Consider the following 115,343-nt stretch of genomic DNA (forward strand, 5'->3'; position numbering starts at 1 on the left):
TTGTCCTGCATCAGGTGGCGCAATCGGTCATTCAAGCCGGATACTGTCCAGCAGGAACGGCACAAATCAACACAGAGCGCGCGGATGCAGGACCTTGCGACATGGACGTTCTTGTTTTACCCGATGGACCAAAAGTACGGATTTCGCAAAGCTTAGGGCGCGAGGCCCGCGGTTGCAGATTGGACCCCGAGGCTCTCGAGTCCGCAGTCGGAATAGCCTTGGCAAGGTTGCCAGTCAGCGACTGCCTAATTGTAAACAAGTTTGGCAAACATGAAGCCGAAGGCAGAGGGTTTCGTTCGGTCATTGCTGATGCGCTTGCACTCGACCTGCCAGTATTGGTTGGGCTGAACCAGTTAAACGCGGATGCATTCCTTGAATTCAGCGGAGGGATTGCACAACAGGTACAACCTGACGCAGCCGAAATCGAAGACTGGCTTTTCGCAAGTATCGGCGAAAGAAGGGAAGTGGCGTGATCGGGTAAAAAGATTGGGCCTTGTCACTTCTTCGCCCCCGGCTGGTCCTATTGAAGGCATCAGGGGTTTGCGCGGGGATCGAAAGCCGAGAGCCTTCCAGCGAATAACTTGGGGGCAATCTGGGGGACTGAGCGAAACGCCGAAACGTCAAGCCGTTTGTTTTCAGCGCCTTACGTCTATAAAGTGGTGCGGGTGGAGGGACTTGAACCCCCACGCCTTGCGGCGCCAGAACCTAAATCTGGTGCGTCTACCAATTTCGCCACACCCGCAGTACCGACTCTGAGCGTCGGATTGATGCGGTCAATAACAAAGCCTGCGATCAAGTGCGAGAGGGAAATTGCCTGAAATCAAAGATTATTGGGCATGATGTCGAAACAATCCAGAGATCTGCCTATGCTGCAGCTGCTTCATAGTCGAGACGGTTGTTTATGCCGGAGAAAGATAATTACTAATTTTCTTATAAGTTTATTTATTAATACATAAAACTTAAAGCCTTTTACGATCACTATGGCCCGTTGAACTCGAAAAATTACCTTGTGCTTAATTGTTTCGTTATCGTGCACATTAAGTGAAAGATAACCCAAACTTTAACGCGTTTAAGCTGAGCGGTAGGGGCTGCATACTGATCACATTGGATGCCGCCAACACAATCTGGGATCCGCAAATCTGGGCTTCGTTGCCCTGGTCAGGCTTTGAACGGGTGCAGTTAAGCAATTGAAAACCAAATATTTCAAGAATTCTTTGCCCCGACTGAGAAGGATTTTGCCGCCACGTCTCACCGATGAAGCTGTACGACTTGTGTAACCTTAAATCCGTCTACTCGACCAGGGGTTGAGGTTCGGCCTGAAGGCTTGATCTTATTTGCGCCACATTTCAAACGCCAAAAAATCTTATTCGCGCCAAAATAACACCGCCTTGCCAACAATGATGGAGAGTGGGTGTTAACGAGTCTTTTTTGCCCCTGGGCCTAGTTCAGATTTTTTGCTCAACTCGAATACAAGGGTCTTAGCCGTGACCAATATGATAAACTCTGCTGCTGCTGAGCAAGACGCCGTTGGTCTTGCCCGCGAAAGTTTTCTTGGTGAACTGAAGTCCCTCAATCGGGACCACCCGAACACTGGCTTTGGTCTGTCGCTGCGCACGCACTCGGGGGGGCACTATCTTCTAGCCAATTCCCGCATGCCTCTGCCCGAGACCAAATCAAAAGGGTTTCCTACCGGACGCCGTCTGGCGCTGTTGGAGAATAGTGAAACATTCAGCTCTATCGAAGTGCTAGCTGATTCGGGGGCTTACGAGTCCATCTCACCCGGTGATGAGGCCGCGATCCTTGGAAATGCGCTGAACCTGATTGCACGGATCGACATAATGACCAGTTCTTCTGACGGTCAGGAACATCATCATATCGCCGCTACTGGGACCGGAGGTTGATCATGGCCCGAAACGACCACCTTCTGTCCGTCGGAAACGAAGCGCTGTCGCCGATGACCACGGCCATGGCATCGCTTGCGACCCAGATCGACCAGTTGACCGAAGTGGCAGATGCCCGGTCATCGGCGCGGTTGGCGACACTCAAGACGCGGATGGAGAACTTCACAGCCAGCGTGACGCTGGTTGGGCAGGTCAAAGCAGGTAAATCCTCGATCGTGAACATTCTGGCGGGGCGCCCTGCCCTCCTGCCGTCGGACGTGAACCCGTGGACCTCGGTAGTGACCACGTTAAACATCAACACGCGCACCGAAGGCGACAAAAAGGCCAAGTTCACCTTTTTTGAGCAGGAAGAGTGGGACAATCTGATGGTCGGCGGCGGTCGTCTTGGTGAGCTGGCCAACCGTGCCGGTGCTGATGACGAAATGGATGATATCCGGCGTCAAATCAGCGAAATGAAAGCCAAGTCCGAAGCCCGTCTTGGTCAGCATTTCGACCTGATTCTGGGGCAGAGCCACCAGTATGAGTATTTCGACGAAGAGTTGATTCAGCGCTATGTCTGCCTGGGTGACGAGGACGACCCGGATATCAATCCAAAGACCGGGCGCTTTGCCGATGTGACCAAGTCGGCGGAACTGTTCATGGACATTCCGCAATACCCAATCTCGCTAAAACTGTGCGATACGCCCGGCGTCAATGATACCTTCATGGTGCGTGAGCAGATTACCTTGCGCAGCCTTCGCGGTTCGGAAGTTTGTGTTGTTGTATTGGCCGCAAGCCAGGCGTTGACCACCATGGACATGGCGCTGATGCGGATCATCGCGCAGTTCGAAAATCGGCAGATTATCCTGTTCGTGAACCGCATCGACGAATTGTCCGATCCGGTCAATCAAGTGCCCGAGATTCGTGACCGGATAAAGGACACGCTGAAACAGAATAACATCGACACAAACACAAGCGTTGTGTTCGGCAGCGCGCTTTGGGCCGAGGCTGCCCTGACCGGCAATCCCGATATTCTGACAGAAGAGTCACGTCGGGCGCTCAACACCTTCTATCTGGCGGCCGGATTCGGTGATCAGGCTCCCTCGCTTGACAAGATCTGGGCGCTGTCTGGCCTTCCTGATCTGTTGCTCGCGATGAATGAGCGGATCGCCGAAGGGGCTGGCACCCGCCTGCTGGACCGTGTGCGTCATCGCGCCCGCAACATCGCCAGCCAAATTCGCGCGACAGCAGTGGCCAAGACGCTGTCCAAAGGGCAAGGCGTTGTGCGTGAGATGGACGGGGTCGCGCCCGAAGAGGCGGTCGCCAAGGTGACCGAAGAATATGAAAAGAAAGTGGCTGAACTGACGGCCTCATTGCGGGACAAAGTGCTGCAACGTCTCAAGTCAGCCGAAACCAATTTTGTAAAACGCGCCACGGATTCGTTGATCGCGCATCTTGAGAAGAAAGGTGAACAAGGTACCTGGCAGTACGACCCCGCGGGCCTGCGGACGCTGCAAAAGGCGGCTTACTTCAGTTTCGCACGCTCAATGCGCAAAGAGGCTGGCGCGCTTTACAGCGAGGCTGCAAATGATGTCGAGGCACTGTATCAAAAGCTGCTGGGAAATCATCTGGGTGAATTCAGCATCGAAGCACCTATCGTGCCCCGCGTCCCGCCGCCACTGGGCATCGGGCGCACCATCGCACTGGATTTGCTAAGCACATGGTGGCGTCGTTGGTGGCAACGTCGCAAAGGGTTCGAGGCATATGCCGCAGACTACACGCGTCTGATAGCGTCCGAGGCGAACTCGATCACCAAGGACCTTGAAGAAAACCAGATTGCGGCGGTTCTGGAAAACGTTCGCGCAGGTCTGACCGATTTCCTGCGCGAGCAGAGCGAGACACTGATGAGCATTTCGGCCTCGGCCGAGCAGGACCCAAACCAGGCCGCCCTGATGGCGGGCATGACGCCCAAGAAGTCACGCGACGATATCCTGGGCGATATCCTGAAAGATCTTAGTAACGAGGCAGCATAAGTAGCGACATGGCAAAAGACACACAAACCCGCTTCGTATCTCCTAAGGCATGGGAACGCATCGAGCAGTGGTCCCGGCGCAAACCGATTTTTGCACTGATGGGGGAGTTCAGCGCCGGCAAATCGACACTGATGAACTTCTTGCTGCGCTCTCACGCATTGCCGACCCAAGTCACTGCCACGCAGTTGCCACCCGTCTGGTTCAGTTGGGGCAAACAGTCGGCATACATACAGAGCGACGATGGTACGCGAGAGGATATCACCCTCGATCAATTGCACGCAATTGGGGTAAATGACGCCCAGTTCATTCGCATTTTCCTTGAATCCGACATTCTGGAAGCGGTCGACCTGATCGATACCCCGGGAATCTCTGACCCAAAAATTTCTAGTGACGTTTGGCGCCGCGCGGTTGGACAGGCCAATGGTGTTTTGTGGTGTACACATTCCACCCAAGCCTGGCGGGAAACCGAGAGGGCGACATGGGTGTCGCTTCCGGAACGACTTCAGCACAACTCGCTTTTGCTGGTCACCCGGGCCGACGCGCTTGACGCTAAAGACCGCCAGAAAGTGCTGCGCCGTGTGAATCGTGAGGCGGGACACTTATTCAATCGGTCAATTCTGTTTTCAGCCCGCGACGCCATCGTTGCGCGGGACAAAAGCGGCGATGCCGAGCTTTGGGCACGTAGCGGTGGCGGCAAGATGGTCGACAGCTTTCTTGAAATCACCGAACAGATCATGGATCACCGAGCCGACATGCTTGCGCGGTATCAGATCGACAACAGCTTGTCCGACGAACCCCGCATTCAACCGACCCGCCCGAAGCGGAAGGCGGAACAGGATGAAGATGCAGCCCCATTAAAGCTTGTGAACCCGGTTCCAGACGCCGCGGCGGCACCTGCAGACGAAGTTGTCACCAGCTTTCCCGTCCGTCCAACCCGCGTTGAGCGCCGAAATGAAGACTCCGACCGCGACGAGCGCATCGACGCGGCCAAGGCAGAGCGTTTGCGTGCCGAAATGGCTGCCGAAACACAGGCATCCCAACCGGTTGAGGCCAGCGAGGAAGACGAGCTGCGCGCGTTTTTCCGGGACACGCCGAGCAACGGCCTGAGCCTTGCCGATCCCATAGACTCACCAAAAGACGAAGGCCCGGTGGATCTGTCAGATGACGATGAGCTGGAAGTGGACGACAGCACCGACCTGTTGTCCGACGTACAAGCGGAAGAGTCTGCGTCAAGCACGTCCGATCCAATCATGGGTTCTTCCGCAGATGAACCCGCTGACGTGTCTGAGGCAGTTGACACGTCGGAACCCAACGAAAAGCGCGCCGAGCTTTCGGTGTCGTCCATCACCGCCTTGTTGGCCGAGCAGTCGAAAGGCGCTGAGGACGAGTATGAGCCCGAGCCTGAATCTAACAGCCTTGTCGACATGCAGGTTGTTCCTCTGGCCAACGTAACAACTGCCGACGACTCCGATGCACCAGACGAAAGCCGCAAGACGCTCAAAGACGCGCTGAGTGTCACAAGCGAAACTGCACTCAGTGCCGCGTCCATGTGGCGCGAAATCTCCGCTGACGACGACTTGCCGGATGACGCTGAAGGGATGAAAAAGGTTTTCAACGATTTTCTCGAAGAATTCGACCAGATCGCAGCCGAACACTACGCCCGTCGAACCAAAGAACCGGTGCACCCTGTTCCGGGTGCGTCGAAAAACGGTGGGGCGGAACGCCATGCGCTGTAAAAGGAGACACGGGTAGCAAGCAATGACAATTGAAACCGCACTCCGCTCTGCGATGGAAACCATACCCGACTGCATTGCAGCCGGGTATGTCGACATGGAAACGGGAATGTTGCTGGGGATCAACACCTTAGACTCTGACAGCGCTGAGGTTCTGGACAGTCTGGCCCTTGCCGTGGCTAACCTGTTTCAGGGCCGGGGAATCAAAGCGTTCGAGGAACTGCTTCGCTCGGCCAAAGCAGAGGAATCGGGCAACCCGGGATTTGGGGAAATCGCGGTGTTTTCGAAGGATCGGCTAAACATATTTCTGCGGACTCAGGAATATCCTGATCACGTGGTCTGCTACATTTGTCGCAACAGTGCCAACGTCGGGTTGGCGCTGACGAAATCGCATCTCAGCCTGGGGCCAGTCGCGGCCGCAGTCTAGACCGGCCCAGAGGGGGGTCACGGCATGATGGATACGGACATACTTGAGATGCTCGATGAAATCGGGCGCTCGTCTGTTGCCCGCCTGAATCCGGCGGTTACTGTACCCGGTGATACCGCTATGGCTCGGCGCGAAAAAGTGCTGCACGCCATTCGCGGTACAATCCTGCCCCGCCGATTGGAATTTACCGCGGCCAATGGCGATTGCCTTGCCATCGAAGTGAACAGCTCTCGGGTCACTGACGTGTTTCGGGTCCCGTCCGGTGTAGCCCCGGATTTCGAAACGGAACTGCGCCAGGACCTTGCGGTCAAGCTGGCGCAACTGGTGACCGATATCGCTTGTGCTCCTGCTCCGCTCCAATTGATTTCTCTTCAACCTGATACCGCGCTTGAAGCGGATGACGTTGGAATCACCTTCAGCGAGATCGAAGCCTCCTGCGCGGATATGGAGCAGCCGGTAGAGCCGGTCATATCCATCGTTGACGCCAGTCCTGAAAGTTTGAAGCCCACAGAAGAAACGCCAGAGGCTGACAGCACAGATGCTTTAGCACAGCGTTTTTTTGATGGCGCAGAACAGTTTGCCCAAGGGCGGGTACTGATCGCGGATGGCGCAGCGCTGCTTGCGGATGGTGCCTGCAAAGACGGAGAGCCCCTGCACCCCAAACCCGATTTGCTGGCCAGTTTCGCCCGCGATCTTGCGAGATGGGATGACGACACGACCAACACAATGGACCATCCGCAGCTTATTGTCATACGGCCGTCTGGCGGCAAAGGCACCGGGTTGGCCGTTTTGAACGATGGCACAAATACCGCTCTGGCCGTTCACGAGGCACGCAAGTTGGGCGCGGTCGTCAATCTGTGGGCAGCTTTAAAAAGGCCGGACGGATGATTGCGTCCGATACAATCAGTTTTTCGGCGCGTTTGGCGCGCTTTTATATGTTGCCAGGGTAAAGTTTATGAGTGAAACCAATCGTCGCGAGTTGATCCGTATTGCCGAGGACATGAACGGGATCTCAAACGAAGAGACCCGGCAATTCATTTCGCGAATTGTCAGTGATCTGAAGAACCTCAAACCCTCAATCGCTTTTGTTGGGCAGATCAAGGCCGGAAAGTCGCGCCTGATCAACGGTTTCACGGGGCAAGCAGAATTTCTTCCTTCGGATGTGAATCCTTGGACAACGGTGATTACCGACATGCATTTCGGGCACCCGTCTGGCCGCACCTCGGGGGCTGAATTTCATTTCTTCGACAACCGCCAATGGCAGGCGCTGATCGCCGAAGGCGAAGAGTTGCGCAACATGTTCCCCGATGACGAGGACAGCTATAAGCGCGAGATGATCGAAGAGCAGGTCGAGGCAATGAAGACCCGCGCCAAGCTGCGTCTGGGGGAAAGCTACAAACACCTGCTCGGTCAGCATCATGACCTGGACAACCTGAACTCAGACGATCTGGCGCGCTATGTCTGCGCAGGCGACGATCCAACCGATGAGGGTGCGTATGATCCGGGGTCGGACCGGGGACTGTACAGCGACATCACGCGCAAGGCCGAGGTTTATTTCGACATCGGCCACTTCCCCTACCCCTTGACCGTGACGGACACACCCGGTGTTAATGACCCGCTTTTGATCCGTGAGGAGATCTCGCGCCAATACCTCAAGGAATCCGACTTTTTCGTCGTGGTACTGTCTGCGCATCAGGCCCTTTCGCGCGCCGACCTGAAACTGTTCCGCCTGATGCAGGCGCTGGAATTGGGTCAGATCGTCGTCTTCATCAACCGCGTTGATGAGTTGGGCGGCGGCGCCGATGATGCCACCAAAGTTCGGGCCGATGTTGTGGACGGTCTCGAAAAAGCGCTTGGCAACTCGGACATTGACGTGCTGATGGGTAGCGCGCAATGGGCGCACTATGCCCTGACCGGGGATGAGACAGGCATCAACCATGATGAGGTTCTGGCGTGGCTGCGCGCGCATCCGGACCAGATGAAGCAATATCTGGACGGCGTGGCAGAGATCAAACAAGGGTCCGGCCCGATCAGCCGTGAAGGCGTCTTGCGATTTGCTGCAATGGTTGCCTCGGGTTTGCCTGACCTGCGCCGCCACGTGACCAGTGCCCTGACCGAGGGCCCGCGGAATGAGCAGTTGCGGATGGCGTGGCAGCATCTCAACAGCTTTGCCCAAGGTGAGGTTGAGCGCAGCAAGGCCCACATCCGCGCCATCGAGGAAGAAAGCGGTTCGAAAGCCGAAACCGGCGACGAAAACCACAAGACGCTCGCAGACCTGCGCAAACTTGTTGGCCAGAAAACGACCGAGATCGTAAACGATATGGATGACGTTCTGGCCAACCTGCGCGGTGTCATGGACGATACCGTGGCCGAAGCGGTCGCAGCCGTGGTGCGTGGGCCGTACGGAAATTCACCATTGTTGGCGAGCGGTGGCGAGACCGAGCTGAACTTTACCCCGCTGCGCGACCGCATGCGCGAATTGGTTCAGGGCGCGACACAAGTGGTTCGGCAGCGCATGCTGAGCGAGCTGTACTCGATCGACATGCAAAGCAATGCGGCCCTGCGTTCGTTGCCGGGCTGGCAGGATTCCTCCGACAACCGCATGAACACAAGCGCCGTTCGATGGTTCCGACCGGATACCAAGGCTCTGACGCGGGGCATAACGGTTGAACTCAGGGTCAGCTGGCTTTCGCGACTGATTTCGCGCAAAAGCGTTGTGGCCCGGGCCGAACGTATGATTGTGCAGGAATTCGAGATGATTGGCGACGATCTGGTGGATACCGCGCGCAGCGATTTGCTAGAGCGGCTGAACACGGTTCTGGATCACTACCTGGCATTGTTGGCCGGACATCTTGAACACCGGACAGGTAGCGGCGAAGCAAGTGAACGGGCCGAAGCGCAGGCGGCATGTGACCACGCGCAACGCATTTTGGAAGAGTTGGGCACCATTTACGGTGCAGATGACGTAGACAAAATACTGGCAGAGGCTGCTGAATGATTGAATTTCCCGGAACCGAACAGGAAGTTGCGCAACTTGAACGCTTTCTGAACGCGACCGAAAACCTGTCTGCTGACGCAGAGTTGACCGGAATGCGCGACCGCGCGCTGGCCCATGCCGAACGGCTGTCCAATGCCGTCAATATTGGATTCGCCGGCGAATTCGGCGCGGGCAAGTCCAGCCTTGCCAATATGCTGGCCGGGGCCGATATTCTGCCTACCGGACCTCAGCACCTGAAATTGCCGCTTGTGATCGTGGCTTATTCCGAAACGCCGGAAACCACGGTTGGGTGGTGGGACCGCGAACCCAAGGTTTATTCCGGGATTGCGCTGGAAAAGGCTGCTGCAGATAACCCTGACTTCATTTCGGTTGGATTGAACACGCCTGCCCTGCAGGAAATCTCATTGTTTGATTTGCCCGGTACCGGCGCATTGGACGACACGTATAAGGCAACACTCGATCTGCTGAAGTTTGTAGACTGCGCAATCTGGTGTACCAACGGAACAAACGCCTGGCGCGAGACGGAACGCCATCTGTGGTCGCAGGTCCCGCAATCCTTGCGCAGCAACAGCTTACTGGCTGTCACCCACACCGACCTGCCGCATGTCAATGAGGCCTTGGATCGGGTGGTGTCGCGGCTTAACAAGGAAAAAGGCGATCTGTTCCGCGCTGTTGTGCCGATTGGCACCCCGGTCGCCGTGCGCGCCATGGCACAAGAGCCCGAGCCCGATTTCGACCTCTGGGAAGATTGCGGCGGTCAGACCCTGGCGGAACAGGTTCTGCAAATTGCCTCAGACCGTCGCCTTGCCGATCTTGAGGCTGCAAGGGCTGATCTGAAACAGGATTTCCTACCTTATCTGGAAACGCTGGACAGGCCCGAGAATGAGCCGGAAAGGCCCGATGCCGCTTCGATGCACGCCACGCTGGAAGCCGCTTTGCCACCGCTCGAAAACCCGATCCTCGAAGACTGGTTGGCCGCGATTGCCAGCATCTATGAAGATTTGCGCGAGTCATCCGATATCGAACCTGCGTCATTCTTGCATTCGTGCCAGGAAATCGTCGAGGATTTCGCCGAACGGCTGGAACAAGGGGGCGAAATCGACCCCTCGGCCAAATGGATTCCGGGTGAGTTTGAAAAGGCCACCGACCTATTGCTTCTGCTGCAATTTGAAAGCGGTGATGCGCCTTTGAATGACGCAGTCAGCATTCTGGCCCAGCTCAGCGATAACCTTGCATGGGCGGGCAGTCGGATAGACTCGGTCGAGCCAAAAACCGGCACCTGACAACTTCACGCAAAAATTGAACCGGGATGCACCGATTCGAAGCAATGGGAATCAGGTGCCAAGAGCAACGCGTCCGTTGCGCAGGTGGAGACAAACCACCAACTAGCCTGCATTTTGTGCAGCCTCTTTTTCAGCATATTGTGTTGACGACGGCCACGCACACAACATGTAGTATACCGTCCGAAAGGATCCATAGTGAAGCCATTTGGCGGCCCCAATAAAGTCAAATTTGAAACGTCTAACCGTCCTTAGTGTCCTGCGGTTGTGTTTGGTTGTGAGTTCGGGATCAGTTTTTCCCGGTTGAGTTGACCGCAAAACGAAAAGAACGGGCGGAAAGAAATGAGCCACAACCAGGCTGTCGGTGCATCGCACGACGAACCTAAAATTGACGGACTCCAACCCGGCGCCAAGCTGTTGCGCGGGCAGTATGAAGTCCTGCGTTTCCTCAGCAATGGCGGGTTCGGCATCACCTATCTGGCGCGTGACAGCCTAGAGCGCGACGTGGTGATCAAGGAATGTTTTCCAGGCGCAATGTGTCATCGCAATGGCGATATGGTCGAGCCCTCGGACCCTGGATACAAAGACGATCTGCGCTCGATCATCGACCTGTTTATTCAAGAGGCACGCAACCACGCGCGTCTGGTGCATCCCAATATCGTCAATGTGCATCAGGTCTTCGAAGACAACAACACCGCCTATATTGCGATGGATCTTGTCAAGGGGTGCGACCTGCTGGACTACGTGGAAGATCCAGACACAGATACTGGCCCTGACTTCATCGTTCAGATGACTGAAAAGATGCTGTCCGCAGTGTCTTTCATCCATCAAAGCGGCATGCTTCACCGCGATATCTCACCCGATAACATTCTGATCAACGAAAACGGTGATCCCGTTCTGATCGACTTTGGGGCCGCGCGGGAACAGGCCGCGAACCAATCGGCGGCACTTCTGACACTACGGGTGATCAAGGACGGCTATTCCCCACATGAATTCTATGTTCGCGGTGCTGAACAAGGGCCAAGCAGTGATCTCTATGTTCTTGCTGCCACTCTGTACCACGCCATTAGCGGCGAGCGTCCGATTGACGGGCAAACCCGCCTGAACGCCTTCAACAACAGTCAGAAAGATCCTTATGAGCCGCTCGCCGGGCGGCTCAAGGGCTATCCTGACGGTTTCCTTGAGGCGATCGATAAGGCGATGGAGGTTCACGTCACCGACCGCCTGCAAAGCGCCCTGGATTGGCTGCGGATGTTCCGTGGGCCGGGTGTCATGTTTGACACGTTCGACTACCGCCCCGTCTCGGTCATTGTGGCGATGGATCGCAAGGATGAGGCCGCCGAAAAGGCCCGTATCAAGGCTGAAAGTGAAAATGCCGAAGCGGTCGTGACGGCCCTATTGGCCGGCAACGCGGACCTGACGCTTGGAAACGAAGACAAAGACGACGACGACCTCGCCAAGTACACACCGAAAGAGGAAGCGCCAGCAACAGTAGATACAATTGTCAAAAGTAAGTCAGAAGGCGGCGGACGATTGATTGCAGGCATTGTGGTCGTCGTCGCTGGTCTGGCCGCGGGCGGGTACTTTTTGATGTCTGGTGAAAAGGTGATGGAGCCAAAAAATGACACCGTCGACCTGACAGCACCTGCCGACGTTCCTGAAACAATCGAGCCGCCAGCCCCAGTTGAACTGGTGACCGAAGCCGAAATCGCCCCGGAACAGGTAGAGCCAGAACCCACAACCGTTGAACCCAATCAGGCCCCTGTCGAGCAGACACAGGCCCCCTCGGCTGAACCAGAAGTGGCCCAAGCCCCGGCAGCCGAACCCACTCCCGCCGCCGATGTCCCGCCTACGTCGGGGACACCGGCGGAGGTGCAGGTGGCTTTCTCGCACTGGGATGTTGAAATTCCATTCCAGATCTCGCGGCGTCGCGCAACCACAGGCACCGTTATCGCCGTGACCGGCGTTGATCCTTCGCGGGATATGTCAGTCATAGGAGACTGGGTGGAACGCGGTGCTTCGATTTATACATTGAACGGCGAACCCTTCGGCGAGGATGCAAGTTTCGCCGCGCAGGCGTTGGACGATCTGTCAATAGATCCCGATGGCTATATCCGCGTGACTGCACGCTATCGGTCATTGGGTCAAACCCGGGCACAGAACGGGCTGTTGGCGCTGCCCGCCTTCCGGATGGTCGGCTTGGAAAACGGTTACGGCTTCACCGTGCGAAACACGGAAGGCGCAGGTTGGAAGACAGTTGTCACGACGGTTCCGCCCGAGGCCAAAGGTGATCTTCAAAAAGGCGATATTCTGATTTCTGAGTCTCAGACCTCGGTCGCGATGGATGGGCCGGAGAGCATCGATGCCGTGCTTCAAACCCTGGTCGCCGAAGGCCAATCCCACGCACGTCTGACCGTATTGCGCAACGGCACGGAAACGGACGCAGTCATGCAGCTAAAGCAGGAATAGTTTGACCAGTTCGAAAGTGACCTGCTGCACAGTGAGTTCTGAGGGTGGCGCCCGGAAATCCGCCACTCTTCACGGTTCGGTCCGGACCGGCAGATGAGTTTGATCTGATTTCCAAATTATCCGTGCCTTTGCGCCAATGCGCGCAGCGGCAAGTAGTAGCCCCACAGGACCAAATGCCTGTGCCGAAACAGTAAAAAGGTGTCGACACCATGTTTAAATACAAAAGCCCCCTCAGCCGGCTTCTCGAAGGTGCCGGCAAGGTCAAAGAAGCCCAGCCTGAAACCGACGTGGAAGGCGCAGTCGAGCCCGAGGCCGAAAAACCCCAACCGATTGCGGATTTCAACGCGCTGCGCAACGCTCTGGCGGGCGGCAACGCGTCGGCGGAACCCTATGAAGACAGCGACGAGTTGATCCCGGAAGAGGATATGCCCGCGTTTTCTGACGATGCGGACGAGACAGTCGAAGACGAAGCCGAAGCGACGGATGGTGCGCAGGATAATCTTTTCGAACCAACTGAGGAGCAACACGGGTCAAATGAGCCGGTTGTCACATTGCACATCGCCACCGACGAAGACTCCGAGCAAACCGATGCTCAGGACGAGTCCGTTGTCGAGGTCGTCGTTGAAACAGTTGAACCCACTCAGGCTGAAACAGTTGAACCCATCCTGGGCGATCCTCATGTTGAGACCGCGCCCGAACCGGAAGCAACGTCTGAGCCGGAAGTAACGCCGGAACCGACGCAAGCGGCCGCTCCTCCCGTGGCGGATGACCGTCGCGGCCGGGTCAAGACAACCTTCCTTGGGTTTGAACGCGCCGACACGCATGTTCAGGATCTGATCGAAAGCTCGGACCCGGTCGTAAAGACAACAACCGCAAAAGAAACATTCCCCGTTGGTTGGCTGGTTGTGACCGCCGGACCGGGTCGTGGTTCTTGCATCACATTGACCGAAGGTCTGATGCAGATTGGCCGTAATGATGATCAGGCCATTCAACTGGACTTTGGTGATACTGGCATTTCGCGCAGCAACCACGCCGTGATCGCCTATGACCCCGAAGACCGGAAATGCTACCTCGGTCACGGAGGCAAGGCCAACCTTGTTCGTCTGAATGGCAAGCCCGTGCTTAGCACCGTGGCGTTGTCCAGTGGCGACCTGATCCGGATCAGCGAAACTTCGATCCGCTTCGCCGCTTTCTGTGATGACGATTTTGACTGGCGGGATGACAGCTAAATGCTGGCCCAACCGGCATATGACATTGCCCTGATCCTTGACCAGGGTCAGCGCGGATCACAGGAAGACGCGGTTGCCACGCGCATGTTCGATGCGGCCAATGCCGGATACGTGGTTGTCGCGGACGGTATGGGTGGGCACGCTGCTGGTGACGTGGCATCGGACATCGTGATTGGTGCCTGGCGCGACGCGTTGGACGCCGAGCTTGCGGGCGCAGCGCCGTCCGAAAGCTCTGTCGCCGACGCCCTGCCCTTGGCGGCAATGCAAGCCAATGCCTCTATCGCTGCACATTGCGACGAAATGGGCGGCAATTTCAAAATGGGGTCAACCCTGTTGGGCGTACTGCTGCTGGGGCAGCGCGTGTACTGGATCTCGATCGGTGACAGCCCGCTATATCTGTTCCGCGACGGAGTTCTGCACCAGATCAACGAAGATCATTCGATGGCTCCGGTCATAGACGCACAGGTTGCCAATGGCACTTTGACCGATGCCGAAGCGCGGGTCCATCCGGACCGCAATCAACTGACATCGGTGATTATGGGTGCCGCGATTCCGAAAGTGGACTGCCCTGAGGAACCGCTCAGCCTGACGGCGTCAGATGTTCTGATCCTGGGCAGTGACGGTTTGCAATATCTCAGCGATGCAGAAATTCAAGCCATCGTGAAACGTAACGCGCATGCGTGGGCACAGGACATCGCCGATGCTTTGTTGCTGGCGCTTCACGCCAAGGGCGACCCGGATCAGGACAATGCCTCGATCGGTGTCGTGAAACTGACAAGAAACTAATCAAGGCAAGGCTACAGGACCCATGAAACCCCATCTTTTCATATCCAGCCTGGCACTCGCTGCCGTGGCCGGAGCCGCCTCGGCGCAAGAGGCCTGCTCGACTTACGAAATCCAGCGCGGCGACAGCCTGCGGGAGTTGACGATCGAAGTGTATTCGACCGAGGATTTCCGCATCATCTTTGACGCCAACCGCGATGTGATCGGCAATAACCCGAACATCATTCGTGTAGGCGACGTGCTGACCCTGCCCTGTCTGGAAGATATTGGGCGCGCGCCTGAAGTTCCGCAAACCGAAGCCGAAGCCATGGCCGCTGAGATGGCTGCTGAACTGGTTGCGGCCGCAGAAAAGCGGGCCGCAAAAGCCATTGCAGACGCCGAGGCGCGTGTCGCTGAAGCCAAGGCTGAGGCCAAAAAGGCCAGCGAAGAAGCTGTAATCGCGGCCAAGGCTGCGGCCCGTGAAGAAATTGAAGCGGCCCGCGCCGAAGGGGCTGCGCTGATCCGCAACGCAGACGACAGTGAAAGCCCAGCAATCCGAGATCGTCAGTTGCTGCTGATCACCGGAGGCAACTACGCGCCCTTTACGGATGAGTCCTTGCCCTATCGCGGCCTCTATACCAACCTCGTTGAAACGGCGATGCTGCGGGCCGCGCCCGAGCAGGGCTATAAGATACAGTTCGTCAATGACTGGTCTTCGCATCTGGACTTGTTGATGCCGACTCTCGCATTTGACGCGACCTTTCCCTGGTCACGCCCGAACTGTGAAACAGCCGAAGCGCTGTCGGAAAACGATCGCAATCGCTGCGAGACCTACGATTTCTCGAACCCATTTTACGAGGTGGTAGACTCATTCTTTGCGCGCGAAGGTTCGGGATACGAGCAGACGCTGACCTATGCCGACTTTGCTGGCGCCACGATCTGCCGCCCCGAGGGTTGGACAACGTCGCACATGGATGCGGTAGGCCTCTACGAACCCGCAATCTCATTAATGCGGCCGGTCGCACCGGATGATTGCTTTCACGCGGTCATGGACGGCAGTGCCGATATCGTCGCGATTGAGGCTCACGTCGCCGTCGAGGCCATCGCGCGGCTTGGATACAAGCATCGCATCATCGAAAACCCCAACCTGGCGGCAATCAAGTCGCTTAACGTCATGACCCACAAAGACAATCCGGATGGGGAAGCGATTCTTGAGACGCTTAACCAGGGTCTGGCGATCATGCAGCAATCGGGTGAATGGCGGGACATCGTGTCAACCGCCCTGCGCCACCAAATGGAAAATGGCTAAGGCCCCAGCTGGCCTGACAACAAAAAATTCTGGAGGAAGTGAAGATGTTTGAAGTCAACCTGAAGAAAGTCGTGATATCGACCGTAGCTGTCACCGCCCTAAGCGCCGGAGCTGCCGCCGCCCAAGAGGCCTGCACCAACTACACCGTCGTGGATGGCGACACGTTGGCCACAATCGCAATTGCCGCTTATGGCACATCGAACTACCAGCCGATTTTCAACGCGAACCGCAACACGATCTTGAACCCATCAAACCTTGAGCCGGGCCTGGTCCTTGCCTTGCCGTGTGAAGACGGCAGCCTGCCAAACGGTCAAAGCGCGCAAGACCTGATCGCCGCGGAAGAAGCACGTAACGCCAATAACAAAGTGTCCAACGTGTACGAACCGCCGATCAAAATCGTGACCGGCGGCAACTATGCCCCTTTTGCAGACGAAGATCTGACGGGCGGCGGCTTTCTTGTCCGTCTTGCTTCGACGGCCCTTAACAGGGCGGGAAACAACCGTGAATTCTCGGCGAGCTTCGTAAACGATTGGAGCTCTCACCTGGATACTCTCTTGCCGCTGGGTGCGTTTGATGTGTCACTGGCCTGGTATATCCCCGACTGCAGCAACCGCAGCTACGAGTGGTCGCCGGAAACAACGAAACGCTGCACCCAGTTCGATTCCACCGTCAGCGTTTACGACACCGTAATCGGGTTCTACACGCTGCCCGACAGCGGCTATGCCACGGCCCGGTCGTTTGAAGATTTCAAAGGCGCGCGTCTTTGCCGGATGGAAGGTTGGTTTACACACGATCTGGAAGAGAACGGCGTTTTCGAACCGAACGTGACAATGATCCAACCTGTCACAGCGACTGACTGCATGGATGCCGTTCTGACCGGTGTGGCAGATGTTGCGTCTTTCGAAGTTCAGCTTGCGGCAGACGCTATGAGCGATCTGGGTCTTTCCCATAATGACATCGTTGAAAATCCGTTTGTGAACACTGTCGCAGGCTTGCGCTTTGTCACGCACCGGACAAACCCATATGGCCGTCAATACGTGGCCATGCTGAACGCAGGCCTGAATGAGATGCGGGAATCCGGCGAATGGTATGCCATCATCTCGGACACCCTGCGCGAGCATAATGAGAAACTGATGGCAGCTTCGAACTGATCCCTCGGTTCAGCTGAATACACTGGGGCTGGTCTTTGAACCGGCCCCCTTTTTTTTCGAGCAGCACTTTGCAGCGTATTATCACATCAAACGGCCTTTCGTGCCTGATGCGTTTGCCATACAGGAATCCCCCGATATTCGGATTTTTTATTTGATAGCTTGACTACCGCTATACCGGTGAGGCTCTACCTCGCCACTCACTCAAAAAGGGCCGACTTTGGGGGTCGGCCCTTTTTCCATTCAAGATACCCATTTACTCAAATAAAAGCCACGCCATCAAACGTGGCTTTTGGCCTTCAGCCGATGATGGCGTTTAGGGTCGCACTTGGGCGCATCACCGCAGCGGTCTTGGCTGGGTCGGTGTGATAGTACCCACCAAGATCAGCGGGTGCGCCTTGTGCGGCAGCCAATTCGCCCAGGATCTGCTGTTCTTTTTCAGCCAGCTCTTTGGCAATCGGCGCAAACTCAGCTGCCAATTCAGCATCTTCGGACTGCGCTGCCAACGCTTCGGCCCAGTAGCGCGCGAACCAGTAGTGGCTGTCGCGGTTGTCAGGCTGACCTACCTTTCGGCTGGGCGATTTATTGTTGTCCAGAATGCCCTGCGTTGCCGCCTCGGCCGCGGCCCCCAGAACACCTGCTTTGGCGTTTCCGGCGCTGTCGGCTAGGAAGTTCAGCGACTCACCCAAAGCACAGAACTCACCCATCGAGTCCCAGCGCAGGTGGTTTTCTTCTACCAGCTGCTGCACGTGTTTCGGCGCCGAGCCGCCCGCACCGGTTTCGAACAGACCGCCACCCTGCATCAACTTTACGATCGACAGCATCTTGGCCGAAGTGCCCAGTTCCAGGATCGGGAACAGGTCGGTCAGATAGTCCCGCAGCACATTGCCGGTGATGGCAATCGAATCCTTGCCAGCGGTGATGGTCTCAAGCGACTGACGCGTGGCCTCACGCGGAGCCATGATCAGGAACTTGTCAGCCACGCCAGCGGCCTCAAGAGCCGGTTTGACGAATTTAATCAGTTCCGCATCGTGGGCGCGGTTCGCGTCCAGCCAGAAGATCGCTTCGGAACCGGTCAGGCGCTGACGGTCCATCGCCAATTGTATCCAGTTTTCGATTGGTGCCTTCTTCACGGTGCAGGCACGCCAGATATCGCCTTTTTCAACAGCATGTTCGTGCAACGTCTCGCCGTTCGCAAGAACGATGCGGATGGCACCATCAGCTGGTGCTTCGAACGTGGTGGGGTGGCTGCCGTATTCCTCGGCCTTCTGGGCCATCAGGCCAACATTGGCCACTGCTCCGGCGGTGGCCGGATTCAGCGCGCCATTGGCTTTGAAGAAATTGATGGCCTCATCGTAAACCGGGGCGTAGCAGCGGTCCGGGATCACGCAGTTTGTATCGCCCTTTGCACCGGTCTCATCCCAGCCCTTGCCGCCCGCGCGGATCACGGCAGGCATCGAGGCGTCGATGATCACATCGGACGGTACGTGCAGGTTGGTGATCCCTTTGTCACTGTCGACCATGTACATGGATGGGCGGTCACCCTTCAGCGCATCAATGGCCGCTACGATCTCGGTGTTGTCTTTGACGCGCTCCAGCAGGTCACCCAGACCCGAATTCGGGTTCACACCCAGCGCGCTCAATTCACTGCCAAATTTCTCGAACACAGGGGCCAGCCACGCTTTTACGGCATAGCCAAAGATGATTGGGTCCGACACTTTCATCATGGTCGCCTTCATATGAAGCGAGAACATGGTGCCGTCTTTCTTGGTGTCTTCAATCGCATCCGCAAGGAACGAGGACAGCGCCTTGACCGACATGAAGGTCGCGTCGGCCACGGTACCTTCGTCCAGCGGCCAGCCATCTTTCAGAACTGTGACGCTGCCGTCCTTGCCAACAAATTCGATCTTGGCGTCACCTGCCTGGGCAGCGGTGATTGTAGCGGATTTCTCGTTAGCGTAGAAATCGTTGTCGGACATGGATGACACTTTGGTCTTGCTGTCAGCGGCCCACTCGCCCATCGAATGCGGGTTCTTTTGTGCGTAGTTCTTGACTGCCTTTGCCGCGCGGCGGTCACTGTTGCCTTCGCGCAGAACCGGGTTCACAGCCGAGCCCTTGATGGTGTCATACCGAGCGCGGATCGCTTTTTCTTCGTCGGTCGAGGGCTCTTCGGGGTAGTTCGGGACATCGTAGCCCTGCGATTGCAGTTCTTCGATCGCCGCCACCAATTGCGGGACCGAGGCCGAGATATTCGGCAGTTTGATCACGTTTGCCTCTGGCGTCTTCACCAGTTCACCCAATGCGGCCAGATCGTCGGTGATGCGCTGTTGGTCAGTCAGGTTCTCGGGGAAGGTCGCGATGATGCGGCCTGCCAGCGAAATATCTTTGGTTCCAACGCTGACACCAGCCGCCGAGGCGAACTTGCGAATGATGGGCAGGAACGAGGCGCTCGCCAGCTCAGGCGCTTCGTCTACAATGGTATACAATATATCGAAGTTCGATTTTTCTGCCATATTCTTTTACCTTTTTTAAGCCTTTCGGGGCGTGCGATCCAAGAGTGTGCCACGTCTGTGTGGCCTGAAACGGGGCGCGTGTATCTTACCGCCCCAATGGTGACTCTGATTTGACAGGGCCTCCCATAGAACAGGTTGGCCTTCGGATCAATCGTCTAGTGGGGGCGCAAATTGACACGGGAAGGTGTAAACCGCCAATTCACCCCATGATTTTAAGCGATTCAGCGCCCGGCACCCCATGTGTCACTTAACCTGTAACCGTCGGGCCAGGGATCGTCCGGGTCCAACATATGCTGGTGTATGCCGGTAATCCAACCACGGCCGCTGATCTCGGGGATGATAGCCGGACGGCCCGCAACACTGGTATTATCGATGATCTGGCCGGTGAAGCGCGAGCCGATAATCGAGACCGCCTCGAAGGTTTGACCAGCTTTCATCTGACCCTTTGCCGCCATCAGGGCCATACGCGCCGAAACCGCAGTACCGGTCGGCGACCGATCAACCTTGCCCGGCTGGATGGCGACAGCGGATGTCCCGGTGAACCCGGCTTCAGTGGCCTTTACCGGGCCGCAAAAAGCGCAAAAAGAGATATGTGTCCAATCCGGATTTTCGGGATGGGAAAACCCAAGCTGTTCATTCGCGGCATCTGTGATCGCCACACCCATGCGCGCAATATCCCGCGCCTCGTCCTCGACAATCTGAACGCCAAGCGCGGCTGCATCGACCACCACGAAACTATCACCGCCATAAGCTGTATCGACAGTCAGAGTACCCAGGCCCTGAACCTCCAAGGGAACCGATATCTTATCGGCGAAACTGGGCAGGTTTTGTACGTATATTCGCTCGGCCTTGCCGTTCCGGCAATCGGCGCGAACCCTTACCAAACCGCCCGGCGCTTCAAGAATTATACGAGTTTCCGGCTCTTGCATCGGGATAATCCCGCCATCCAACAAGACTGTAGCCACACAGATCGCGTTCGATCCGGACATGGGCGGCGTGTCCTCAGGCTCCATAATGATAAAACCCGCGTCTGCATCGGGGTGTTTGGGTGGAACCAACAGGTTCACATGCCGAAACACGCCACCTCGGGGTTCATTCAGAACAAAATTGCGCAGGGTCTGATCTTGCGCAATGAAGGCGCGCTGCTGCCAAAGCGTGTCTCCGGGCGGTGGAAGCACGCCACCCACGATGACATCCCCGACCTCGCCTTCTGCATGCGCTGATATCACGTGGATGGTTTTGCTGCTGCGCATATCGTGTCCTTAAAACCGGGTGGCCGAAAACGAGGTCAGAGAAATCTGTGGCGACTGCCCATCAATAATTGCTCCGACAAGCTCGGCCGTGCCTGCGGATTGGGTCAGACCAAGGTGACCATGCCCAAAGGCATAGATGACGTCCGGCGTTTGCTTCGCAGTGCCAATCACCGGCAGGCTATCCGGCAATGAGGGGCGAAAGCCCATCCATTGCGTGCCACCGCCTGTCTTCAAACCGGGCAGGAATTTTTCAGCCTTCATAAGCAAAGCATCCGCCCGGCGATAGTTCGGAGGCAGTGAAAGCCCGCCCAGTTCAACCGCGCCGCCGATCCGCACACCGCCATTGATCCGGGTGGCAACAAACCCGTGGTTTGGAAATGTCAGGTGCAGGCGCAGGTCAAACGCACCTTGAGGAAGCGTTGTGTTATAGCCGCGCTCAGTCTCAAGCGGGATGTGATCACCAAGTGTATTGGTAAGGTGATGCGACCACGCGCCGGCGCATACAACGACCTTTTGCGCAGCGGCTTCTTTGGTCGCCATCACGATCTGCACACCCTCCTCAACAGGGGACAGCGTGCGAACCTCTCTGCGTTCGATCCGCCCACCCCGACCTTCAAAGACCTTCGCCAAATGCTCGACCCATTTTTTGGGATCAACGACATTCATCCAGTTCGGCGTGAACCCTGCATGCGTAAAACGCGGACTGAGGCCGGGTTGTATTTCGGCGATCGCCTCGCGGCTTTCCAGCAAGTCAAATTCAATTCCGTATTGGCGCCGCAACTCCCATGTGGGCAGGCTGGCGCGGTATTCTGCTTCGCCTTCATACAGTTGCATCTGACCGTCACGCTGAAGCATCCCTTCTGCGTCGATATCGGTGATCAAGCGGGCCAATGCCGAGGCTGAATGCGTCATCATGCTGGCTTGTGCGCCCAGAAGGGTCTGATACTTCGCTGGACGGCTGGCTCGCCAGAAGCGAAACAGCCACGGTACGATCTTCAACGCATAGGCAGGCGGGATGGAAAGCGGCCCCAGCGGATCAACCAACCATTTCGGAGCCTTTCGCATAATGCCGGGGGTCGCCAATGGCTCAATCTCGGGAAACGCAAACGCACCGGCATTTCCCGCCGAGGCCTGAGCTGCAACGCCATCCCGATCCAGAACCAGAACTGAGTGTCCCCGACGTTGCAATTCCAGCGCTGTTGTGATGCCAATCACTCCAGCACCAATCACAACGACCTGTTGTGTCATAGCTCGATGCCCGCCCTGAAAGGATCGTTTTCATCAAAAACCAGTGTCGCTTCGGACATGATGTGGGCTTGTCCGGTGATTGAAGGGATGACACCTTGGTTCGGGCCGGGCTGGTAAGACAGGCGATAGGTACTGCCTATGACACTTTGCTGAGTTATTTCCTCGCCGGATTCCAAAGCTCCATCTGCGGCGAGACACGCCAGACGCGCCGAACTGCCAGTGCCACAGGGTGACCGATCGTAGTTGTTATCCGGGCACAACACGAAATTACGGCTGTGGACTTCAGGATTTGGCGAGGCGTCTTGAAAGATCACGTGGTCGATTGGTTCACCTTGCTCTCCCCCTATGCCGCAGGTGATCGCGGCTTCACGGATCGCAATCGTCATCTCGGTCATTTGCCGGATATTGGCGGTTTCGACCGATATCGGGCTTGGGTCGACGATGAAGAACCAGTTCCCACCATAGGCCACATCGCCCGTCACCTTGCCATAGCCCGGTACGTCCAATGTCACGTCACGATGAACCCGGCGGCTTTCGATATTCGTGACCGTGACGGTATGCGCATCATGCAACTCAACCGTCACAACGCCCGCAGGCGTTTCGATCTTGTGGTGGCCGGCGGAAATTCGGCCTTGATACGCCAGTGTAACAGCCAGACCAATGGTGCCGTGTCCGCACATTCCCAGCACAGCATCCACATCGAAAAAGATCACCCCCGTCACACAGGTGGGATCGACCGGCTCAACCAGCAGCGCACCAACCATGGCCGGCTGCCCACGAGGCTCCAGCATGACCGACCGGTAAAATGCCTTGTGGTCGGTCGCCAGTTTCCTTGCACGGTCCGCCAAAGGACCTTTGCCCAGATCAGGGGCACCACTCAGAATGACCCGTGTCGGCTCACCCCCGGTATGACTGTCGATCACATGCATTCCGCGATCACTCCGCCCTGTTTGGACCAGTTGGCGAACCACGTGCGGAACAGGTCGTACTGCTGCTCGCAATAGTTTCGTTGCGCATCGGTTAATTCATCCGTTTCATTGAAGTGCAGCCGATATTCCTGCTCTCCGTTCAGCACCAGTAGATGCTTGTAGTACAACACCAGATCCGGGCCTTCATCAAAGCTTGACAGCACATGGATCGCCTCGGTCAGCTCCCGTGCGCGCTGGCGGGCCTCGGGATCACCTTGTGCCGCCTTCCTGGACAGCGCGGCCAGCAGCAAAGCCTCACGCGGAAGGGCCGTGCCGATGCCGGTGATTGACCCTGTCGCACCGCAATTGACGATGCCGTGGTAAACCTCGGTATCCACACCGACCATCAGGGTCACGTCTTCATCCTGACTGGTGATAGACTCAGCCGCGTAGCGCAGATCATCCTTGCCTCCGAATTCCTTGAAACCGATCAGGTTGGGGTGTTCGGCCCGCAGGGCAAAGAACAGATCAGTGCGCGTGGCAAATCCGTAATACGGGCTGTTATAGATAATCGCAGGAACATCTGGGGCGGCGGAAAGGATCGCCTTGAAATGATTCTTCTGCGCGACGTCAGAGCTGCCCCGCGACAAAACCCGCGGAATAACCATCAGCCCAACAGCACCTACCGCCTGCGCATGCGTCGCATGGGCCACCGCGGATTTTGTGTTGATGGCCCCTGTCCCGACCACGACGGGCAGCCCGGCTTCGACCAGACGCGCGACCCCCTCCATTCGCTGATCGTCGGTCAACAAAGGCCAATCACCCATCGAACCGCAATAGACCACTGCCGACATGCCTGCGTCGATCATCTGTTTTCCCTTGCTGACCAACGCATCAAAATCTGGCGTCCGGTCGTCCGTGCAAGGGGTCATCAGCGCAGGCATGGTGCCGGTGAATACATTGGTCGACATCAGAACTTTCCCTCCAAAAAGCAGCGCGGGTTTGGGCAGAAAGATCCCGTCTGACCCACTGTGCCGGATGTTGGATAGAAAATTCCCAAAGGTCTATGCCCAAAAACGCGCCAACCCGTTAGATCGGCGCGCAAGTTCTGGTTCATTGTCTTTGAGTTACCGGAACCGCAGACCGCTTTCAGGATCAAACAGCATCACGCGATCTGGGCGAAGCTGCACCCCGATCCGGTCCCCTTGTCGGCTGCGTTGATCGTCGCGCTCTTCAATGACCAGCTTGTCGCCATTTGGCGCCAGAAGGTAGGAATAGCTTACCCCACCAAGCGCCTCAGTCAGATCGACCGCGCAGGTCTCACCCGTTCGATCAATTTCGATATGCTCTGGACGGATGCCCAAGGTCACTTTCGTCATGCCCGCAGGCACCTTGGCCGGTACCGCCAGCGGTTCCCCAAGCGCCGGGTGCGAGACCTTGCCGTCGGCATAATCACACTCAAGAAAGTTCATCGCCGGAGAGCCGATAAAACCGGCCACAAACCGGTTGTCAGGGTCGCGGTACAAGTCCATCGGCGCGCCGACCTGTTCGATCCGGCCATCGCGCAGGACTACGATCTTATCGGCCATGGTCATCGCCTCGACCTGATCATGCGTCACATAGATCATCGTCGCGCCAATCTCATTGTGGAGCCGGGCGATTTCCACCCGCATTTCAACCCGCAGCTCGGCATCGAGATTTGAGAGGGGTTCGTCGAACAGAAACACCTCGGGTCCGCGGACAATAGCGCGCCCGATGGCAACACGCTGACGTTGACCACCGGACAGGGCCTTAGGCTTACGCTTAAGGTACGGCCCCAGCTTCAGGATGTTAGAGGCTTGCTGAACCTTCTCGTTGATCTCGGATTTGGCAACACCGTTCATGCGCAGACCAAAGCCCATATTCTCGGCCACTGTCATATGCGGGTACAAGGCGTAGGTCTGGAAGACCATCGCAACCCCGCGTTTTGCGGGGTCCAAATGGGTCACTTCGCGCGCGCCAATATGAATCTGCCCTTCAGTGGTCTCTTCCAGTCCCGCGATCATACGCAGCAAGGTGGATTTGCCGCAGCCCGACGGCCCAACGAAAACACAGAATTCGCCATCCTCGATTTCCAGATCAATGCCGTGGATGACCTGCGTCTCTCCATACCGCTTGATCGCCTGGTTCAAAGTCACACCCGTCATGTCGCTTGCATCCTGTTTGTATTGGCGTTCGGCCGGGTTTCGGGGAACCGCCAAGCCTGTGCTTCGGCTCCGATCTGTTCGGCCACATGGCGAACACGCGGAACCCAGGTTTCCAGTTGCTTGAAATCCATTCGTTCGGTCGAACCTGTTACCGAAATCGCGCCCAGCATCCGCCCGCCCGATGTCAAAATAGGGCACGCGATGCAAATGATGCCGGACTCATGCTCCTCATCGTCGATCGCGTATCCGCGGCTGCGGATCAGATCGAGATCGGCACGCAGCGCCGCCTCGGAGGTCAGCGTTTTTTGGGTAAACCGATGATAGCTTTGCTGCGACACCGCGCGGGCCAGCGCCGCCTCTTCCAAATACGCCAGCATCGCTTTGCCCACACCGGTACAGTAGGCCGGGCCAACCTTGCCTGCCTGCGAATACATCTCGACCGGTTGTGCGGCATTGCGCTTGTCGACATATAGAACTTGGCTGGAATCGAGCTGCGCCAGATGCACCGTTTCCCCGGTCTCTCGGCTAAGAGCATCCAGAAACGGCCGCGCAATAGGCGCCAGCGAGTTTTGTGTCCAAGCCGCATGCGCCAGCCGGACCAATCGCAATCCCGGCGTATAGGTCTGACGATCCGGATCGTATGACAGCATTCCCTGATTGGTCAGAGTTTGCAGAAATCTGTACAAAGTTGCCTTGGGAAAGTTACTACTTTCCAATAGCTCAGCGAACCGCACGGGGCGTGCAAAGGCTGCCACTTGCTCCAGCACATCACATGCTTTTCCTATCGTTCCGTCACCAGCCACGGGTGCCTGTTCTCCTCCCATCAACTCATCGCGTTCGTCACGAAGGTCTTGACAAGACTAACCGAGTTGATGTGTAGTTTTCAATATATAAAACACGGTTTCATTATTTGGAACACGATGGAATCTAAGGGAGGACACCATGCATTCCATGTTCAAGCGCACAGCGGCCGCGCTGGCGGCCAGTGTGGCACTGGCTGCACCTGTTGCAGCCGAACTGACCGGCGAGTTGCGAATCTTCCTCGACACATCGAACCCGGCGCCGCGCGCGACGATGGAAGCGATGATCGAGCGGTTCGCGGAACAACATCCGGGGCTGGAGATTGAAACCACGGTCATCGACCGCGAAGCGTACAAGACGCAAATTCGAAACTTCCTGACCGCAGACACACCGGACGTTGCCACATGGTATGCGGCCAACCGCATGAAGCCCTATGTCGAGGCTGGCCTGTTCGAGGACGTGTCTGACCTGTGGGCCGAGCCTGAAATCGCCGACAACCTGGCCTCCACCAAGGGCGCACTGACGATCGACGGCAAGCAGTGGGGCGTGCCCTATACGTATTACCAGTGGGGTGTTTATTACCGCAAAGACATCTTTGACGAACTGGGTCTGACCGAACCTACGACCTGGGAAGAGGAACTGGCAAACTGCCAGAAAATCGTGGAATCAGGCCGCGCTTGCTATACCATTGGCACAAAGTTTCTTTGGACCGCCGGTGGCTGGTTCGACTACCTCAACATGCGCACCAACGGGTTTGAGTTCCACAACCAACTCGCAAACGGTGAGGTCAGTTGGGAAGATGAACGGGTCAAACAGACCTTCGCCAATTGGAAACAGTTGATCGACATGGGCGCATTCATCGACAACCACCAGACCTATAGCTGGCAGGAGGCCCTGCCCTTCATGGTCAACGGCGATGCCGCCGCGTACCTGATGGGTAATTTCGCCGTTGCGCCCCTGCGCGAGGCGGGTTTGACCGACGATCAACTGGATTTCTACCAGTTTGTTTCGATCAACCCTGAAGTTGAGCTGGCCGAAGACGCGCCGACCGATACGTTCCACATCCCGGCCAATGCGTCGAACAAAGAAGCCGCGCGCGAGTTCCTGCGTTTCGTAGTCTCGGCGGACGAACAGACCGAGATCAACAATGGCGCGAACCTGGGCCAATTGCCCGTGAACGCCCAGTCAGCGGTTGATGATGACAAGTTTCTGCAACAGGGATTTGCGATGTTGTCGTCCAACAGCCCCGGCGGTGTTGCCCAGTTCTGGGATCGCGACGCACCCGCAGAAATGGCCAAAGTGTCGATGGAAGGCTTCCAGGAGTTCATGGTCAAGCCTGACAACCTGGACCGTATTCTGGCAAAACTGGAACGCGCCCGCGAACGCATCTACGAAAACTGATCTGGTCAGGCCGGGGAAAAGCCCGGCCTGCACCTTGTCAAGCGTAAGGCGGGTGCAGCCAACCTTACTCCCTATACCAAATCCCCGAGTATCCGCATGTCTGTCGTCGACGTCTCAGATCAGGAAAGCTGGTTCCACAAAAACCAACAGCGCATCGCACCGTGGCTGTTTCTGGCCCCCGGTCTGCTGTTCTTCATGGTCTATGTGATCATTCCGGTGTTCCAGTCTTTTAACCTGTCTCTCTACGAATGGGATGGGCTTGGCGCGGCCGAATATGTCGGGTTTCGAAACTACGAAGACCTCTACTGGGAATGGGTTGACCGGGATGCCTTTTACACGTCCCTAAAGAACAACCTGATTTGGTTGCTTTTGTATCTGGCGGCTATTCCGGCGGGTCTTTTCATTGCCCTCTTCCTCAATCAGACGGTCTGGGGTATTCGGTTGTATAAATCTCTGTTTTTCTTTCCATTCGTTATTTCCCAAGTCGTCGTGGGCCTTGTTTTTACCTGGTTTTATGATCCGACCTTTGGCCTGCTGAATGAATTTCTTGGCCTTTTCGGCCTCGGTCCGCTGAACGTGCTGGGCGATGAACGGTTCGTGACCTACGGCATTATCTTTGCCGGTCTGTGGCCGCAGACAGCCTATTGCATGATCCTCTACCTCACCGGCTTGAACGCCGTCGACCCGGAACAGATTGAGGCCGGACGTCTGGATGGCGCAAAGGGGTTTCGAATGCTTTGGCATATCATCTTGCCCCAACTGCGCCCCGCCACCTTCATCGCCTTCGTTGTTACGATCATCGGAGCGCTGCGTTCTTTCGACCTGATTTCTATCATGACCCAAGGCGGTCCGTTCGGGTCATCCCGCGTGCTGGCCTATTACATGTTCGAAGTTGCACTGTCTGAATACGGCTTCCGCATGGGCTATGGCGCGGCCATCGCCGTGGTGCTTTTCCTCATCATGCTGTGCTTCATCGCCTATTTCCTGTGGTCGATGTACCGCGAAGAAAGGGGGCACTGAGATGTTTCCCAAACCCATCGAAAAAAAAACCCGTGCGGCACAGATCACGTATCAGGCGATGCTGCCTCTGGCACTGCTGCTGTGGTTGGGTCCGCTATTGGCGGTCGCGCTGTTCTCGGTCAAACCGGCCGCTGACTTCACCAATGCCAACTACTGGGGGATGCCATCCAGCTTTGAGGGCGCGTTCAACTACGGGCAGGTGTTCTTCAACTCGGACATGCCGCGCTACCTTCTGAACTCGTTCATGATCACGATCCCAACAGTGATCGGCGCTGTTGCACTCAGCTGCATGACTGGCTTCGCGCTGGGTATCTACAAGTTCAAATCGAACCTCTGGATTTTCTTTATGTTCGTGGCGGGTAATTTCGTGCCGTTCCAAATCCTGATGGTTCCCGTCCGCGACCTGACCTTGCAACTGGGGCTATACAACACCAAGACCGGGTTGGTTCTGTTCCACATCGCCTTCCAGACCGGGTTCTGTACGCTGTTCATGCGAAACTTTATCCGCGCCCTTCCGTTTGAGTTGATCGAGGCCGCGCGGGTCGAAGGCATCAGCGAATGGCGCATATTCTGGTACGTGGTTCTGCCGCTGATGAAACCCGCCATCGCAGCGCTGAGCGTGCTGATCTTCACCTTCATCTGGAACGACTATTTCTGGGCTGTCGTGCTGACCCAAGGCGCAGAAAGCCAACCTGTCACTGCGGGGATCACCAGCTTTAACGCGCAGTTCAGAGCCGCCTATCAGTTGATGAGCGCCGGTTCCATCGTCGCGGCCTTGCCGCCGGTGGCCATGTTCTTCCTGATGCAAAAACACTTTATCGCGGGTCTGACACTTGGAGCTGTGAAATGACGTCAAGCCTAGGGTTTGCAACATGACAAAAATCACCTTTATTGGTGCCGGTTCCACCATTTTTATGCAGAATATCGTGGGCGATGCGCTGCTGACACCAGCGCTGTGCGACAGCCACTTCGCACTGATGGACATTGATCCCGAGCGTCTGGCCGAAAGCGAAGCGGTTGCCCGCGCCATGATCCGCTCGGTCGGTTCGGGTGCGTCTGTTTCGACCCATACAGAACGGCGCGCCGCTTTGGACGGGGCAGATTTTGTTATCACCGCGTTCCAGATCGGCGGGTATGAGCCGTGTACCGTGACCGACTTTGAGATTCCAAAACAATACGGCCTGCGTCAGACCATCGCCGACACGCTTGGCGTCGGCGGCATCATGCGCGGTCTGCGCACTGTTCCGGTGTTGTGGGACGTGGCACGGGACATGATGCAGCTTTGCCCGAACGCGACCCTGCTGCAATACGTGAACCCGATGGCCATCAATACATGGGCGCTGGCCGAGCAATTCCCGGCACTGAAACAGGTCGGCCTATGCCACTCGGTACAGAACACGGTCGAAGAACTGGCGCATGACCTCGACCTGCCGAAAGATGAAATCCGCTACAAGGTCGCGGGCGTCAATCATGTCGCCTTTTTCCTGCGGCTGGAACATCGGGGCCACGACCTGTATCCCGCCTTACGGCAGGGGTACGCAAGTGGCCAAATCCCCAAGGCTCCTCTGCTGATGCCACGTTGCCCGAACAAGGTTCGGTACGAGGTGATGGATCACCTGGGATATTTCTGCACCGAAAGTTCCGAGCATTTGGCCGAATATGTACCGTGGTTCATCAAGGATGGGCGAGAAGACCTGATCAAGCAGTTTTCCATCCCGCTGGATGAATACCCCACCCGATGCGTGGAACAGGTTGCAAATTGGAAAGAACAGGCCAAGACCCTGACGGATGGTCGCACCATCAAGGTAACCCGCAGTCACGAATTCGCTGCCGATCTGATGGATGCCATTGTTACCAATACGCCTTACGTGGCCTATGGAAACCTGCCCAACACCGGCCAGATGCCGCAACTTCCGTTGGGGGCCGCCGTTGAAACCCCTTGTCTGGTCGACGGCAACGGTGTGCAGCCTTCGATCGTTACAGACATTCCACCGCAACTGATCGCGCTGATGAGGAGCCAGATCAATGTGCAAGAGCTTACCGTGCGAGCATTGGTCGACCAGAACCCGGAATACATCTATCACGCCGCCATGATGGACCCGCACACAGCCGCCGAATTAGATCTGCGCCAAATCCGCAGCCTTGTCGATGACCTGTTAATCGCGCATGCCGACTGGCTTCCGGATTGGTGCAAACCTGCAAAAGCCGCCTGAACCAAAGACTAGAAGGCTAACAAAAATGACAACGAAACGCCGCTCGCAACACTGGTACGGAAAACTCGACAAAGACGGGTTCATCCACCGGTCCTGGATGAAGAATCAGGGCTTTCCCGATCACGCCTTTGACGGGCGCCCGATCATTGGCATCTGCAATACATGGTCCGAGCTAACACCCTGCAACTCGGGCCTGCGCGACCTGGCCGAGGGCGTCAAACGCGGCGTTTGGGAGGCAGGCGGTTTCCCAGTTGAGTTTCCGGTCATGTCTCTGGGCGAAACCCAGATGAAGCCTACCGCCATGCTGTTCCGCAACCTTCTGGCAATGGATGTCGAAGAATCGATCCGTGCCTATGGCATCGATGGCGTTGTCCTGTTGGGTGGTTGTGACAAAACCACGCCGGGGCAGTTGATGGGCGCAGCCTCAGTCGATCTGCCCTCGATAGTGGTGAGTTCCGGCCCTATGCTGAACGGCAAGTATCGCGGTAAGGATATCGGGTCGGGCACAGATGTCTGGAAATTCTCCGAAGCTGTCCGCGCCGGAGAAATGACGCTGCAAGACTTCATGAACGCCGAATCCGGCATGTCGCGCAGTGCAGGTGTTTGCATGACCATGGGCACCGCATCGACCATGGCCTCACTGGTCGAGGCGATGGGGATGAGCCTGCCCACCAACGCTGCGCTTCCGGCAGTTGACGCCCGCCGTATGGCTCTGGCGCATCTGACCGGGAAGCGGATCGTTGAAATGGTGGACGAGGACCTGAAGCCTTCGGACATTTTGACCAAAGAAGCGTTCGAAAATGCCATCCTCACCAATGCCGCCGTAGGTGGATCGACCAACGCCGTTGTTCACTTGCTGGCTTTGGCTGGTCGCGTGGGTGTTGATCTGTCACTCAAAGATTTTGAGATCGGGTCGGAAATACCCCTTCTGGTGAATTGCATGCCTTCGGGCAAATACCTGATGGAAGATTTCTGCTACGCGGGTGGTGTGCCCGTAGTTCTGAATGAGCTGAAACCCTTCCTGCGCCCTGCCAAGACCGTTCTGAACAAGGATATTTCGGCCCATTACGAGGGCGCCGAATGCTTCAACCGCGACGTGATCCGTCCTTTCGATGATCCGGTGAAACCTGCCGCGGGCCTTCGCGTCTTACGCGGAAATCTCGCACCCAATGGTGCCATCGTAAAGCCCTCAGCCGCGACGGACGCGCTGTTGGAAACCGAGGCAGACGCCTATGTTTTTGAGAACATCGAAGACCTGAAAGCCAACATAGACCGGGATGATCTGCCAGTGACGGCAGACACTATTCTGGTGCTCAAGGGCTGCGGGCCAAAAGGCTATCCCGGCATGCCAGAAGTCGGCAACATGCCAATTCCCGCAAAGCTTGTGAAAGAGGGTGTGCGCGACATGATCCGAGTTTCGGATGCGCGCATGTCCGGCACAGCCTTTGGCACTGTGATCCTTCATGTCAGCCCCGAGGCGCAGGCCGGGGGAACGCTGGCGCTGGTCAAAACCGGCGACCGCATCCGGGTGTCCGCCAGCAAGGGTGAGTTGGAACTGCTCGTTGATGAGGCAGAACTGGCTACCCGCCGCGCGGCGTGGCAACCGGACGACCCGCACTATACCCGCGGTTACGCGAAACTTTATATCGACCACGTGCTGCAGGCCGATCAGGGTGCCGACCTTGATTTCCTTGTCGGCAAAGACACCCGCCTTGTGACCAGAGAGAGCCACTGATGGATCAACCAGCAACTTTCCACGATTTGAACGGTGCGTCGGTCTTTATTACTGGTGGCGGCTCTGGCGTCGGTGCAGCGTTGACGGACGGATTTCTGGCCCAAGGTGCCAACGTGGCATTCATCGGTCGATCGGACGCCAGCGGATTTGTCGCGGAAATGCATGATAAACACGGTCGCGCACCGTTGTTCATGCAGGCCGATATTACAGATACCGCATTGCTGCACGCCACGATGCAAAAAGCCTCGGATGCGCATGGTCCCTTGAACGTACTGATCAACAATGCAGCTAACGACCAACGCCACTCGCTTGAGGAAACCACGCCTGAGTTTTGGGACTGGATGATTGAGGTCAACCTCAAGGCTTATTTCTTCGCCTGTCAGGAAGCGGCACGCCAGATGCAAGGGGAAGGCGGGGCCATCGTCAACTTTAGTTCGATCAGCTACATGATTGGCAATGCCGGCTATCCAATCTACACGACCGCGAATGCCGGGATCACCGGGATGACCCGATCCCTTGCGCGTGAGCTTGGGCCGAAGAACATACGTGTGAACGCGCTCGCCCCGGGGTGGGTTCTGACCCAGAAACAGTTGGATATGTGGGCCACTCCCGAAGACCTTGCGGCCCATATGAACCGCCAATGCCTGAAGGAACACCTGACGCCCGAAGATATGATCGCGCCGACCCTGTTCCTGGCCTCCAATGCCAGCCGTGCAATGACCGGGCAATGCATGGCGGTTGACGGCGGCGTTGTCGTAACGGGGTAGAGACATGAATTCTGAATGGATCGCTGTCGATTGGGGAACGTCACATTTGCGCGTCTGGGCGATGCGGGGCGATACCGTGGTTGATCAGGCTCAGTCTGACAAAGGCATGGCCCGCGTCAACAGGGATGAGTTTCAGGCCGCCTTGTTGGAACTTATCGAAGGCTGGTTGGGGGCTGAACCCGTAGATGTGATCGCATGTGGAATGGTGGGCGCGCGGCAGGGTTGGGTCGAGGCACCCTATTCGGCCGTTCCCTGCGCCGCCACACCCGTCGCCCCATTTCGCGTTCCCAACACCGACGCGCGCATTCGCGCCTTTGTTGTGCCCGGTTTGAAGCAGACCTCTCCGCCAGATGTCATGCGAGGCGAAGAAACCCAGATCGCGGGATATCTGGCTAGTCGCCCAAACTGGGACGGTGTGATTTGCCTGCCCGGAACCCATAGCAAGTGGGTTCAAGTCAGCGCAGGAGAAGTCGTCAGTTTCCGTACCTTCATGACCGGAGAGATGTTCAACCTTCTTAGTGGCCAATCAGTGCTGAAACATTCAGTCGGCACTGGTTGGGACGATGCAGCCTTTGTCGATGCCATGGCTGACACGTTGTCAAAACCGGAACAGTTGGCGGCGCGGCTGTTTGGCTTGCGCGCCGCCGATCTGCTTCAGGGACAAGATGGTAGTATCGCCCGGGCGCAGCTTTCGGGCTTTCTGATTGGCGCTGAACTGGCAGCAACCCGGCCCTATTGGCTAGGTCAGCGATTGGCGATCATTGGGGCTACTGGTCTCTCTGAGACCTACGCCAAGGCCTTAAAAACTCAAGGCGCCTTTGTGGAAACCGCAGACAGCACTGAATGCACATTGGCCGGCCTTCTGCTGGCTCGCAACCTGACGAGGCAAACCGCATGAACCGTCCCATCATTGCGATCCTGCGGGGCCTGACACCGTCGGCTGCGTTGGCAACCGGGCAAGCCTTGATCGACGCCGGGATCGACAAGATCGAAGTCCCGTTGAACTCGCCCGATCCGCTGGACTCCATCGGTCGTCTGTCCAAGGAATTCGGCGACCGCGCTTTGATTGGCGCAGGCACCGTTCTGACGCCGGAGCAAGTGGACGACGTCGCCAGGGTTGGCGGCAAACTGATCGTATCGCCAAATTGCGACCCCGAGGTGATTTCACACACTCACAGGCTGGGCTTGGAAAGCTGGCCTGGCATCTTCACACCAACCGAGGCTTTCGCCGCCCTCAAGGCTGGAGCTTCCGGGCTGAAACTGTTTCCCGGCGCGCTGGCCGGTCCGGCAGGTCTGTCGGCGCTGCGCCCTGTGCTGCCCAAGGGTACGCTTGTATATGCTGTGGGCGGCGCGGGGCCTGAAAACTTTGGCCAGTGGATCGCAGCCAGCGCAGATGGGTTCGGAATCGGATCGGCCCTCTACAAACCCGGCATGACTGTATCTGAGGTCGCGGCCAAGGCGGCACAGATCGTCGCCGCGTATGATGAGGCCGCAGGATGAGCACCATCTTCGACAACCGTCCTTGCGAGTTGGGTGAAGGCCCTTTGTGGCATCCCGAACGCCAACAGCTTTTCTGGTTCGATATCATCGGTAAAACTCTGATGACGCAAAAAAACGGCGAACCACGCGACTGGCAGTTTGACGAACATGTCTCAGCCGCTGGGTGGGTCGACCGGGAAACGCTGCTGATAGCTTCCGAAACGGGTTTGTGGCGTTTCAGCCTCAAGACTGGTCAAAAAGACCTTGTCGCGTCTCTTGAGGCGAACAATCCAATTACCCGCTCGAACGACGGACGCGCTGACCCCTGGGGGGGGTTCTGGATCGGGACGATGGGCAAAGCGGCGGAGCCCCACGCCGGTGCGATCTATAGGTACTGGCGGGGCGAATTGCGGCGGGTGGTGCCGAACGTCACGATCCCGAACGCGATCTGTTTTGCGCCGGACCGCTCCTGCGCTTACTACGCCGATACAGTGTCAAAACAGGTCATGCGCTGGCCTCTGAACCCGGAAACCGGCTGGCCCGAAGAAGACGGATCGGTGTTTCTGGATTTTCGGGTCGATGGCCTGAATCCCGACGGTGCCGTGATCGATGCCGAAGGGAACATTTGGATCGCGCAATGGGGCGCAAGCCGCGTAGCGGCCTATACACCATCCGGGCAAATCATAACGGCCAAGACTTTTGACGCCGCGCATACCTCGTGCCCTGCCTTTGGCGGCGATGATCTCACAACGCTTTTCTGCACGTCGGCCCGCGAAGGGTTGAACGCTGAAACACTTGCACAACAACCTACCAACGGCATGACCTTTTCCGCCTCTGACGCAGGTAAAGGGCTGCCCGAATACAGAGTCCTTTTATGAAACCTGAACTTGGCGTTTGTTACTATCCCGAACACTGGCCCGAAGAGATGTGGGCCAAAGACGCCGCCCGCATGGTAGAAACCGGGCTGACCTGGGTACGCATCGGTGAGTTTGCGTGGAGCCGGATGGAACCCACCCCGGGCGATTTGCGCTTTGACTGGCTGGACCGCGCGATCGAGGTCTTGGGATCCGCAGGGCTCAAGGTTGTTCTGGGAACACCCACGGCGACCCCACCGCGCTGGATGCTAGAGAAACACCCCGATATGCTGGCTGTTGACGCACAGGGACAGCCACGCAAATTCGGCTCGCGCAGGCATTACTGTTTTAGCCATCAGGGCTATATCCAAGAATGCACCCGTATCGCCCGGATCATGGGTGAGCGCTATGGCAGTAACCCGCATGTGGCGGCGTGGCAGATCGACAACGAATATGGCTGCCACGACACCACGATCAGCTATAGCCAAGCCGCCCTGCGCGCATTTCAACAGTGGCTAGAGGACCAATACGGCTCGATCGACGCATTGAACACGGCTTGGGGCAACGTGTTCTGGTCGATGGAATACGGCAGTTTCGACCAGATCGACCTGCCCAACCTGACCGTGACCGAACCAAACCCAGCGCATGTTCTGGCGTTCCGCCGGTTCAGCTCGGATCAGGTGGCGATCTTTAACAAAGCGCAGGTTGACGTATTGAGGCCTCTGACGGACGCGCCGCTTTTGCACAACTATATGGGTCGGATACTGGATTTCGACCATTTCAAAGTGGGCGAAGACTTGGATATCGCCACTTGGGACAGCTATCCGATCGGGTTTCTTTCAGACCGGCTTGAGGCGGACGAGGCGCATAAAACCGCGTTTCTGCAACAAGGCGATCCGGACATGCAGGCCTTTCACCACGACCTCTACCGCGCTGTGGGGCGCGGCCGCTGGTGGGTGATGGAACAACAACCCGGCCCGGTAAACTGGGCACCATTCAATCCCGCTCCACTGCCCGGTATGGTGCGCCTTTGGTCGCTTGAGGCCGTCGCGCACGGGGCCGAGGTGGTCAGCTACTTCCGTTGGCGGCAGGCACCATTTGCGCAAGAACAAATGCATGCCGGACTTTTGACGCCAAACGACAAACCCGCCCCCGCCTTGTCCGAAGTACGGCAGACAGCCGATGATCTGGCGCAATTGGGTCCGATCACGCAGAGCCGGGCCGACGTGGCCATTCTGTTCGATTACGCCTCGGATTGGGCGTGGCAGACGCAACCGCAGGGGGCGGGGTTCAACTATTTCCGGCTGGTTTTCTCAGCCTATCGCGCGTTGCGGCGGGCGGGTCTTTCAGTGGATTTCCTATCCGCACAAGACACCCCGGAACCCGGATACAAGCTTATACTTGCTCCGGGGCTCGCGACGCTGGACAGCGACCTGGAACACCGCCTTCTACAGGGATGTGATCTGGCAATTCTTGGCCCTCGTAGTGGCGCGATTACGCGAGACTTCCAAATCCCAAAAGCAGGGCGCCCGGGTCTGTCAGGGCTGAATTGCAACGTCGATCTTGTCGAAACCCTGTCCCCAAACGTGCATCGAACTGTCAACAGAGGTGGTGCCGCCCGGCATTGGATTGATCGTTTGTCCGGCACTGCGCCTGACTTGTTGACGTTTACCGATGGCACGCCAGCACTAAAAGGGACTGATGGGCTTTGGTATCTTGCAGGTTTTCCTGATGAACACCTGTGGGATCGGGTCGTCGAGATGGCTGCAGCCAAGGTGAAATTGGACATCCACCCGCTGCCCGAAGGGTTGCGGCGCCGCGAGACGGATCAGTATGTATTCCTTACGAACTACACCGCCGCGCCAATCAATTGGAACAACCACGAGATTGCCCCCTGTGATGTCGTTATCCTGAAAAAGAACGCGCCCCAGAAAGGTTAGATTTCCGGGCGCGCCTCTTTCGAGTTTCGAACGGTTCCGTCAGTCATTTTGCAGGCTGTTCGGATCAAAGGCGCCACCGAACCCGCCGTTGCTGGATGGCGGAGTGTCGGACTGCGGTTGTGTTTCCTCACTGTCGCCGCCCAAGGTGTTTGGAGCGAATACATTGCCAAAACCGCTGTTGTTCGACGGCCTTGGCGCGGATTGCGCGCCACCCTGCTCGGCCTCTTCCGCCTCGCGTTGTTTGCGCTGTTCCTCGCGCTGCTGGCGCAGCTCCTGAATGCGCTGCTCTGCCTCAAGCCGTTTCTGTTCGCGGACGTTGGCAACGCATTGGGCAGGGTCATAAGCGGTTGCGGTGCCGACTACCGTGATCGTTGCGATGGCAAAGACAACAACCATAACTGCGGCTGCATTGCCGGCAAAGAAGCTGGGAAGCTTGATTTTGCCAGCCAGTTCTTCCACCGTCGCCTGTCTGCGTGCTGCCGCCACTAGTTCCTGACGCTTCAGCTTTGCCTCGTTCAGCAGTGCGAAGAACACCGTCAATGCCACTATGATGAAGGCCAGTGCCGAAATCGAAGGTGTGATGCCATAGCGCACCTTTTGCGCCAGTTCGATGGTCAGCGTCGGATACTCACCAAATGTAAAGGTGGTTGTGTTGTAGTTCTCGAACGAGGCGAGGAAGGCCAGAACCGCTGCCGAAGCGATAGCGGGCCGCATAAACGGCAGAAGGATCTTCCGGAATGCCTGCGCATGGGTTGCGCCAAGGTCAAGCGCTGCTTCGGTCAGCGCCACGTCATAGCGTTGCAGACGCGCCACCAAAACCAGCATGCAATAACTGGCGATAAAGGTGGATTGGCCAATCACCGTCAGGAATACGCCGTTCGACAACACACTGTCTGCGCCCAGCCCCAGCATGCGGTTGATCCGATCCCAAAACACCAGTGTCGAGATACCCAAAACCACACCGGGTATCAGGATCGGTGCGATGATGACCGTGTAATAGGTTGCCCGCAGTTTGGGCCAGATCTGCGTCAGCATCAGCGCCCCCGCCAGACCCATCGCCACTGACAGAACCACCGTCCCGGCACCAATAATCAACGAGTTCTTGATGCCATTCAGAATCCGCTGATCCCGAAACAATTCATCAAACCACTGGAAAGTCAGGCACTCCCACGGCGTCATCCTTGGAAAGGCCGATGAGTTGAATGCCGTAACCGACATGATCACAAGCGGGCCTAACAGGTACAAGAAAAAGATAACGAGGTAGGCCCAGATGCTGACACGAAGGAAGGACCCGCTCATTTCCCGATATCCCCCATGTTCACCTTGAACAGGCGCATCACGGCCAGAACGAACAGGATACAGGTCACCAGAAGAACGATCGCGTAGGCCGCGCCTTGCGGCCAGTCATTGTTATCATTGAACTGTTGATAGATCAGTTGCGTGAACCACAACGACGAGGGTCCACCCAAAATCTGCGGTGCGGCCAGCGCTCCGGCGCTGAGCATGAACACCATCGTACAGCCTGAACTGATCCCCGGCTTGGCATACGGAATGACCACCCGCCAGTGAATCCGCCACCATGGGGCGCCCAGGTCCCGCGCGGCCTCAATCTGGTTATGATCCAGGCTTTCGATCACGTTGTAGATCGGGAAGATCATCAGCAGGATATACGCGTATCCCAGACCCGCGTAGAGCGCGATATCGTTGCGGATAAAGTCGAACGGCGTATCGAATATCCCCAACCCAACAAACAGGGTATTCAACACGCCGGTCTCGCCAAAAATAATCCGCAGGGCGAAGGCGCGCAGGATTTCGTTGATCCAATAGGGGATGATCAACATGATCGCGAAGATGCGGATATGGCTGCCCTTTGATTGCCCAAGATAGTAGGCGATTGGATAGCAAATGATCAGGTTGAAAATCGTCACGCAAACCGCTGCAATCAAGGTTCGGAAAAAGACCCTGAGATCAACAGCATTATAGTCCTGACTGCCGCCTTCGGGGCCGTAGATCAGGTATTTGTAATTCTCTAGCGTATAGACATCTTTTGGCCCGCCTATCTCTGGCGGTGGAAGGTTGGGACGGAACGAGAAGTCCAACATCGACAGTTGTGGCAATATGATCAGGCCGATGGTCCAGAACAGGACCAGACCCAGAATCGCCAGCCCCATGCCGGTGCCGTTCCGATTGAAAAACTCTTTCAGAAATTTGGGCATCCGTCAGTCCCTCTTATTCCGCGGCCAACTCACCTGCTGGAACCAGAACCGCATTTTGGGTCTCGTATTCCAGCGTGATGCTTTGCCCGGTATGGTCCTGGAATGACTGGCCGTGGTTCGGAATTGACACCTTGATTTCCTTGCCACCGTCACCTTGGGTGAAGATGTTGAAGACGTTGCCCTCGAACTCTTCGTGTTTGACACGCGCCGTGACATAATGATCTCCGGTCGCGCCATCAGGAGCGATTGCCAATGCCTCGGGCCGGATGAACAGCATCGCATCGTCGCCCTCTTTCATCTTGCCTTGATTGGCTGTCGAAATTCGCGCCACCAAATCGCCCGAGCGGTTGGTCGCGATCATCGCCTCAGTGCCCATGACTTGTTTGATCTTGCCCCGAAACACATTGTTTTCGCCCACGAACGATGCCGCAAAGGCCGTGTTCGGGTCATTGTAGATAGTCTTTCCTGTCGCGATCTGATCAATCACCCCGTCCCGCATGACGGCAATATTGTCCGACATGGTCAACGCCTCACCCTGGTCATGCGTGATGTAGATAAAGGTGATCCCAACGCGCTGTTGTATCTCGCGAAGTTCCGTCCGCATATGCTGGCGCAGTTTGAGATCGAGCGCCGAAAGCGGTTCGTCCAGTAACAGCACATCGGGTTCTGCGCATAAGGCACGGGCAATGGCCACGCGCTGACGCTGCCCGCCCGAAAGCTCACTGGGTAGCTTATCGCCCTGCCCCGGCAGCGCGATCATGTCCAACAGCTCATCCGCGCGTTTGCGGCGTTGCGCGGCACTTGCCCCTTTGATCTCCATCGAGAAGGTGATGTTTTCCCAAACTTTCATCAGCGGGAACAACGCAAGATTCTGGAAAATCAGTGCGGTCGGCCGCTTGTTAGGCCCGATGCCCAGCATATCTTTGCCACCGATCAGAACCCGCCCCTCGCTGGGATCCAGAAAGCCGGAAACAGCGCGTAGGATCGTTGTCTTGCCACATCCCGAGGGTCCGAGAAACGAAAAGAAATCCCCGCCGTTTATATTCACATTGGCATCCCTCACAGCGACGAAATCGCCGAAACGAATCCACAGGTTTTCCAGATCTACACCGACCCCTGCACTCATAGTTGGTATCTCCGTCTGGCGCGATGGATGACCGCACCGAAATGGTCTCCGTCACGCCGAAACGGCGCGCAGGTGAAATGCCCCCCGCGCCGCGGCGGAGGGCATCGTCGCAAAGCGATCAGGCGCTTTTGAATTTGTTGACGAACTCGGTCCGGGTTTCAGCATACCAAGGTGCTTCTGCCGGCCACGGGTTGAGGTTGGCCAGTGAGTCGCCCGGATATGCCTCGGCAAAGTTCTTTTTGTAGGTGTCACCAGAATACTGGTCAGCCCCCAGAACAGGCGAGTTGTAGCCGTGGCTGTCAATCGCCACGCCAGCAGGTTTCGCCTGATACGCGAAGTCAATGAAGGCATAGACTTGATCGATATTTGTAGCACCGGTTGGCATCGCCATACCGTCGACCCACGCCATCGCGCCCTCAATCGGCGCCTGGTAGTGTACCGGCTCGCCAGCGGATTTCAGCGCCAGTGGCGGTCCGTCCCATGTCTGGCCAACCACAACGCCTTCGTTCAGCAATCCATTTTTCTGGGTGTCAGCATCGTTCCAGATCAACTTGATCCGATCTTTGCGTGCCACGCACCAGTCGGTGATCTGGCTCCAGACCGTGCGCATAGTTTCTTCGTCGTTATACGCGGCCCAGACAGAGCCTGGCTCCATCTCGCCCGAACGCTCCATAAATAGTCCCGCACCCAGCATCATCGAGTGTGCACGGCCCATGGTTTTTCCGGCGTTTTCTTCAGACCAGACGTCACCATAAGACGGTGCATCACCTGCCGGCAGCCACAGGTCGGTCCGATATGCTATGCCTTCGGTACCCCAGATATGCGGCAGCCAGTGCACGCCGCTATCGGCAAAGTTCCAGGCATCCGTACCAATCGCGGCCATCGCCGGGTTCACCAGATCGATCGGAACTTTGCTCATGTCGAACGGCTGCAGAAGTTCCAGCGGCTCCCATTGGAGCGAGCGGTTGTTGGTGGGCGAGACGATGTCAAAACCCTGACCGCCTGTGGCCTTCATCTTGTTAATGATTTCTTCGTTCGAACCGATGCCAGTGTAGTTCACCTTAATTCCAGTTAGAGTCTCGAACTCTTCGATGAATGACGGCGGCAGGTAGTCCGACCACATCAGAATGTTGATCTCACCCGAGGAGGCCAACGCAGATTTACTGTAAAGCGGCGCGGCCAAAGCAGCTGCACCAGCCCCTTTCAAAACCGAGCGTCTGGAAATAGTTTTCCGGTAAGTCATTTTTACATCTCCCGTGATTTGGACTCTGTTGGATTTTTTTATTGTTTGCACGCTAGAGCTTTGTGCCCGCCCTGTCAGCGCAAAAGTGACAGTTATCAGTTTCGATAGGTCCAGTTTGTTGCCGCACCCGTCAAAACCTATGCAAATTCAGTGCTCCGCTTGGCTGCGGTCAATGGGGCTAAACCTGTGCGGCCCAAACCCATGCAGATAAAATATGGAAAACCTCGAATGCGCCCGCTGCCAAGATTTCTTTCCGCCCGCGTTGTCTTGCGAATTACTTTTCCCTGTAAAAAAGTCACTGAAAACGTCACTCAACTCGCATATGGTATCGCTAACGGCTAGAATGCAGCAACCTGACCTGCTAAGTGCCAGATCGACCGGTCCAAACAGGTTCTGACGATGAAATACAACCGTTCTGATTTCCCTTCGGATTTCCTTTTTGGTGTCGCATCCTCTGGCGGACAGGATTTCGAACTGGTGCAACGTACCGGGTTTGACTGTTGTTCGTTCCAGATTGACTGGACCCGTGTCCTACCCGACGGGCGCGGTGCGGTGAACGAGGCCGGGCTGGACGTTTACGACCGCCTGGCCGACACGATGCTGGCGGGTGGAATTCGCCCCTGCGCCACGCTCCATAACGGGGAACTGCCAGCGGTGTTAATGGATATGGGCGGGTGGCGTAACCGCGATGTCGCCGGGTGGTTCGCAGACTTTACCGACTTGGTCATGAGTCGGATTGGCGATCGGATTTTCAGCGTCGCACCTATTAGTTTACCGTCGCATGCAGTGGGAGCTCATAGTGGCAAGAGCCCCGCGCCCGGTCAACAAGACACCCGTACCGCCACCCGCACGATGCACCACATGATGCTGGCACATGGCAATGCCATCAACGCGATGCGTGGACTTGGCATGACCAATCTTGGGGCTGAAATCGGCAATCCAATCAATGACAATCGGCCGTTGTGGGATTGCATATTCAAAAAGGCCTATCCAGATACCTTGCTAAAGCGTCTAGAACCCCACCTGCCTGTCGGGTGGCAAGACGACTTGGGCATAATTGGTGCCGCGCTAGACTGGTGCGCGCTAGGCTACACCGTGCAAGATCAGGTCAAACCAGCCGACCTGGAGTGTGTCCAACAGGACTATACTCGGGATCTGCCGGTCTACGTTTTTGATAATCGCACAGCCAACTCATTGCACCTGCAGCATGACGATTGGACTCGCGACGTTGACCTTCACCTGACGGCAGTGCACGACGCACTGGAGAAGGGTGTTCCGATCACGGGATACTTTGCGCGCGCCGTGCCCGACATTGACAAAGCTGGACCTCATAACTTTGCTCCAATGCTGAAAACCGTTCTGGCAGGTGGCTCTGTGTCATTGCCTTTGGCGCAGCCTGTTGGCGCTATGCATGCGCATTGGAACCTTGTGGCCGATATCGGCGGCACCAATACGCGGCTGGGTGTGGTTACGGATGGTAAAGTGACAGACCTGCGCAAATTCCCGACCGGAACTCTGCCCGAGTTGCTGGAAGCCTTTCAGATCCTGCGCGATGAGATTGGCACCAATCCGCGCGCCGTCGTTGCCGCAGGTGCTGGGCCGGTAAAAGACGGGACGATCAGCCTGACGAATGCAAAGCTCGACCTGTCCGAGGCTGACATCGGCAAGGCTACCGGCGCGCAGCATACATTTGTGGTCAATGACTTCACCGCAGCCGCGTGGTCGGTGGCCGAGATCACCGGTGATGATGTCGAGGTGTTGCAAGGTGCCCCGACCCCACCCCAAGGTACCCGTTTGGTTGTGGGTCCGGGCACCGGCCTTGGTGTTGGCGCGCTGGTATTTTCCGAAGGCCGCTACCACACCGCGTCTGGCGAAGGTGGCCATGTCGGACTGGCGCCTCGTCGTGAAGATGAGGTCGAGATTTTCCGCGCCGCCCGCCACATCGCGCCGGAGTGTTTTTTTGACGACACATTGGTGCTTGAGGCAGAGATGTTCCTCAGCGGCACGGGTCTTCCGATCCTGTACAAGGCTACCGGTATCGCCGCAGGACATCCAAACACTCCAATGCGCAGCGCCAAGGACATTTTGCAGGATGCCCGCATGCAGACCGATCCAATCGCCGAAAAGGCAGCACATATGTTCACCACCCACCTGGGCGCGGTGATGGGAGACCTTGCTGTGGCCTTGATGCCGACGGGTGGCGTCTTCCTTGTGGGCGGGGTTGCTGAAAAAAACCGTTGGTTGTTCAAGGATACGTTCCGTGAAGCGTTTAATGCGGGTGGTCGTTTCACGGGATTGCGGCGGTCGATGAACTTATACGTATCGGAACAGGATGAATTTGGCATTGTTGGCGCTAACAACTTCTGCAAAAGTGCGCTTGAACGCTAGAATGACCCCATGCACCAATTTAAGCAGAAAGGACCCGGCATGATCCTGTGCTGCGGCGAAGCCCTGATCGATATGATCGCCACGCCGACCGTTTCGGGCGGTGACGGGTTCGTGCCCCATTCCGGCGGCGCTGTTTTCAACACGGCCATTGCACTGGGGCGATTGGGGTCTTCGGTTGGAATGTTGACTGGTCTCTCGTCCGATATGTTCGGGGACCAATTGGCACGCGCATTGAAAGACAGCCATGTAGATACAAGTCATGTGATCCGATCGGATCGGCCCACCACACTGGCTTTTGTGCAGCTGAAGGACGGGCACGCCACCTACAGTTTCATGGACGAGAATTCTGCCGGGCGCATGCTCACCCCCGAGGATATGCCCGTTCAACTGCCCGCCATATCGGCCTTGTACTTCGGCGGGATCAGCCTGGCGTGCGAACCCTGCGCCGATGCCTATGCCGCGTTGATGAACCAGCATGCGGCGGATCGGGCCGTAATGATAGATCCAAATATCCGCCCTGATTTCATCAAGGATCAAACCCGTTATCGCAGCCGTCTGAATCGCATGATTGCTCAGGCCGACATCGTCAAGGTCTCGGACGAAGATCTGGATTGGATTGTTCCCGGCCCGGAAAGCACGGACGAGAAAGTGCCGCTGCTGTTACAGGCTGGCCCGGCCATAGTCATCGTGACGCGCGGCAGTGACGGCGCATCAGGCTATCTGGCGGACGGTTCCACAACCTCGGTCCCGGTTCAGCCGGTAGATGTTGTCGATACCGTGGGTGCCGGTGACACATTCAACGCCGGGGTTCTTGCCGAACTTGATCGCAGCGGTCATCTGACCAAGACCGCCTTGCGGTCCCTGCCGGCGGAAACGTTGCGCGCCGCGCTTTCCAAGGGCGCAGCCGTCGCCGCCATCACAGTATCCCGCGCCGGGGCGAACCCGCCTTGGGCGCACGAGCTTTGACCGCTGAGGGAATCCAATGAAACGTTCTGAAATCAACGCCATCAAATCCGAGGCCGAGGCCTTTATCCGCTCATTCGGTGCTGTCCTGCCACCCTTTGCAAACTGGTCCCCCGACCAGATGCGCAGCGATAAGGCCGCCGGTATTCGCGACCGTGGCCTTGGATGGGACATTACCGATTATGGGCAAGGTCGCTTTGACGAACTGGGCCTGTTCCTTTTCACCCTGCGCAACGGCGATGTGAGCGATCTGAACAGTGGCCGGGGTATGCTCTATGCTGAAAAGCTGCTGGTGTCGCGGGACAAACAGTTGTCACCGATGCATCGCCACATCGTAAAGGCCGAAGATATCATCAACCGTGGCGGCGGCGATCTGGTGATGGAGATTTATGCCTCAGACGCTGATGGTGGAGTCGACCGCGACACTCCTGTTATCGTGCCCAGCGATGGTTGTCCGGTGACGATCAAACCCGGTGAATTGCTGCGTCTGAAACCGGGTGAAAGTGTCACCCTCATGCCCGGCATTTGGCATGCGTTCTGGGCGGAAAAGGGCGATTGTCTGATTGGCGAGGTCTCAACCGTGAATGATGATCGCACCGACAACGTATTTGAAGATCCCATCCCGCGGTTCGCTACAATCGAGGAAGACGTCGCGCCCGATTTCCTTCTGGTGGCAGACTATTTCAGCTAAAGCGTTAAGCTTCTTTTCTTAAATCGGAAAAACGCATTATCATGGTTCTCGACAACAGGCTGGGGTCTATGCTCTGGCCCTGAGGGCACACTTGATGTGAGAGGACCGGTTGGATGGTAACGAAAGCCGAACTAGAAGCCGAGGTCGCCGACCTGCGCCGGCAACTGGCTGAGCAGACCGCAGCCACGAAGCAAGCGGCTGCGCCAGAGACGCACGGCTCGATGGCCGACAAGATAGCCGAAAATATCGACGACTGGGCCGGGCAGCTAGAAGAAGCGCTGAATGAACTGGAAGACCTGCCGCAAAAGAGGCCAATCCTGTTTGCCGTTGGAATTTTCGCGATTGGCTATCTGCTGGGCCGGTCCGGTAGGAGCTGAACCATGAGCCGCATTTCCCGTAATATCTCGATCATTCTGCGCGCCGAACGGCTGATAGCCCAACGTCACATCGCCGTGGCCGCACGGCGGACCGGGTTCTTTGCCGCGGCGGGGCTGGCTGTCGGCCTTGCTGTCATCATGCTCAACGTGGCCGGTTTCTTCTGGCTGTCAGCGAGCTTGTCCAAGCCATTGGCGGCATTGATCATGGCCGGGGTGAACCTGTTGCTTGCCTTGGTATTGGCCCTGTTGGCCAATATGCAAGACGCTCAGGCAGATACGACAGCGGCGGTCGAATTGCGTGATATGGCATTGCAAGACATCGAAACAGAGATCAAGGACACCCTTTCTGACGCCCGCAACACCGTAACGGGTATCCGGCGCGATCCACTTGGTATTTTGACCCCGGATGTCATCAGTGCCGTTTTGGGAATACTGATCAAGTTCGCCAAGCGCAAAAAAGACAAACCCGATCCCTAACGCCTATTGCACCATTCGTGCCGCTGCGCGAGCGATCACCATCTCTTCATTTGTGGGAATCCTGAGAATACGGACCCGGCTGAAATCTGTCGACAGCACTGTGCCGTTATCCGCGTTCCTGTTCGGGTCGATTTCAATTCCGATCCAGCGCATCCCTTCGCAAATTCTGCGACGAATCTGAGCTGCGTTTTCACCAATTCCGCCCGTGAAAACCAGCGCATCCAATCCTTCCAAAGCAGCGGACAAAGCCCCAAGTTCACGGCGAATGCGGAACACGTAATAGTCGATCGCCCTGCGCGCCTCGGGCGTTTCAGCAGCAAGCAATGTACGCATGTCCGACGAAAGCCCTGACAGACCCAGCAATCCGGACTTGCGGTAAAGGGTATCGGCGATTTCGTCCGCGCTCATGCCTTCTTGCTGCATCATGTAGAGGACGACGCCCGGGTCCAGTTGGCCGCTGCGCGTGCCCATCGGCAGCCCGTCAAGCGCGGAAAAGCCCATGGTCGAGGCGACAGCGCGCCCACCCGACACCGCGCACATGGAGGCACCATTGCCCAGATGAGCGATGACCACGCGACCATCGTAGAGGCTTGGGGCAATCTCTTTCAGTTTTTGCGTGATGTAATCGTAGCTTAGGCCGTGAAACCCGTACCGACGCACTCCCTTTTCGTAATAGCTTAGCGGCAGGGCAAAAGTATCGTTTACCCATGGATGGGTCCGGTGGAACGCAGTGTCAAAACACGCCACCTGCGCTGTCCCGGGAAACGCATCGATGGCAGCACCTATACCGGTAAGGCTGAAGGGTTGATGCAGCGGCGCAAAGGGAATGAAACCTGCCAAAACATCCATAACCTTCTGATCAACAAGAACGGGTTCGGAATAGACCGCCCCGCCATGCACGACCCGGTGGCCCACAGCGCGGATGTTGATATCTGGCAGTTGTTCGCGCGCCATCTCAAGAAACGCACGGATTGCTTCATCATGGCTTTGAGTTTTGGCAAGCGGCTGATTGATCGTCTGCCCATCTGTGGATTTCGCCAATAGGCGCGGCGCGTCACCCAGACGTTCGATCTGACCATGCCAGCGCACGCAGGGGAGGTTGTTCTCGGCCAGTTCATACAACCCGAATTTCAGCGAAGAGGAACCGGCATTCAGCGCAAGAACATGGTCAACCATGTATTTTGCCCTTGTTCGCCTGCGCATGCAGGGCCGCCACCGCGCAGGAGGCCAGCCGCGAAGCATCGTCGTCTGCCCGCGACGTCAGGATAATCGGTGCAGCGGCGCCGACGACGATCCCCGCCGCCTCGGCATGTGACATATAGGTAAGCTGTTTCGCCACCATGTTCCCCGCTTCGATATTCGGAGCCACAAGGATATCCGCCGACCCGGCGACCTGAGACGTGATGCCCTTTGTGCGTGCTGCGTTCAGGTCGACCGCATTGTCCATGGCAAGCGGCCCATCAACCATTCCGCCAGTGATCTGCCCCCGCTCGGCCATTTTTGACAGCAGCGCTGCATCCACCGAAGATTGCATATGCGGGTTGATCGTCTCGACCGCCGAAAGCACTCCGACCTTGGGCGTTTCAATCCCGATGGACTGCGCGAGGCGGATGGCGTTTTGCACGATATCGGCCTTTGTCTCAAGGTCGGGGGCGATGTTGACGGCGGCATCCGTCACCATGATGGGTCGTGAAAACCCCGGAACATCCATAACAAACACGTGCGACAAGCGGCGACTTGTCCGCAGACCCCTTTCGCGGCGCAGAACCGCGTGCAGCAAGACATCCGTGTGCAAATGACCCTTCATCAAGGTTTGCGCCCGGCCTTCTACCACGAGGTCCACCGCCTTATGCGCAGCGACTTCGTGGCTTGTGGCTTCGATCACTTCGATTCCCGACAGGTCAGCCTCCAGCGCTGCTGCGGCGGCGGCAATCTTTTCAGGATCGCCCACAAGGATCGGTGTAATGATACTTTTGGAATGACCCAGCAAGGCACCGCCCAGTGCATTCGGTTCTTCCGGTGCAACCACGGCAGTTGGCATGGGCTCCAGTGGCTCTGCCTTCGCTATCAACGCATCAAAATGCCGATGACGCTGGACGATAAGGCCCGGAACCTCGACCGAGTCAAAAGCCATGTGCTTGGCCGGGGGCGTCACCTGCACTTCACCGCTGAGGATCAGGGCATTGTCACTTACGCGGCGCACTTCGGCGGCGCAGCGGAGATCGCCGTCAGAAAGCTTTTCAACCACGGTGACACCTGCGGTCAACTCGTCACCAGCGATCACAGGAACATGAAAGGACAGGTTCACCCGGCGGGTCTGTGTTCCCGCACCCGGCAGGATATTGCCCAGAACCGCAGCGATCAGACCAGCGGGCCAAAGCGCGGGCGCGACCGCCTCGGGGCGGCCATCGCCATCACCGTCATAGCCAGCAAGGTGCAAGGGGTTATGATTGCCAGACGCTGATGCAAACGCATATAGATCGTCGATTGTGCAAAGTCGGGTCAGCTGCGCTGTTTCCCCGACCTCTACCTGAGCGAAAGTGCGGTTTTCCCTAATCTTCATTTTGACTTGGCCTTGTTTTCAGTCATGTCCTCGCGTTCCTGCGGGTCGGATGCGGGTTTGGCCGGAGTGTCGGATTTCTGTTGGCCCTCAGCAAGATCGAGTTTTTTGTAAAGCGCATGGGCCATCTCGACAAGCTTGGCTGAAGGGTTGGGGATATCGCCCAGGATACGTTTGAGCAGATCAACCGCCTTTTGCCTGTCCGATGTCGACGGCAAAAGATCGGTTAGCGTATCCATCGCGCCTTGCTCGTCTAGGGTGACAATCACAGTCTGTTCGCGCAGCATGTACTGACGCTGCTGCACCGTCAGATCCTTGAAAGGGGCCTCATTTTTGAACACATGCGCCCAGCGGTGCAGAATTTCAGATTTGAAACTCTTGTTGCTTTTGGCCAGCAGAACCAAAAGACGTATGACAGCCTCGGCCAGCCCACCTTGTCTCATATGGGCCAATGCGGCTTCAACCTCGGGTAACGCTTTTAACGTTTCGGGATCGGGCAAGGTACGCAGCGCGGCATTTTTCTTTCCGAACCACGCAGCCAATGGACCCCCCCATAAAGAAAAGAACAGGCATTCGCACCAGGCATCCCGCAGATCGCGGCTCAGGTCCATCATCTGCTCAATCCAATCGGCTGTCTGCTTCTCAAGGACAAGGAATGGGTTATCCGGGCTGGCTGGCGCACGCTTATCCCGCACAGCCTGTGCCAACGGCTCAACGCCCTTCAACGCAGGGTTTGAAGATGACATCACCGCCCGCTGAACCCTCAGGGGATGCAGGTTTCGCAGGGCATTAGCCCCAACCGGAGTAGACGTAGACCGAACCAAGGGACGTCCGAAGGTTTCGTAGATGTTCGCCTGAACCTCGGACATATGCGCCACAGCGGCAAAGCTTGCCTCGTCATGCTGGCCGTCATCCAGTGCGGCCAGATCATCCATGGTCCGCTCATGGAACCGAACCTCGAACCGCTTGTCCTGGCCTTCGCCTTCGATGTTTTCGATCACCATCTCATACAGCCCCGGAGCCATCGCTTCGACCGTTTCCAGGGTCGAGGCCAGTTCGGTATGCTCTTTGCGCGCCACTTTGGACGACACGAAAATACCAAGATGACCGACCTCGTCATGCAGCATGTAGATGATCCGCTGACCGCGTATCCGGATTTCCTCTTCATCCGCATAGGTCGCAGCGATCCAGTTCAGCGCTTGTTGCGGCGGGGTGATGTTGTCACCCTGGCTGGCAAAAACGAAGATAGGTCCTTTGACCGCCTTGATGTCGATAGGCACACCCGGTTCCAGCTGCGCCGTGTTCTTGACCAACCGGTTTCCGACGAACAACTGCTCAACGATCCAGTGGATTTCGGCCTCGTTCAAAAGAAAATAGCCGCCCCACCAACGTTCAAAGTCGATAAAGCGTTTCCGTCCCTCGTCTGGTTCGCGGTAAAGATCGAAGTACTTCCCAATATAGTTCCGGCCGGGATTCAGCTGTTCGAAATTCATCACCAGATTGGCACCGTCGAATTGGCCCCCGCCTACGTCTGACCAGAACATCGGCTGCCACGTTCCACCCAGTACGCCTGCGATATAACGCATCGGGTTGTTGCCCACTTCGCCCGACCAGGGGGCGATCGGCGCTCCGTTCAGGATCAGCGGCCCGGTCAGATCAGGATTGCAGGCTGCCATCAACAATGTAGCCCATCCGCCCTGACAATTGCCTGTCACAACAGGTTGAGGGCTGTCGGGATGGCTCGCCCGAACGGAGCGGACAAACCCGGCCTCGGCATGCATCACATCAGCAAGTGTCTGGCCCGGAACAGGGTCGCGCCCGAAGCTTACGAAATAAACGGGGTGCTCCTTGGACAAGGCGACACCAACCTGACTGTCGTACTTAAAGCCGCCGATACCCCCGCCATGTCCCGCACGCGGGTCGATGATGATGTAAGGACGGCGCGTGTTATCAACCTCAATTCCATCGGGGGGCAGAATGCGCAGCAACTGATAGTTACAAGGTCGTTTCAGGGTCCTGCCGTCAACAATCACCTCATAGTCGTAGACAAGGACCGGAGGGCAGCCCTCGGCCTCATGCTCCAGGAATACGTCTCCCCGCTCGCGCAGCGTGTCCATTGTCAGCACCACACGCTGTGCGGCATCGTTCAGGTAGGCCGCCCAATCATCCAGAACCGAAGCCGAGCTTGCGATACAGTGTGAGACATCTGTTAAGCCTTCCATCAAATCCCGCGACCGCGCGGCATGGGTTTCGGTCATCCTTGCCGATTGCAACTGGGCCGATCGGGCCAAAAGGTTCCATTGGATACGTGACCGATCCGTTAGACGGGCCGCGATATCAGCCGTTCGGTCCGTTACTTCGGCCGCGCTTTCAACCATTTCAGAGCCAAGTTTAAACGAGGTCTTCTGTGCATTGGAAATCATGAGCCTCTCCTCTACCCGACGACGTTGTAACCGCCGTCAATCAGATGAATGCCGCCGGTGACGTTGAACGCCTCGGGGCTGGCCAGGAATGCGGCGTAAGCCCCGACATCCTCGATCGTCGCCAGATGATGGGTCGGCGCCCGCGCGGCGGCATCATCCAGAAGGGCGTCAAAGTCGGATAAACCCGACGCAGCCCGTGTCCGGAGCGGTCCGGGTGACAGCGCGTGAACGGATATTCCTTTGGCCCCCAACTCGCTTGCGGCATAGCGTACCGACGCCTCGAGCGCGGCCTTCACTGGACCCATTATGTTGTAGTTTTCGATGACGCGGGAGGCCCCAAGAAACGACACAGTCATACACGTGGCGCCCTGCCCCATCAGCGGTTCTGCCAGTCGGATCATCCGCAGGAAGGAATGCACCGAGATATCCATGGCCAGCCCGAACCCCTTAGGTGACGTGTCGATGACACGGCCATGCAGATCGTCGTGCGGCGCAAACGCGATGGAGTGCACCAGCGTATCCAGCCGACCCCAACGATGGGTGATCTCGTCAAACAGAGCCTTTGCCTGATCCGGGTCACGCACGTCCAGCGGCATTACAATCGGCGCGCCGATCTGTTCGGCAAGTACCCGCACATGAGGCGCGGCCTTTTCGTTCAGAAAAGTCAACGCGACTTCTGCCCCCTGCGCGTGCAAGGCGCGCGCAATTCCCCACGCGATGGACTGGTCGTTGGCGACGCCCAAGACGACAGCTTTCTTGCCTTCCAGCCTGAACATTCCACCCGTCCTCTGCAGTTTTCTGCGTCGCAGCATAGCTTGTTTAACAATGATACTCAATTTTATTGCTGCAACGCCGCATAGCAGCGAAATGTAACATGTAAATTTGGACAGATGGTCTAACGACAATTAGCATCGGTTCATTACAGACGGGCACGTTTATTAAACTAAACTCCTGACCCAGCCCTCCGATCCAGCACCAAACCTTCGCCGCCTACATCGCGTTTGGCAGACCTTTGCGAAATGTGGTCGGGGTCCGGCCAAACTCCGCCTTGAAGGCCCGCGTCATCGCGCTGGCATTCTCGTACCCGCAGCGGCCTGCGATTTCCGCAATGGATTGCTCGGTCTCTTCTGTCAGCTTTCGCGCAAGGTTCAATCGCAACCGCCGGTACAAGGCTTGTGGCGTGGTACGCAGCTCGGCCCGAACCCGCATCTCGATCCGTTTTTGAGAACAGCCGATTTTTCGGGCGAGGCTTGTAATTGACAAAGGCGTCTCAAGGTTGTTCTGCATAACCGCCAGCGCGCGGTTGACCAGGGTGTCTTCGGATTTCAATGGAAGAACATACCGGTCTGCAGCGTTGCGGCTCATCAGCAGATGCGCGACCTCCATCGGCAGCAGCGGGCCATGGTCCCGGCGTATCAGGGCCAAAGCCAGATCAAAAGCCGCCATCGCACCAGTACAGGTCAACCGGTTGCCGTCGATGACAAAACGTTCTTGCACGGCATCAACCGATGGAAAGGCTTCTTCAAACCGCATCAGTTCATCCCAATGGATTGTCGCGCGGTGATCATCAAGAAGGCCCGCACGTGCCAAAAGCCAGCTTCCTGTGTCCAGCCCGGCCAGTTGCGTATGGCGCCGGGCAGCCGAAAGCAACGCCCGAACAGTTTCCCGCGTGTCCAACGCCAAGTAACCGTAGGAGGGCATGACAACCAGCACATCACCACTTTGATCGCGCAAGGCACCATGCGGTGAAACTTCCAACCCGCTGGAACTTTGGACCGGACCACCGTCCAAAGAACAGTAATGCCACGAATACAATCTCTGCCGCGACAATGTGTTTGCGGCACGTAGCGGTTCAACCAAGTTTGCAAGGCAATGGTTCGAGAAGCCGTCAAAAAGCAAGATGTTGAAGCGGCAGTTCATTTTTTCCAACTCTGCACGGTAATCGCCCAATTCTGCATGTCGTCAGCCTGAGCTTTGACGTTTCATTCGTCAACCACAAACCTAGAAAGATGCGCCATGCAGTTTGGTCTGTCAGAAGAACAGGAAATGATCGTTTCGACGGTCCGTAGTTTCGTCGAAAATGAAATCTACCCGCACGAAGACTCTGTTGAGCGCAGCGGACAGGTTCCGCATGAACTGGGGGAACAGATCAAGCAGAAATGTATCGATCTGGGCTTTTATGCCTGCAACTTCCCCGAAGAGGTCGGGGGGGCGGGGCTGTCCCATCTGGATTTTACGTTGGTTGAACGTGAATTGGGACGCGGATCCATGGCGCTGACGCATTTCTTTGGCCGCCCGCAGAACATCCTGATGGCCTGCAACGACGAGCAGCGGGAACGCTATCTTCTACCCGCAGTGCGGGGTGAGAAGATGGACGCCCTGGCCATGACCGAACCGGATGCAGGATCGGATGTGCGCGGAATGAAATGTCAGGCCGTGCGCGATGGCGGCGACTGGGTCGTAAACGGCTCAAAGCACTTTATCTCGGGCGCCGAGCACGCAGACTTCTTTATCGTCTTCATTGCAACCGGCGTAGACGAAACTCCGAAAGGCCCGAAAAAGCGGATCACAACCTTTCTGGTGGATCGCGGCACGCCGGGGTTCGAAGTGCGCGAGGGGTATAACTCGGTCAGCCACAAGGGCTACAAGAATTACATCCTTTATTTCGATAATTGCCGCCTGCCCGATGCGCAGGTCCTGGGCGAGGTCGATGGCGGCTTTGCTGTGATGAACGAATGGCTTTACGCCACGCGCCTGACAGTTGCGGCCTTTTCGGTCGGGCGCGCGCGTCGCTGCTTTGACTATGCGCTGAACTATGCCGCCGAACGCAAGCAATTCGGCCAGCCGATTGGCAAGTTTCAGGGCGTCGGGTTCCAAATTGCCGACATGATCACCGAGATTGACGCGGCTGATTGGCTGACGCTGTCCGCGGCATGGCGTTTGGATCAGAAACTGCCTGCAAACCGTGAAATCGCCTCGGCCAAGCTTTATGCCTCAGAGATGTTGGCACGGGTGACTGACACGACGCTGCAAATCTTTGGCGGCATGGGTCTGATGGATGACTTCCCGATCGAACGGTTCTGGCGTGATGCGAGGGTTGAACGCATATGGGATGGGACCAGCGAAATTCAGCGCCATATCATCAGCCGTGATCTTCTGCGTCCGTTGGGCGCCTGAACATGAGCAAAGACTTAAACCGGCTGCTGCGCCCAAAATCCATCGCTGTAATCGGCGGCGGGGCATGGTGTCAGCAGGTCATCTTACAAGCTGAACGCATGGGATATGCCGGTCAAATCTGGCCGGTTCATCCCAAGGCACCTGAAATCGCGGGTCACGCGGTATTCACCCGTCTCGAAGACCTGCCCGAAGCCCCGGATGCCGTTTTCATCGGCATTAACAGGCACGCCACAATCGAGGCGGTGCACGCACTGTCAGCGATGGGCGCAGGTGGGGCCGTCTGTTTCGCCTCGGGCTTTTCCGAGGCGGTGGCCGAAGACACCACGGGCGGTGACCTGCAGGATCAGCTGATTGCCGCCGCTGGGGACATGCCCATTCTCGGCCCGAACTGCTATGGCTTTATCAACGCGCTGGATGGGGCGCTGTTGTGGCCGGATCAGCATGGGGCAAGACGGGTGGATAAGGGCGTTGCGATCCTGACCCAAAGCTCGAACATCTCAATCAATCTGACTATGCAGAAACGCGCCCTGCCCATAGCTTATATGGTCGCCTGTGGGAACATGGCGCAGACCAGCCAGGCTGAGATCGCATCAGCCCTGATCGACGACCCGCGCGTGACAGCCGTTGGTCTCCATATCGAAGGCTTCAAGAATATTCGCGAATGGGAGGCACTGGCTGCAAAGGCGTATCAGAAAGGTGTGCCACTGGTTGCCCTCAAAGTTGGCGCGTCAGAGCAGGCAAAAGCCGCGACCGTTTCACATACTGCGTCGCTGGCAGGCAGCGATGCAGGCGCGCAGGCATTGTTGGATCGGTTGGGAATACCGCGTGTGGCCTCCCTGCCCGACTTGTTGGAAACTTTGAAACTGCTGCATTGCTACGGCCCTCTGCCAGGTGGCAACATTGCCTCGATCAGCTGTTCCGGGGGTGAGGCCAGCCTGATTGCGGACATGGCTGTCGGCAGCGGTCTGACCTTTCCAAGCCTGAACAGTGATCAACGAACCCAACTGCGCGCGGCACTTGGGCCAATGGTTGCGTTGAATAACCCACTGGATTATCACACTTATATCTGGCGTGACGAAGGCGCAATGGCGCAGGCCTGGACCGGGATGACGGGCGACGACATTGATCTGACCGTGTCTATTGTCGACTATCCCACCACCGACCCTTCGGATTGGGTTTGCACAACGCGGGCTGCCCTTAATGTACACGCCAGCACGGGCGCGCGATTTGCAATTGCCGCCACATTGCCAGAACTCCTGCCCGAGGACATCGCGCAGGAGTTAATGTCCGGGGGCGTCGTTCCCTTGATGGGATTGCGCGAGGCTCTGTCCGCGATCCGCGCCGCCAGCCAGGTTTCTGCACCAGTACACGACCCCGTTTGCCTTCCGGGCAGGGCCAAGGCATCCACCACTCTGACCGAGGGCGAGGCAAAGCAGGCACTGGCCGCGTTTGGGCTATCAGTCCCGCGCAGCCATACGGTGCGCGGCGCGGCAGCGGCTTTGGCCGCTGCGCAAGAGATGACGGCGCCTTTCGCTATCAAAGGCGTCGGGCTTGCCCACAAATCCGAGCATGGCGCGGTTCGCCTGGGGGTCTCTGCCAAGGATGTCACGGATGTGGTCGCTGATATTGGAACGGATGAGGTTCTGATCGAAGAAATGGTCACTGGCGCCGTGGCCGAAGTTCTGGTTGGAATTGTCCGCGACCCGGCACACGGATTTGTCCTGACCCTTGGGGCGGGCGGTGTACTGACAGAGGTGCTGCGCGATACCGTGTCTTTGTTGGTTCCCAGCTCGGCGAGCGCGATCCGAGCGGCCCTGACAAAGCTGAACACTGCGCCTGTTCTGGCGGGCTATCGCGGTCAACCCGCGGCTGATATGGATGCAATCGTTGCTGCAGTGCAGGCCATTCAAGCCTATGTCATTGAAAATGCCGACACGCTTGCCGAGCTTGAGATTAACCCGCTTCTTTGCACGCCGGACAGAGCCGTTGCAGTGGATGCACTCATTAGAAAGGCCTGAGAAATGGACCCGATCAAAACCCGGCGTGACGGCGCCATTCTAGAGGTCACGCTGGATCGACCGAAAGCCAATGCCATTGATCTGGCGACCAGCCGCATCATGGGAGATGTCTTTGCCGAGTTCCGCGATGACCCGGAACTGCGCGTTGCAATCCTGACCGGTGCGGGTAACAAATTCTTCTGCCCCGGCTGGGATCTGAAAGCCGCCGCCGATGGGGATGCGGTCGATGGTGATTATGGCGTTGGCGGGTTCGGCGGTCTGCAGGAACTGCGCGACCTGAACAAACCGGTTATTGCGGCGGTCAATGGTATTGCCTGTGGCGGTGGCCTGGAACTGGCGTTGTCTGCTGACATGATCCTTGCCGCAGAGCACGCCACCTTTGCCCTGCCCGAAATCCGTTCAGGCACGGTTGCAGACGCGGCCAGCGTCAAACTGCCCAAGCGCATCCCCTATCACATCGCAATGGAGCTGCTGCTGACCGGGCGCTGGTTCGACGCCGAGGAAGCCAATCGGTGGGGGCTGGTGAACGAAATCATCGCCGCTGATCAACTGATCGACCGCGCGTGGGAGGTCGCCCGCCTTTTGGCCTCGGGTCCCCCACTGGTCTACGCGGCGATCAAGGAAATCGTCCGCGATGCCGAGGATGCCAAGTTCCAAGACACCATGAATCGCATCACCAAACGGCAGTTGCGCACGGTCGATGCCCTGTATGCCAGCGAAGACCAGATGGAAGGGGCGCGCGCCTTTGCGGAAAAGCGCGACCCGGTCTGGAAAGGCAAGTAATCGATCAGCGTTGTGGCGGTGTTAGCCACTGTGCCGACATGCCATAGTTGGTGCTTTTCAGTTCTTGTTTCGCAATGGCTTGCAAGTGAACCTCATCCGGCCCGTCGGCATAGCGCAAGGCCCGTGCCCATGTATAGCTATCGGCCAATGGCGTATCGGGTGTCATCCCCATCGCGCCAAACACCTGCATCGCGCGGTCAGTGACGGTCGCGTGCACATTGGGTGCAACAACCTTGATCAGCGAAATCTCACGCCGCGCCGCTTTGGCGCCCACCTGATCTATTTTCCAGGCCGCCTGCAACGTCAACAAACGGGCCTGTTCGATCTCGAGCCGCGATTTCGCGATCCATTCGCGGATCACGCCCTGTTCCGAGAGTTTCTTGCCAAAGGCCGTCCGCTCTTGCGCGCGTTCAACCATCAGCGACAGCGCCATTTCCGCCGCCCCGATCGAACGCATACAGTGATGAATGCGACCCGGTCCAAGCCGCGCCTGCGCCAGGGCAAAGCCGCTGCCTTCTTTGTCCAACAGATTCCCGGCGGGTACACGTACGTCCTTGAACAACAGCTCGGCGTGACCTTCGGGGTCATGCATGTTCAGGATTGTTGGGTTGCGGATAATCTCAAGACCCGGCGTATCCCTTGGAACAATCACCATGCTTTGTTGCTTGTGACGGTCGGCGCTGGGATCAGTCTTGCCCATCACAATGAACATCTTGGTATTTGGATGGCAGGCATTGGTGATAAACCACTTGCGGCCATTGATAACGTATTCATCCCCCTCGCGCCGGATCGAGGTCGTGATATTGGTCGCGTCCGAGCTGGCCACATCGGGTTCCGTCATCGCAAAAGACGACCGGATTTCGCCGTTCAGCAGCGGCACCAACCAGTCTTCGCGCTGCTGAGGTGTTGCGAACATATGCAACAATTCCATGTTGCCAGTATCGGGCGCATTACAGTTGAACACTTCTGACGACCAGCTGACCTGACCCATCAGTTCGGCCAAGGGCGCATATTCCAGATTGGTCAATCGCGTGCCCGGCTCATCATCGCGCAGCGCGGGCAAGAACAGGTTCCACAGCCCCTCGGACCGCGCTAAGGCCTTCAGTTCCTCCATGAAGGATACGGGAAAGATGCCCGCCTCGATCTGTTCTTTGTGGTCGCGGATGCGCGGATAGATATGCGCTTCCATAAAACCTTTTAGCTGGTCGCGGATTTCCACGGCGCGCTGTGTTGGGGCAAAATCCATTACGGTCCCTTTTCAGACTGGTGCAACAAGACGTTAGCTTGCCGGTACCCTAGCCGCGTCCCCTTTAATGTGAAATCGACTTATGCAATCTCGGACTAAAAAATTACATGGGATCACTGTGTCCGGAAAAACCCTTTGAGTTCCCTGGTTTTATTTCCGCTGTTTGTGAATGGGAGAGCCAAGCGGGTACTCAAAATCGCTTTTCAGGAAATCGCGTGTGGCACCCAGACGATCCGAACAAAGATCGCAAGAAAGAACAGCACGCTCCCCGTCAAAACGAACACATGCCAAATGGTGTTATGAAACGGCAGCCGCTCCAGCAAGTAGAACCCAACGCCCGCTGTATATACGACACCACCCGCGATGATCAGCCAGATTACCGTGGGTGAAAGCTCGGCTAGCATCGTTTGTCCGGCCCAGACAATCGCCCATCCCATCATCAGGTACAGAAACAGGCCAAACCACCGGAAACGGCTTGGGTCGATCAGCTTTAACACCGAACCGATCGTTGCCGAAGACCATAAACCGACCAACAGCCCCGGAGTTTGCCCTGCTGACAGTAGAACAAACGGCGTGTAGGTGCCGGCAATCTTCACGTAGATGCCCGAGTGATCAAGGCGCCGCAACACATTAGACCACCGATCGCTTTCCACCATGTTGTAAAGCGCCGAAAACGTCAGCATCATAACCAGTGTCGCGCCATAGATCGAGACGCCCAAAACAGCCTCGGGCTCGGTCCTGAGAAAGGCGGTGATCGTGATCAGAACCGGCACGGCCATGAGCGCCAACGCCACGCCTAATATGTGCACAACCCCGTCGCTGACGCGTTCTGCGCGGGTATAGGCCGGACGGATGTCTGTGAAACGCCACATACCTTAAAGGTAGGCCCGGAAACCGACGCGGGCAAGTTCAACGCGGGTGAATACAGGAAATCAGATTTTTTACCTGCTTGGTCAAACTCGACTGCCTGGACCAGTTTCTTTTCCAGAGCAGTTCACAGATGCGGTCCCCGATTGCCAAGATCATCGAAGTCAGCGTGCGAATTGCCGGGAGAGATATACTTGAAACGCTCTATCCGCAGGCATGACATAGCAGGATCGTTCAGCCAGACGCCACCTAGACCGCCTTCCAGCTATCTTCCTTCAGGCTGAAAGGAGAAAACTCGAGGAACTCGGCGCGGAACGGCAGCGCGTCATAGATGCGCAGCCCATGGTCCAGATGAAACCGCCAGCCCCTGTTTGCACCTTTGAAGCCCGCGATATCGGGGTGGCCATCGGCCAATACCTCTACAGTGCCCGTCAGCATCAGGGTATCTCCTGTCTGATAGTCCGGAAACAGCAGGCCGGCCTTTGGGTTCAACAGAAAATTGCCCAGAGTATTGAAAAAGTTGTTGCCGGCAAAGTCCGGCACCAGCAGGCTTTTGCCCTCAACTTTGACGAACCCGGCCCGTCCGCCCCGGTGCGAGACATCAACGCCCGCCTGATCCGGCGTGTTTGCGTGGCTTGCGACGTAGAACGCATTGCTCTCTGCGATCGCGTCCCGCGCCCGTGCATCCAATTCAACAAAGCGGTCGTTTGCAGGACGGGCTATGACGGCCTTTGGATCGCGGACGAACGAAACGTCATGCGTTTGAATATATTTCGGGCAATTGCCGAAGGACTGCACCACATCCAGCGAAAACCCATGATCCCCGACCGTACCCACGGTCGCCGTGGCTCGGTTGCGACGACGAGTGGACAGCTCAATCCCAAGAACACCGATCGGTGCTCCTGCCTGTAATGCGGGGTTGAGCGGGTCGTCCGCCAAGGGTCGCGCATCAATGTCCAGACGTCGGTCATGTGGCGTCTGTATGAACCCCGGACGGCCCGAGATCATTGACGCCCACGGCCAGCCATCGGCGTCGACGCTGCCCAAGACCAGAAAGGGAAGCTTGCCAAAGAATTCTCGATGCTGGTCGGGCATGAACGGACGAATGAACTTGCGACCGAACTCCTCGATCCTATCCCGCCTACCAACGCGAGATTGCATCTCACGCTCGCCAGCATGAAAAGGCGATGTCATTTCAGTGGCTTGATCGTTCATGGCAGACCTCGTGTGTTGTGGGATTGAAGGCCAGTCGCGGGTGCGACTGACCTATGGCGTAGTGGGATCAGGCTGCGTTCAAGCCAACTGCGGTGCTTGGCATGGGGACAAATCCATCCAGCGCCTCGACATTGGCCAGAAGGCGAAGCACATTCGCGTAAGGTTCAAGCGATATGCCACCCTCGGGCGCATGAGCTGTGTAGCTGTAGATTGCAACATCCGCGATGGTTGGCGCATCGCCGACCAGCCAGTCGCGGCCCTCCAAGTGGTCATCCAGCTTTTTCAGAACATTAGCCGCAGTGGCATGGGTAAACTCCATGTTCAAAGGTGCGTTGAACACGTTGATCAGACGCGCGGCGGCAGGGCCGAACGCAATCTCACCCGCTGCGAGGGTCAGGAATTTCTGCACCTCGGCTTCACCGACAGGATCAGAAGGCAGGTAGGAAGGCGCATACTTCCGGGCCAGATAGACCAAAATGGCGTTGCTGTCGCTTACAACCACGTCGCCGTCTTGCAATACGGGCACCTGACCCGCCGGGTTGAGCGTCAAGAACGGCTCGCGCTTGTGCTCACCACCCGCAAGATCCACGTCGATAACGTCGTGTTTAATCCCGGCAAGGTTGGCGAACAGACGGACCCGGTGCGAGTGACCGGATAGAGGGAAGCTGTGAATTTGGATCGTTTCGGACATCTGGAAACTCTTTCTCTGATTGAGGGTTTGGGCTGTTGATCAGCATCTGTGCCCCAGACATAGTTTGCTTTCACTTGGGCGATAATATATCAATTTGGTGAATTACTATGAACGCAGTGTAGATAATGGATACGATTCAGGGCATGCGAGCCTTTGCGGCGGTGGCAGCACATTCGTCGTTTACAGAAGCCGCAAAACAGATCGGTATCAGCACCAAACTGACCAGCAAATATGTTGGCCAGTTGGAGGATCATCTGAATGCGCAGCTTTTCAACCGGACCACGCGAAGCGTCACCCTGACCGACACTGGGCGATCTTACTACGAACGCTGTCTGCCTCTGCTGGAGCAGTTCGATGAACTGGAAAGCCTTGTCCAGCAACGCCAGACAGAATTGGCGGGGCGCATACGGATTACTGCGCCGACGGGCTTTGGCTCGGCCGAATTGATTCATCTGTTAAAACCCTTTCAGACCGAGCATCCAAAGGTCTCGATTGAACTGCACCTGTCAGATCACCATGTTTCGATGGTTGAGGAAGGCTTCGATCTGGCCATTCGGTTCGGCGTTTTGAAGGAGTCGAACCTTGTCGCACGCAAGCTGACGGACATGCGGATTGTGTGCTGCGTATCACCCGAATACCTGACGCAGCACGGGACACCAAAAGAACCGGCCGCACTGGCAACCCATAATTGCCTGCTTCAGACCACCGGCAGTTTTTCTGACCACTGGGCGTTCAAAGCAAAAGGTCGAGAATACACGGTTCCGGTTTCGGGCAACTTCCGCGCAAACTCACCGCGTGCTGTTGCACATATGGCTGCGGATGGGCTGGGGATCGGGCGGATTCCGCTTTATACGGCGCAGTCCTTTTTGGACACAGGAAAACTGCAACTTCTGTTCGAAGAGCAAGAGGCTTTATCGCTGGGCCTTTACGCGGCCTACCCGCAAAACCGCCACCTGACCGCACGTATTCGTGCGTTGATCGACCACCTTGCGGCGCAGTTTCGCGGGGTTTGAAAACGGCGTTTCGATTACAAGCCTTCGCATCGGTACACAATTCGCACCGCAGGCAGACATTTTCACCAAGCAGTACACCGGCGTGTCTGTTTCAGAGCGGAAAATGTCGCAAGTATTTCAGCGCTGGATTAGGCTTGAAATAACTTACGGCCACGAGGTGCCGCCATTTGATTCTCAGGTGGCGGAGAATTGGGAAGCCGGTGCAAATCCGGCACTGCCCCCGCAACGGTAACGAAGGTCAGGCTCAGCAATCAACCACTGGGAGGAGGATCCCGGGAAGGTGCTGAAACCGGGCGCAAGCCCCTTCCAAGTCCGGAAACCAGCCTCTCTGATATGTCAAACTGCGGGTGGCGGTGGGGGCACGGGTTTCGGACGCGGTCCTCACGCGCCTCCGGACTGGTCCCTCTTGTCATCTGCCCAAGCAATGCCGCGGGGCGCGGCAGGAGAGCCAGAAGTGAACAGAATTCAAAGCCTGTTGGCGCGTCGAAATCCGGCATATGCCCTGGAACAGGCATTCTATACCGACCCCGAGATTTTTCGGACCGACCTTGAAACAATCCACTACAGCGACTGGCTGTTTGCCATTCCGGCATGTGAATTGGTCAAAGCAGGCGACTACGTCACATATAACGTCGGTGCCTATCGCGTGATCATCGTGCGCGGTGCTGACAATCAAATCCGGGCGTTTCATAACACCTGCCGTCATCGCGGATCGGTGATCTGCAAAGCGTCCAAGGGCAATGCACCCAAGCTGGTCTGCCCCTACCACCAGTGGACCTATGAGCTTGATGGCTCTTTGCTGTGGGCGCGGGACATGGGTGCTGATTTCGACCCCAAGCAGCATGGCTTAAAGACAGTGCACTGCCGCGAGCTGGCCGGTCTGGTCTATATTTGTCTGGCAGAGGACGCGCCGGACTTTGATACGTTCGCCAATATCGCAAGGGCCTATCTCGAGCCACATGACCTGGGCAATGCCAAGGTGGCTTTCGAAAGCTCTATAATCGAGAACGGGAACTGGAAGCTGGTTTGGGAGAACAACCGTGAGTGTTACCACTGCGGAGGGAACCACCCTGCGCTGTGCCGCACTTTCCCCGATGATCCGACCGTTACCGGCATCGAAGGGGGCACTCTGCCAACGCATTTGCAGACCCATTTCGACCGCTGCGAAGCCGCAGGGCTGCCGTCACAATTTTACCTGCACGAGGATGGGCAGTACCGTCTGGCCCGGGTGCCCCTGAAGGAAGGGGCCCAGAGTTACACGATGGATGGCAAATCCGCCGTGCGCCGCTGGTTGGGCCGATCACCCTTTGCCGATGCGGGATCGTTGTTGAAATTCCATTATCCGACCACGTGGAACCATTTTCTGGCGGACCATTCCATCGTTTTCCGCGTGACACCAATCAGCCCCACGGAAACCGAAGTCACGACAAAATGGCTTGTCCATAAGGATGCCGTCGAAGGCGTGGACTATGACCTGAAACGCCTGACCGAAGTTTGGGAAGCGACCAATGACGAAGACCGCCGGGTGGTTGAGGATAACCAGCAGGGTATCAACAGTCCGGCCTATGTGCCCGGACCCTATTCTGCGATACAGGAATCCGGCGTTTTGCAATTTGTCGATTGGTATTGCGCAACTCTGACGCGCCGATTGATCCCTGACGCTGTTGCTGCGGAGTGACGGTTATGGACGTTGTGACCTCGGCAACAGCCGTCTGGCAGGACAGTGAAAGTTTGGAATGCGTCTCGGTCGTGCCCGAAATGCCAAATACTGCCAGCTTTACATTTCGGGCCCCTTCTGGCGCCCTGTTCAGCTACGAGCCCGGGCAATTCCTGACGCTGGAAATTCCGGCACCGGGTCAGCCGGGCGGCGTTGTGCATCGCACCTATACAATCTCATCATCGCCTTCACGGCCCAGATCGATCACGATTACGGCCAAGGCGCAGTCCAACAGCATCGGCACGCGCTGGATGCTGGACAACCTGCAACCCGGCATGCGGATCAAAGCCATTGGCCCGGCAGGTTTGTTCACGAATGCCGAGAGTTCCTCCGGCAAATACCTGTTCATCTCGGCCGGTTCAGGCATCACACCCTTGATGTCGATGACAACCTGTATGTGGGATGAAGGGCGCGCGCTGGACGTTGTGTTCATCAATTGCGCCAAACGACCGTCAGAAATTATCTTTCGCCAGCGGTTAGAGCAAATGGCCAGCCGGACACATGGGCTGAACTTGAAATTTGTCGTCGAGGAACCCGACCCGTACCGCCCCTGGACCGGGTATCAAGGCCAGTTCAACCAACTGATGCTGGGCCTGATGGCACCGGACTATCTGGACCGTGAGGTGTATTGCTGCGGTCCCGAGCCCTTTATGCAAGCTGTGCGCGATGCGCTGGCCGGTCTGGGCTATGACATGGAAAACTACCACCAAGAGAGTTTCGGCGCACCCGTAGAGACCGAGGCGCAGCAACCGGAACTGGATGATGTTGTTCCCGACGACGACACCAGTGCCGAAATTCTTTTCGCAAGCTCCGGCGTCAAGGCGAAGGTGGCCGAAACCGATACGGTTCTGGTGGCTGCACGGTCTGTTGGTCTGAATATCCCATCAGGCTGTACGTTCGGCGTATGTGGAACTTGCAAGGTCAAGAAGCTTAAGGGTGACGTCCACATGGTCCACAATGGCGGCATTTCAGAAGATGATATTGAGGCCGGGTACATTCTGGCCTGCTGCTCGAACCCGATCGGAAAGGTCGAAGTCGAAGTCTGACAAACAATACTGGCGCGGGCGTCTTGAGACGCCTCCGCCAATTGGCGTTGCCCGAACTGTGAATACCGCCTGAGAGCGGGATCGCCCGCAACACGCCAGCTCTGCGCTTGCTTTCCCAAGCCGAAGCTGGTGCGCGGGTTTCAAACACTGCTGCGTTCATCGCCCGTGTTGCGGATGCACTGCGAACAGCTTGACGTGCGCCCAATTCACGCGAAAACGCTTACGCAGCACTTTCTTCACCGTAATTGCGTGACTTTGACATTTTGCCAATCCCCGGGTTGAACGAATTGGTCGGATCGCAGCGTTTGTAATGTGCCACCAGATCAGGCTTGGCCTCGTACAGGTGGCCAACATTGTGTTCTGCAGGGTATTCCGCTCCGCGTTCATCCAGAATTTTCAACATCGCAGCCTTGATCTTTTTGGGGTCACATCCCTTTTTGACGATGTAATCCTGATGCATCACATGGCACATCAGGTGGCCGTAGTAGACTTTGCCCAAAAGCTGATCCGTGATCTCGGCGGGCAGAGTTTCGAACCAGTCACGGTCATTGCGACGTAGCGCGATATCCAGCGCCAAGATCTCTTCGACCTCAGCCGCATGAACGTGGCCATACCGCACGGCGGCACCAGCGGCGGCAAACCGATGCAATCCAGCGATCTTGGCTTCGCGCGGTGTACATATGACGAACTCCGCACCGCGGTTTTCGAAGAAGCCGGGCAGAAACTCCGCTGCCTCTTCGATACCGCCATCGTGCATTTTCAGGATGAGGTGGTGTTCGTACTTGTCACGAAACTCATGCAGGAATTTCGGCAGATGCTCGGGCCATAGGCGCGAGGCAATCTGCATGAACTTGTCCGTAAACCCTCGGGTCAAGGCGAACTTGTTCAGGCGCGAATCCACCGCGCCCTTCAATGCAAAAAACAACGGAAGCCTGTCGGTTCCTAGCTTGTCGATCATCACCAGCGTGTCCTTGCCGTATTTCGCGGCAATGTCGAAACACTCGCGGTGTACGTATTCGGCCGAAACCGGCAAGGTTTCGAAGTTTTTCAGGATGTGACGCCGCAGTTCTGTCAGGTCAGCGGGGTCGTTTGTTCCGATATAGAAAACCTGCTCGCGGTCATAGGTCGGGAATGTGTCAAGCCGGACCGCGAAAACTGCCAGCTTGCCCGCGCAGCCGGACGCCTCAAACAACAGGCGATCATCGTTGTTATAGCGCGACGGTGTATCCGCATCGACATCGCGCAAGATCGTAGTGTAATCCGGATCCGAGGCGTTGCGGCCCTCGGGCGTGGGGGCGTTCTTATCGAAATCTCCAGCTTCAAGCCGCGTCAGGATTTCCTCGGGAGAGTTGCCCAGATCCAGACCAAGATGGTTCACAAGCGTCAGTTCGCCATCTGCGGTGATCTTGGCAAAAAGGGCCAGCTCGGTATAGCTGGGGCCGCGCTCGCATAGCGAGCCGCCCGAGTTGTTGCAAACCCCGCCCAGGATCGAAGCGCCGATGCTGGACGAGCCGATTACGGAATGGGGTGTCCGCCCCAACGGGCGCAGCTGCTTTTCCAGCTCAAACAGTGACGCGCCCGGAAAACTAAGCACCTGCTGCCCGCCTTGCAAAAGGTGCAAAGCATTCATTCGGCTCACATTGATTAAAACAACGTCGCGGTCATAGCCACCCTTGGGTGTGGACCCTTCTGTCAGGCCGGTGTTTGAGGCTTGCATGATGACGATCTTATCGGCCGTGACACAGGCCTGCAGCACCTTCCACTGTTCCAGCAGGCTACCGGGTTGAACGACACACAGCGCCTGACCCTCGCCCGAGCGAAAGCCGCGTCGGAACCTTTCAGTCGCGCGCTCTCCGGTCAGGACGTGGCGCGATCCGACGATCGAGCGAAAGAGTTTGATCAATGCGTCATTGGTCATTTCGGCTCTTGCCTCTGACTAGGTTGTTCGAAAGCGGATATTCTCGCGGCTCAGTTGGTCGACGCTGGTGACGCCCATAAGTTTCATGTCGCGTTCAATCTCGGCACGCATCAGACCCAAGGCCCGCTCTACCCCCGCCTGCCCTGCCGCAGCCAAAGGATAAAGATAATGCCGCCCAACGCCAACTGCTTTGGCCCCAAGCGACAGTGCTTTCAGAACATGGGTTCCGCGTTGCACACCGCTGTCCATCATCACATCCAGCTTATCACCAACCGCGTCCACGATCTCGGACAGTTGATCAAAAGGCGTGCGTGACCCGTCAAGCTGACGGCCACCGTGGTTTGACAGGATGATACCGGTGCACCCAACCTCGGCTGCACGCTTGGCATCTTCGACAGTCATGATGCCCTTCAGGCAGAACTGTCCATCCCAATCGCGCACCATCTGGGCCACATCATCCCAGTTCATCGACGGGTCCAGCATATCGGTAAAATACCCACCAATCGAGCTGGCACCACCGCCCATATCCACATGCTCTTCCAACTGCGGCAGGCGGAATTTCTCATGCGTTACGTAGTTGATCCCCCACATCGGCTTGATAGCAAACTGGATCATGCCGCCCAGCGTCAGGCGGAACGGGATCGAGAAGCCGGTGCGTAGGTCACGCTCGCGATTTCCACCAGTGATACTGTCGACGGTCAGCATCATGACCTCGACCCCGGCCTCTTTCGCGCGTTGCATCATGGCCGCGTTCAAACCGCGATCCTTGTGGAAATAGAATTGATAGACCTGCGGGTTCTTGTGTTTTTGCCGAAGTTCCTCAAGCGAGACTGTACCCAACGAGGAGACGCCGAACATAGTCCCGTACTTCTCGGCCGCTGCCGCAACGGCGCGCTCCCCCTGATGGTGGAACAGGCGTTGCAATGCTGTGGGCGAGCAATAGACCGGCATATCCAGTTTCTGCCCCATCACGGTAACGGACATGTCCACATCCGACACCCCGCGCAAGACGGAAGGCAAGAGATCGCAGCGTTCAAACGCGATGGTGTTTTCGCGGTATGTCACCTCATCATCCGCGCCACCGTCGATATAGTTGAAAATTGGCCCCGGCAGCCGCTGCTTGGCCAGTCGCCGAAAGTCGTGGAAGTTATGGCATTGGCTCAGACGCATATTTCACGCTCCGTAACAGGCGACCCAAGGCAGCCGACTGGCAAGGAATGGCAAGAGAAGGGCCAACGCCAAACCGACCAACTGCGGCACCACCAAGGGTATGACGCGTTTTTGCACACGCATCAACTTGATCCGGGGCTGGCAGAGGCATTTCACCAATATTCACACAAGGCGAACCGGCCGCGCTTGGGACTTGATCCGTTGCTGCAAAAGTCTGAGGCAACAATCTGCGCGGCGTCTGTCAATTGTCTCGTAAAAATTCGACATATCAGTGTGATTTGACAAACCACAGCCGCAGGGTAGGCTGGTGTCACGAAGGCCGTTGTACGATTGATTTTGTTTTGCGCCTCTTCAGAGGCTTGGGTGTATAGATGAATCGCATTGAACTTGCGGAGGTCGCGTCCCGCGAATGGGATGTGGTCGTTGTCGGTAGCAGTTTTGCTGCAATGTTTTTTGCACATGCTTTGCCGATGGATTTGGACGTTCTTGTCATTGAAAAAGGTGCGTTTCGTTCTCACGACGCGCAGCTTCGGGATGGCTGGGGCGTCAGGGAAACAATCGCGCAACGCAACACTTCGGGTTTTGAAAAAAAATGGCTGAGTTTTTCAGTCTTCGGCGGGAATTCCAACTATTGGCATGGGGACACGCCGCGATTTCACCCAGATGATTTCCAGATGAATTCACTGTTTGGCGTCGGGATGGACTGGCCATTCGGTTACGATGATCTTAGCCCTTATTATGAGCGGGCCGAAACTTTGATGGAAGTTGCTGGCGGCAAGTCAAACCACATTATACCGCGCGCCAATCCGCATCCCTATCCGCCGCATCCAATGTCCCGTTCCGACAAGGTTCTGCGGAATTACAGCCCGTCGTGGGTTCCGCTGCCGACCGCGCGCGCGAATGGTGGAACGCGGCCAAATTGTTGCGCGAACGGCGTATGCCGTATTTGCCCGGCAGGCGCAAAGTTCACGATCCTGAACGGTTTTGATCAGCTTGCACATCCGCGGGCCAGCTACGTGTTGGAAACAGAGTTCCGAGAGTTGGTGATCGAAGGTGGTCGGGCAACACATGGCATATTGCGTGGACCGAACGAGCAAGAGATCAAGGTCAAAGGCAGCATGTTCGCGCTGGGGGCCAATGCCATCTTCAACACTGCCATTCTGCTACGCTCCGGTGTGACGTCACCGGCGCTGGGACGGTATCTGCATGAGGAAGCCTCTCAGAGGGTGGTTGTCGATACGGCCACGATCAAGAACTACTTTGGCGGCACCTCTGAAACCAGCCACGGATATCATTTCTATCACGACACCGACCGATCGGAAGCCGCCGCTGTGCTGATCGAAAGCACGAACGCAACGCCCAACATTCGCGAGGAATTCGGGAAATGGACCAACAGGTTGGTGCTGACTCTTGCGGCCGAGGATTTGCCTCTTGCCGAAAACAAGGTTCTTCTTGAAAATGACGTTCCGGTCGTCGAGTGGACGGGCCACCATCCTTATGCATACAAGGGATTGCAGCGCGCTTTGGAGGGTCTGCCGGGCATCATTCCGGACACTCTCGACGGTATGACAGTCAGCGGCATTTTACCCAGCCAGGCCCACATCCAGGGCACGCACCGCATCAGTACCGATCCTGCAGAAGGGGTCGTGGATGAATATCTAAGGCTGCACGAGGTTCCGAACGTCTTTGCTTTGGGCGCCGGGGCGTTTCCGACCTGCTCACCGGCGAATCCGTCCCTGACTCTGTCTGCATTATCCTTACGCGCGGCGGAGGTAGTACGATGATGATTTCAAGACGTGGCGCATTGCTTGGAGGCGTATGTCTGGCAACCGTGATCGGCGGGCTTCGGTTTGCCCTTCAGCCGGGCGCGATCAAAGCCCACGCGCAGCAGGTCATCGCGCGCGTTTATGGCCCGGAAATCGCCGAAAAGCCTGCAACTGAGGAGTTCACAAGCGCCTATGAGAGCTTTTTGATCAACAAGGGTATGCCCGGTCACGTTGCCAATGCAATCTTCAACCTGAAGGGGGGAAATCTTCCCTACGTGGATGACGAAAGGGCGAAACTGGATAGAAGTATTGTTGTCAAATTCGCGACCTCAACCAATGTCGTGCTTTCAACTGAGACCGGATCGGACCTGGAGTTTTTCGGAATTTTCCACCCAATCACAAATAGCTGCATCAATCAATTGTCACACAATGGACTGGTCTGGGCAGAACCGATCGCACAATCCGGGTAAGCTCCGCCAGATTGCAGGATGCTCGGTCAAGGCCACTACTACGCAGGACTGTCGAGAAGGTTCGACAGTATCCGCCACATCGACAAGAAACGGTGGAACAATCGGACTGCAAGCGAATATGCAGCGTTGAAAGGACTACCGAGTATCTTCGGAGTTTTCGTCCCCTAAACTCCGCCGCATAAACTCCGCATGTCCTTGGGGCCATCCGCACAGTCAAGAACCACCTTATCCACAACATGAAAACAGACGCTCAGGAAGAGATCGAGCTTATGTACAAAACGTTCGCTCTGGCCGCATGAAACCTATGAGATCGGAAACCACGCGACCAGAACGCGTTCATGTAATTGTCCAGATTAGTCAAAGCTTGGCTTATTTGTTCTATCCCGAGACAAAGCGCGCCAATGCTGTCGCAAGCTTTTCTGACCGCTTGATGTTTTCCGCGTCAGAAATGATGAACTCGCTGACCAATGCCTCGATCAGGGCCAGGCCCGGCAACGATGAGGAGGACAGGACAGGGTGTGCGGCTGGGGCGAGAAGCAGCTCGCTGCAGTGCGGAACAATCGGGGCCACACTTGCGTCGGTCAGGCCCAAAACACGCGCACCGTTTTCCTTGCAATACCGCGTTAATGGCACAACGTCTGCGGAATACCGGGGGAAGGTGATCGCAATCAGAAGATCAGACTCTGAAACTGCCACAAGCCGGGCTGCGGCGGCCTCGGTTCCGCCAAGGTCGACCACGCTGTGCACCCCTTCGCGATAGGGTTGCAGCCCGAGACTGAGTATCGCAGCCAGATGTGCGCTCAGACCAAATCCCATCACCCAGACCTGCCGCGCATCTGCGATCAACTTGCACGCGGTAGAAATGGCACGAAGCATCTCGGCATCAGTCAGCACCTGCATTTGCGCGTTGGCCGAGGCCAGGCTTTCACCAGCTGCCCCCGGACCCGGACCCGGCGCGCTAAACCTAAGCCCAAGCTTCGACACCGGTACGATCAGTTCATGCACGGCGTCAGCGACTTGGGCGCGAAACTGGGCATAGCCGTCGACGCCAATCTCCTTCACATAACGGCTGATCGTCGCGGCCGAGACTCCTGTCGCCGCCGACAAATCTTCGATACCGCGCGTCGCAACAAAGACCGGATCTTGAAGGATCAGGTCCGACAGCCGGCGCTGCGACGCCGACCCTTCGGTCTTAAGCACCGTGATGCGCCGCCCGATTTCAGACTCTGCGAACTTCTGGTCAGCAGAGACCGACCAGGCTTGAGTTGACATTTTTTCTTTCATTTTGTATTCGATGAAAAATAATCAATCATACTATAAACCAGCGACCAATGGCACTCAAGAGCCGACGCCTGGTGGATGCGTACCGTAGTGGTGCCATCAAACAGGGCCTCAAACACGGAATCAAGACAATGGGCACCCGCCATGCTTATGCCATGGCGCTCTGGCAGGCGTTAGCTGACGTAACGCCTGCACCCGTTGTCACAACGGGGTCACTTTGGGCGCGGGACGACTGGAACCATCGCCGCCGGGCGTATCCCGGCTACTTAAGGGAGAGAAGACCGTGACAACTACTAAAAATATCATCCAGATGACCGGCCCTATGGCGCGTCGCAGCATTATGGCAATCGGCCTGGCCGCAACTGCGGCCTTGGCTTGGATGCCCGCTGCGCCTGCCTTGGCCGATAGCAATTCTGGCGGCGGTCTTTTACTTGTCGGCGGCGCGCTCCGCGCATCCAACACGGCCGTTTACGAGCGTTTCATTTCGATGGCCGGTGGCGTTGATACTGCGCGTATCGGCGTGATCCCGGCCGCGTCGGGCAAGCCTTATCGCAACGCTCGCAAATTCCTGGATGAGATGGCCGCGTTGGGTATTTCCGAGGACCGACTGATCCTTTTGCCAATTTCCGTCAAAGACGACAGCAAGACTGACGAGGACGAATCGACTTGGGTAGACAATGGCGACAACCCAGAGGTCGTGGCCCAGATAGACGGGCTAAGCGCGATCTGGATGATCGGCGGGGACCAGATGCGTTTGCGCCAAACGCTTCTGAACGCCGAAGGCAAAGCACGACCCGCGGCCGAAGCGATGTCACGCGTTCTGGCACGCGGCGGTGTGATCGGCGGCACCAGCGCTGGCGCGGCGATCATGAGCCAGGCTATGATCGCCTCGGGCGACAGCTATTCCGCGCTAACGGTGGGTTTCGCCGATACCTACGGGTCATCCGCGGAACAGGATTATGGCCCGGTCTGGCTTGATACCGGTCTTGGCATTTTTGAACATGGCGTGATCGACCAGCATTTCGACCGCCAAGCCCGCTATGGCCGTCTGGTTGCCACCACCTACAAGCACCGCGACACCACACCGCTTGGGTTCGGGATCGAGGAGAATACCGCACTTGTCGTGACCGGCAACACCGCCGAAGTGCTGGGCAGCGGCGGAGTACACGTGATCGATGTGCGCGGCGCTGAGCGCAGCGAGGATGGCAGCTATGACAACGTCCGCGTCAGCTTTTTCCAACAGGGCGATGGCTGGACCTTTGGCGAAGGCTTTGTGAACACCTCCGGGAAATACGATACAATTGGTGGCGACGAGTATTTCCAGACCCCCGATCCGGCCGTCTCTGGCGTTTTCAGCCGCAACGCCACGCTAAAGCACTTTGTCTCTTATGACTTGGTAGACAACGCCTCAGCCAGCGAAGTCGTGACGTACCTGTTCAACCCACGGATTTCCGACAAAGGGTTCGAGCTGCGCTTTAGCCAGGACGAGAACACCAAGGGCTATTGGAAGGCGCTGGATGGACAGGCCGACAGTTATGCCTACACCGATGTACGTCTTGACATCACGCCAGTCACGGTCGCGATCTCAAAGTAACCACCCAGGACCCCGGAGGCTCTTTCCCGTCTCGCCGGGGTCCATCCCAAACCTTTTCGGGTTCGGCAGATCACTATGAAACAAGTCGGCTTTGCTGCACACGCCAAATGACGCTCTCAGCGCGTTGCCAGTAGCAGACGCGCGATGCTATTTGGATGAAAGCTGCTTACCCGCTACCATTAGCCGTTCCGCGTAGTCATTCTCCAACTCTTCGGGTGAGACAAGGAAAGACGGACCACCGACGTTGAGGCCGTAGATCGTCGAGCCATCCAGCGACGTCACAGGAACAGCGATTGCGTTGATCTCTTTCTTCCAGTCGCCAAAGCTGCGCACATAGCCAAGCGTTTCATAGTCGCCTACGGCAATATCGACACTCGCCTGGATGCGGGCCTTTTGCTCCGGGAACTCCGCAACCCCTAACGAAACAGCCGCTGCCCTTGCATCTGGCTTAAGGCGGGCAAGTATGGCCCGTCCAACAGCGGAGTAAAAAAGAGGCAACCGCGCGCCGACATAAAGCGACAATGTCACCGCTTGGGTAGACTTTTGCGTTGCAACGTAAATCGCTCGGTTTCCCACCTGCTCTGCCAGAGCAACGGTGACGTAGGGGTTGGGCCCGACGCTCAGCGCTTCCATTTCGGGCAGATAAAGTTCGCTGACACTCATGGCGGATAGCGCGCTGAAGCCCAGTTGCAACACCTTCGCGCCCAGCCGGTATTCCCCGGACTCAGGGTTACGAACCAAATGGCCGGTCCGGGTCAAAGTGTGTGTAAGCCGCGACACCGTAGGTTTCGCCAGACCTGATCGTGTGGCCAAAGCCGAATTCGAGAGGTAACGGCTTTGGCCATCAAAGGCGGAGAGTATATCCAGCCCACGCGCCAAGGCGGTTACAAATTGCCGATCAGTTTCTGCGTCGCCCTCAAATTTCTCCATACAACTTTTCTCCCAAATAATCGCGCCATCATTTCGCTATGCGAACCATATGTCAATATTTAGGCGCTGTTCATTCGTGCGTCAGCAAAAATCATTGACTGAATTGTCATTTTGCGAAAGATACGTTCGCATAGCGGACTTAGTTCGCGTTCGAGGAGGATCAATTCTATGAAGTTTCTGACTGCCGTGGCCGCCGCATTATTGGGTGTTTCGACAGCCGCAAGTGCTGCTGATCTCGATCTGCCGAAGCAGCTTTCCTGGACGGCCTACGGCACGGGAACCGCTGGCTACAATCAAGCCGTTGCCATTGGCGCCGCTCTGCAAACCGCCACCGGCACCAACCTTCGGATCTTGCCGGGTAAGAACGACGTGTCGCGGACAGAACCGTTGCGTCAGGGCCGGGTGCAATTCTCAGCCACAGGCGTAGGCGGCAGCTTCATGGCGCAAGAGGGCGTCTTCCAGTTTGGCGAGCAGAAATGGGGCCCGCAGCCCATACGTGTATTGTTGGCCAACTCCGGTGGCGCCATTAACCTTACGGTAGGAGTTGCAGGTGACTTGGGAATTCAGGAATTCTCTGACCTCAAGGGCAAGCGTGTTGCCTGGGTTACCGGAGCGCCGGCGCTCAACGCAAACACGACGGCTTATCTGGCCTACGCCGGTCTGACTTGGGATGACGTCGAGCGCGTAGATTTCGGTGGCTACTCCGCATCCTGGAAAGGCTTGATCGAAGGTCAGGTTGATGCGGCATTTGCTTCAACCAATTCGGGACCTGCTTACGAAGCAGCGTCTTCACCGCGCGGACTTTTTTGGCCTGAAATTGATGAGAACAACACCGAGGGTCTTGCACGCATGCAAGAAATCGCGCCGTTTTTCCAAACGAACACGGCCAAAGTTGGCGCGAATATCGACGGAACCGACGGTCACAAGGGCGCTGCGTATGCGTACCCGGTTCTCGTAACTACGGACGCGCAAGAAGATGCTCTCGTCTACAATATGACGAAGGCGATGATCGACCTTTACCCAGAGTATGACGGTAAAGCGCCAGGCATCGGTGGCTGGTCCATCGACAACCAGAACTTCGAATGGGTTGTTCCATACCACGAAGGTTCCATCCGCCTGTTCAAAGAGCTGGGTGTATGGACCGATGCGGCCCAGGCGCATAACGACGAACTCCTGCGTCGGCAGCAAGTTCTGCAAGACGCGTGGAACGAGTTGAAGGAAACAGGCGCTGACGACTGGACAACCGCGTGGGAAACCAAGCGTCGCGAAGCACTCAAAGCAGCCGGCCTTCAAGTCGTTTTCTAATCGATCAGACTGTATCTGCCTGGCCCGACAGAAAAGCTGGGCCGGGCTAAAACAATTCTCTGCGGCGCGCTGAACGTGCCGACAAAAAGGTCTTGTTATGCAAGAACTCGAAAACGAAGCCGGAACAGCTGAAACCTACGACACCGGGCGCAATCTGGCGCTGATCGTCGGCACAACTGGCGCAATTCTTCTTGTCGTTCACCAGTTGTTCAACATTCAGCTGTTTGGGATCGTGCTTTTGGATAGCAGGTATCTTGCCCTTCTCGCAGCCATCTTCCTGTCGCTGAGTTTTCTTGTCTTCAATCGTCGCGGAGAGCGCCTTGGACCGGTCGCCTTTTATGACTGGAGTCTTGCGACCCTCGCTCTTGCCAGCGGTTTCTATCTGGCTTGGGTGGCGAAACTCAATCTGTCCGAAGGCTGGGAATACGCAGCACCCCAAACGGCCCAATGGGTCGCCTATGTGTTCTTTGCCCTTGTCTTGGAAGCCACACGCCGAGCGGGCGGAAAAGTCCTGTTCGCAATCGTTGCCCTTTTTTCGCTTTATCCAACCTTCGCAGGACATGTTCCAGATCCGTTTTCCGGATTTCAGAGTACATTTTCGGAAGCGGTTGCCTATCACGTCTATTCCTCTGAAAGCATCTTTGGCATTCCTATGCGCGCGTTTGGGGGTGTGGTGATCGGCTTCATAATCTTTGGCGCCGTGCTACAACACACGGGCGGCGGGCAGTTCTTCAACGATCTCGCCCTTGCCCTTGTCGGCCGATACCGCGGTGGTGCCGCTAAGGTTTCGATCTTTGCCAGCGGGTTCATGGGTTCGATGTCTGGCAGTGTGATTTCCAACATCCTGACAACCGGCGCGGTATCGATCCCGGCGATGCGTCGTACTGGCTTCTCAGCGAAGACAGCCGCAGCGACCGAGGCCTGCGCCTCGACAGGCGGTGTTTTAATGCCGCCGATCATGGGTGCGACCGCCTTTGTCATGGCCTCTTTCCTGTCGATGCCTTATGTCGAGATCGCCATTGCCGCCGCGATACCATCCCTGCTGTTTTACTTTGGGCTTTTTGTTCAGATTGACGCCTATTCCGCACGCCTTGGTCTGCGCGGCATGTCCGGGCCCGATCTGCCTCGACTAAATGCAACCTTGCGGGAAGGTTGGCCCTATGTGCTGGTTTTTGCAGTTCTGATTTTCATGATGATCGTGCTGCGCCAGGAAACTGCTGCACCTTTCTATGCGACTGTTCTGCTGCTGATCGTCAACCAAATTTTCCCCCGTCACCGCCTTACGGTAGCTGGCCTGATTGACGTTCTGAAACGGGTCGGAACCGGTTTGACCGAATTGACGGCAATCATTCTTGGCGTCGGATTGATTGTCGGCTCTTTCTCGGCCACCGGCCTTGCAGGTACGTTGGTCAACGAACTGCTGGCCCTGGCGGGAGATAACGTCTTTATCCTGTTGATCGCCGGTGCCATGACAGCCTTTGTCTTTGGCATGGGTATGACGGTAACCGCCTGCTATATTTTCCTGGCTGTGGTTCTTGCGCCCGCGCTGGAGGCAGGCGGCCTCAACATACTCGCGGTGCACCTTTTCATTCTTTATTGGGGCATGGTCAGCTACATCACACCTCCTGTGGCGCTTGGCGCCTATGCTGCGGCGACCATGGCGGGCACCAGTGCGATGAAGGCCGGATTGGAGGCCATGCGACTGGGTGGAGTTATCTACATCGCGCCGTTTTTCTTCGTGCTCAATCCTGCGCTCGTTGCGCAATCCCCGGCGATCGAAGTCTTTATCGCTGTAACCTGCGCCCTTTTGGGTCTGGCTTTGATCTGCATGGCGCTTCAGGGTTACGTTATCTTTTTAGGACCGCTTTCCGGCGCAGGCGAGTTTCCTTTGCGCTTTGTCCTTTTTGTTGCGGGGTTTTTGATTGCCCTGCCAGAAATGGACTATGTGGGCGTACCCTTCGGACCAAGCCTGATTGCTGGTATCCTCCTTGCGTTCCCACCCCTTTTCGTGGCCCTGCGGCGGCGCAGCACAGACCTTGCAGGAGAAAACACCTGATGAACCGGATCCACGAAATCCTGATTGCAGCGGATCAAGACGCTGTTGCCATTTCCGATTATGACGGTCGAGCCTACACATATGGCGAACTCAATGAGATGAGCCGGCAGGCCGCTGAACGCCTGATCGACCACGGCGTGCGTCCCGGAGACCGGGTGCTGCTTATCAGCGAAAACTGCGCGGCCTACCTTGTAGCGATCTTTGCGCTGAGCCGCCTTGATGCTTGGACGGTGCTGGTCAATGCACGCCTAACGGATACTGAAGTTCTGCGACTTTCTGAGCTGAGCGAGGCACGCTGTGCTCTATTTACGCCGGATGCGTCGCCAGCATCCGCGGCGCACGCTGATCGTATGGGCCGGGTCGATCTAAAACCTCTGGCTTGTGGATCGCTGACTGTATCCGCTATCCGCGACGCACCGGTCGAACCCGTCGAGCCTGACCGTTCGCAAACCGCGATCCTGATCTATACGACCGGCACCGTGGGTGAGCCAAAAGGCGTGATGCTGACTCATGGGAACCTTTTGTTTGTATCCCAACTTTCCGCCGACGCCCGTCGCCTTACGCCGTCAGATGTGATGCTAGCGGTGTTGCCGGGCACGCATATCTTTGGGCTTTCTTCTGTTTTTCTTGGTGCTGTTCGTGGCGGGACACGCCTGATCGTGCGCCCCCGTTTTGACGTGGACGATGTGATTGAGCAGTTGAAGACAGCGACGCTTTTCCCGGCCGTTCCCCAGATCTTTGCCGCAATCAACAAGCGTCTGCGCGAGCAGAAGGTCGAAAAAGCCGATCACAACCTGCGCTACATCTATGCTGGTGGTGCGCCTTTGGACATGGCGCTGAAAACGCAGACCGAGGACCTTTTTGGCCTGCCACTCCACAATGGTTACGGGCTTTCGGAATGTTCGCCAAGCGTGGCGCTTACACTGATGGACGCACCGCGCAATGACAGCGCCGTAGGGCCCCCGTTGCCGGGTGTTGATGTCCGCCTTGAAAACCCAAATGACGACGGGGTCGGCGAACTATGTGTCCGCGGCGAAAACGTCATGAAAGGCTATTTCCACAATCCTGAAGCCACACGCAAAGCCATGACAGACGACGGCTTTTTCCGCACGGGAGATCTGGCCAAGCAAGAGGAAGACGGCACACTGCATATCGTGGGCCGCGCGAAAGAGTTGATCATTCACTCTGGCTTTAACGTCTACCCGCCAGAGGTCGAGGCCGTATTGGCCGCGCATCCCGCCGTAACTTTAGCCGCAGTTGTGGGCCGCGCCCACGACAGCAACGAGGACGTGATCGGTTTTGTCAGCGCGCATGCAAAAGTATCTGAATCAGAGCTGCGTGATTGGGCCCGGGAACGCATGGCAGCCTATAAGGTACCGGCGCGCGTGATCGTCTCTGATGCCCTGCCGCAAGCAGCCACGGGCAAGATCATCAAGCACAAACTGTTGTCTCACTTTGCCGATGTTTTGGACAGCGCACCCAATGCGGAGTGAATGGCAAAGCCAACGGACACTGGCGCGAAAGGACATGAAATGAACCTGGATTACTCAGATACGGAAAAAGCCTTTCAGGCCGAAGTTCGCGCCTTTCTGGCGGAAAACCTGCCGAATGATCTCGTTGCAAAAACGAGCTCGGGCCGAGAGCTGACAAAAGAGGATATTGAGCGGTGGCACGCGATCCTGAACGCGCGCGGTTGGCTCGCGGCGACTTGGCCAGAAGAATATGGCGGCACCGGCTGGACCGTTGTTGAACGCCACATCTTTGCGGAAGAATGCGCCCTTGCTGGTGCGCCTCGTCTGCTGTCTTTTGGGCTTGCGATGCTGGGCCCTGTTCTGATCCGCTATGGCACAGACGAACAGAAGGCTGAATATCTTCCCCGTATTCTGGATGGCCGCGATTGGTGGTGTCAGGGCTTTTCCGAGCCGGGTGCCGGTTCGGACCTGGCAAGCCTAAAAACCCGTGCCGAGCGTGATGGCGATCATTACGTGATCAATGGCCAGAAAACATGGACAACCCTTGGTCAACACGCCAACCGCATCTTCTGCCTTGTGCGCACATCGCAAACGGCTAAGCCTCAGGAAGGGATCAGCTTTGTCCTTGTTGACCTGGACACGCCCGGCATCGAAATGCGCCCGATCCGTCTGATCGACGGTGGCCATGAGGTGAACGAGGTCTTTTTTACCGACGTGCGCGTGCCTGTCGCGAATATCGTCGGCGCGGAGAACGAAGGCTGGACAGTGGCGAAATATCTGCTGACCCACGAGCGTACCAACATCGCCGGTGTCGGCTTTTCGGCGCGTGATTTGGACCGCTATCATCGGATGGCAGCTGATGTGCGTCGCGATGGTGTGTCTTTAGCAGAGCACCCGCTTTTTGCAGCACAAGCAGTCGAACTTGAGGCGGATTTGGAAGCTTTGCGCGTGGCCAATCTGCGCGCTCTCGCGCGGACGCGGGATGGCGCAGCGAGCAGTATCGACAGTTCGCTGATGAAAATCCGCGGTACTCAGGTACGCCAAGGCATCTTGAGCCTTTATCGCTCGGCCCTTGGCCATGCGGCGGCGCCAGATGCAGAAAGCCTGTCAGACAATCAGATCGCCCTGCCACCCGAAGCCGCCCGCGCGGCCCCCGTTTATTTCAACAACAGAAAGCTGTCGATCTACGGCGGCTCTAATGAGATTCAGCGCAATATCGTCGCAAAGACACTGTTCAGGGACTAACCGATGAATTTTGAACGCAGCGAAGATCACGCCATGCTGGCCGATATGTTCGGCCGATTCTTGCAAGAAACCAGCACACCAGAGCGGCGCAACGACACGGCCTGGACAGCGCCTTTCTTTGATCAAACAGCCTGGTCGGAAATGGTTGAACTGGGGATACTCGGCGCATTTGTCTCAGAAGACCTTGGCGGATTGGGTGGCTCCGCCGAAGATGTTTCGGTGGTCTTTGAAGAAATTGGCCGTGCACTCAGTACCGATCCTTATCTGGGTACTCTTATGGGTCTGCGTCTTTTGGCCGAAAGCGGCGAAACAGATCTTGTCGAGCAGATCATGGCCGGTGCCTGCCGACCCGCCTTTGCTGTTTTTGAGCCGGAAATCTCGCAAGATCTTTCCCTAATCGGCACGGTCGCAGACGAAGATGGTAAGCTGACTGGCCGCAAATCCTCGGTTTACGGCGCACCGGGTGCCGACCTTTTGTTGATTGCTGCCCGAAACGATCAGGGTCTTGGCCTGTACCTGATAGAAGAGGTCACTTCTGTTCAAGTTCTCGCAGCACCTATGCAGGATGGTGGCGGTATCGCTGACCTGTTGCTTGAAGGAACCCCGGCAAGGCTTCTGAAAGCAGACAGTGCAGAACTTATCGAAGATGTGCTGGACTTGGGTCGCATCGCGCTGTGTGCCGAGGCCGTGGGCGCGATGGAAGCACTTGTCTCAATGACAACAGACTACCTGAAGCAGCGCAAACAATTTGGCCGTAGCATCGCCTCGTTCCAAGCCTTGCAACATCGTATTGTGGATATGACCATGTGGGTGGAACAAGCCCGGTCGATCACAATCCGTGCCGTTGCAAGCTATGGGACCGGAGATCAGCGTCGCCACACATCGATGGCAAAAAATCTGATTGGGCGCGCGGCTGAGCTCTGCGCCGAAGAGGCTATTCAGCTGCACGGCGGCATCGGTATGACGTGGGAATACCCGGGCGCACATTACGCGAAACGCTTGATCATGCTGGATCACCAACTCGGTGGGCGTCACGATCACGCAATGCGTCTGATTGCCATGAAAAAAGAGAGTGCGTCATGAACACAGATGACGAGTCCGCCGCCCAAAGCTTTGTTGGCTATGAGTCCAGCGTCTTCGGCCAAGGCAGCGGTATCTGCGCGCTGAACATTGGACCACAACACCTTAACAGAGTGAACGTGTTGCATGGCGGTTTCGTAGCCATGCTTCTGGATAATGGGTGCGGTCTGGCCGTTCGAAATGACAGCGGCGATCCCGATCGCGCGGTTCTCACCATGTCGCTGTCGGTGAATTACATCGCCCCTGCACGCTCTGGCCGGGTGGTTGCCACGGGCAATGTCACAGGTGGTGGCAAAAGCACCAAGTTTGCTTCGGCTGAACTGCGAACCGAGGATGGCACTTTGCTGGCGACGGCCTCGGGTGTTTTCAAACTGCTGCGAGAGTAAAACATTTCCACGCCATCACGGCACATCAACAGGACACACCATGACCTCTGTTGTCTCTTATGACGTTCAGGACGGTATCGCCGTTATTTCAATCGATAACCCCCCGGTAAATGCGCTTTCACAGCCCGTGCGGGCCGAGTTGCAGTCAATGGCGCGAAAAGCGTCCGATGAAGCGGCCGTTCAAGCCATTGTTGTGGCTTGCGCGGGCCGCACCTTTGTTGCCGGCGCTGACATTCGCGAATTCGGTAAACCGCCCGTTGAGCCTTTGCTGCCGGATGTCATCAACACGCTAGAGGCCATTCCCAAGCCAACCGTTGCAGCCCTGCACGGTACGGCCCTTGGTGGCGGTCTGGAATTGGCGCTTGGGTGTCATTATCGCGTCGCCACCGCAAAGGCACGCTTTGCCCTGCCCGAAGTCACGTTGGGCCTTCTGCCCGGCGCTGGTGGCACCCAGCGACTACCACGCCTTGTTTCGTTTGAGACGGCGATTGATATGATCACAACCGGCAAGCAGATTGGCGCTAAGGAAGCCGCCGCGCTTGGGCTTGTCGACCTCGTCACCGACGCAACAGATGTGACCGCCGCAGCCATCGCATTTGCAAAAGTCCTGGTGAAGGATGGCAAAGGCCCGCGCCCCGTCTCACACCTGGACGTAACACGCCATGATCCGTCGGTCTTTGATACGGCGCGCGCCAAACTGAGCAAAACCCGTGCGGGGCAGCTTGCCCCCCTCGCCTGCGTAGATGCGCTGGAGGCTGCGGCGAAGCTGCCCTTTGCCGAAGGTCTCAGTGCGGAACGCAAACTATTCCGAAAAATGATGGAAACGGATCAGCGAAGCGCACTGATCCATGCTTTCTTTTCGGAACGCAAAGTTGCAAAACTGCCAGAGCTCGAAGGCGTTGAACCGCGGAACGTGGCACAGATCGGCGTGGTTGGTGGCGGCACCATGGGCGCCGGTATCGCAACCTCAGCCCTTCTCTCGGGTCTTGATGTCACTTTGATCGAACGAGATACCGAGAGCGCTGAACGCGCGCATCAGACTGTCGCGCGCACGCTGGAAGGTTCGGTGAAGCGCGGCAAGATTGATCAGGCGAAGTTTGAAACGCTGATGTCCGAGCGGTTCCGCGCTGAAAGCGACTATGCGGCCCTGTCTGAAACAGATCTGGTGATCGAAGCCGTTTTTGAAAGCATGGAGGTGAAGAAAGATGTCTTCACCCAGCTTGACCGTGTTTGCAAACCGGGCGCTGTGCTTGCCAGCAACACCTCGTACCTCGATATTAACGAAATCGCCCAAGTCACGAGCCGCCCGCAGCACGTCATTGGCCTTCACTTCTTTTCTCCGGCTCATGTGATGAAACTGCTAGAGGTTGTCGTCGCAGACCAAACGTCGCCAGTGGTCACCGCGACAGGATTTGCCCTTGCAAAGACAATGCGCAAGATCGCAGTACGGGCGGGGGTCTGTGATGGGTTTATTGGCAATCGGATTTTGTCGCATTACAGAAAAGCCGTTGATGGCACCGTACTGGCAGGCGCAAGCCCATTTGCCGTTGATCGTGCCTTGAGGGAATTTGGCCTCGCCATGGGACCATTTGCCGTAAGCGACCTTGCAGGTTTGGATATCGGCTGGGCCACGCGCAAACGCCTCGCTCCTACACGCGACCCGCGTGAGACCTATGCCGAATTTGCGGATCGCATCTGCGAAGCAGGTCGTTTTGGCCGCAAGACCGGCCGTGGATTCTATATCTACGGTGAGGGCAGTCCAACACCTGACCCTGAAGTGGACGTCATCATTGCGGACGAACGTAAGGCCAAGGGCATCACGCCGCGCAAACTGGGTGACGGCGAAATTGTGGATCGCTTTATGGCGGCTATGATCAACGAAGCTGCACGCGTTGTCGCAGAAGGCATCGCCCAGCGTCCACTTGATGTGGATGTCGTCTTGCTCAATGGTTACGGGTTTCCCCGCTGGCGCGGCGGTCCTATGCACTATGCCGATGCTGTTAGCCCGGCAAAAATCCTTGATGATATCCAAAGGTTTGCAAAAGAAGATGCGTTCCTGTGGCAACCTGCCCCCCTACTCGAAAAGCTTGCCTCCGAAGGCAAGCTTTTTTCTAGCCTGAACGACTAAGGACATTTCCATGAAACAAGCAGTCATCGTCTCAACCGCCCGGACCGGTCTTGCAAAGTCTTATCGTGGTGCCTTTAACGAAACCCACGGTGCAACCATGGCCGGCCACGCAATCGAGCATGCGGTAAAGCGTGCAGGCGTCAACCCTGACCTTCTGGAAGATGCGTTCATCGGCTGCGGCTATCCCGAAGGCTGGACTGGCAGCAACATCGCGCGGCAGTCTGTTGTCCGTGCGGGTCTGCCCGTAACCGTGGCCGCCACAACAATTAACCGTTTCTGTTCGTCGGGTTTGCAGGCAGTGGCGATGGCCTCTCATGCAATCGTGCAGGAAGGTGTGCCGGCCGCAATTGCAGGCGGTGTGGAGAGCATCAGCCAGATGCCGCCGTCCAGACCACCGCAAGCGCAGGAAAGCTGGATTGTCGAAAACAAGCCCGAGCTTTATTTCAGCATGATCCAGACTGCCGACATCGTTGCCAAGCGCTATAACGTCAGCCGTGATGCGCAAGATGCGTTGGCCTTGGAAAGTCAGAAACGAACTGCTGCTGCGCAAGCCGCGGGAAAGCTGGACGATGAGATCGTGCCGATCACTGTCACCCAGGCGTTCAAAGACAAGGAAACAGGCGAAGTCACCCGCAAGGATGTGACCTTCAGTATGGATGATTGCAACCGTCCAAATACCACGCTCGAGGGTCTTGCAGGTCTCGCCCCCGTGCGCGGCGAAGGTAACTTCGTCACAGCGGGCAACGCGTCTCAGCTGTCGGATGGGGCATCTGCGCTTGTTGTGATGGACGCCGACGTGGCCGCTCGTGAAGGCATTGAACCGCTTGGCGCGTTCAGGGGATTTGCCGTTGCTGGCTGCGAACCAGATGAAATGGGTATTGGCCCTGTCTTTGCCGTACCGCGACTGTTGGAACGCCATGGCCTGAAGGTGAGCGACATAGACCTCTGGGAGCTTAACGAAGCCTTCGCAAGCCAAGCGCTGTATTGTCGGGACCGCCTGGAAATCGACCCGGAAATTTGCAATGTCAACGGTGGCTCAATCTCTATCGGTCACCCTTTTGGCATGACCGGGGCCCGCATGACAGGCCACCTGATGATCGAAGGCAGACGTCGCGGAGCGAAGTTGGGCGTTGTCACTATGTGCATCGGTGGCGGTCAAGGCGCCGCCGGGTTGTTCGAGATTTTCTGAGCGGGCATTTCTGGCGGACTGTTGCACTGTTCCGCCGTAAGACCCTGGTCCGAGCAAGAAAGGCCTCAAATGACCCGTTAGCCCGCGTTCAAAGTCAGCGTTTTCCGGCTGATGTCTACTTCGGGCGCGGGCAGACCATTCTGAAACATCCGGAAAAGATCAAACGGAGGACAATCGTGTCCAGGCGCTTGCTTCACTGCAAATCCGCAGCATAGTCGGACCAATCGGATTGGCCACACCCTCTCTTAGATCAAGCCGCAGCTTGTCGTCGAAGCTAATCGTAAAGGCGAACAGTGCACCGGCCAGAACCGCTGGCAACATCAGAGGCAGGGTGAAAATCCAGTCATCGGGAAGCGTTTCTGCAAGTCACCTTACCGCTAGCGCTGACCGATGCAGGTCGCTTGCTGTATCGTGAAGCTGTCGAGATCAACGGATCCGTGTTGCGTCTCTCGACCTTGCTACGAGACTTGACGGACGAGGTTCAGGGCAACATGAAGATCGCAGTTGCCAGCCACGTCGTGTGCCCCGTGCTCGATGACGCTCTGGCCCGTTTTCATGCAAACCATCCCGCTGCAACTTTCTCACTCGAAGTACATTCCAGCGCCGATGCCATTGCCGAGGTCGCGGTGAAACAGACCGCCTCCTGGATGTACTGCGACCGGTCACTGTCATCAGGGCTCAAGCCGAATTGGGGCAGAAGATAACCGGCGTCTCAAGCCATTTGGAAGAAGTCCGGCGCATGATTATGGCCGGTCTTGGTATCTGCCCCCTCGCCCTGCACGTTGCGGCCCGGGATGTCCGCGATCAGCAACTTTGGCAGGTTCCTCTTTACGAAGGTCTGCCCGCCATCGACGTTCACGTTGTCTGGAACCCGGCCACGGTCAAAAACCGAGCTGAGGAATTGCTGCTGCAGGAAATCCTGACCGCAATTGAAACAACACCAATGGAAGTACGCACTTACCGCTGAGTTTTGCACTCAACCGTATTGCTGCAGTCGGACAGCTGTTTCTTTGGATGAGTGTCCAACAGCGCGTGTGAGTTGCCACGTTAAGCGTCGTTCGATTGCTACTGTTATTATTTGGACGTGGGTGGCATCGATGAATTCATCATCCATCAGCTACAAGAGGCACCGGTTTCCTTGTCAGATCATTGCGCACGCGGTGCAGCCCCATGTTTCTGGCCATGTCAGCAGTTCTGTGTCTGGCTTTCCTGATCACGAAAAAAGTCGGCGTATCGAATCCGGACACGAACTAACTCATACCTTTTCTGACCAGGCGTCTTCGAAGAAAAGAACGTCTATTCGATCAGGTCGCGAAGCCGGGATTGCTGCTGGAAATCTGTCCACGCACCGTCGAAGCCGTCCAAGGGCCAGTTCAGCGCACGCGACACACCATGCCGGTCGCGAAAGTTAAACAGAAAAGCACCACCTTGTCTCATCTGACCGATCAAGTCATCGGCGTCATCTTCGTAGAAGTCACATCCAAGCCCGGTGAGGCATCCGGGCCATCGGGTGCGCCAAACGGCCTCTCCTGCCCGCTCGATGCGAAACCCGTTGGGATGGAAAAAAGTCCCCGGCTCTATTCCAAATTCAACCTTGTACCCTGTGTCTTCCGGGACAATGAAGACAAACTGGCCCGCGAAGTTGGGACGTGGTGAGAAGACGTCGACCCATCTTAAGTAACATCGTTGAACAAGCTCGCCATATTCTACCCGCTCGTCACATATAGAGTTCCAAATGCCAAATCTGGCGTGATGCGTACCCTTCCAGTTGCTTGCAGTATCATTACCCTGCAAGTCCTGAGCAGATGTCGCGGTGGCTGCCAATAGCAGTATGGCCAAGAGCTTTTTCATGCGTGTTAGGTGTCGTTGCGCGTCCAAATTATCAATTCACGATCATGAGAGGGCGTATCGCGAATTATCTCGCGCGTAATAGTATTTTATGTCAATGACTTAAGCGAACACGCAAACAGTCGAATTCAGTTTCATCGATCCAGCGGCCACTGCCATCTTCCGCATCCGGACACACCGCCAACCGCAAAGCTTAATATCAAACCGGGATTATCGCACCTCGAAAACCAATAATTCTGCGTGCCAATTCGTGACCCTGATCAAGCGCCTCTGACTGGGACCGCCCCGACAGTTTTGCAGCCAGATAACCCCCGTTAAACCCGTCGCCAGCTGCTGTAGTATCCACAACGGTTCTCGCTGGTTCAAAGGAGGATGGGGTCGTGACTTCGTTGATGGATTTTGGCCCCAAGACACCCCGTTTCAACGCACCAACACAGCCCGTATAGCCGCTAAACCGGGTGAGGACTTCAGCCTCGTCTTTCTCGTGAAATACGGCCAACTCATCATCTACCGAAGGCAGGGCAAAGTCGCACCGGCGCCACGATGCTTCGATTATTTCGCGTGCTGCATGTTCCGACTCCCAGAGCTTGGGGCGATAGTTTGAGTCGAAGGCAAAAAGCCCCCCGCGCGCGCGATAGCTGTCAATCCAGTCCAGAAGGCAAAGCCGGACGGTCTGCGGCAGGATAGCCAGAGTAATCGCGGACAGGTAGATAAGATCGAACCCTGCGAGCATGTCAAAGCGTGGCTCTGCCTCTGCCTGAAACAACTGCCGTGCTGCTGAGTTCTGTCGCCAGTACTGAAAACTCCGCTCACCTGCTTCATCGGTGCTGATCGCATAAACGCCGGGAAGCTTGTCCCTTAACTGCGTCAATCGAGACGTCTCGATGTTCTGCTCGGCTACGAACCTGACAATGTCATCAGACAGGCGGTCATCCCCCAGAAGGCTGACAAAACTCACGCTATGGTTCTCGGGTAACATTCGACGCAGGTAGATCGCTGTGTTGAGAACATCCCCTGCCACCCCGACCTGCGCCGGACCGGGGACCGTGGACACTTGCAATTCAAGCATCACCTCACCGACACATGCAATTTTCATACCGCTCATAACTTGCGATCCTTTTTGAACGTAAGGTGGACTTTTATGGCCTGAGTTCTGTCCCCGGCAAGATCGAATGCCGCTGTGGCATCTTCGATGTTGAAGGATCGGCTAATTATTGGTTCGACGTTGATTTCACCAATGTCAATCAGCCGCACGGCCTCGACAAATTCGGGATGAAACCGATGGGTGCCGACCATTCGGATTTCTTTGCTTACGATTACGTTCAGGGGCAGGCTGACCTCTCCGGCGACGCCAACCAATATCATGGTTCCACGTGGTCTGAGCATGGTCAATGCAGCGGCAATGGCAGCAGGCGATCCGGTGCATTCGAACACCACGTCAAACTGCCCCTTGTTCTGGCGGAAAGGCTCCAATGCCTCGGGTCGATCGACGACGTTGATTGTCTCAGACGCACCCATCTTTTTTGCGACTGACAGAGGAAAATCGTGAAGGTCCGTCACGATCAAGTCGCGCGGATTTTTTCGAGCAACAACCGAAGTCATCAGTGCACCGATCGGCCCCGATCCGGTAATCAAAACGGTTTTTCCGCGAAGACAATCGGCCTGTGCCTCGGCATGAAGACATACAGCAAGAGGTTCCGTACAAGCGGCCTGATTCATGGGTATCGGATTGGTGAAGCGGTGCACGCGCGAGGCGGGTACAGTCAGGATTTCGCGAAACATCCCCTGCTCGTGCGGCATTCGGTATGCAGAGCCCATGAACTGCATTTCTGTACAGTGGTTGAACTCGTCCCTTTTGCAAAAGCCGCATTGCCCACATGGAAGGCTAGGGTTGATCGCAACCAGATCACCTGTGGCAAACCCGGTCACGTTCATCCCGACCTGCGTCACGTGACCGGCCGCCTCATGGCCGACGATGATCGGTTCCCGCACCCTGATCTGACCAATACCCCCGTCGTGATAGTAGTGCAGATCGGAACCGCAAATTCCCCCGGCGCCAACCGCGACCTGCACATCGTCCGGCCCGAGGTCAGGAACGGTCTGACTCTCAATCCTCAGGTCATGGGCCGCATGTAGCCGACAAATTCGCGTTTCCATGATGCACCTTATGGAAGGATCTGATTGGGCAACCAAGTTGCCAGTGCCGGGATGTAAGACACCATCAGCAGGACGATCAGGTTGCTGAGAAGGAACGGAAAGATTGCACGCACCACCGGCGTCAGGGGCAATTTGGCGATTCCGGCGCATACAAACAGGCACACGCCAACCGGCGGGGTCGTCAAGCCGATCATAAGGTTGAGGACCGCGAATGTCGCAAAGTGCAAAGGTTCGATACCGACAGCAGTGGCCAGCGACAGCAGAGGTACAAACAGGATGATCAGCGCGGCAATCGTCTCCATGAACATACCAACGAACAGCAGGAGGATGTTGATGATCAGAATAACCAGAATGGGGTTTTCAGTGATCGTCAGTACGCCAGATGCAATAGCTTGGGGGATGCGTTCCGAAACGAGGATCCACCCGAACACATTGGCAAATCCGACCAGCGCCAGAATGGCCGCGGCAGAGACAGCGCTGTCCGATATGATCTTGGGCACCAGCCGCACCGGCAGCTCACGATAGACAAAAGCGCCGACAACAAAGGCATAGACACTTGCAACAATGGCGGTTTCCGTTGGTGTCGCAATGCCACTGAGCAGCCCATAGAGAATGATCCCGGTCATCGCGAGGGCCCAGAATGCACCGCCAAACGCTTTTCCGATTTCACTAAAGCCCTGCCACTCTTGCCGTGGAAAGTTTTTGCGCACGGAAATGATGTAGCACGTTGCCATCATACCCAGACCCATAAGAACACCCGGGATCGCCCCGGCAAGGAACATCTTGCCGACTGAAATACCGGACAAGGCACCGACGATGATCATTGGGACACTTGGCGGGATGATGGGACCTACGGTTGAAGACGCGGCTGTGACCGCAGCTGAAAAATCAGCCGGGTATCCAGCCTTTTTCATGCCGGGGATCATTACGCCACCGATTGAGGCCGCATCAGCCACTGCTGTACCCGTGATCCCCCCGAACAGCATGGACGCACCGATATTGGTCAGGCCCAGACCGCCGCGTATCCATCCAACGAGTGCATTTGCAAACCGAATGATGCGTTCGGTAATCCCGCCGTTGTTCATCAGGTTTCCGGCAAGAATAAAGCCCGGGATGCTAAGCAGAACAAAGACATCCATGCCCGCATAGATTTTTTGTGGCATTACAACCAGCGGAATATCCGCAAGCAACAGATAGGCCATCGAGGACAAGCCAAGTGTGATGGCGACGGGAATGCCCACCATCAGTCCGACTACGAAAACCGCGAATAGGACAAAGACTTCCATTATTGTTCTGCTCCACTGGCGCTTTGGGGCCGGTATTCGATTTTTGCCCAATCAAGGACGAAGCGCAGGGCAGCAAAAGCCGCGAGCAGGCCCAAAAGTAGCAAGACGCTGAAGTGCACAAACTCCATAGGCAGCGCCAAGGCAGGAGAGCTTTGCAATGTGCCAATCTTTACGTATTTCATGGCACCGGGAATTAGGATGATGCTGAGAATGGCCGTCGCAGCAGATGCCAGCATCCTCAGCTTTCTAGGCAGATCTCCGGGAAGTGCATCGCAGATGACATCGACGTTCACCAGATCACCTGTCATCAGTGCAACACCAGTGCCAAATGCAGTCAGGTAAATCAGGGCAAAGCGGGTAAGCTCTTCGGTCCAGACCGGCGAGTTGCCAATGGTGCGGCCGACCACCTGAGTGAGCACCGCGATGATCAAAACCGAAAAGGCGGCGAGCGCGCCGATCCTGCATATCAATGTCATAGAGTGATGGACACGCTTCATCACGGCCTTTCCCCTTCAAAAACATCTGCCGCTGATCAAACCAGCGGCAGATGGGTTTGCTGATGACTTAGTTCTGGCTGTTGAACAGCTCTTCAACGATCGGCTTGATCTCATCGTTGACATTGGCCAGCACGGCGTCTTTTGCCTTTGCTGCATAGGCTGCGCCGTCGACCTCGACGAAGGTCATGCCGTTTGCCTCAAGATACGCCCGGTCGTCCGCCAGGCTGGTGTCCAGCAATCCGCGCTCATAAGCCTGCGCACGCGCGGCTGCCTCCATCACATGGGCCTGATCCTCTTCGCTGAGCGATTGCCAGGTGGATTCCGCAATCGTCAGATAAATCCACGAACGGACATGCTGCGTCAGGTTCACATGGCTTTGGACTTCGTTGAAGTTAGCCGAGCGGATCAGGGCAAGGGGGTTTTCCTGCGATCCGATGGTGCCGTTTTGAAGTGAGGTAAAGACTTCCGAAAACGCCATTGGGGTCGGGTTGGCGCCAAGAGCACTCCAGACGTCGACAAACAGCGGAACGTTGGGAACGCGCATTTTCTGGCCATTCAGGTCATCGGGATGCGCGATCGGACGGTTCGAGGTCAGGTTACGAGGACCGCGCGCGAAATAGGCAATTGGGCGGATCTGAGCCTTTTCGACAATCTGTGCTTCGATCTGATCACCGATCTCACCGCTAGCGACCTCATCCATGTGTTCGGTCGAGGCATAGGCGTACGGAACTGCCAGCAAGGCGGCCATCGGCGCCCAGTTCTGCAGGCTTTCACCGGTGATTGTCATATCAACCGTACCCAGCTGCATGCCGTTGATCAGGTCGATTTCCTTGCCCAGTGATTCATTGGGAAAGATTTCCACGGCAATGCGCCCGTCGGTGAGCGCGTTGAGCTCGTCGCCGAATTTGACAGCAGCAAGGTGCCAGGCGTTTTGCTCGTTTGCCAGATGGCCGAGTTTCAGCGTGACTTCCTGCGCAGAAGCCACCCCGCCGATGAGTTGAGACAGCAGCCCTGCGACCACCAGGTTTTTGAGCCTAAACACCATTTTTTCCTCCGTTTTGGTGACTATGTGTCGATCAGTTCGGGGTCGAACCGATCAAAGAATTCTTCGTGTTGGCGAACGATTTTAGGAAGATCATTGATCAACCGCCGCAGGTGCTTGCGCATGGCGGCTGAGGCCTGCGCTTTATCCTGACGTTCGATCTGATCCACTATTTTCCCGTGCTCTTCGACCAGTTGCTCGGCTGGGAATTGCCCCAGACTGAGGAAGCGCACACGGTCCATTTGACTGTTGAGCCCTTCCAGGAACTTCCAGGCGATTTCTTTTCCAGCCGCTTCCGCCAAGGTTCGGTGAAACTTCGTATCTTCGTTGATGAAATCCGGGCGCGATGTTTTGGCGACCTTCAACTGGTTCTTCAACTGGCTGCGAAGGTCTTTGATCAACGCTTTGTCGGCTGAGCCCGCCAGCTCTGAGACAATGTCGGCCTCGACTGCCTCACGCACGAACCTGGACTGCAACACAGTTGGAAAGTCGATCTTTGTGACCTGCGTCTTTCTCTGCGGCCGCACAATCACAAGCCCTTCCTCGGAAAGCTTTATGAAAGTCTCGCGCACAGGTTGGCGGCTGATTTCATAATGCCGCGCAAGCTCCGGTTCAGATAGTTTGGAGCCCGGCGGCAGATCGTTCTTGATGATCCGTTCGCGCAATATCCGATAGATCTGCGGTGTTATCGCCGCGTCGCGATCGAAAGCATCATTGATAACGACTTCATGCACCACGTTGTCCTCCTGCGTGTTGTTTCTCGTAAACTTCCATACAAGTCAACAAGAATGTTGACAGGCTTTCCCGGATGGCAGAAAAAGCAAACGCAAGAATTCAGGAGGAAGGCACAATGCAAGAGACTTGGAGATGGTTCGGTCCACAGGATCAGGTCTCTTTAAGCGATGTCACACAGGCAGGCGCATCTGGGATTGTCACAGCCCTTCACCACATACCGCCCGGTGTGATCTGGCCGCTGTCTGAAATAACCGAGCGCCGGGACTATATTGCGGAAAACTCCGTACGTTCTCAGCGTCCGCTTAAATGGTCTGTTGTTGAAAGCCTGCCAGTTTCAGAGGATATCAAAAGGCAAACAGGCAGTTGGCGCGAGCATGTCGAACACTACAAAACCAGCCTTGAAAACATTGCTTTAGCCGGTATCGAGGTCATTTGTTACAATTTCATGCCGCTTCTCGACTGGACCAGAACGGACCTTTCACATGAGGTGGACACAGGCGCCACCTGCATGAGGTTCGATCTTGTCGACTTCATCATGTTTGACGTCTTCATATTGAAGCGCCACGGTGCGTCTGAAGGACATGATGACGAGCTTGTCACAGAAGCACACCATCGGTTCCAGTCGACAAACGAGACGTACAAAAAGCGCCTCGTTGACAATATCGTTTGCGGGCTGCCAGGCGCTGCAGAGCATTTCAGCCTTGATGATATAAAAGAGCAGCTGGCGATTTACGCAGCTTTCGATCACGATCAATTGGCACGCAATCAAACTGATTTTCTTGAAGAAGTCGCACCTGTTGCGCAGACGCTGGGGCTACGGCTCTGTTGCCACCCCGATGATCCACCAGTGCCGTTGTTGGGCCTGCCCCGGATCATGTCGACAGAAGCCGATTACGAACGGCTCATCGAAGCGGTAGATATTCCCGCCAACGGAATCACGCTCTGCTCGGGCTCATTGGGGGCCCGGTCAGACAATGATCTGCCGGGCATGATGGATCGATTGGGTGACAGAGTTCATTTCCTGCATCTTCGCAACGTCCGCCGCGAGCATGATGGCGTGTTTGGATCATTTCACGAATCCGAACATCTGAGTGGTGATGTCGACATGCCCAGTTTGGTCGCCGCGATCCTTCGCGAAGAAAACCGCCGTAAATCTGCTGGCCGCGCCGACCATTCGATTCCGTTTCGACCTGATCATGGTCAGGACATTCTGGATGATCTGACGCGCAAGGCTCAACCTGGTTACCCGGCGATCGGACGCCTCAAGGGTCTTGCAGAACTGCGGGGTTTGATCGATGGATTGTCATATGAAAGCGGCCGATGACCTGCGGTTAAGTGGGCGTTCACTTTCAAACATTTGTCGCAACGTGGGACGCCCCGGGTACGAACCCACCGCACATGGAACGGGGATTGTCCACATAGGGCTTGGGGCGTTCCATCGCGCACATCAAGCGGCATATACTGACACCGCGCTGGCGGCATCCGGTGGGGACTGGCGCATTGCTGCAATCAGTATGCGCTCAACTGAAACCGCGCAGAAGTTGGCCGAACAAGACGGTTTCTATACTCTGATTGAAAAATCACCGGGCCAAAGCTGTGCTCGGATCATAGGCAGTATTTCCACGGCTTTTGCACTGCGAATTCAACGTGCCCAAATCATGGCGCTGTTGACATCCCCAGAGGTCAAAATCGTCAGCCTGACCGTGACGGAAAAAGGGTATTGCTATAACACACGCGATCATAGGCTGGATTTGGACAACGCAACCATCCGTCACGATCTTGCCGAGTTCGACCAACCGATCAGCGTTCCGGGTCTTATCGTTAAATCTCTGAGTGAACGCCGCACTCTGGGATTGAAAGGGTTCACTCTGCTCAGTTGTGACAACCTTCCCAACAATGGTGAAATCACAAGACATGTTGTGCTGGACTTCTCTGATAGGATTGACCCGCATCTTTCGAACTGGATCAAAAACAATGTGACCTTCCCATCAACGATGGTGGATAGAATAACGCCCGAAACAACGGATGACTTTGTCGAAAAAGCAACGAAAACCGTGGGAGTTTTTGATGCGGTTCCTGTACAGACAGAGCCATTCAGCCAGTGGGTGATAGAAGACGACTTCAAATATGATCGCCCTGCCTGGGATGCTGCCGGAGCGATTTTTGTCGAAGACGTTGCTCCGTATGAAAAGATGAAGCTGCGAATGCTGAACGGATCGCACTCGCTTCTGGCCTACGCCGGACATGTGGCTGGGATAAAAACCGTCAGCGAATGTATGAGTACCCCTGAGCTGCGTGAACTTGTGCAACTCCATTTGGCCGCGGTCAGCACGAAGTTAACGCCGCTGGCCGGGGTTAACTATACAGCCTACTCACACAAGCTGATCGAACGCTTCGAGAACCCCGACATCCAGCATGCGACCTACCAGATCGCGATGGATGGCAGCATGAAAATGCCTCAACGTATTTTTGAGCCCGCAGAAGAAGCGTTGGTAGAAGGCGCATCCATCCAGACCTACGCATTCGCGACAGCGGTCTGGTTCCGATACCTACTGGGAAAAAGCGAAAACGGAAATCGCTATAGTCTTCGTGATCCGAGAGAGCGGGAAATCCATGAACTGTTGGCGGGAAAAAAAGACGCAAGGGCAATCTTCGGTGCTTTGAAAACGGCAGACGGTTTGTTGCCCCAAAAGCTGTTCGCGAATGAAACATGGGCAAAAACAGTCATCGAAAGTCTCGACCAAATCTTGACTGATCGGGTTCTTCGATCTGCAGCATCCGCTGTTGCATGAAAGCCACCTCAAGGTCTGGTAGCGGGGTGGTCGAGGAAAGGGAAATGCCATTGGAGGGTGGAACATCAGCTCGTCTTGGACATCTCCGTTGGCATCAATGGCCCGCAACAGCCAATGTTTCACTCCGTTGATCGAAACGACGAACTTGTCCATGTACCATATGACAGCTGGCCGGAGACGATAGCACCGGATACAAGCCGCGAACTTGGGGGCCGAACCGGATCACCCAGGGACGGATAGACTTGCGGCTGATGGTGGCGCCGCGTTCGGTCCGAAAGTTTTCGACATCCGCCATGCTTAGTGCAAACCGATGATATGTCGACACCGAGTAAGCGACTACTTCACGGGTAAACCAAAGCCCTTCAGACGTGGCATTCAACGATCATTTCCCAGCACCGACGACCTCAGAGACTCCCTTACGACGGTGCAGCGCAGGCGCAGGTGATCTGGGTGCTTCGCTTTGCAAATGCAGGCCAATTTGTTACACAGATGAAAACGAGGCGGCATTTCAGGGCCGCGTTCTGCTACCATCACCGTGACGGTGTACGTGTTCCCCCCCTGAAATGACCGGCTCTGGGCAAAGGAGGGACTTTCTATTGTTTAAGCACATCATGGTGCCGGTCGACCTTGCGCATCCTGACGCGTTGCAGTCTGCGCTGAAGGTCGCGGCAGATCTGGCCGGGCACTACAGCGCGCGAGTGTCGTATGTCGGTGTTACGGGTCCCCAACCAAGTTCGGTGGCCCATAACCCAGAAGAGTTCGGCGCGAAGCTTGCTGACTTCGCCGCGGCACAGAAGGCCAAGCATGGAATTTCGGAGACGGCTGCACATGCCGTCACGTCGCACGACCCGGCCGTCGAGATCGACCATGTGCTCGAAAGGGCAGTAAGCGACCTTGATGCCGACCTCGTGATCATGGCCTCGCACATTCCGCGCCATTTCGACCTCGGCTCCCACGGTGGACGGGTCGCTTCGCACACGAGCGCATCGGTGATGCTAGTGCGTGCATGACGCCGAACCGACGCCGCAACAAACGCCAGAACAGGGAACGTAACGATGACCGACCAAAATTATACCGAAGACGTCGACGCCCAGGGCATACCCTCCCCTGAGGGCGACCATCACCTTATCAAGACGGACTACGACATCGGGCAAGACAACGTGGAAGGCAATGTCGGGCCCATCCCGTTTGACATCCACAACCCGGTCTTCGCGATCTCGGGACTTGTGGTGATGGCCTTCGTTTTCTTCACTCTCGCTCTGCCGGATTTTGCCGGCACGGCCTTTTCGGCCATGTTCTCTTTCGTGACTCAAACCTTCGATTGGTTCTTCCTATCGGTAGGTAACCTCGTCGTTCTGTTCTGCCTCGCGCTGATCGTGCTGCCCCTAGGATCGGTACGGCTGGGAGGTGCCGACGCGACACCTGATTATGGCTACGTGGGGTGGTTCGCAATGCTCTTTGCCGCTGGAATGGGCATCGGGCTGATGTTCTATGGCGTAAGCGAGCCGATGAGTCACTTCGCCTCGTCCCTTGGAGGGACAACTATTGGCGAGGACGGTTTGCGAACCGACTGGGCTCCGCTCGGCGGCGCGGCCGGGAACGAGGCCGAGGCGGTGCGCCTTGGCATGGCAGCGACGATCTACCATTGGGGCCTGCATCCTTGGGCCATGTATGCCGTGGTTGCGCTTGCCCTGGCGCTTTTCACCTACAACAAGGGGCTGCCACTGACGATCCGCTCGGCCTTCTACCCGATCTTTGGGGACCGGGTCTGGGGCTGGACGGGCCATGTCATCGATACGCTTGCGGTGTTTGCAACTCTTTTCGGACTCGCAACGTCACTCGGCTTCGGCGCAACGCAGGCGGCGAATGGGCTTACGGTCCTCTACGGCTCCGGTGTCGCGGAGGAGGGAACGCGGAGCTTCTTGGGGCTGCCTTTCGGCAACACAGAAGACTCGGGGACAATTGACAGCGGCGCACTGCTCGTGATTCTGATCACCGCAATCACCATCGTGGCACTGATCTCTGTCATCCGCGGTCTCGACGGCGGGGTCAAACGCCTGTCCGAAATCAATATGGGGCTTGCCGTACTTCTCTTGCTGTTTGTGCTGCTGGTCGGCCCCACACTAGCGCTTATCTCGGGCTTCTTCTCGTCGCTGGGCGCGTATTTTGAGTATCTGCCAGCGTTGATGAACCCGTTCGGACGCGAGGACACGAACTTTGTCCAAGGCTGGACGGCCTTCTACTGGGCATGGTGGATTTCCTGGTCGCCCTTTGTCGGAATGTTCATCGCGCGCGTCAGCCGCGGTCGCACGGTGCGAGAGTTCATCATCTGCGTTCTGCTGATCCCGTCACTCGTCTGCGTCCTGTGGATGAGCGTTTTCGGCGGTACGGCAATCCAGCAATTTCTCGTGGACGGTTACGAAGGTGTCGTAAACGCACCGCTGGAACTGAAGCTCTTCGAGATGCTGTCGCAGCTTCCGCTGGCATCCATCACTTCGCTTGTGGGTATCGTTCTCGTGATCGTGTTCTTTGTCACCTCGTCGGACTCGGGCAGCCTCGTGATTGATACGATCACGGCAGGAGGCAAGATCGACGCGCCTGTGCCACAACGGGTGTTCTGGTGCACGTTCGAGGGCGCGGTCGCCATCGTGCTGCTGCTTTCGGCAGGGGGATTGGCCTCGCTGCAATCCATGGTGATCTCCACCGGCTTGCCGTTTGCGGTCGTTCTTGTGCTTCTGTGCGTCTGCATCGTCATGGGATTGCGCACGGAACGTGCAGCGGTCATGGCACGCTCATCGGCGAAGTAGAACGCCAAGCCCGTTTGGCCGGTGAAAATTAATGGCGTAGCTCTTGGAACGCCGCCGAAAGTCAATCGGCAGCGTTTCCATTTTCAACAACTGAAACCGTAACCTATCAACGCGGCAACGACCGAACGGCGTAAGCTTGACCGCAGAATGGCGCTGCAGTGGTGAACGTGGACGGACACCGTTATCGAGAATAGAACAGCGTTCAGTCCAAGTGCTGGGCTGGCCGGCTCGCGTTGCAGGAAGCTATGTCGCAAATCAACGAAAATAAGGGGTTATGGTGATGACAGGGCATCTCGTGTCGGGCGATGCTTCAGAAAAACTTGGCAACCGTATGCACTTCACGTTGATCGGACCGCGTGGGGGGGGGATCGAGACGGCAGGAACCTGGTCTGCCGAACAGGGTGAAGGCGGAGAAGACAGTGATGGCGAGAACGACACCTGAGGGTTAGTTTGCGATTTCGGTCAAGGCAATCCGCGATGCAACGACAGCATTGGGCTGCTTTGTCCACATGATGGACCTTGGCTTTTCGAAAAGTTGGGTCTGCTACTCACGCCTAAACAGTCAACGGACAGAAGGACGCGGACGATTGCGTTGAACCCTTAGCGGTCGAACACACATTGCTTTAGTTTGGCGGTTGAGGCGACCGGCCGGCAAACGGATGAGATCAGCTTCCAGGCGCTTGGTATTTTCCAACGATGTCGTTGGCGGTATTCGCCATTTCTGCGAACTCCGCTGAAGTCCAGGCCTGCACAGTTTCCACGTCGCTGACGGAACCAGAATGCACTGCGACCATAATTGCGGATACCGCGCTTTCCATATCCGCCCCTTCAGTAATCATAACGAAATCGTTGCGACCTGTTGTCAGGTAGTAAGAGAGAATTTTGGCGTCAACGGCATCGGTAAGAGCCTTCAAAGCAGGCATGCGGTCTTCCGGTTTCGCCATCAACCCGTCAACCCCAGACTTGGTCAAGCGACCCGTTGTTATGAACTTTGGCATGAGTATTCCCCCCGATGTTACAGGGTTGACAAGGTATCATATCGGCGACTGTTATGCACCATGAGTGTCGTCGCTCTAAGTCTTCTTGCTGAGCCAAACGGTGCAATCAGCAAGGCTTTTGCAGGTAAAAAGATTGCCTAGCCATCCAAGATGGCGTTCTTTTGTTCGATCTTATGGTTCTACATCAATGCGAACGGCTGCTCCTTCTAGCACAACAAACATTCCGTGAATTTTTCCGAACGCCTGCGCCGGACCAAAACCACCGAACGTCACGTGGGACACGAACAGGTAGGAACCCGTTCTAAGTTTCCATTGACCGAACTGACATCGACCCTAAAAAGCCGTTTTTACTTCTACAGCGTACGATACCGCTGCCTGTCATTTCGGACGTTGGCTACATTTTTAAACCAACCCGCCGGCTTACGTGCGGCGCCTCTGGTCAGGACGCAATTTTCTTTGCCTGTTCGCGCAAAGTAAATTTCTGGATCTTCCCGGTCGAGGTCCTTGGTATCGACATGAACACAAACCTGCCGGGAACCTTGTAGGACGCCAGATAGCCGCGACACCAGCTGCGCAGGATCTCTGAATCGGCCTCCTGCCCCTTGGCCAATTCAACAAATGCACAGGGGGTTTCGCCCCATTTTTCGTGCGGCATTGCCACCACGGCAGCCACTTCAACCGACGGGTGGCGGTAAAGCGCCTCCTCGACCTCGCAACAGGAGATATTCTCTCCGCCCGAGATAACAATGTCCTTTGACCTGTCCTTGAGCTGGATGTAGCCATCGGGATGCATGACCCCCAGATCACCGGAGTGGAACCAACCACCGGCAAAGGCCTCCTCGGTGGCCTTGGGGTTGCGGAAGTAGCCCTTCATCACGACGTTTCCGCGAAACATCACCTCGCCCATAGTCTGACCGTCACGCGGCACCGACTGCATGGTTTCCGCGTCCATCACGTCCAACTGCTCCAGCGGGAGGTAGCGTACGCCTTGGCGCGCCTTCAGCGCGGCTTGCTGGGCGGGCGGCAGATCGGACCAGCTGCGATGCCAGTCATTGACCACCGCAGGACCATAGGTTTCGGTCAGCCCGTACAGATGGGTCACCTCAAAGCCTGCGGCTTTCATATCCTCCGGCGCTGATATCAACAGCGACATCACCTTGGCAAAACAGGCTCGTCCGCCGTCAGCAGCCACGCGTCCAGCAGTCATCTCCTTGAGGTCATGACCCGCGCAATAGGCCGGGCCTTTTGCCGCCAGAACTACAACGCGCACCTGCGGGTTTCCTCCCGCTTCGGCAAAGGCTTCCGACAGAACCGCCAGCATTGCCTCGGAAAGCGCGTTGCTGCGTTTTATGTCGTTCAGGGTCAGGCGCAGGATGCCAGCGGCATCCAGGTCGCGCAGCAGGATGCCGCTTTATTGCACGGATCAGATTCTTTGATGGAGATTACTTGATGTTGATTTCGACCGTGTCCGCCAACGTGTTGGCGATGAAGCAGTAACGATGGGCGCGGTGTTGCATCTCGGCCAGCTGCGCGGCGCTGACGTTGAAACCGGTGTCAAAGCGCACCACGGGGTGCAGGTCGATCCGGATGACGGACATCTGACCCTTGGGGTTTTTGCCCAGATGTGCCTCGGCGTAGTCGTGGTAGCTGGCCACCGGCCAGCCAGCCTTGGCGCAGAGCGCGAGAAAGGTCATCATGTGGCAGCTCGACAGGGCCGAAGCCAGTGCCTGTTCGGGGTTGGTGTTGGCCGGATCTCCGCCCCAACCGGGGGCGGAGTCCACTTCTACCTCGTGGCTGTTGTTGAACTGAACCCTGTGCGCGTTGGAGTATTTGCCGGTTTGCAGGACGGGTTCGGCGCGGTGCCAGTGCAGTTGGATCGAAAGATCGGACATGGTTCAGTGCTCTTCTTTCCGGACACGCTCAGGCTGCGGCGATTTTCTTTTTCGGGTCGTAGAAGGGGAATTCGACCATGGTGGCGGGGGTCGGGCCCGACTTGGTCACCACTTCCACATCCGAGCCGAGAACGGCGTGATCCACAGACACCATGGCCAGCGCAATGTTCTGTTTCAGGCGCGGCGAATAGATGGCGGACGTCACCTTGCCGATGGTCTCGTCACCCTTATTGATCGCCCAGAACGTTGTGTTCGGCCCCTCCAGCGGATTGCAGTCGATGATCAGACCCACCTGTCTGCGGCGTACGCCTTCCTCTTTGATACGGCGCAGCGCGGCCTTGCCGATGAAATCGGCCTCGGTGTCGAGATTGACCAGCCGGTCAAGGCCCAGTTCGAACGGGTTGGTGTGGATGTCGGCATCGGCGTGATAGGACAACATTCCGCCTTCGATCCGGCGGATCGAAGAGGTGTGGCCGGGCTTGAGGCCGAATTCCATGCCGGCGGCCATGATCCGCTCCCACAGCGCGTCGCCATGGGTGCTGTCGCGCAGGTAAAGCTCGTAACCCAGTTCGCTTGACCAACCTGTGCGCGACACGACAAGCGGAATGCCGTCAAGATCGACCTCGCGCAGCCAGTAATACTTTTGATCCATTATGTCGTCGCCAAAAAGCACACGCATGATTTCGCCCGACTTCGGCCCCTGCAACTGCAGCGGCGAAACATCGGGTTCGACGATGGTAACATCCATGCCGGAATGCACCGCGACGCCCTGAGCCCAAAGCAGGATGTCGCTGTCTGCCAGCGAGATCCAGAAATGATTTTCCGCAAGGCGCAGCAGGATCGGATCGTTCAGGATGCCGCCTTCGGCATTGGTGATCAGGATGTATTTGCACTGGCCAATCGCCATCTTCGACAGGTCGCGCGGGATTTACATGTGGTTGTTAACCGAGAACCCCTTGGCGCCCCAGCGGACGGTCGCGTCAAAATTAGGGGATTTGCGGATCTTTGTACCGAAACCGAAATCGTCTGATTGCATCATGTCATTCACCCTTTGCACCGGTAGCCCCTTCAGCAGCAGACCACTTTAACTGGGTGCGGGATTACCCGTAAACGCAGACTGAAAGCGGACTGACAAAATGCCTCGGACAGACCGAACGGACCGAATTCGACCCCGCCACAACCAGTTTGGGCGCGCTACGTCATTTCGTGCCTTGCCTGACCAGTTTTGCGACATCGGGCGGTTGCGATTTTATTCTACGGGTCGCGATGTAGGTCATGTAACGATCGATACCGATATCGGCGGTCAGCAGGGTGTCCATCAGGTTTTGAAAGGCGGAAAGACTAGGGGTGAATACGTGCATCACATAGTCCATGCCACCGCCTGTGGCGATGCAATGCGTGATCTCGTCCATTCCTTTGATCATGTTTTCGAAACGGTCGAAATCAGCCTTGCGGTGATGTGTGAGCGAGATCGTGACAATTACCAATGTAAAGTCGACAACCCGGTCCAGCGCGATGTCGGCGTGATATCCCAGGATAAGCCCAGCTTCTTTCAGTTTGGTCAGACGTGCCCAGCAAGGCGTCGGCGACAAATTTACGATCTCGGCCAGACGGCTTTTGCTGAGCTGACCATGTCTCTGGACCGCGCTGAGTATGCGGATATCGGTTGCATCAAGGCCAGGTTTCTTCATCCAGTCAGATATTCCATCATGTCGTTGGGCTGTATTCGCTGACATTTGCATGGCTGTATTGAATAGTTCCAGTCTAGTTTTTTGCGCATTGCGCAACAAGTCGTCCCTCAGGCACCTTCAGTACAATCGAAAGGCACTCACGATCTGTAACGATTGCCGTGCAACAGGCTGAAAACTTATTTGAACCCGAGAGATCCGCATCGAAAGTAAGAACTGGAAGGGGTCTTGTTCGAAGAACCAGCCACTGAGTACACCGCTTGGCGAGCATACTGAGTGTGTAAAGCGGGTGAAGCTGTTTGTTCTGATCCCGACGCGGGGGCGGGGGGCAAGGTTTGCGGAGGGTCGGCTTGGTTGATCAGATGGCAATGCTTACGTTTACCTTCGGCGCGCTTTATGCCGGGCCTGAATACGTTGCAAAGACCTAGAAAGCTGCCAGTCGTTTCACGGAAGAACGGGGACGGGGAAATATACCCGCCCAGCGACCGAAATGAAATGCGCGGGTGCGCCTTTGAAACACAGGTTCCTGATCGACGATATCGCGCGCAGGACCGGGAACGCCATGCCGCGCGGCCTCTTCTGTGCCATCGTTGCGGCGCTTGTGCTGCTATTGATGTGGCAAAATCCACCTATAAAAGGAAGAATAGTGTGATGTTCGGATCATCATCTCGTGACAAAAGCCCAAGATATAGGCCCGTTTTTCAAGCTGAAAGTGGTCGTGCAACGCATTGAAAGTTGAAAGAAATGCGAGGGTGTCAACTTAACCTTGCCGCCGCCAAATTGTCGAAAGCGGCAAGGCTGTATTAAGATTGAGGGCGAATATTCTGGTTGAAACAGAACCGGTTTTGCGGATCATACTTGGTCTTTATCTCAACCAATCGCGCGAAGTTTTCGCCAAACGAGGCGCGGGTTAGAGCATCGCCGTCTTCACCGTGCCCCGGAAAATTAAGGTAGGCCCGACCCTTGTGCCCAAAAGGCGCAGCCGCATCCCATCCGTCGCGTGACCACGCAATATTGCTGGCATCGTCCTTCGGGTCTGACCAAACGCTGTCGAGCGAATACATCCATCCCATAGACCGGTCACCGAATGCTGTGGCGTTTGCTGCGACATTCGTCGTTGCGCCACCAAAGTTCCATAGGGACGAGATTGAAGCGTCGGATGGGGCCGTCAGCGCATTATTCATTGCCAGATCAATCATCTCGTCGGACAGATCGGATAGATAACGGGCCTTCCAATAGCACCGGAATTCGCCCGCAGGCATCAGCGTGTCGAAGATTTGTTGCAAGTCGCAATAAGTCATACGCCCCGAGAAATCGACCACTATGTTGTCCAACTCGCGCAATGGCTGCAGCAGGGTTTCTCCGTCAGCGGCATCACCGTTGTAGACACAAGCTAAGGTATAGACTTTTTTACCCCACATCTCTTGCGGGAAATCCTCGCCTCCGGCGGTGGAGAATTCGCAGAGTGATCCGACCAGATCACCGTGTTTTTTCATTAAGTCACGCCAGGCGCGAATTGGGGCAGGGCCGTCGTCAACGGCATAAACCGGTGCGGCAAACATCACCTCGGGGCCAATAGGATGCAAAGCGAACTCAAACTGTGTGACAACGCCAAAGTTGCCTCCGCCACCTTTGAGCGCCCACAACAAATCGGAGTTTTCCTCCGCACTTGCCCGGACCAAACTGCCATCGGCAGTCACTACGTTTGCAGCGACCAGATTATCGATCGACAGACCGTGTTTTGCCCGCAACCACCCAATGCCGCCGGAAAGTGTAAGCCCCGCGACCCCTGTATCCGATATCAGGCCACCGGGCGTGGCCAACCCATGCGCCTGGCTGGCGACATCCACATCCCGCCAAAGTGCTCCGCCGTCAACAAGTGCTATGCGTTTCTCTGGATCCACCGTAACGCTGCGCATCCCGCTCAGGTCAATCATGACGCCATCGTCACAGACAGCATGGCCCGCAACATTGTGCCCACCACCCCGGATCGAAATCGGCAAGTCCTTAGCCCGCGCGTGATTGACCGCAGAGATCACATCTTCGGTGTTCTGACACTGCACGATCACACCGGGGCGCCTGTCTATCATCGCGTTCCAGACTGCGCGGGCACTGTCGTATCCCTGGTGTCCGGGTCGAATGACCTTTCCCGCGATGCCGTGGATGTCGTCTTCATGGTTCAAATGTAAACTGTCCATGTCTCAACTCCTATCTGCAGGTTTCCTAAGACTATGCCGCCGAAGCGCTCTGGGTCAGTGGCGATTTTGCCAGGTAGGTGGCATACTGGACAGGTAGTTATGGGATAATCGCCAAAAGCGTGCCGAAAAGGACAGGAGAGTTCATGTCTTCCCATCGAAAACCTAGCATTGCACTTCTTGCCGCGCCTGAAACCTCTGCGTCAGTTCTATACGGTCTTTACGATGTGCTGCTCTCTGTGGGCGCGGTGTATCCTGATATGGTAAACGGCGTGCCGGGCGATGAGCTGCTGGATGTTCGGATCGTTTCTGCAGATGGCAATCCTTTTCACTGCATCGGTAACATTCCGGTCGAACCTCATGCTGCTATTCAGGACATAAGCACGCTGGATGCGATTGTCGTATGCGATATGTACACGTCGATCTACGACGTGCCAAAAGGGCGCTATCCGCGCGAGGTTGAATGGCTTGAGCGCATGCACGCGTCAGGCGCTTTGATAACGTCCGTCTGTTCGGGTGCATTGCTATTGGCGGAATCCGGGATACTTGACGGCCACGCCGCAACTGCGCATTGGGCCTATCGCGATATGTTCCAGCGGCATTTTCCAAAAATCACGTTTCGCAATGCGTCGGTTTTGTGCCTTGCAGCGGAATCCGATCGGATTGTAACGGCTGGCGGTGTCAGCGCGTGGCATGACCTGACCGTTTATCTTATTGCGCGGTTTTGCGGGTATAGAACGGCTATTGAGACGGCCAAGGTCTTTCTGATCAGCGGCCATTCCGAAGGTCAGTCGCCATATTCAGTGATGACGCGCCCCATGGAGTGCAATGACAGGTCGATATCAGAGTGCCAGCTTTGGATTGCCGACAACTACTCAACGGTTAAACCGGTCGAGAAAATGATTGAGCGGTCGGGACTGAAATCGCGTACTTTCTCTCGCAGGTTTCGGGCGGCGACCGGATTTACTCCGATTGAATATGTTCAGGCGCTGCGGATTGAAGAGGCCAAACAGATGCTTGAGACGGATCAGCTTTCCAGTGGCGATGTGGGCTCTGCCGTTGGCTATGACGATCCGGCGTCGTTTCGGCGCATTTTTAAACGGGGGACAGGCCTGTCTCCTGCGGCATACAGAAAGAAATTTCAGCGTATCTCTCAGATTGCGAAGGGAAATTAGCAACAAGTTCTTCTAGCGTATGACAGGTTTCAGCAGAATGCGAATGAGTACCTGATTCAACGAAACAATATTCAAGGGACGGCGCGGCAATGGTGGTTGGTATCAACACTCAAGGGCGGCTTGCGATGCAAGGTTTGCGACGGTCCTTTGAAATCTACTATCGGGATCACGAACGTACCGCACGTATGGACAGGTTGAATGCCGCCTTTGTGGGGCGTGGTGCCACTGTCTTTGACATCGGGGCCCATGTCGGCGACCGCACAGGCAGTTTTCTGCGTTTGGGGGCCGAGGTTGTGGCTCTGGAGCCTCAACCGCTTATTTTCCGCGCCTTGCGACGGATCTATGGTCGATGCCCCAGGGCGACGTTGCTTCCCTGTGCGGTTGGTGATCAGACCGACCATGTGGACCTGTTGGTAAATCCCTCAAACCCAACGGTCGCGACAGCCACGTCAGATTTTGTAAAGGCGGCCTCTGGCGCGCCCGGTTGGGAGGATCAGGTTTGGGATGTAAGTATTAAGGTCCCCGTCACGACGCTTGACGCCCTCATCGATGAATACGGCCAGCCTGACTTTGTGAAAATCGACGTTGAAGGCCATGAGCCGGTTGTTCTTCGTGGGCTTTCCAAGGCAATTCCACTTCTGTCTTTCGAGGTTACGACGATCTACCGCTCAGGGGCGCAGGACTGCATCGACAGGCTGTCATCGCTTGGGCGCTACGAATACAATTATAGTGTGGGCGAGGAACACGCGCTACAATACCCGGATTGGGTAAGCCCCAACACAATGCGCGAAAGGATCGATAACTTGCCGCTCTCCGTGAATTCGGGCGACGTTTATGCGCGGCGGTGCGATGGGCGATTATGACCTTTGTTGTTAAAGCTCACCGCCCACCGTATTCGTTTAGTCAAGAAATCCCTGCGCGGGATGTCCACATTGCATGGCTGAACAGGGTATCAGCCGCGCAGAAGGGGGCTTACAAAGCCATCGGGTTTCACGGCAAGAACCGGGCATTCAAGGCTGTTGATGATGTTCTCAGCCGTATTGCCGATAAAAACACCGCTCAGCCCGGTGCGCGCCACTGTGCCCAGCACAACGACATCGGCACCAACTTCGCGGCTTTGTTCGTGCAAAACGATCTCCGGGCTTCCCTTTGCGAGGCGCGGAACCAGACGTGGCCGCGGACCGATCTCAGCGCGAATTTGCGAAAGGAGGCGATCCATCGCCTGTTGCCGTGCATTCAGAACTTCGTTGACGTAGCGATCCGCTGACATCCGAGAGTCGCTGCCGCTGGACAAAGCCCAGATCATGCCTTCGCCAATCGCATCCCAAGCGTGAAGAACGATGACCTCGGCGTCGGGTGCGATTGCAATCATGCACGCCGCATCGACAACCCGTCGGTTCAACGCTGCAAGCGTCTCGGGCTCTGCCGCGTCGCGGGTATCAAGATCGACTGCGGCCAGAATACGTTTAGGGTTTTGCCTTGCATCCGATGTCTGAAGCCAAACAGGGCAGGGACATTTACGCAGCAAGTGCTGGTCGGTGCTTGCAAACAGGAAACGTTCCATGCCGACCAGAGGTTCCGCCTTTTTGACAACGAAATCGCAACGCGACTTGGCAACGTGTCTGATGACCTCAAGATAGGTTTTGCCGACTGACACACGCAGATTGATCTGTCGGTCATGTGCAATCGCCGCCAACCTGGTGCTGACCTTTTGGCGCGTTGTTTCCACGGCTTTTTCAATCAGCTTGTCAGGGTCTGCGCCCGAAAGGCGCGAGAGGATAGACAAATCATGCGGAGCCTCAATACAGGCGATAACCTCAACCGACGCGCCATGCGTATCGGCAAGGGTTATCGCGCTCTGCAAGGCAGCCTGTGTCTCGCTCGCGTCCGCTACGGCCAGAATTTTTTTGGGTTTTAAGGTGCTCGTAATCATGCTGGCAGTTCCTTCTGACCGTCCGGGTCCGCGACAACGTGCTCGGGCGCTTTAGCATCACCCGCGATCATCCGGGCGGCGGCGAATGATGCGTCGCGATAGGGCATCAGAACCAGATCAGCGTGTTTACCTTTCAACTTATCCGCGGTTGCGTCCAGATGCGCCGCGACCGCAATTTTTCCATCAAAGCCAAGATCGCGCACGACCTTGAGGAGAGCATAGCGCGGATCGTCATGCGTCAGTCCGGTGTCGTGTTCCGGCACGGCCATAACCAGCCACTCTGCCCGCGCAAGGGGCAGGTGGGCCAGAAACTCAGGGTCGGTGGCATCGCCAAAGACAACATCATACCCCTGCGACCGGGCATGGCGTACCGCTTCGGGGCTGAAGTCGACACCAAGGACGCGCTTGCCGCCATCGCGCAGTTCCGATGCGATGCCCAAACCATAGCGACCAAGGCCAAATAGAATGATCTCATGAGCGCGGGCTGCATCGGAATTTCCGTCATCCTCGGCCTTTGGGCGGCGGCGTTCGGCAAAGCCCAATACCGGTTCGAACAAGCTGTAAAGCTGATGGGAATATGTGATCATATAGGTCGATGCGGCGATGGTCACGAGGCCCACAAGGGTGACAAGCCCAAGGGCGTTTTCAGCTACATGCCCGATCGAAACACCCATCGCCATAAAGATCAGGGAAAACTCGCTGATCTGCGCCACGGTCAGCCCGGCGAGAAAGCCGGTGCGTTTGCGATAGCCCATAGCCCCCATGATCACGAGAACGATCAGGGGATTGCCGATCAGCACAAACAGCGACAGCACGATGGCCGGGCCGATGCTGGCCCCCAGGACCGAGAGGTCGAGCGAAGCACCCAACGAAATAAAAAAGAATAGCAACAGGAAATCGCGCAAAGAGGCCAGTCTCGCGGCGATCGCCTCGCGAAAGGGCGTCGACGCAAGCGAGACACCGGCGAGCAGCCCGCCGAGTTCCTTGCCGAACCCTAGGTAATGCCCGACCGCTGCCAGAAGCGCAGCCCAACCGATGGCGAATGAGACCAATAGCTCTGGTGCGCGCGACAGACGTTCTACTAGTGGGTCGGCCACAAAGCGGATGAAGATCACCACGAAAACCAGCATCGCCGCGCCATAGCCCAGCACCCGCAAGACCTCGGTCACCGCATTATCGCCTTCTGCCGCGGCACCGCCCACGCCAATGGCTGACAGGGCGATCATGGCGACCACAACCACAATGTCCTGCACAATCAGAAATCCGAGTGCGATCCGCCCGTGCAGGGCGTCGATCTCACGTTTGTCGGACAACAATTTCACGATGATGATCGTTGACGAGAACGTTAGTGCAATCGCGACGTAGATCGCGGTACGGGCGTCCAATCCAAGGGCAAGTGCGATTAGAAAGCCAAAAACAGTTGTGAAGATCACCTGCCCAAGGCCGGTAATAAGCGCAACCGGACCCAACGTCCGAACCAGGTTGAAATCCAGCTTGAGCCCCACAAGAAAAAGCAGCAGCGCGATGCCAAGTTCGGCAAGAAGGTCAATCTGCTCGTCGGAATGCGCAATATTCAGGACTGAGGGACCTGCAAGAATTCCCACAGCGATAAAGCTGACGATCAGCGGCTGACGCAACATGAGCCCGACAAAACCGACACCCGCCGCCAGCACAAGAAGCGCCGCGATCTCATAGAATATGTAACCCTCGATTGCTGTGGTCATATCTCGTGCATCAGGTCAGTTTTTTTCGGGTCACATCGTCATCACGATGCGACCGTCGATCCGTCCTTTCTCCATCTGTTCGAAGATGCCGTTGATGTTGTCGAGCGTGTCCGTGGCATAGTGCGAGGCTACTTTCCCCTCGGCCGCGAAGGACAAGCTTTCCGCAAGATCGGCGCGCGTACCAACGATGGACCCGCGGATGGTTTTTCGGTTCAACACCACGTCGAAGATGTTCAGCGGGAAGTTGCCCGGGGGCAGGCCGACCAAGCTCATCGTTCCGCCGGGTGCCAACATACCTACACCCTGACTGAACGCTGTGTTTGAAACGGCAGTGACCAAAACCCCTTCGGCTCCGCCGAGCCGAGCCACTTCATCAACTGGGTCTTGTGTTGCCGCGTTTATCGCGGCACCGGCGCCCAGATCGCGCGCCAACGCAAGTTTGTCTTCGGCAACGTCAACGGCGATTACATGCAGCCCCAATGCCCGCGCATACTGGACCGCCAAGTGACCCAACCCTCCGATACCAGAGATCACTACCGTCTGGCCCGGGCGCAGGTCGCATTCTTTCAGCCCTTTATAAACCGTCACACCGGCGCAGAGGATCGGGGCAGCGGGCGCAAAATCCAGATTGTCAGGCAGGTGTCCGACATAAGTCGGGTCGGCCTCGACATATTCGGCAAACCCGCCATTGACCGTGTAGCCGGTGTACTGCGGTTCAGTGCGGCACAGCGTCTCCCAACCCGTCACGCAGGCGGTGCAGTGCCCGCAGGCATGGTGCAACCACGGAACGCCAACACGGTCGCCTTCCTTTACCGAAGTCACGCCGCGCCCGACCTCGGCCACTATGCCAACGCCCTCGTGGCCCGGAATGAAGGGCGGTTCAGGCTTGACGGGCCAGTCACCCCGTGCCGCGTGCAGATCGGTATGGCATACACCGCAAGCCTCGATCTTCACAAGAATCTTGCCGTCTTTGACCTTTGGTTTTTGGACTTCCTTAAGCTTTAGCGGCTGCGAAAAATCCGTAACAACGGCGGCTTTCATCGTGGACATGAATGAACTCCTTTCAAGTAAAGGCCGAGTGATTGCGGGGTGAGCGTGTCGGTACACGCCGCAGAATCCTTTTCTCCAACTCGAGAATAACAAGCAGCACGGGACCAATGGCGACGACCAGCACCCCTTGCAGTAAGCTGAGCGGCCGGGTTTCAAAAAACGTTTCCATGAACGGGGCGTATGTGAAGGTGAATTGAAGCGCCGTAACCGCCGCGATCGCAATCAGCACGGGCCGCGTGCCCAGAACGGCGCGCAGCGACAGGGACGTCGTGTTGAGAAACCGCACCGAGAACAGATAGAAGATTTCCATGACCACCAACGTGTTGACCGCGATGGTGCGCGCTTCTTCCAGACTTGCCCCCTGAGCCTGTGCGAAAGTGAACATTCCGAAGATCCCGGCACAGAACAGCAGTGAGACAAACCCGACGCGCCATAAGACAAAGCGAGAAAGTATTGGCTCATCCGCGCGGCGCGGGGGGCGGCGCATGATGTCAGGCTCCGGCCCCTCAAACGCCAGTGCTATGGCAAGCACAACCGAGCTGACCATGTTAACCCAAAGAATTTGCACTGGCGTGATCGGAAGCGTCAGGCCAAGCAACAGCGCAAGGATAAGGGCCAGCGCCTCTCCTCCGTTCACTGGCAGAAGAAAAACGCTGGCTTTCTTGAGATAGTCATAAACGGTCCGACCTGCGCGAACAGCTTCGGCGATGGTGGCAAAGTTATCGTCTGCCAGCACGATCTCGGCGGCATCTACCAGCTCATGCGGTTCAGGCCCGTCGATCTGCGTACCTGTCAGGACCTCTTGCGCATTCTCCAGCCCCAATTCCCGGACAATGGCTGAGGTTGTTCCCGCGTGATTGCCGGTGATCATCTTGACGCGGATACCGGCGGCACGACACTCGGCCACTGCCGCAACCGCTTCATCGCGGGGCGGGTCGATCAGACCCAAAAGACCAAGCAAAACAAGATCGCTGTCGACGTCGTCAAACGTCAGTTTTTGCTTTGTCGCCGAAATCTTCGCATGTTGCACTGTCATGACCGATTTGACTCTGGGTCGCTCTGCCAGCTTGGCTCACGCGTCGCGTGTTCGTTGACGAACGCCTCAAGGTCCTTGACGGCCACCCGGAATTCCCGGCCGAGTTTTACTGCGCGCAGCTCTTGCTGGTGAATCCAGCCGCGAACCGTTTGTTCGCGAACTTTCAAAAGCTCGGCGATCTCATGAGTTGTCAAAAACGGCTTGCTGAGCATGCGCACTCTCCCGTTGCGTGGGCGAGTTTACTATACATATTCAAATAATATGTTACAGCGTCAAGACGTCTCAGAACGGTTCAAAAGCGTTGAATAATCATCAGACACGTTCGGTTTTTTTGAGAAAAGCTAATCTAGCACTCTCTTCGGCCCGCCACGTTTCACCGTCGCCAATCGAGAAAGAGGCAGATCCGTCTGTACCCGAGGCAGAGGTTCAAAAACAGCAGGGCCGCATCCCGCTGTTGACTGGCTACTTTACCTCGGCTTTTGTTTTCGGCAGGGCGATCTTCGGTGGCCGGCTTTCCCCCAAGGTAGTGGGGGATAGACATCGGCCTGAATTCAAGCCTCGCTTTTGCTCGTCCTAAACGTAAGATGTGAGGACCTAATTGTGCTTGACACTTGGTTGCCGCTGCTCGGCGGTCTCATCCTGTTGATCGTTGGCGGTGAGTTCCTTGTTCGTGGTTCCGTGCAAGTAGCAACCGGGATGGGTGTCTCACCCTTGGTTATTGGGTTGACGTTGGTGGGGTTTGGCACCTCTACGCCCGAGCTTGTCACCTCGGTACAGGCGGCGCTGTCGGATGCGCCAGGTATCGCCTATGGCAATATCGTTGGATCAAACATTGCCAATACCCTTTTGATCGCTGGAGTTGCCGCGCTTCTGTGCCCGATTGCCGTGGCATCGTCTGCGCTCAGGCGGGACGGGTTCGTGATGTTGGCTGCCGTTCTTGCTTTTGCCGCTATCGCTGCTGTGATGCCGATGGGTCGCGCCGTCGGTGCGATCTTTGTCCTAACGTTGGCCGGGTACATCTTTGTTGCCTTCCGACAGGAGCGTGCCAGCCCCTCGCCTGATCACGGGGCGGTCTACGAAAAAAGCATCGCCTTGCAAGAGGCTGACCCCGCGCTCGCACCACCCGCACCACCGCGGTCGTCGCTTCTTGTCTCGGCCCTGATTGCGGTTGCTGGATTGGTTCTGGTCGTATTCGGCGGTAAATTCCTAGTTGAGGGTGCTGTCTCATTGGCACGCGGCCTGGGTATTTCCGAAACGGTGATTGGCCTAACCATAGTGGCTGTCGGCACCTCGATGCCGGAACTTGTCACATCTGTCGTGGCCGGATTGCGCAAACAGGGCGATGTCGCCTTTGGCAATATCGTCGGTTCAAATATCTACAATATCCTTGGCATAGGTGGCTTTACTGCGCTGATCGCGCCGGGTGCGGTCCCGGTTGAAATCGTCAGCTTTGACAATCTTGTCATGATTGGCGTGTCGCTGGTACTGGTCGGTTTTGCCTGGACCGGTTTGCGCATTGCACGGTGGGAAGGCGCGCTGTTGCTTACTGGGTACGTCGCGTATGTCTACGTGCTCTGGCCGTGATCAAGCGTAGGCAGCTTGGCTCCGTGACATCTTTGCGCGTTAGTTCCGATCCCCAGCGCTGGAAGACAAGCTTATTTCAGCGCGTCTTTTTCGGCAGCCAAACCAGGGCTACCGGGTGCTTCAACCTGATTCATTTCAATGGAAGTCGAGAGGGACTGGATGAGGGGGCAACCAGCCCCTCTCGGGAGGGGGTAGCGAAAAAACGCTTCTTTCTTCAATGAACCCGCTTGAATAAAGGGACTCCTGTGGTCTGACTGCAACTGAAACAGATAATTTCTAATTTGGAAACAATGAATCACATTAAGAATTGGACACAATTTTGCCGCAATGTCATCCTGACACTCGGGTGGTGTGGCTTAATTTTAGAGTTTTCTTGTCTTTATGACTTGACTGAGGGGGTTAAACGGTACGTCACACCGCCTACATTACCCTACGTAATCAAGTGTTTATATGGTCTAACACTGATCAAAACTAGATCATGTTTTAACTCGTATCTCGGCACCTAAGGACGCGAAGTTCGCGTGTGATAATGGCTGATAACTCGTTGAAAGGCATCAGCCAAAGTGCCGAATTCACTCTTATCCTGTTCCGAATCCTGTCTCCTGTAGGGCTTTTCAAGGCAAATGCAGGGTTTCTGCGACCTACTTCTGAAGTTTAGCTTTTGCGATCATCGGACAGAATCACCGACTCCTTCTGCAGATGGATGGGTGTCATAGTGTACCAAAATGCACAGGCAGTTGATGTCAGGGTCCAGCGCAGAATCCTGCCGCTAGTTTTCAATGTTGAACAAAACCGACTGGCTTGCGGTGCCGTCTATCGAGAATTTGGCACCAACAGGCGTGGCGTAAACACCCAGTCGTCTGGACCACCGCGCCCAAACAGAAGGGACAATTCCCAAGATGCTTTTGGCTCCACCGCGTTTTGCGGCAACTGTCATTTGGTGAAAAAGTTCACGCTGAACCAGGAGCCTGCGAGAAGCCGTCACGCTGTCTGTTACAAAAAACCGGGACGCCTCCCACACGGTTGGTTTTACGGGGGCTTCAAAAAACAGGATATCGGTGGGCATTCCTTCTAGGATGCCCCTTTGCGCA

General features: G+C 56.6%; 97 protein-coding genes, 1 tRNA gene, 1 pseudogene and 1 riboswitch (2 of these 100 only partly in view). Of the genes and pseudogenes, 55 read left to right on the forward strand and 44 right to left on the reverse strand.

What is annotated here, in order from left to right; all coding sequences use genetic code 11:
* A protein-coding gene (locus LCM21_RS08005; RefSeq protein ID WP_224890134.1) for a DUF2478 domain-containing protein crosses the window boundary here: on the forward strand, positions 1-473 show its 3' portion. Its footprint begins 46 nt before the window's first position; 473 of the gene's 519 nt are visible here — the last part of the coding sequence; the start codon falls outside the window, past its left edge; its stop codon occupies positions 471-473.
* A 184-nt stretch (positions 474-657) separates the two neighbouring features.
* Here LCM21_RS08005 and LCM21_RS08010 read toward each other — a convergent pair.
* Positions 658-742, reverse strand: a tRNA-Leu gene (locus LCM21_RS08010).
* A 751-nt stretch (positions 743-1,493) separates the two neighbouring features.
* On the opposite strand from LCM21_RS08010, the gene LCM21_RS08015 reads away from it, so the two are divergent.
* The 12 genes from LCM21_RS08015 to LCM21_RS08070 all read left to right on the forward strand — a co-directional run bounded on the left by LCM21_RS08015 (position 1,494) and on the right by LCM21_RS08070 (position 17,271).
* Complete coding sequence (locus tag LCM21_RS08015; RefSeq protein ID WP_224890529.1) at positions 1,494-1,901, forward strand: hypothetical protein; 408 nt, start codon at positions 1,494-1,496, stop codon at positions 1,899-1,901.
* Positions 1,902-1,903: 2 nt separating this feature from the next.
* On the forward strand, positions 1,904-3,913 hold the full coding sequence (locus LCM21_RS08020; RefSeq protein WP_224890135.1) for a dynamin family protein: 2,010 nt from the start codon (positions 1,904-1,906) through the stop codon (positions 3,911-3,913).
* Between the two features lie 8 nt (positions 3,914-3,921).
* On the forward strand, positions 3,922-5,649 hold the full coding sequence (locus tag LCM21_RS08025; RefSeq protein WP_224890136.1) for a dynamin family protein: 1,728 nt from the start codon (positions 3,922-3,924) through the stop codon (positions 5,647-5,649).
* Between the two features lie 22 nt (positions 5,650-5,671).
* Complete coding sequence (locus tag LCM21_RS08030; RefSeq protein WP_224890137.1) at positions 5,672-6,073, forward strand: hypothetical protein; 402 nt, start codon at positions 5,672-5,674, stop codon at positions 6,071-6,073.
* A 24-nt stretch (positions 6,074-6,097) separates the two neighbouring features.
* Positions 6,098-6,961 carry a hypothetical protein gene (locus LCM21_RS08035; RefSeq protein WP_224890138.1) on the forward strand — a complete coding sequence of 288 codons (864 nt, stop codon included), beginning with the start codon at positions 6,098-6,100 and terminating at the stop codon, positions 6,959-6,961.
* A gap of 67 nt (positions 6,962-7,028) precedes the next feature.
* Entirely contained in the window at positions 7,029-9,071 is a 2,043-nt protein-coding gene (locus LCM21_RS08040) for a dynamin family protein (RefSeq protein ID WP_224890139.1), read from the forward strand.
* A complete protein-coding gene (locus LCM21_RS08045) occupies positions 9,068-10,354 on the forward strand; it encodes a dynamin family protein (RefSeq protein WP_224890140.1) in 1,287 nt (428 codons plus the stop codon). Before LCM21_RS08040 ends, LCM21_RS08045 begins: the two co-directional genes overlap by 4 nt.
* 339 nt (positions 10,355-10,693) lie before the next feature.
* Entirely contained in the window at positions 10,694-12,820 is a 2,127-nt protein-coding gene (locus LCM21_RS08050) for a serine/threonine protein kinase (RefSeq protein ID WP_224890141.1), read from the forward strand.
* A 209-nt stretch (positions 12,821-13,029) separates the two neighbouring features.
* Entirely contained in the window at positions 13,030-14,049 is a 1,020-nt protein-coding gene (locus tag LCM21_RS08055) for an FHA domain-containing protein (RefSeq protein WP_224890142.1), read from the forward strand.
* A complete protein-coding gene (locus LCM21_RS08060) occupies positions 14,050-14,835 on the forward strand; it encodes a PP2C family protein-serine/threonine phosphatase (RefSeq protein ID WP_224890143.1) in 786 nt (261 codons plus the stop codon).
* Between the two features lie 22 nt (positions 14,836-14,857).
* Entirely contained in the window at positions 14,858-16,120 is a 1,263-nt protein-coding gene (locus tag LCM21_RS08065; protein WP_224890144.1) for a transporter substrate-binding domain-containing protein, read from the forward strand.
* Between the two features lie 44 nt (positions 16,121-16,164).
* On the forward strand, positions 16,165-17,271 hold the full coding sequence (locus LCM21_RS08070; RefSeq protein WP_224890145.1) for a transporter substrate-binding domain-containing protein: 1,107 nt from the start codon (positions 16,165-16,167) through the stop codon (positions 17,269-17,271).
* Positions 17,272-17,567: 296 nt separating this feature from the next.
* Here the strand turns inward: LCM21_RS08070 and LCM21_RS08075 are convergent, their stop codons facing one another.
* The 7 genes from LCM21_RS08075 to LCM21_RS08105 form a co-directional block, all read right to left on the reverse strand.
* Positions 17,568-19,781: an NADP-dependent isocitrate dehydrogenase gene (locus LCM21_RS08075; RefSeq protein WP_224890146.1), complete on the reverse strand. Its 2,214-nt coding sequence runs from the start codon at positions 19,779-19,781 to the stop codon at positions 17,568-17,570.
* Positions 19,782-20,002: 221 nt separating this feature from the next.
* Complete coding sequence (locus tag LCM21_RS08080) at positions 20,003-21,034, reverse strand: trans-3-hydroxy-L-proline dehydratase (protein ID WP_224890147.1); 1,032 nt, start codon at positions 21,032-21,034, stop codon at positions 20,003-20,005.
* A gap of 9 nt (positions 21,035-21,043) precedes the next feature.
* A complete protein-coding gene (locus tag LCM21_RS08085) occupies positions 21,044-22,282 on the reverse strand; it encodes an NAD(P)/FAD-dependent oxidoreductase (RefSeq protein WP_224890148.1) in 1,239 nt (412 codons plus the stop codon).
* Positions 22,279-23,211, reverse strand: coding sequence for a 4-hydroxyproline epimerase (locus LCM21_RS08090; protein ID WP_224890149.1), 933 nt, complete (start codon positions 23,209-23,211; stop codon positions 22,279-22,281). Before LCM21_RS08090 ends, LCM21_RS08085 begins: the two co-directional genes overlap by 4 nt.
* Positions 23,202-24,161 carry a dihydrodipicolinate synthase family protein gene (locus LCM21_RS08095; RefSeq protein ID WP_224890150.1) on the reverse strand — a complete coding sequence of 320 codons (960 nt, stop codon included), beginning with the start codon at positions 24,159-24,161 and terminating at the stop codon, positions 23,202-23,204. Before LCM21_RS08095 ends, LCM21_RS08090 begins: the two co-directional genes overlap by 10 nt.
* Positions 24,162-24,317: 156 nt before the next feature.
* Positions 24,318-25,376: an ABC transporter ATP-binding protein gene (locus LCM21_RS08100; RefSeq protein ID WP_224890151.1), complete on the reverse strand. Its 1,059-nt coding sequence runs from the start codon at positions 25,374-25,376 to the stop codon at positions 24,318-24,320.
* The gene (locus LCM21_RS08105) at positions 25,373-26,179 is read right to left on the reverse strand and encodes an IclR family transcriptional regulator (protein WP_224890152.1); all 807 of its coding nucleotides are present in this window, start codon (positions 26,177-26,179) and stop codon (positions 25,373-25,375) included. Before LCM21_RS08105 ends, LCM21_RS08100 begins: the two co-directional genes overlap by 4 nt.
* Positions 26,180-26,318: 139 nt before the next feature.
* Here LCM21_RS08105 and LCM21_RS08110 point away from each other — a divergent pair, with 139 nt between their 5' ends.
* The 10 genes from LCM21_RS08110 to LCM21_RS08155 all read left to right on the forward strand — a co-directional run bounded on the left by LCM21_RS08110 (position 26,319) and on the right by LCM21_RS08155 (position 37,586).
* Positions 26,319-27,578: an ABC transporter substrate-binding protein gene (locus LCM21_RS08110; protein ID WP_224890153.1), complete on the forward strand. Its 1,260-nt coding sequence runs from the start codon at positions 26,319-26,321 to the stop codon at positions 27,576-27,578.
* A 96-nt stretch (positions 27,579-27,674) separates the two neighbouring features.
* Complete coding sequence (locus tag LCM21_RS08115; RefSeq protein WP_224890154.1) at positions 27,675-28,598, forward strand: carbohydrate ABC transporter permease; 924 nt, start codon at positions 27,675-27,677, stop codon at positions 28,596-28,598.
* 1 nt (position 28,599) lies between these two features.
* Positions 28,600-29,448: a carbohydrate ABC transporter permease gene (locus LCM21_RS08120; RefSeq protein ID WP_224890155.1), complete on the forward strand. Its 849-nt coding sequence runs from the start codon at positions 28,600-28,602 to the stop codon at positions 29,446-29,448.
* Positions 29,449-29,470: 22 nt separating this feature from the next.
* A complete protein-coding gene (melA, locus tag LCM21_RS08125) occupies positions 29,471-30,811 on the forward strand; it encodes an alpha-glucosidase/alpha-galactosidase (protein WP_224890156.1) in 1,341 nt (446 codons plus the stop codon).
* Between the two features lie 25 nt (positions 30,812-30,836).
* Positions 30,837-32,546: an IlvD/Edd family dehydratase gene (locus LCM21_RS08130; RefSeq protein ID WP_224890157.1), complete on the forward strand. Its 1,710-nt coding sequence runs from the start codon at positions 30,837-30,839 to the stop codon at positions 32,544-32,546.
* Positions 32,546-33,313 (forward strand): SDR family NAD(P)-dependent oxidoreductase, encoded by a 768-nt coding sequence (locus LCM21_RS08135; RefSeq protein ID WP_224890158.1) that lies wholly within the window; start codon positions 32,546-32,548, stop codon positions 33,311-33,313. The genes LCM21_RS08130 and LCM21_RS08135 overlap by 1 nt, the downstream gene beginning before the upstream one ends.
* A gap of 4 nt (positions 33,314-33,317) precedes the next feature.
* Positions 33,318-34,211, forward strand: a complete 894-nt coding sequence (locus LCM21_RS08140) for a 2-dehydro-3-deoxygalactonokinase (RefSeq protein ID WP_224890159.1) — start codon at positions 33,318-33,320, stop codon at positions 34,209-34,211.
* On the forward strand, positions 34,208-34,813 hold the full coding sequence (locus LCM21_RS08145) for a 2-dehydro-3-deoxy-6-phosphogalactonate aldolase (protein ID WP_224890160.1): 606 nt from the start codon (positions 34,208-34,210) through the stop codon (positions 34,811-34,813). The genes LCM21_RS08140 and LCM21_RS08145 overlap by 4 nt, the downstream gene beginning before the upstream one ends.
* Positions 34,810-35,670 carry an SMP-30/gluconolactonase/LRE family protein gene (locus tag LCM21_RS08150; protein ID WP_224890161.1) on the forward strand — a complete coding sequence of 287 codons (861 nt, stop codon included), beginning with the start codon at positions 34,810-34,812 and terminating at the stop codon, positions 35,668-35,670. Before LCM21_RS08145 ends, LCM21_RS08150 begins: the two co-directional genes overlap by 4 nt.
* Positions 35,667-37,586 carry a beta-galactosidase gene (locus tag LCM21_RS08155; RefSeq protein WP_224890162.1) on the forward strand — a complete coding sequence of 640 codons (1,920 nt, stop codon included), beginning with the start codon at positions 35,667-35,669 and terminating at the stop codon, positions 37,584-37,586. The genes LCM21_RS08150 and LCM21_RS08155 overlap by 4 nt, the downstream gene beginning before the upstream one ends.
* Positions 37,587-37,625: 39 nt before the next feature.
* Here the strand turns inward: LCM21_RS08155 and LCM21_RS08160 are convergent, their stop codons facing one another.
* The 4 genes from LCM21_RS08160 to LCM21_RS08175 all read right to left on the reverse strand — a co-directional run bounded on the left by LCM21_RS08160 (position 37,626) and on the right by LCM21_RS08175 (position 42,171).
* The gene (locus tag LCM21_RS08160) at positions 37,626-38,885 is read right to left on the reverse strand and encodes an ABC transporter permease (protein ID WP_224890163.1); all 1,260 of its coding nucleotides are present in this window, start codon (positions 38,883-38,885) and stop codon (positions 37,626-37,628) included.
* The gene (locus LCM21_RS08165; protein WP_068333595.1) at positions 38,882-39,802 is read right to left on the reverse strand and encodes an ABC transporter permease; all 921 of its coding nucleotides are present in this window, start codon (positions 39,800-39,802) and stop codon (positions 38,882-38,884) included. Before LCM21_RS08165 ends, LCM21_RS08160 begins: the two co-directional genes overlap by 4 nt.
* Positions 39,803-39,815: 13 nt before the next feature.
* Complete coding sequence (locus LCM21_RS08170; protein WP_068333597.1) at positions 39,816-40,928, reverse strand: ABC transporter ATP-binding protein; 1,113 nt, start codon at positions 40,926-40,928, stop codon at positions 39,816-39,818.
* Between the two features lie 118 nt (positions 40,929-41,046).
* The gene (locus LCM21_RS08175) at positions 41,047-42,171 is read right to left on the reverse strand and encodes an extracellular solute-binding protein (protein ID WP_068333600.1); all 1,125 of its coding nucleotides are present in this window, start codon (positions 42,169-42,171) and stop codon (positions 41,047-41,049) included.
* Positions 42,172-42,570: 399 nt separating this feature from the next.
* Between LCM21_RS08175 and LCM21_RS08180 the strand changes: the two genes are divergently transcribed.
* The 5 genes from LCM21_RS08180 to LCM21_RS08200 all read left to right on the forward strand — a co-directional run bounded on the left by LCM21_RS08180 (position 42,571) and on the right by LCM21_RS08200 (position 47,067).
* Positions 42,571-44,559 carry a family 1 glycosylhydrolase gene (locus LCM21_RS08180; protein WP_224890164.1) on the forward strand — a complete coding sequence of 663 codons (1,989 nt, stop codon included), beginning with the start codon at positions 42,571-42,573 and terminating at the stop codon, positions 44,557-44,559.
* Positions 44,560-44,598: 39 nt separating this feature from the next.
* Positions 44,599-45,525, forward strand: a complete 927-nt coding sequence (locus LCM21_RS08185) for a carbohydrate kinase family protein (protein WP_068334050.1) — start codon at positions 44,599-44,601, stop codon at positions 45,523-45,525.
* A 16-nt stretch (positions 45,526-45,541) separates the two neighbouring features.
* Entirely contained in the window at positions 45,542-46,213 is a 672-nt protein-coding gene (locus tag LCM21_RS08190; protein WP_224890165.1) for a D-lyxose/D-mannose family sugar isomerase, read from the forward strand.
* A 113-nt stretch (positions 46,214-46,326) separates the two neighbouring features.
* A complete protein-coding gene (locus LCM21_RS08195) occupies positions 46,327-46,590 on the forward strand; it encodes a hypothetical protein (protein ID WP_224890166.1) in 264 nt (87 codons plus the stop codon).
* A gap of 3 nt (positions 46,591-46,593) precedes the next feature.
* Positions 46,594-47,067 carry a phage holin family protein gene (locus LCM21_RS08200; RefSeq protein ID WP_224890167.1) on the forward strand — a complete coding sequence of 158 codons (474 nt, stop codon included), beginning with the start codon at positions 46,594-46,596 and terminating at the stop codon, positions 47,065-47,067.
* 3 nt (positions 47,068-47,070) lie between these two features.
* On the opposite strand, the gene LCM21_RS08205 is transcribed toward LCM21_RS08200, so the two are convergent.
* The 5 genes from LCM21_RS08205 to LCM21_RS08225 form a co-directional block, all read right to left on the reverse strand.
* Positions 47,071-48,243: an acetate/propionate family kinase gene (locus tag LCM21_RS08205; RefSeq protein WP_224890168.1), complete on the reverse strand. Its 1,173-nt coding sequence runs from the start codon at positions 48,241-48,243 to the stop codon at positions 47,071-47,073.
* Positions 48,236-49,630, reverse strand: a complete 1,395-nt coding sequence (locus tag LCM21_RS08210; protein WP_224890169.1) for a bifunctional enoyl-CoA hydratase/phosphate acetyltransferase — start codon at positions 49,628-49,630, stop codon at positions 48,236-48,238. Before LCM21_RS08210 ends, LCM21_RS08205 begins: the two co-directional genes overlap by 8 nt.
* The gene (locus LCM21_RS08215; RefSeq protein WP_224890170.1) at positions 49,627-52,050 is read right to left on the reverse strand and encodes a DUF3141 domain-containing protein; all 2,424 of its coding nucleotides are present in this window, start codon (positions 52,048-52,050) and stop codon (positions 49,627-49,629) included. The genes LCM21_RS08210 and LCM21_RS08215 overlap by 4 nt, the downstream gene beginning before the upstream one ends.
* An 11-nt stretch (positions 52,051-52,061) precedes the next feature.
* A complete protein-coding gene (gene fabI, locus LCM21_RS08220) occupies positions 52,062-52,826 on the reverse strand; it encodes an enoyl-ACP reductase FabI (protein ID WP_224890171.1) in 765 nt (254 codons plus the stop codon).
* Between the two features lie 214 nt (positions 52,827-53,040).
* Positions 53,041-53,970 (reverse strand): GlxA family transcriptional regulator, encoded by a 930-nt coding sequence (locus LCM21_RS08225; RefSeq protein WP_224890172.1) that lies wholly within the window; start codon positions 53,968-53,970, stop codon positions 53,041-53,043.
* 96 nt (positions 53,971-54,066) lie between these two features.
* Here LCM21_RS08225 and LCM21_RS08230 point away from each other — a divergent pair, with 96 nt between their 5' ends.
* Genes LCM21_RS08230 through LCM21_RS08240 form a run of 3 tightly spaced genes read left to right on the forward strand, consistent with a single transcriptional unit; the run spans position 54,067 to position 58,028 of the window.
* Entirely contained in the window at positions 54,067-55,227 is a 1,161-nt protein-coding gene (locus LCM21_RS08230) for an acyl-CoA dehydrogenase family protein (protein ID WP_224890173.1), read from the forward strand.
* 2 nt (positions 55,228-55,229) lie between these two features.
* Positions 55,230-57,245: an acetate--CoA ligase family protein gene (locus tag LCM21_RS08235; protein WP_224890174.1), complete on the forward strand. Its 2,016-nt coding sequence runs from the start codon at positions 55,230-55,232 to the stop codon at positions 57,243-57,245.
* A gap of 3 nt (positions 57,246-57,248) precedes the next feature.
* Complete coding sequence (locus LCM21_RS08240) at positions 57,249-58,028, forward strand: carnitinyl-CoA dehydratase (protein WP_224890175.1); 780 nt, start codon at positions 57,249-57,251, stop codon at positions 58,026-58,028.
* A 4-nt stretch (positions 58,029-58,032) separates the two neighbouring features.
* Here the strand turns inward: LCM21_RS08240 and LCM21_RS08245 are convergent, their stop codons facing one another.
* The 4 genes from LCM21_RS08245 to LCM21_RS08260 all read right to left on the reverse strand — a co-directional run bounded on the left by LCM21_RS08245 (position 58,033) and on the right by LCM21_RS08260 (position 62,047).
* On the reverse strand, positions 58,033-59,274 hold the full coding sequence (locus LCM21_RS08245) for an acyl-CoA dehydrogenase family protein (RefSeq protein ID WP_224890176.1): 1,242 nt from the start codon (positions 59,272-59,274) through the stop codon (positions 58,033-58,035).
* 203 nt (positions 59,275-59,477) lie between these two features.
* Complete coding sequence (gene trhA, locus LCM21_RS08250) at positions 59,478-60,146, reverse strand: PAQR family membrane homeostasis protein TrhA (RefSeq protein ID WP_224890177.1); 669 nt, start codon at positions 60,144-60,146, stop codon at positions 59,478-59,480.
* A gap of 244 nt (positions 60,147-60,390) precedes the next feature.
* Positions 60,391-61,356, reverse strand: coding sequence for a pyridoxamine 5'-phosphate oxidase family protein (locus LCM21_RS08255; RefSeq protein WP_224890178.1), 966 nt, complete (start codon positions 61,354-61,356; stop codon positions 60,391-60,393).
* Between the two features lie 67 nt (positions 61,357-61,423).
* Positions 61,424-62,047 (reverse strand): glutathione S-transferase family protein, encoded by a 624-nt coding sequence (locus LCM21_RS08260; protein ID WP_224890179.1) that lies wholly within the window; start codon positions 62,045-62,047, stop codon positions 61,424-61,426.
* Between the two features lie 125 nt (positions 62,048-62,172).
* On the opposite strand from LCM21_RS08260, the gene LCM21_RS08265 reads away from it, so the two are divergent.
* From LCM21_RS08265 to LCM21_RS08275, 3 genes are all read left to right on the forward strand, one after another.
* Positions 62,173-63,060, forward strand: a complete 888-nt coding sequence (locus tag LCM21_RS08265) for a LysR family transcriptional regulator (RefSeq protein WP_224890180.1) — start codon at positions 62,173-62,175, stop codon at positions 63,058-63,060.
* A 138-nt stretch (positions 63,061-63,198) separates the two neighbouring features.
* Positions 63,199-63,402, forward strand: a riboswitch (cobalamin riboswitch).
* Between the two features lie 82 nt (positions 63,403-63,484).
* Positions 63,485-64,738 carry an aromatic ring-hydroxylating oxygenase subunit alpha gene (locus LCM21_RS08270; protein WP_224890530.1) on the forward strand — a complete coding sequence of 418 codons (1,254 nt, stop codon included), beginning with the start codon at positions 63,485-63,487 and terminating at the stop codon, positions 64,736-64,738.
* Between the two features lie 5 nt (positions 64,739-64,743).
* Positions 64,744-65,823 carry an FAD-binding oxidoreductase gene (locus LCM21_RS08275; protein WP_224890181.1) on the forward strand — a complete coding sequence of 360 codons (1,080 nt, stop codon included), beginning with the start codon at positions 64,744-64,746 and terminating at the stop codon, positions 65,821-65,823.
* A gap of 220 nt (positions 65,824-66,043) precedes the next feature.
* Here the strand turns inward: LCM21_RS08275 and dld are convergent, their stop codons facing one another.
* Complete coding sequence (dld, locus tag LCM21_RS08280) at positions 66,044-67,741, reverse strand: D-lactate dehydrogenase (RefSeq protein WP_224890182.1); 1,698 nt, start codon at positions 67,739-67,741, stop codon at positions 66,044-66,046.
* Positions 67,742-67,759: 18 nt separating this feature from the next.
* Positions 67,760-68,911, reverse strand: a complete 1,152-nt coding sequence (locus LCM21_RS08285; RefSeq protein WP_224890183.1) for an alpha-hydroxy acid oxidase — start codon at positions 68,909-68,911, stop codon at positions 67,760-67,762.
* Between the two features lie 371 nt (positions 68,912-69,282).
* Here LCM21_RS08285 and LCM21_RS08290 point away from each other — a divergent pair, with 371 nt between their 5' ends.
* Both LCM21_RS08290 and LCM21_RS08295 read left to right on the forward strand, forming a co-directional pair.
* The gene (locus tag LCM21_RS08290; RefSeq protein WP_224890184.1) at positions 69,283-70,695 is read left to right on the forward strand and encodes a GMC oxidoreductase; all 1,413 of its coding nucleotides are present in this window, start codon (positions 69,283-69,285) and stop codon (positions 70,693-70,695) included.
* Positions 70,692-71,147, forward strand: a complete 456-nt coding sequence (locus LCM21_RS08295; protein ID WP_224890185.1) for a hypothetical protein — start codon at positions 70,692-70,694, stop codon at positions 71,145-71,147. Before LCM21_RS08290 ends, LCM21_RS08295 begins: the two co-directional genes overlap by 4 nt.
* A 378-nt stretch (positions 71,148-71,525) precedes the next feature.
* Here LCM21_RS08295 and LCM21_RS08300 read toward each other — a convergent pair whose 3' ends face one another.
* The gene (locus LCM21_RS08300; protein ID WP_224890186.1) at positions 71,526-72,419 is read right to left on the reverse strand and encodes a MurR/RpiR family transcriptional regulator; all 894 of its coding nucleotides are present in this window, start codon (positions 72,417-72,419) and stop codon (positions 71,526-71,528) included.
* Positions 72,420-72,711: 292 nt separating this feature from the next.
* Between LCM21_RS08300 and LCM21_RS08305 the strand changes: the two genes are divergently transcribed.
* Positions 72,712-74,022, forward strand: a complete 1,311-nt coding sequence (locus tag LCM21_RS08305; protein ID WP_224890187.1) for a cyanophycinase — start codon at positions 72,712-72,714, stop codon at positions 74,020-74,022.
* A gap of 147 nt (positions 74,023-74,169) precedes the next feature.
* Here LCM21_RS08305 and LCM21_RS08310 read toward each other — a convergent pair whose 3' ends face one another.
* Positions 74,170-74,952, reverse strand: a complete 783-nt coding sequence (locus tag LCM21_RS08310) for an IclR family transcriptional regulator (RefSeq protein ID WP_224890188.1) — start codon at positions 74,950-74,952, stop codon at positions 74,170-74,172.
* Between the two features lie 168 nt (positions 74,953-75,120).
* Here LCM21_RS08310 and LCM21_RS08315 point away from each other — a divergent pair, with 168 nt between their 5' ends.
* The 10 genes from LCM21_RS08315 (at position 75,121) to LCM21_RS08360 (ending at position 86,780) form a co-directional block, all read left to right on the forward strand.
* Complete coding sequence (locus LCM21_RS08315; RefSeq protein WP_224890189.1) at positions 75,121-76,257, forward strand: TAXI family TRAP transporter solute-binding subunit; 1,137 nt, start codon at positions 75,121-75,123, stop codon at positions 76,255-76,257.
* A gap of 97 nt (positions 76,258-76,354) precedes the next feature.
* On the forward strand, positions 76,355-78,313 hold the full coding sequence (locus LCM21_RS08320) for a TRAP transporter permease (protein ID WP_224890190.1): 1,959 nt from the start codon (positions 76,355-76,357) through the stop codon (positions 78,311-78,313).
* Positions 78,313-79,806, forward strand: coding sequence for a class I adenylate-forming enzyme family protein (locus LCM21_RS08325; protein ID WP_224890191.1), 1,494 nt, complete (start codon positions 78,313-78,315; stop codon positions 79,804-79,806). The genes LCM21_RS08320 and LCM21_RS08325 overlap by 1 nt, the downstream gene beginning before the upstream one ends.
* 39 nt (positions 79,807-79,845) lie before the next feature.
* Positions 79,846-81,030, forward strand: coding sequence for an acyl-CoA dehydrogenase family protein (locus LCM21_RS08330; RefSeq protein WP_224890531.1), 1,185 nt, complete (start codon positions 79,846-79,848; stop codon positions 81,028-81,030).
* 3 nt (positions 81,031-81,033) lie between these two features.
* Positions 81,034-82,113, forward strand: a complete 1,080-nt coding sequence (locus tag LCM21_RS08335) for an acyl-CoA dehydrogenase family protein (protein WP_224890192.1) — start codon at positions 81,034-81,036, stop codon at positions 82,111-82,113.
* Positions 82,110-82,496 carry a PaaI family thioesterase gene (locus LCM21_RS08340; RefSeq protein ID WP_224890193.1) on the forward strand — a complete coding sequence of 129 codons (387 nt, stop codon included), beginning with the start codon at positions 82,110-82,112 and terminating at the stop codon, positions 82,494-82,496. Before LCM21_RS08335 ends, LCM21_RS08340 begins: the two co-directional genes overlap by 4 nt.
* A 40-nt stretch (positions 82,497-82,536) precedes the next feature.
* Positions 82,537-84,624 (forward strand): 3-hydroxyacyl-CoA dehydrogenase NAD-binding domain-containing protein, encoded by a 2,088-nt coding sequence (locus LCM21_RS08345; RefSeq protein WP_224890194.1) that lies wholly within the window; start codon positions 82,537-82,539, stop codon positions 84,622-84,624.
* Positions 84,625-84,634: 10 nt separating this feature from the next.
* Positions 84,635-85,813: an acetyl-CoA C-acyltransferase gene (locus LCM21_RS08350; RefSeq protein WP_224890195.1), complete on the forward strand. Its 1,179-nt coding sequence runs from the start codon at positions 84,635-84,637 to the stop codon at positions 85,811-85,813.
* A 401-nt stretch (positions 85,814-86,214) separates the two neighbouring features.
* Positions 86,215-86,517: a hypothetical protein gene (locus LCM21_RS08355; protein ID WP_224890196.1), complete on the forward strand. Its 303-nt coding sequence runs from the start codon at positions 86,215-86,217 to the stop codon at positions 86,515-86,517.
* Positions 86,518-86,558: 41 nt separating this feature from the next.
* Positions 86,559-86,780 carry a hypothetical protein gene (locus LCM21_RS08360; protein WP_420854633.1) on the forward strand — a complete coding sequence of 74 codons (222 nt, stop codon included), beginning with the start codon at positions 86,559-86,561 and terminating at the stop codon, positions 86,778-86,780.
* Between the two features lie 329 nt (positions 86,781-87,109).
* Here the strand turns inward: LCM21_RS08360 and LCM21_RS08365 are convergent, their stop codons facing one another.
* The 7 genes from LCM21_RS08365 to LCM21_RS20775 form a co-directional block, all read right to left on the reverse strand.
* A complete protein-coding gene (locus tag LCM21_RS08365; RefSeq protein ID WP_224890198.1) occupies positions 87,110-87,664 on the reverse strand; it encodes a hypothetical protein in 555 nt (184 codons plus the stop codon).
* A gap of 196 nt (positions 87,665-87,860) precedes the next feature.
* Positions 87,861-88,766: a sugar kinase gene (locus LCM21_RS08370; protein WP_224890199.1), complete on the reverse strand. Its 906-nt coding sequence runs from the start codon at positions 88,764-88,766 to the stop codon at positions 87,861-87,863.
* Positions 88,763-89,818, reverse strand: coding sequence for an L-idonate 5-dehydrogenase (locus LCM21_RS08375; protein ID WP_224890200.1), 1,056 nt, complete (start codon positions 89,816-89,818; stop codon positions 88,763-88,765). Before LCM21_RS08375 ends, LCM21_RS08370 begins: the two co-directional genes overlap by 4 nt.
* An 8-nt stretch (positions 89,819-89,826) precedes the next feature.
* Positions 89,827-91,104, reverse strand: a complete 1,278-nt coding sequence (locus LCM21_RS08380) for a TRAP transporter large permease (RefSeq protein WP_224890201.1) — start codon at positions 91,102-91,104, stop codon at positions 89,827-89,829.
* Positions 91,104-91,601, reverse strand: coding sequence for a TRAP transporter small permease (locus LCM21_RS08385; protein ID WP_224890202.1), 498 nt, complete (start codon positions 91,599-91,601; stop codon positions 91,104-91,106). The genes LCM21_RS08380 and LCM21_RS08385 overlap by 1 nt, the downstream gene beginning before the upstream one ends.
* A 67-nt stretch (positions 91,602-91,668) precedes the next feature.
* Complete coding sequence (locus LCM21_RS08390; protein ID WP_224890203.1) at positions 91,669-92,646, reverse strand: TRAP transporter substrate-binding protein; 978 nt, start codon at positions 92,644-92,646, stop codon at positions 91,669-91,671.
* A 20-nt stretch (positions 92,647-92,666) separates the two neighbouring features.
* Positions 92,667-93,380: a GntR family transcriptional regulator gene (locus tag LCM21_RS20775; protein ID WP_224890204.1), complete on the reverse strand. Its 714-nt coding sequence runs from the start codon at positions 93,378-93,380 to the stop codon at positions 92,667-92,669.
* A 113-nt stretch (positions 93,381-93,493) separates the two neighbouring features.
* Here LCM21_RS20775 and uxuA point away from each other — a divergent pair, with 113 nt between their 5' ends.
* The 5 genes from uxuA (at position 93,494) to LCM21_RS08425 (ending at position 99,419) form a co-directional block, all read left to right on the forward strand.
* A complete protein-coding gene (gene uxuA / locus LCM21_RS08400) occupies positions 93,494-94,702 on the forward strand; it encodes a mannonate dehydratase (RefSeq protein WP_224890205.1) in 1,209 nt (402 codons plus the stop codon).
* Entirely contained in the window at positions 94,686-96,170 is a 1,485-nt protein-coding gene (locus tag LCM21_RS08405) for a mannitol dehydrogenase family protein (protein ID WP_224890206.1), read from the forward strand. The genes uxuA and LCM21_RS08405 overlap by 17 nt, the downstream gene beginning before the upstream one ends.
* A 596-nt stretch (positions 96,171-96,766) precedes the next feature.
* Positions 96,767-97,180, forward strand: a complete 414-nt coding sequence (locus LCM21_RS08415; RefSeq protein ID WP_068334067.1) for a universal stress protein — start codon at positions 96,767-96,769, stop codon at positions 97,178-97,180.
* Positions 97,181-97,225: 45 nt separating this feature from the next.
* Positions 97,226-98,977, forward strand: a complete 1,752-nt coding sequence (locus LCM21_RS08420) for a BCCT family transporter (RefSeq protein ID WP_224890207.1) — start codon at positions 97,226-97,228, stop codon at positions 98,975-98,977.
* A 280-nt stretch (positions 98,978-99,257) separates the two neighbouring features.
* Positions 99,258-99,419, forward strand: coding sequence for a hypothetical protein (locus LCM21_RS08425; RefSeq protein ID WP_224890208.1), 162 nt, complete (start codon positions 99,258-99,260; stop codon positions 99,417-99,419).
* Positions 99,420-99,642: 223 nt separating this feature from the next.
* On the opposite strand, the gene LCM21_RS08430 is transcribed toward LCM21_RS08425, so the two are convergent.
* From LCM21_RS08430 to LCM21_RS08465, 6 genes and pseudogenes are all read right to left on the reverse strand, one after another.
* A complete protein-coding gene (locus LCM21_RS08430; RefSeq protein WP_224890209.1) occupies positions 99,643-99,975 on the reverse strand; it encodes a GYD domain-containing protein in 333 nt (110 codons plus the stop codon).
* Positions 99,976-100,414: 439 nt separating this feature from the next.
* A complete protein-coding gene (locus tag LCM21_RS08435) occupies positions 100,415-101,380 on the reverse strand; it encodes an AMP-binding enzyme (protein WP_404818124.1) in 966 nt (321 codons plus the stop codon).
* Between the two features lie 37 nt (positions 101,381-101,417).
* A complete protein-coding gene (locus tag LCM21_RS08445; RefSeq protein WP_224890210.1) occupies positions 101,418-101,867 on the reverse strand; it encodes an OsmC family protein in 450 nt (149 codons plus the stop codon).
* Positions 101,868-101,895: 28 nt separating this feature from the next.
* Positions 101,896-102,906, reverse strand: a pseudogene (locus tag LCM21_RS08450) (glycine cleavage T C-terminal barrel domain-containing protein).
* A 160-nt stretch (positions 102,907-103,066) separates the two neighbouring features.
* Complete coding sequence (locus LCM21_RS08455) at positions 103,067-103,558, reverse strand: Lrp/AsnC family transcriptional regulator (RefSeq protein WP_224890211.1); 492 nt, start codon at positions 103,556-103,558, stop codon at positions 103,067-103,069.
* Between the two features lie 800 nt (positions 103,559-104,358).
* The gene (locus LCM21_RS08465) at positions 104,359-105,753 is read right to left on the reverse strand and encodes an FAD-binding oxidoreductase (protein ID WP_224890212.1); all 1,395 of its coding nucleotides are present in this window, start codon (positions 105,751-105,753) and stop codon (positions 104,359-104,361) included.
* Positions 105,754-105,896: 143 nt separating this feature from the next.
* Between LCM21_RS08465 and LCM21_RS08470 the strand changes: the two genes are divergently transcribed.
* Together LCM21_RS08470 and LCM21_RS08475 are read left to right on the forward strand one after the other, a co-directional pair.
* Entirely contained in the window at positions 105,897-106,925 is a 1,029-nt protein-coding gene (locus tag LCM21_RS08470; protein WP_224890213.1) for a GlxA family transcriptional regulator, read from the forward strand.
* Positions 106,926-107,014: 89 nt separating this feature from the next.
* On the forward strand, positions 107,015-107,788 hold the full coding sequence (locus LCM21_RS08475) for an FkbM family methyltransferase (RefSeq protein WP_224890214.1): 774 nt from the start codon (positions 107,015-107,017) through the stop codon (positions 107,786-107,788).
* An 89-nt stretch (positions 107,789-107,877) separates the two neighbouring features.
* On the opposite strand, the gene LCM21_RS08480 is transcribed toward LCM21_RS08475, so the two are convergent.
* The 5 genes from LCM21_RS08480 to LCM21_RS08500 are packed head-to-tail and all read right to left on the reverse strand — an operon-like array spanning position 107,878 to position 112,880.
* Positions 107,878-108,858, reverse strand: a complete 981-nt coding sequence (locus LCM21_RS08480) for a universal stress protein (protein ID WP_224890215.1) — start codon at positions 108,856-108,858, stop codon at positions 107,878-107,880.
* The gene (locus tag LCM21_RS08485) at positions 108,855-110,582 is read right to left on the reverse strand and encodes a cation:proton antiporter (RefSeq protein ID WP_224890216.1); all 1,728 of its coding nucleotides are present in this window, start codon (positions 110,580-110,582) and stop codon (positions 108,855-108,857) included. The genes LCM21_RS08480 and LCM21_RS08485 overlap by 4 nt, the downstream gene beginning before the upstream one ends.
* Before the next feature lie 30 nt (positions 110,583-110,612).
* Positions 110,613-111,632 carry an alcohol dehydrogenase AdhP gene (adhP, locus tag LCM21_RS08490; RefSeq protein WP_224890217.1) on the reverse strand — a complete coding sequence of 340 codons (1,020 nt, stop codon included), beginning with the start codon at positions 111,630-111,632 and terminating at the stop codon, positions 110,613-110,615.
* A 13-nt stretch (positions 111,633-111,645) separates the two neighbouring features.
* Positions 111,646-112,668, reverse strand: coding sequence for a cation transporting ATPase C-terminal domain-containing protein (locus LCM21_RS08495; RefSeq protein WP_224890218.1), 1,023 nt, complete (start codon positions 112,666-112,668; stop codon positions 111,646-111,648).
* Positions 112,665-112,880: a helix-turn-helix domain-containing protein gene (locus LCM21_RS08500; protein WP_068334101.1), complete on the reverse strand. Its 216-nt coding sequence runs from the start codon at positions 112,878-112,880 to the stop codon at positions 112,665-112,667. Before LCM21_RS08500 ends, LCM21_RS08495 begins: the two co-directional genes overlap by 4 nt.
* Before the next feature lie 388 nt (positions 112,881-113,268).
* Here LCM21_RS08500 and LCM21_RS08505 point away from each other — a divergent pair, with 388 nt between their 5' ends.
* Positions 113,269-114,252, forward strand: coding sequence for a calcium/sodium antiporter (locus tag LCM21_RS08505; RefSeq protein WP_224890219.1), 984 nt, complete (start codon positions 113,269-113,271; stop codon positions 114,250-114,252).
* A 769-nt stretch (positions 114,253-115,021) separates the two neighbouring features.
* On the opposite strand, the gene LCM21_RS08510 is transcribed toward LCM21_RS08505, so the two are convergent.
* Positions 115,022-115,343, reverse strand: partial view of an acyl-homoserine-lactone synthase gene (locus LCM21_RS08510; RefSeq protein ID WP_224890220.1) — the final stretch only. 419 nt of this gene lie beyond the right edge of the window; the window shows 322 of its 741 coding nt (coding positions 420-741); its start codon lies beyond the right edge, outside the window; the stop codon is at positions 115,022-115,024.

It is taken from the genome of Ruegeria profundi (assembly GCF_020171505.1).
Taxonomy (GTDB): domain Bacteria; phylum Pseudomonadota; class Alphaproteobacteria; order Rhodobacterales; family Rhodobacteraceae; genus Ruegeria; species Ruegeria profundi.

Excerpts from the sequence above, each read along its gene's own strand:
- LCM21_RS08430 (WP_224890209.1), bottom strand. The coding sequence starts at position 99,975 with ATGCCAAAGTTCATAACAACGGGTCGCTTGACCAAGTCTGGGGTTGAC.
- LCM21_RS08025 (WP_224890136.1), top strand. The coding sequence starts at position 3,922 with ATGGCAAAAGACACACAAACCCGCTTCGTATCTCCTAAGGCATGGGAA.
- LCM21_RS08245 (WP_224890176.1), bottom strand. The coding sequence starts at position 59,274 with ATGGATTTTGCCCCAACACAGCGCGCCGTGGAAATCCGCGACCAGCTA.
- LCM21_RS08385 (WP_224890202.1), bottom strand. The coding sequence starts at position 91,601 with ATGAAGCGTGTCCATCACTCTATGACATTGATATGCAGGATCGGCGCG.
- adhP (WP_224890217.1), bottom strand. The coding sequence starts at position 111,632 with ATGTCCACGATGAAAGCCGCCGTTGTTACGGATTTTTCGCAGCCGCTA.
- LCM21_RS08195 (WP_224890166.1), top strand. The coding sequence starts at position 46,327 with ATGGTAACGAAAGCCGAACTAGAAGCCGAGGTCGCCGACCTGCGCCGG.
- LCM21_RS08115 (WP_224890154.1), top strand. The coding sequence starts at position 27,675 with ATGTCTGTCGTCGACGTCTCAGATCAGGAAAGCTGGTTCCACAAAAAC.
- LCM21_RS08365 (WP_224890198.1), bottom strand. The coding sequence starts at position 87,664 with ATGAAAAAGCTCTTGGCCATACTGCTATTGGCAGCCACCGCGACATCT.
- trhA (WP_224890177.1), bottom strand. The coding sequence starts at position 60,146 with ATGTGGCGTTTCACAGACATCCGTCCGGCCTATACCCGCGCAGAACGC.
- LCM21_RS08060 (WP_224890143.1), top strand. The coding sequence starts at position 14,050 with ATGCTGGCCCAACCGGCATATGACATTGCCCTGATCCTTGACCAGGGT.
- LCM21_RS08155 (WP_224890162.1), top strand. The coding sequence starts at position 35,667 with ATGAAACCTGAACTTGGCGTTTGTTACTATCCCGAACACTGGCCCGAA.
- LCM21_RS08500 (WP_068334101.1), bottom strand. The coding sequence starts at position 112,880 with ATGCTCAGCAAGCCGTTTTTGACAACTCATGAGATCGCCGAGCTTTTG.
- LCM21_RS08035 (WP_224890138.1), top strand. The coding sequence starts at position 6,098 with ATGATGGATACGGACATACTTGAGATGCTCGATGAAATCGGGCGCTCG.
- LCM21_RS08360 (WP_420854633.1), top strand. The coding sequence starts at position 86,559 with ATGGCCGGTCTTGGTATCTGCCCCCTCGCCCTGCACGTTGCGGCCCGG.
- LCM21_RS08240 (WP_224890175.1), top strand. The coding sequence starts at position 57,249 with ATGGACCCGATCAAAACCCGGCGTGACGGCGCCATTCTAGAGGTCACG.
- LCM21_RS08260 (WP_224890179.1), bottom strand. The coding sequence starts at position 62,047 with ATGTCCGAAACGATCCAAATTCACAGCTTCCCTCTATCCGGTCACTCG.
- LCM21_RS08205 (WP_224890168.1), bottom strand. The coding sequence starts at position 48,243 with ATGGTTGACCATGTTCTTGCGCTGAATGCCGGTTCCTCTTCGCTGAAA.
- LCM21_RS08045 (WP_224890140.1), top strand. The coding sequence starts at position 9,068 with ATGATTGAATTTCCCGGAACCGAACAGGAAGTTGCGCAACTTGAACGC.
- LCM21_RS08145 (WP_224890160.1), top strand. The coding sequence starts at position 34,208 with ATGAACCGTCCCATCATTGCGATCCTGCGGGGCCTGACACCGTCGGCT.
- LCM21_RS08190 (WP_224890165.1), top strand. The coding sequence starts at position 45,542 with ATGAAACGTTCTGAAATCAACGCCATCAAATCCGAGGCCGAGGCCTTT.
- LCM21_RS08030 (WP_224890137.1), top strand. The coding sequence starts at position 5,672 with ATGACAATTGAAACCGCACTCCGCTCTGCGATGGAAACCATACCCGAC.
- LCM21_RS08185 (WP_068334050.1), top strand. The coding sequence starts at position 44,599 with ATGATCCTGTGCTGCGGCGAAGCCCTGATCGATATGATCGCCACGCCG.
- LCM21_RS08080 (WP_224890147.1), bottom strand. The coding sequence starts at position 21,034 with ATGCGCAGCAGCAAAACCATCCACGTGATATCAGCGCATGCAGAAGGC.
- LCM21_RS08230 (WP_224890173.1), top strand. The coding sequence starts at position 54,067 with ATGCAGTTTGGTCTGTCAGAAGAACAGGAAATGATCGTTTCGACGGTC.
- LCM21_RS08090 (WP_224890149.1), bottom strand. The coding sequence starts at position 23,211 with ATGCATGTGATCGACAGTCATACCGGGGGTGAGCCGACACGGGTCATT.
- LCM21_RS08100 (WP_224890151.1), bottom strand. The coding sequence starts at position 25,376 with ATGACGGGTGTGACTTTGAACCAGGCGATCAAGCGGTATGGAGAGACG.
- LCM21_RS08425 (WP_224890208.1), top strand. The coding sequence starts at position 99,258 with ATGACAGGGCATCTCGTGTCGGGCGATGCTTCAGAAAAACTTGGCAAC.
- LCM21_RS08180 (WP_224890164.1), top strand. The coding sequence starts at position 42,571 with ATGAAATACAACCGTTCTGATTTCCCTTCGGATTTCCTTTTTGGTGTC.
- LCM21_RS08300 (WP_224890186.1), bottom strand. The coding sequence starts at position 72,419 with ATGTCAACTCAAGCCTGGTCGGTCTCTGCTGACCAGAAGTTCGCAGAG.
- LCM21_RS08215 (WP_224890170.1), bottom strand. The coding sequence starts at position 52,050 with ATGATTTCCAATGCACAGAAGACCTCGTTTAAACTTGGCTCTGAAATG.
- LCM21_RS08065 (WP_224890144.1), top strand. The coding sequence starts at position 14,858 with ATGAAACCCCATCTTTTCATATCCAGCCTGGCACTCGCTGCCGTGGCC.
- LCM21_RS08370 (WP_224890199.1), bottom strand. The coding sequence starts at position 88,766 with ATGAGCGGTATGAAAATTGCATGTGTCGGTGAGGTGATGCTTGAATTG.
- LCM21_RS08310 (WP_224890188.1), bottom strand. The coding sequence starts at position 74,952 with ATGGAGAAATTTGAGGGCGACGCAGAAACTGATCGGCAATTTGTAACC.
- dld (WP_224890182.1), bottom strand. The coding sequence starts at position 67,741 with ATGACCAATGACGCATTGATCAAACTCTTTCGCTCGATCGTCGGATCG.
- LCM21_RS08170 (WP_068333597.1), bottom strand. The coding sequence starts at position 40,928 with ATGAGTGCAGGGGTCGGTGTAGATCTGGAAAACCTGTGGATTCGTTTC.
- LCM21_RS08160 (WP_224890163.1), bottom strand. The coding sequence starts at position 38,885 with ATGAGCGGGTCCTTCCTTCGTGTCAGCATCTGGGCCTACCTCGTTATC.
- LCM21_RS08255 (WP_224890178.1), bottom strand. The coding sequence starts at position 61,356 with ATGAACGATCAAGCCACTGAAATGACATCGCCTTTTCATGCTGGCGAG.
- LCM21_RS08285 (WP_224890183.1), bottom strand. The coding sequence starts at position 68,911 with ATGCGTCTGAGCCAATGCCATAACTTCCACGACTTTCGGCGACTGGCC.
- LCM21_RS08480 (WP_224890215.1), bottom strand. The coding sequence starts at position 108,858 with ATGATTACGAGCACCTTAAAACCCAAAAAAATTCTGGCCGTAGCGGAC.
- LCM21_RS08340 (WP_224890193.1), top strand. The coding sequence starts at position 82,110 with ATGAACACAGATGACGAGTCCGCCGCCCAAAGCTTTGTTGGCTATGAG.
- LCM21_RS08235 (WP_224890174.1), top strand. The coding sequence starts at position 55,230 with ATGAGCAAAGACTTAAACCGGCTGCTGCGCCCAAAATCCATCGCTGTA.
- LCM21_RS08335 (WP_224890192.1), top strand. The coding sequence starts at position 81,034 with ATGAATTTTGAACGCAGCGAAGATCACGCCATGCTGGCCGATATGTTC.
- LCM21_RS08070 (WP_224890145.1), top strand. The coding sequence starts at position 16,165 with ATGTTTGAAGTCAACCTGAAGAAAGTCGTGATATCGACCGTAGCTGTC.
- LCM21_RS08405 (WP_224890206.1), top strand. The coding sequence starts at position 94,686 with ATGAAAGCGGCCGATGACCTGCGGTTAAGTGGGCGTTCACTTTCAAAC.
- LCM21_RS08150 (WP_224890161.1), top strand. The coding sequence starts at position 34,810 with ATGAGCACCATCTTCGACAACCGTCCTTGCGAGTTGGGTGAAGGCCCT.
- LCM21_RS08315 (WP_224890189.1), top strand. The coding sequence starts at position 75,121 with ATGAAGTTTCTGACTGCCGTGGCCGCCGCATTATTGGGTGTTTCGACA.
- LCM21_RS08465 (WP_224890212.1), bottom strand. The coding sequence starts at position 105,753 with ATGGACAGTTTACATTTGAACCATGAAGACGACATCCACGGCATCGCG.
- LCM21_RS08275 (WP_224890181.1), top strand. The coding sequence starts at position 64,744 with ATGGACGTTGTGACCTCGGCAACAGCCGTCTGGCAGGACAGTGAAAGT.
- LCM21_RS08210 (WP_224890169.1), bottom strand. The coding sequence starts at position 49,630 with ATGAAGATTAGGGAAAACCGCACTTTCGCTCAGGTAGAGGTCGGGGAA.
- LCM21_RS08455 (WP_224890211.1), bottom strand. The coding sequence starts at position 103,558 with ATGAAGAAACCTGGCCTTGATGCAACCGATATCCGCATACTCAGCGCG.
- fabI (WP_224890171.1), bottom strand. The coding sequence starts at position 52,826 with ATGTTCAGGCTGGAAGGCAAGAAAGCTGTCGTCTTGGGCGTCGCCAAC.
- LCM21_RS08325 (WP_224890191.1), top strand. The coding sequence starts at position 78,313 with ATGAACCGGATCCACGAAATCCTGATTGCAGCGGATCAAGACGCTGTT.
- LCM21_RS08225 (WP_224890172.1), bottom strand. The coding sequence starts at position 53,970 with ATGAACTGCCGCTTCAACATCTTGCTTTTTGACGGCTTCTCGAACCAT.
- LCM21_RS08120 (WP_224890155.1), top strand. The coding sequence starts at position 28,600 with ATGTTTCCCAAACCCATCGAAAAAAAAACCCGTGCGGCACAGATCACG.
- LCM21_RS08110 (WP_224890153.1), top strand. The coding sequence starts at position 26,319 with ATGCATTCCATGTTCAAGCGCACAGCGGCCGCGCTGGCGGCCAGTGTG.
- melA (WP_224890156.1), top strand. The coding sequence starts at position 29,471 with ATGACAAAAATCACCTTTATTGGTGCCGGTTCCACCATTTTTATGCAG.
- LCM21_RS08350 (WP_224890195.1), top strand. The coding sequence starts at position 84,635 with ATGAAACAAGCAGTCATCGTCTCAACCGCCCGGACCGGTCTTGCAAAG.
- LCM21_RS08390 (WP_224890203.1), bottom strand. The coding sequence starts at position 92,646 with ATGGTGTTTAGGCTCAAAAACCTGGTGGTCGCAGGGCTGCTGTCTCAA.
- LCM21_RS08375 (WP_224890200.1), bottom strand. The coding sequence starts at position 89,818 with ATGGAAACGCGAATTTGTCGGCTACATGCGGCCCATGACCTGAGGATT.
- LCM21_RS08380 (WP_224890201.1), bottom strand. The coding sequence starts at position 91,104 with ATGGAAGTCTTTGTCCTATTCGCGGTTTTCGTAGTCGGACTGATGGTG.
- LCM21_RS08095 (WP_224890150.1), bottom strand. The coding sequence starts at position 24,161 with ATGTCGACCAATGTATTCACCGGCACCATGCCTGCGCTGATGACCCCT.
- LCM21_RS08085 (WP_224890148.1), bottom strand. The coding sequence starts at position 22,282 with ATGACACAACAGGTCGTTGTGATTGGTGCTGGAGTGATTGGCATCACA.
- LCM21_RS08200 (WP_224890167.1), top strand. The coding sequence starts at position 46,594 with ATGAGCCGCATTTCCCGTAATATCTCGATCATTCTGCGCGCCGAACGG.
- LCM21_RS08495 (WP_224890218.1), bottom strand. The coding sequence starts at position 112,668 with ATGACAGTGCAACATGCGAAGATTTCGGCGACAAAGCAAAAACTGACG.
- LCM21_RS08330 (WP_224890531.1), top strand. The coding sequence starts at position 79,846 with ATGAACCTGGATTACTCAGATACGGAAAAAGCCTTTCAGGCCGAAGTT.
- LCM21_RS08445 (WP_224890210.1), bottom strand. The coding sequence starts at position 101,867 with ATGTCCGATCTTTCGATCCAACTGCACTGGCACCGCGCCGAACCCGTC.
- LCM21_RS08295 (WP_224890185.1), top strand. The coding sequence starts at position 70,692 with ATGATGATTTCAAGACGTGGCGCATTGCTTGGAGGCGTATGTCTGGCA.
- LCM21_RS08140 (WP_224890159.1), top strand. The coding sequence starts at position 33,318 with ATGAATTCTGAATGGATCGCTGTCGATTGGGGAACGTCACATTTGCGC.
- LCM21_RS08470 (WP_224890213.1), top strand. The coding sequence starts at position 105,897 with ATGTCTTCCCATCGAAAACCTAGCATTGCACTTCTTGCCGCGCCTGAA.
- LCM21_RS08345 (WP_224890194.1), top strand. The coding sequence starts at position 82,537 with ATGACCTCTGTTGTCTCTTATGACGTTCAGGACGGTATCGCCGTTATT.
- LCM21_RS08175 (WP_068333600.1), bottom strand. The coding sequence starts at position 42,171 with ATGACTTACCGGAAAACTATTTCCAGACGCTCGGTTTTGAAAGGGGCT.
- LCM21_RS08265 (WP_224890180.1), top strand. The coding sequence starts at position 62,173 with ATGGATACGATTCAGGGCATGCGAGCCTTTGCGGCGGTGGCAGCACAT.
- LCM21_RS08420 (WP_224890207.1), top strand. The coding sequence starts at position 97,226 with ATGACCGACCAAAATTATACCGAAGACGTCGACGCCCAGGGCATACCC.
- LCM21_RS08055 (WP_224890142.1), top strand. The coding sequence starts at position 13,030 with ATGTTTAAATACAAAAGCCCCCTCAGCCGGCTTCTCGAAGGTGCCGGC.
- LCM21_RS08485 (WP_224890216.1), bottom strand. The coding sequence starts at position 110,582 with ATGACCACAGCAATCGAGGGTTACATATTCTATGAGATCGCGGCGCTT.
- LCM21_RS08075 (WP_224890146.1), bottom strand. The coding sequence starts at position 19,781 with ATGGCAGAAAAATCGAACTTCGATATATTGTATACCATTGTAGACGAA.
- uxuA (WP_224890205.1), top strand. The coding sequence starts at position 93,494 with ATGCAAGAGACTTGGAGATGGTTCGGTCCACAGGATCAGGTCTCTTTA.
- LCM21_RS08165 (WP_068333595.1), bottom strand. The coding sequence starts at position 39,802 with ATGCCCAAATTTCTGAAAGAGTTTTTCAATCGGAACGGCACCGGCATG.
- LCM21_RS08050 (WP_224890141.1), top strand. The coding sequence starts at position 10,694 with ATGAGCCACAACCAGGCTGTCGGTGCATCGCACGACGAACCTAAAATT.
- LCM21_RS08320 (WP_224890190.1), top strand. The coding sequence starts at position 76,355 with ATGCAAGAACTCGAAAACGAAGCCGGAACAGCTGAAACCTACGACACC.
- LCM21_RS08040 (WP_224890139.1), top strand. The coding sequence starts at position 7,029 with ATGAGTGAAACCAATCGTCGCGAGTTGATCCGTATTGCCGAGGACATG.
- LCM21_RS08135 (WP_224890158.1), top strand. The coding sequence starts at position 32,546 with ATGGATCAACCAGCAACTTTCCACGATTTGAACGGTGCGTCGGTCTTT.
- LCM21_RS08020 (WP_224890135.1), top strand. The coding sequence starts at position 1,904 with ATGGCCCGAAACGACCACCTTCTGTCCGTCGGAAACGAAGCGCTGTCG.
- LCM21_RS08290 (WP_224890184.1), top strand. The coding sequence starts at position 69,283 with ATGAATCGCATTGAACTTGCGGAGGTCGCGTCCCGCGAATGGGATGTG.
- LCM21_RS08015 (WP_224890529.1), top strand. The coding sequence starts at position 1,494 with ATGATAAACTCTGCTGCTGCTGAGCAAGACGCCGTTGGTCTTGCCCGC.
- LCM21_RS08270 (WP_224890530.1), top strand. The coding sequence starts at position 63,485 with ATGCCGCGGGGCGCGGCAGGAGAGCCAGAAGTGAACAGAATTCAAAGC.
- LCM21_RS08130 (WP_224890157.1), top strand. The coding sequence starts at position 30,837 with ATGACAACGAAACGCCGCTCGCAACACTGGTACGGAAAACTCGACAAA.
- LCM21_RS08475 (WP_224890214.1), top strand. The coding sequence starts at position 107,015 with ATGGTGGTTGGTATCAACACTCAAGGGCGGCTTGCGATGCAAGGTTTG.